Below are 113,625 nucleotides of genomic sequence, written 5' to 3'. Positions count from 1 at the left end.
GCGGACCCTCCGGGAGGGTCACCGGTGCTCGCCTGGTGAAAGACGCCTACGGGTGGCACATCGTCTTCCGTACCGAGCTGCTCGTATCCGCCCCCGTCCCGCACACCGGGCCGAAGGTCGGCATGGACCGGGGCATCACAGTCCCCCTGGCCCTGTCCAACGGTCAACACCTTCGGCACGGTCCGTGGCTCACCAGCGGGGAGAATGAGCGGCTGTTGCGTCTGGAGCGCAAAAGCGCCCGTCAGCGTGCCACCCGTAAGAAGGGCGACCCGGGATCCAACCGGGAACGCCGCACCTACGACCAGATCGCCCGGCTCCGCGCGACAGCCAAGCGCCGCGCCGTCGACTGGCAGCATCAGAGCACGACCGATCTCGCGCGGCGATTCAGCGCGATCGTGGTCGAAGACCTGAACATCACCGCCATGATGGCCTCGGCGTGCGGGACCGTGCAGGAGCCGGGCGTCAACGTCGCCCAAAAGCGGGGCCTGAACCGCTCGATCGCAAGTCAGGCGTGGGGCCGGACGGTGGAGTTCCTGACCTACAAGAGCGCTGACCGTGGCGGTCTGGTCGCCAAGGTCCGCCCGTACGGCACCAGCCAGGAGTGCCACCGCTGCCACACTACCACTGCAGGATCACGCGAAACGCAGTCCCGGTTCGCGTGCAAGAACCTGGCGTGCGGATGGACCGGCAACGCCGATACCAACGCCGCCCGAAACCAGCTTCATCGGTACAACTCTGCCGCCGGACGGGCGGTCACAGGACGTGGAGACTCCGGGATACCGGGGCCTGTGAAGCGTCAAGCATCCTGTCCCACAGTCTCGCCCGCGCCCGCGCTGCGAGCTGCTGCGTAAGCAGCACAGGAACCCTCCACATCCGTGTGGAGGAGCACGTCAATACCACGTCAAGCGGCTCGAGGCGGGCCTCGGGGGCATGATGTCGGAGCGCAAGGTGCGCGGGTCCTCGAGGGCATCTACCCAGGCCAGTGCGCTAGTACTGGCTGTCGCCCCGAGTTGGAGGGGTCGGAGGGGAAGACCCGGCTGATGCTGGTGCAGAGCGGGTTTGACACGGAACGGCCGCCGTACGCGGCGTGGGGCGGGATCCTGGCCGGGGTCGCGGAGCTGCGGCGGTACCACGAGGTGCCCGACTGGCTGCCGGTCCTCGCCGTGTAGCGGTACCGCACCAGCGTGCAAGACGTGACGCGGACGGGGGATGGAGACTGGTGGCATGCGTTTCGATACCAAGATCGGCATTGTGGTCCGCGCGGATCTGGCCGCATGGCAGAAGCTCAATGTCACCGCCTTCCTGTCCAGCGCCGTGGCGGGCGGGGTGCCCGGGGTCATGGGGGAGCCGTACGAGGACGGGGCGGGCAATTCGTACCTGCCGATGATCCGGCAGCCTGTGCTGGTGTATGTGGCCGATCTGGCGGAGCTGCGGGGCGTCCGGGAGAAGGCGGTGGGGCGCGGGATGGACGTCGCCGTGTACATCGAGGAGATGTTCAAGACGGGGCACGACGCGGACAACCGGGCGGCCGTGCGGGCGGCGGAGGCCGACGAGCTCGCGCTGGTGGGGGTGGCGATCCATGGGCCGAAGAACGGCGTGGACAAGGTCCTGAAGGGCCTTTCCCTGCACCCCTGACCTCCGGTGGCTGTGGAAGAAGCCGACTGGCCCATTGAGCTGACCGCCCCCGGCCATCTGGCGCTCCCCGGCTGCGTCACCTACCCGGCACCCCTTCCACCCGAGAACATCACCACGCACAAGGGCGTCCGCCTCACCTCCATGGAATGTACGGCCCTCGACTGCGCCCGGTGGCAGCCGCGCATGGAGGCGGTGGGCATCCTGGACCAGTTCGCGCGCAGGGGGGCATCGATCTGGAAGCCCTGTGGCACCGGCCCGGAACTCCCTCATCGCATCATCGTCGACTCCCGCTTGCTGTCCGGCACGCCACACTGCCGTGTGGCGGCGGCGAGGGCAGGTCAGCCGACTACGACGGGGAGTTCCTTGATGCCGTTGATGAAGTTCGAGCGCAACCGGCGGGCCGGGCCTGTTTGGCGGATGTCGGGGCGGCGGCGGGCCAGTTGTTCGAAGAGGATCCGTAGTTCGAGTTTGGCCAGGTGGTTCCCGAGGCAGAAGTGGGCGCCGCCGCCCCCGAAGCCGATGTGCGGGTTCGGGTCGCGGGTGATGTCGAAGACCTCAGGGTCGGAGAAGACCGAGGGATCGCGGTTGGCGGAGGCGTAGAAGACGACGACCTTGTCGTCGGCCTTGATCTCCTGCCCGCCCAGCACCTGGTCGGTGGTGGAGGTGCGGCGGAAGAGATTGACCGGGGAGACCCAGCGGACGATCTCGTCGGCGGCGGTCTTGGCGAGCGTGGGGTCGGCGACCAGGAGGTCCCACTGGTCCGGGTGCTCGAAGAGGGTGAGCATGCCGCCGGAGGCCGCGTTGCGGGTGGTCTCGTTGCCGGCTACGGCCAGGAGGAGGACGAAGAGCTGGAACTCGTCCTCGTCGAGCGTCTCGCCGTGCTCGTCGGGTTGGAGGAGCTTGGTGGCGATGTCGTTCTTCGGGGCGGCCTTGCGCCGCGCCGCGAGTTCGCTGGCGTAGGCGTAGACCTCCATGGCGGCGGCCGAGGCCTCCTCGGGAGTGCTCGAGTAGTCGGGGTCCTGGCTGCCGATCATGCGGTTGGACCAGGTGAAGAGCTTGTCGCGGTCGGACACGGGCGCGCCGAGCAGCTCGCAGATCACGTACAGAGGGAGCGGCGCGGCGACTTCGGTGACGAAGTCGATCTCGCCGGTGCACTTGTCGAGGAGGTCGTCGCAGATGTCACGGATGTGTTCTTCGAGGCTTCCGATGGTGCGCGGGGTGAAACCCCGGTTGACCAGGGAACGCCGTCTCGTGTGCTCGGGCGGGTCCTGGTTGAGCATCATGTGGCGCTGGAGGTCGATCTGCTCCTGGGTCAGTTCTTCGAACAGGGCGAGCTTCCGGTACGAGGAGAACAGGTCCGAGTGCCGCGATACGTGCACCACATCCTCATATCGGGTGACGGCCCAGAAGCCGGGCGCGCCGTCGTGCCAGTGGACGGGAGAGTTCGCGCGCAGCCAGGCGAGCTGCTCGAGTGGTGGTCCGGTTGTCGCGTAAATGTCCCTGTCGACGAGGTCGATGTGCACCCGATTCACCCTCTTGATCAAGCGCTTGGTTAAGTTCTATTGAAACGTGTTCTATTACGTCCCTGTACGGTCGTCAAGGAGGAATGTAGGTGCGCGATGGCCGCATGTCGCCGGGCGAATGGGGTCTCGGCGTCGACAGGGTCCTGTGCGGGTGTGGCGACGTGACATCGTCCGGCCGGTGTGGCGTTGCGCCTGTTCAGGTGCCTCCGGGGCTGAAGCGGAAGTGTGTCGTTTTGGTGGTGGGTAGGGGTATTGATCGCAGTTGTCGCCTGCGCGCGACCGCCTTGGTGAAGGGCTTTGAGGTGGGTTTTACCTCCGATGTTTTGGAGGGCTTACATTCGATGTATGTGAACGTAGCCATCGGAGCGGTTAAGTCGATTCACAGGCGTCGACTGGCTCTTGGGGGTGTCTTCCGAGGTCACGGATCGGAGGTATCCCTCTCGCCACCCTTGACACGCTCCCGCTGGTCGCACGAGCATCGTGAAACGAGACATCCGATGTATATGTGAAGGATGCGGTGTGAAGCTGCTGCGAGTAGGACCTGTCGGTCAGGAACGCCCGGTGGTCATGGATGACGCCGGTAACCTGCGCGACATCGGAGAGCCCGAGATCGATGGGGCTTTCCTCGCTTCCGGGGGAGTGGCGCGCGTCCGGGACGCGCTCGAGCGCGGTGCCCTGCCCATCGTCGACGCTGAGGGGCTGCGCATCGGCGCTCCGATCGCGCGTCCAGGCAAGGTCGTCTGTATCGGCCTGAACTACAGCGACCACGCCGCCGAGTCCGGCCTGGACGTGCCGGCCGAGCCGGTCGTGTTCATGAAGGCCGCCAACACCGTCATCGGCCCGTATGACGAGGTGCTCGTGCCGCGGGGCAGCGTGAAGACCGACTGGGAGGTGGAGCTGGCGATCGTCATCGGGCAGGAGGCCCGCTACCTCGGGAGCCGGGAGGAGGCGCTCGGCGTGATCGCCGGGTACGCGATCTCCAACGACGTCTCCGAGCGCGAGTTCCAGCTCGAACGCGGCGGCCAGTGGGACAAGGGCAAGTCGTGCGAGACGTTCAACCCGCTCGGCCCCTGGCTGGTGACGGCGGACGAGGTGGCCGACCCGCAGAGCCTGGCCCTGCGCCTCTGGGTGAACGGTGAGACGCGCCAGGACGGCGAGACGAAGAACATGATCTTCGATGTGGCCGAGATCGTGCGCTACCTGAGTCAGTTCATGGTCCTGGAGCCAGGCGATGTGATCAACACGGGTACGCCGGCCGGCGTGGCGATGGGCATGCCGGGGCAGCCGTACCTGCGTGCGGGTGACGTGATGGAGCTGGAGATCGAAGGGCTCGGCCGGCAGCGTCAGACGGTGGGGCAGGCATGACGACTCCAGGCCTCTATCGGATCATCGGGATGGAGACGCACGACGTGCGCTTCCCGACATCGCGCGAGCTCGACGGCTCCGATGCGATGAATCCCGATCCCGACTACTCCGCGGCCTATGTCGTGCTCAAGACCGATGACGGGTTCGAGGGGCACGGGTTCGCGTTCACGATCGGGCGCGGCAACGACATCCAGACCGCGGCCATCAGCGCGCTCGAGCCGTACGTGGTCGGCAAGGACGTCGAAGACCTCGGCGCGCTCTACAAGGACATGGTCAACGACTCGCAGCTGCGCTGGCTGGGCCCCGAGAAGGGGGTCATGCACATGGCGATCTCCGCCGTGGTCAACGCCCTGTGGGACCTCAAGGCCAAGCGGGCGGGCAAGCCGTTGTGGCGGCTGCTGTCCGAGATGTCCTCCGAGGAGATCGTCGACCTCATCGACTTCCGCTATCTGAGCGACGCCCTCACGCCCGACGAAGCCCTTCAGATCCTGAGGAACGCTGAGAAGGGGAAGGAGGAGCGGATCAGCCGGCTCATCGAGGACGGCTACCCCGCCTACACGACCTCCCCCGGGTGGCTGGGCTACGCCGACGAGAAGCTGCGCAGGCTCTGCAACGAGGCGCTCGACCAGGGCTTCAAGCAGATCAAGCTCAAGGTCGGCGCCGATCTCGACGACGACCGGCGCCGCTTCAGGGTGGCCCGCGAGGTCTGCGGCCCCGACTTCCCGATCGCGATCGACGCCAACCAGCGCTGGGACGTCGGCTCGGCCATCGAGTGGATCAACGGCCTGCGCGAGTTCAACCCCCACTGGGTGGAGGAGCCGACCAGCCCCGACGACGTGCTCGGCCACGCCGCCATCGCCAGGGGGATCGAGCCCATCCCGGTGGCCACCGGCGAGCACGTACAGAACCGCATCATGTTCAAGCAGCTCCTGCAGGCCAACGCCATCTCCTACCTGCAGATCGACTCGGCCAGGGTCGGCGGCGTCAACGAGAACCTGGCGATCCTGCTGCTGGCGGCCAAGTTCGGCGTGCCGGTGTGCCCGCACGCGGGCGGTGTCGGGCTGTGCGAGCTGGTGCAGCACCTGTCGATGTTCGACTACGTCACGGTCACGGGCTCCATGGACAACCGCGTGATCGAGTACGTCGACCACCTCCACGAGCACTTCGTGGACCCCGTCGTCATCCGCAACGGCAGGTACGTCGCGCCCTCCGCGCCCGGCTTCAGCGCGGAGATGCACGCAGAATCGATCGCCGCCCACACCTTCCCCGACGGCGAGATCTGGAGGGACGCGTGAGCCTGAAAGCGATCGTCACCGGCGGCGGCTCCGGCATCGGCCTGGCCGCCGCCACCCTGCTCGCCGAGCGCGGCATGAAGGTCGCCTGCCTCGACATCAACCCACCCGGCGAGCCGTTCATCGGGATCAAGGTGGACGTGACGGACGACGCCGGGGTACGTGCGGCGGTGGCGGAGGCCGCCGACCGCCTCGGCGGCATCGACGTGCTCGTCAACAACGCGGGCATCGGCGCGCTGGGCACCATCGAGGACAACCCGGACAGCGAGTGGCAGAAGGTGTTCGACGTCAACGTGCTCGGCATGGTCCGGGTCGCGCGGGCGGCGCTGCCGTACCTCAGGAGGTCCGAGCACGCCTCGATCGTCAACACCTGCTCGATCGCGGCCACCGCGGGGCTGCCGCAGCGGGCGCTCTACAGCGCGACCAAGGGCGCGGTGCTGTCGCTGACGCTCGCGATGGCCGCGGACCACATCCGTGAGGGCATCCGGGTCAACTGCGTCAACCCGGGCACCGCGGACACGCCGTGGGTCGGCAGGTTGCTCGACTCCGCCGACGACCCCCAAGCGGAGCGTGCCGCACTCAACGCCAGGCAGCCGATGGGCCGCCTGGTCAGCGCGGAGGAGGTCGCCGCGGCGATCGCCTACCTCGCCGGCCCGGAAGCCGGTGCGACCACCGGGACCTCGATCGCGGTCGACGGCGGGATGCAGGGACTCCGGCTCAGGGCAACCGACTAAGGAAGGTAACCCCCCCATGAAGTTCGGATCGGCGGTCGCGGCAGCGGCCCTCTTGGCGGTCGTCACCGCGTGTGGCTCAGGCGCAACGTCGGGAGGAGGGGGCGGCGGAAAGATAGGCATCGACCACCCGCGCGCCGACTCCGACTTCTGGAATTCCTACATCAAGTACGTCCCCCAGATGGCCGGCGAGCTCAAGGTGAACCTCATGCCCGCCACGAACTCGCAGAACGACGTGGCCAAGCTGGTCAACAACGTGCAGGCGCTGGTCGGCCAGGGTGCCAAGGCGATCGTCATGGCCCCGCAGGACACCGGCGCCGTCGCCAATCTCCTGCAGCAGCTGGAGAACAAGAAGATCCCCGTCGTGACCGTCGACACCCGTCCGGACAAGGGCAAGGTCTACATGGTCGTACGCGCCGACAACCGCGCGTACGGGACGAAGGCCTGCGAGTTCCTCGGCGGGAAGCTGGGGGGCAAGGGCAAGGTCGTGCAGCTCCAGGGCGCGCTCAGCTCGATCAACGGCCGTGACAGGTCGGAGGCGTTTCTGGAGTGCATGAAGACCAGGTTCCCCGGCATCACGGTGTTCAGCGAGCCGACGGAATGGGAGGGCAGCAAGGCCGCGTCCATGCTGCAGACCCGCCTCGAGCAGAACCCTGACATCAAGGGGATCTACATGCACGCCGGCGGCGTCCACCTGGCCCCGACCCTGCAGACGCTGAAGCAGAAGGGGCTGCTCGTCCCGCCGAGCGACCCCAAGCACATCTTCGTGGTGTCGAACGACGGCATCCCCCAGGAGTACGAGTCGATCCGCAAGGGCGACATCGACGCCACGGTGTCGCAGCCGGCCGACCTGTATGCCAAGTACGCGCTCTTCTACGCCAAGGCCGCATTGGAGGGCAAGACGTTCAAGCCCGGCCCCACCGACCACGACAGCACCATCATCCAGCTCCCGAACGGCCTGGAGGACCAGCTCCCGGCGCCGCTCGTGACGAAGGAGAACGTGGACGACAAGAGCCTTTGGGGTAATCAGGTCAAGTGATGAAAAATCACGTTGAAGCCCGAAACGTCGTCAAGCGCTTCGGCCCTACCGTAGCGCTCAACGGCGCGGGGATCGCGATCGCCGAGGGTGAGACCCACGCGCTCGTCGGCCGGAACGGCGCGGGTAAGTCCACCCTGGTGTCGATCCTCACCGGGCTCCAGCCGGCCGATGAGGGCGAGGTGCTGTTCTCGGGAGAGCCGGCACCCGCCCTCGCCGACCGTGACGCGTGGCGGCAGCGCGTCGCCTGCGTCTACCAGAAGTCCACGATCATCCCGGCGCTCACGGTCGCGGAGAACCTCTTCCTCAACCGCCAGGCGGCCAAGGGCGCCACGATCAACTGGCGGGCGCTGCGGGCCAGGGCGCGCGAACTGCTGGAGACGTACGAGGTGGACGTCGACGCGCAGGCGCTGGCCGGTGACCTGACCGTCGAGCAGCGCCAGCTCGTGGAGATCGCCCGCGCGCTGTCGTTCGGCGCCAGGTTCATCATCCTCGACGAGCCGACCGCCAGGCTCGACGGCCCGGCCATCGAGCGGCTGTTCGCCCGCATGCGCTCGCTGCGCGAGCAGGGCGTCACGATGATGTACATCTCCCATCACCTCGACGAGGTGTACGAGATCTGCCAGAGCGTCACCGTCTTCCGCGACGCGCGGCACATCGTGACCAGGCCGGTCGCCGGCTTCCCGCATGACGAGCTGGTCGCCGCGATGACGGGGGAGGCCACGGCGTCGTACGAGTCGCGCGCCCGCACGCCCGGCGACACGGTCGTGCTGTCGGGCGAGGGCCTCTCGCTCGGCGGCCGCTACTCAGATGTTGATATTTCCGTTAAGTCGGGTGAGGTCGTCGGCCTGGCCGGATCCGCGAGCAGCGGCAAGGTCGGCCTGGCCGAGACGCTGGTCGGGCTGCGCAAGGCCGACTCCGGCACGGTCACGGTCAACGGCAGCCGGGTCAGGCCGGGTGACGTGCCGGCCGCGATGGGGGCGGGCCTCGGGTTCGTGCCGGAGGACCGCCACCACGAGGGGTTCGTCCCGCTGCTCTCGGTGGGGGGAGAACGCCACGTTCCCGATCGCCCGCAAGCTGGGCCGGTACGGGTTCGTGTCGCCGGCGCGTCGCCGGGCCAAGGCCGGGCAGCTGATCCGGGATCTCGACATCAAGACGGAAGGGCCCGACCAGCCGGTCGGCGACCTGTCCGGGGGCAACGCGCAGAAAGTGGTGTTCGCGCGGGCACTCGTGGACGATCCGACCGTGCTGGTCGTGATCAACCCGACCGCCGGCGTCGACGTCAAGGCCAAACAGGCCCTGCTCGGCGCCGTCGAGAACGCGGTCGAGCGGGGGGCCGGGGCCGTGGTGGTCTCCGACGAGCTCGACGACCTGCGCATCTGCGACAGGGTGCTGGTGATGTTCCACGGAAGGGTCGTGAAGGACCTGCCGCGTGGCTGGACGGACCACGAGCTCGTGGCCGTGATGGAAGGCATAGAAGATTGACCACTTTGAGTGCGCCGCCCCCACGGATGCGCCTCGCCAGGTTCCGTGACCTGACGCTGGTGCCGGTGATCGTGATCCTGCTCGTCGTGGGCGCGTTCCTCGACCCGACCTTCCTGACGGCGGGCAACCTCACGAACGTGCTCCAGCAGCAGGCGGCGATCTCGCTCCTCGTGCTGGCCGAGGCGATGATCCTCATCGCCGGCAAGTTCGACCTCTCGCTGGAGTCGACGGTCGGCACCGCGCCGGCCATCGCGGTGATGCTGGTGATCCCGGCGTCGGCGGGTGGGTTCGGCATCGGGCTGCCGGGCGCCCTCGTGATCCCGCTGGCCCTGCTGATCGGCGCGGCCATCGGGGCGTTCAACGGCTTCCTGATCATCAGGTTCCAGCTGTCGGCGTTCATCGTCACGCTGGCGATGCTGATCATCATGCACGGCTTCCTGCAGGGGCCGACCGAGGGCAAGACGCTCTTCCAGCTCCCCGACTCGATCCTCTACCTGGGCAGCACCGTGTGGCTCGGCCTGCCCGCCGCCATCTGGATCGCCGGGGCGCTGTTCGCGGCGGGCATCTTCGGCCTGGCCTACCTGAGGCTCGGCCGCGCGCTCTACGCGATCGGCGGCAACGCCGACGCCGCCCGCGCCGCCGGCATCCGGGTGGATCGGGTGCTGTACGGGGTCTTCATCCTGGGCGGAACTCTGGCGGCGCTGGCCGGGATCCTGGAGACCGGCCGCCTCGGGGCGATCGGCAACAACCAGGGTGTCGGGTGGATCTTCATGGTGTTCGCGGCGGCGGTCATCGGCGGCGTGAGCATGGACGGCGGCAAGGGCACGATCCTGGGCGCGCTCACCGGTGTGCTGGTGATCGGCCTGGTCCAGAACATCCTGACCCTCATCGGCGTCTCTGGCTTCTGGCAGCCGGTGATCTACGGCGCCATCATTCTCGTCGCCCTGATGATCAGCCGGATCGCGGGCGGAAAGGCACAAGATTGAGCGAGATCGAGGAGCCCCGTACCGGCTCCGGAAGTGGGTCCTGGGCCGGCGGGCTCGAGCTACCGCGTCACGGCTTCGGCGGGGCTCCGATCGGCAACCTGTTCGAAGAGGTGCCGGAGGAGCAGGCGCGCGCCACGGTCGACGCGGCGTGGGACAGCGGGGTGCGGCTGTTCGACACCGCGCCCCACTACGGGCTCGGCCTCTCGGAGCGCCGCCTCGGCGCCGCGCTCAAAGGCCGCTCGGGTTACGTCCTGTCCACGAAGGTCGGCCGCCTGCTGGTACCGGCGTCCACGCCGGGCGGCCGCGACGACGAGGGCTTCGACGTGTCCGCCGAGCTCCGGCGGGTGTGGGACTTCTCCGGCGACGGCGTGCGCAGGTCCCTGGAGGAGTCCGTGGCCCGCCTCGGGCTCCCGTCCGTCGACATCGCTCTCATCCACGACCCCGACGACCACCTGGAGCAGGCGCTCGCGGAGGCGTACCCGGCGCTGGCCGAGCTACGGGCGCAGGGCGTGGTGAAGGCGATCGGCGTCGGGATGAACCAGTGGCAGGCGCCGCTGCGCTTCGTCCAGGAGACCTCCATCGACGTCGTCATGCTCGCGGGCCGCTACACCCTGCTCGACCAGTCCGGCCTGCCGCTCCTGGAGGAGTGCGCGCGGCGCGGGGTCCGGGTGCTGGCGGCGGGCGTCTTCAACAGCGGCATCCTGGCCACGCCGCGGCCGTCGGGCACGTACAACTACCAGCCCGCGTCGGCGCCGCTGCTGGAGCGGGCGACGAGGATCGCAAAGGCCTGCGAGCGCCACGGCGTCACGCTGCCCCAGGCGGCCATGGCCTTTCCCCTGCGCCACCCGGCCGTCGCCACCGTCGTCCTGGGCGCCCGTTCGCCCGAGGAGGTCACCGCCAATGCCGCCCTCTGGTCCCGGCCGGTGCCGGACGCGCTCTGGGAGGAGCTGACGTCGGAGGGCCTGCTGTCGGAAGGGGTCGCTTGAGGAGGGAGAGTCTGGTGCGCCCGATCAGCGCCTCTTGGGGAAGGCGGCGCGCAGTGCGGAGCCCCGGGTGATGAACGCGACCCGGATGACGGGCAGCATGCAGACGGCCTGCAGCACGGCGTACCACAGCGGGCAGATCCCCGGGATCAGGTCGACGCCGATGATCGCGATCGGCATGATGACGGCGAGGGCATTCACGCGTTCGAAGGCACGTCGGGATCCCCGGGAAGCGGAGATCGTCATCTGATAGATCAGCACGGCCACCCCAGGCAGGAGGGCTGCCCGGACCCACATGAACGTGTTCACCGTATGACCGTTGCTCGACACCACGATGACCGCCAGGAGGGCGATGGCGCTGAGTGCGGCGTACACCTTGATGCTGTTCTTCGCCGTGTCGAAGGCCCCTTGGGTGCGGGGGTTGCTGAGGAGTGCCGCTTCGGCCGTGGTGTGCGTGTTGGATTCCATGCTCAGCGACGCTACGAAGCGGTTGGCCGAGGCGGTATCGGTCCAGGCACACGGGTGGGTGGGGCCAGACCTACTCCTTGGCCGGCCAGGGCAGTGGCGCGCTCCGCGCGGTGCACAGTTGAAGCACCGAATGGAGAGGCGAAGGAAGAGGCATGCGGCAGTTGGGTATCTGGGCGGAGCGCGTCGGCGTGGGGTTCGTGCGGTCGTGCGTTGTGGCGGTCGTCACCATGCTGGCCCCGGCTGTGTGGGCCGTGGCCGTGGCGTGGGCGATCTGGTGGGGACCGGGAAACCCGTGGTCGTGGCTAGGGCCGTTCGTGCTGGTGTGCGTGGGCACACTCGCGCTGTCCCGGCCGGTCTGCCGGCTGGCCCGTTCGCTGGTGGCGAGGTGGACGGGCACCTTGATAGTCGCCGGGTACCGGGAGGCCGGGCCGGTGGTGCGGATGTCCACCGGGTACTGGTGGAATGGCTTCTCCTACGAGCGCAGCCGCCGCGACGCCGTCCTGGATCAGAAGTGGCGGGTCCGGTGGAAGGATCCCGCCGTCTGGCGTGACGTGCGGTTCACCGGGATCGTGCCGTTCGCCGCGGGCGTGGTGGCATCCGTTCCGCCGGCCGGGATAGTCGCGGCGGTTCTCGGGCTCGGCCGGCCGGGGCCCGACGCGCGCCTGGCCGGGGTGCTCGGCTTGGCCGTGGCCATCGCCACAGCCCCCTACGCCTGGCGGCTGCTCGTGCCAGTGGCCGTCCGCTTCCTGCGCCCGTCGCGCGCGATGGCGATGACCGAGCGGGTGGAGGAGCTGACCGCCCAGCGCGCGGACACGACGGTCGCGCAGGCCGCCGAGATCCGCCGGATCGAACGGGACCTGCACGACGGGGCGCAGGCCCGCCTGGTCATGCTTGGACTCGCGCTGGCGACCGCGGAGAAATTGATGGAGACCGACCCCGACCAGGCAAAGGCGCTGATGCGGGAGGCGCGGGGCGGTGCCGCCGCCTCGCTGGCCGAGCTTCGCGAATTGGTCAAGGGGATCAGCCCGCCGGTGCTGAACGAGCGGGGGCTCGTCGACGCCGTCCGCGCCCTGGCCCTGGACATCCCCCTCGACGTGGCCGTCAGCGCCGACGCCGGCTTGCGCCTGGACCCGCCGATCGAAGCCGCCGTCTACTTCGGCGTTGCCGAGCTGCTGACCAACGCGGTCAAACACGCCCAGGCGTCCCGAGCGGGTATCTCCCTTGCCCGGGACGACGCCGGCCTCATCGTAGAGGTCGAGGACGATGGGCGGGGCGGCGCCAATGTGCGCGCCGGCGGCGGACTCGCCGGCCTGCGCCGCCGCCTCGCGGTCTTCGACGGCACCCTGGAGATCACCAGCCCACCGGGCGGCCCGACCCGTGTGAGAATGGCACTGCCATGCGACTCGTTGTAGCCGAAGACCTCTACCTCCTGCGCGAGGGGATGGTCCGCCTGATCGAGGCGTACGGACACCAGGTGGTGGCCACGGCGGCCACTGGCCCCGAGACGCTGGAAGCGCTACGGAGATGGCGCCCGGACGTGTCCGTCATCGACGTCCGAATGCCGCCGAACCAGTCCGACGAGGGCCTGCGCGCGGCCCTCGCCGCCCGGGCCGAGATGCCCGGGCTGCCGGTCCTCATCCTCTCCCAGCACGTGGAGCAGCTGTACGCCCGGGAGCTCCTGTCCGACGGCTCCGGCGGCGTCGGCTACCTGCTGAAGGAGAGCGTGTTCGACGCCGACCAATTCATCGGCGCCCTCGAGCGCGTCGCGGACGGCGGGACCGCCATGGACCCGGCCGTCATCGCCAAGCTGCTGTCCAGCAGCTCCCCAAGCCGCGGACTCGAGCGGCTCACCGAACGCGAGCACGCCGTGCTGGCTCTCATGGCCGAAGGACTGTCCAACCAGGCCATCGGTCGCCGCCTTTTCCTCAGCGACAGTGCCATCAGCAAGTACACCACCTCCATGTTCGGCAAGCTCGGCATCGTCGACGACGAAGACACCAACCGCCGCGTCCGCGCCGTTCTGGCCTATCTCAACAAGCCCTAGCTTGATCGGGCGCCTGGCAGGCGGCGAACTCAGGGTGGTGGCGCGTCCATGGCGCCGCGCCCGTCGGCGCGCGTCGCGATGTCCAAAGCGCCGAGTGGCCGCCGCGCCCATCCGGGGTGGGTGCCGCGTGCCCGGTCCGCGGGCCGAAGGGTCAGGACGGGACGAACAGCCAGGACTTCGACGGGCCCGGCTCGTACGGGGAGTCGAGGCGCTTGGCGACGATGCCGGGCAGCCCCTGTTCGCGGGCCGCTTGACGCACGGGCCCCGCCTCGCCCGGCCACGACGGCGCGGTCTGCCAGTGGCCGCCCGCCAGCTCCAGCGCCTCCAGCGCCGCCCGCCGGACCGTGTAGGGCTGGTCGAGCAGCGAGTGGCCGTTGTCGTACAGCAGATCGTAGAAGACCAGGATCTCGGCGCCCCCCAGCGTGGCCAGCTCCCCGTCCAGCACCGCCGTGCGGCTGCCGAACGACCTCGCCAGCCCGCGCAGCCACGGGTGCTCCCGCGCGGCCGTGGTGCGCCCGCCCTCGATGGGCACGAGCAGGCGCCGGCCGCCCCACGCGAACTCGAAGGCGTAGGCCGGGACGTCCTTGGGCGGCTTGGCGCGTTCGGTGGGAAGCATGGGCTCGACCTGCGGGAACGGGTCGCGGGCCAGGGCGCCCATGCGGTGGATCATCCAGTTCTTCCCGCGCGTCTGGAACAGCACGAAACGCCCGGAGGCGCGCTTTCCCTGCAGGACGAACTTGACCTCGCGATCCGACCACTTCTCCGCCTCGTACGTGCCGGCGTCCCAGATGGTCATCGTGCCGCCGCCGTACTCGCCCTGGGGGATCTCGCCGTGGAACGTGAGGTACTCCATCGGGTGGTCCTCCGTCTGCACGGCCAGGTGGTTCGTGCCGGGGTCGGCAGGCAGGCCCTTGGGGACGGCCCAGGAGACGAGTACGCCGTCGCGCTCCAGGCGCAGGTCCCAGTGGAGTGAGCGGGCGTGGTGCTCCTGGATGACGAACGCGTGGCCGTCCCCGGAGGAGGGCGGCGACGAGGGGATGGGCTCGGGGGTGCGGTCGGCGTCGCGTTTGCTGCGATATCGCTCCAGTTTGTCGGACACGACACGGGTACTACCCGCCCGTGCTCTCCCGGATCATCAGCTCGTACGGCACCCGGATCTCGCGTGCCTCGCGAGAGACGCCGGCGATGCGCTCGGCCAGCAGGTCCACCGCCTGGTGGGCGATCGACTGCTTGTCGGGGGAGATCGTGGTCAGGGTGGGGGTGCCGTACCGGCCGTCCTCGATGTCGTCGAAGCCGGCCAGCGCCACGTCGTCCGGCACCTTGAGACCGCGTTCGAGCAGGGTCCGCAGCGCGCCCAGGGCCAGCAGGTCGCTGAAGCAGAAGACCGCGTCGGGCGCGGCGCCGGAGTCGAGCAGCTCGGCCATCGCGCGGGCACCGTCCGCCCGGTGGTACGCCTCCACCTGGATCACCAGCCGGTCGTCCAGCGGCAGCCCCGCCTCCCGCAGGGCCCGGCGGTAGCCCTCGAGACGCAGCCGGGACGTCTCCGCCGCCTCGTCGTCCTTGGCCCCGACGGCGGCGATGCGGCGGCGGCCGAGCGAGGCCAGGTGCAGGGTCGCCTCCTTGGCCGCGGCCACGTTGTCCACCACGATGTGGTCGGCCGGGCCCTCGTAGACCCGCTCGCCCAGGAGCACCATCGGCGTGTCGTCCATGCGGGCGGCCAGGTCCTCGGGCGTCAGCGCCAGCGGGCTGAAGATCAGGCCGTCGATCAGGCGGGCGCGGAAGCCCTCGGCGACGAGCTGCTCGCGCTCCCGCGAGGCGCCCGTGTGGTCGATCAGGACCGTCAGCCCCCGCTCCTCCGCCGCCGCCACCACGAAACGGGCCAGCTCCGCGAAGTACGGGGTGTCCAGCTCGGGCACGGCCAGGGCGATGATCCCGGTGCGGCCCTGCCGCAGGTTCCTGGCCGAGAGGTTGGGCCGGTAGTTGAGCTCCTGGATGGCCGCCTCGACCCGGCTCTTGGTGGCCGGTGTGACGTGCACGTAGCCGTTCACCACGTTGGAGACGGTCTTCACCGAGACGCCGGCCAGGCGGGCCACGTCCTTGAGGCCGACGCGAGCTTTGTCCATGGACAGACAGTGTATGCGCTTCTTTACAACGTTGAATACAACGATGTATAGATGGGGCGAAGCCTACGAAGGAGGACTGTCCATGGAATCCGCCAAGCTCACGCTGGACCCGGCGTTCGAGGTCGGGCCGGTGGAACGGCGGCTGTTCGGATCGTTCGTCGAGCACATGGGGCGGTGCGTGTACACGGGCGTGTTCGAGCCCGGGCACGAGAGCGCCGACGACGGCGGCCTGCGGCGTGACGTCATCGAGCTGGCGCGGGAGATGGGCGTGACGGCCGTCCGCTATCCGGGTGGCAACTTCGTGTCCAACTACGAATGGGAGGACGGCGTCGGGCCGGCGCCTGAGCGGCCCACGAGGCTGGACCTGGCGTGGCGGCAGATCGAGACGAACGCGTTCGGGCTCGGTGAGTTCATGACCTGGCTGGGGGAGCTGCGGGCCGAGCCGGTGATGGCGGTCAACCTTGGCACCAGAGGCGTGAGCGCGGCCCGGGACCTGCTCGAATATGCCAACTACCCGGGCGGCACCCGCTGGTCGGACCTGCGTGTCAAGCACGGCGTACGCGAGCCGTACGGCATCAAGGTGTGGTGCCTGGGCAACGAGATGGACGGCCCCTGGCAGATCGGCGGGAAGACCGCGGACGAGTACGGCAGGCTCGCGTTCGAGACGGCCAAGGCCATGCGCCGGGTGGACCCGAGCATCGAGCTGGTGGCCTGCGGCAGCTCCAACATGCGGATCCCCACGTTCGGCTCGTGGGAGGCGACGGTGCTGGAGCACTGCTACGACGAGGTGGACTACATCTCCGCGCACTCCTACTACGACCCGGTGGCCGGCGACCGGGCCACCTACCTGGCCTCGGCGGTGGAGATGGAGCAGCAGATCCAGGGCGTGACAGCCACGGCCGACCACGTGGCGGCCAAGCTCGGCAGCCGCAAGCGGCTCAAGGTCTCCTTCGACGAGTGGAACGTCTGGTCGCAGAGCCTGTTCGAGGGAGAGGGCAGCCTCGGCTGGGCGCACGCGCCGCGCATCATCGAGGAGGAGTACGACGTGGCCGCCGCCGCGGTCGTCGGCAGCCTGCTCATCACCCTGCTCAACCACGCCGACCGGGTCGGCATCGCCTGCCAGGCGCAGCTCGCCAACGTGATCGCCCCCATCCGCACCGAGCCGGGCGGCCCCGCGTGGCGGCAGACGATCTTCCACCCGTTCGCGCTCACCGCCGCCAACGCCCGGGGGCGGGTGCTGCAGGTGGAGGCCACGGCGCCGGTCATGCCTACCGAGCGCTACGGCGAGGTGCCCGTGCTGGCCGCCGCCGCCACGCTGGACGAGGGCGAGCTCTCGGTCTTCGCGGTGAACCGCGGCGAGACCCCGCTGCCGCTGGCGATCGACCTGCGCGGCCTGCCGTGCCCCACGGGGATCTCGCACGTCACGGTCGCCGACGACGACCCGGCCGCGCGCAACACCGAGCGCGACCCGCGCCGCGTCGAGCCTCGTGCGGTCCAGGGCGCGACGATCGACGGCGACCGGCTGAACGTGGTGCTCCCGCCGATCTCGTTCAACGTCGTCAAGGCCTCGTGACCTGAAGGTCCTGCGTCCCGATGACCTTGAGCAGCCGCAGCGCCTCGTACGACGGAGTCCCCGGCGCGGCTGTGTAGAGCACGACCCACTGGTCGCCCTCGGGCACGTGCAGCGTCTCGCAGTCGAGCTCCAGCCAGCCGACGGCCGGATGGTTGATGCGCTTGCGCGCCGACCTGCGTACGGTCACGTCGTGTCCGGCCCACAGCTCGGCGAACTCCGGACTGCTCGCCAGCAGCCGTTCGACGAGCCGGTGGATGCCGGGATCGTCCGGATAGCGGGCGGAGGCGGCCCGCAGGTCGGCCACCGACTCCCTGGCGAACCGCCACGCCCCCTCCGGGTCGTGGCGCGCCCTGGCCTGCGGGTCGGTGAAGTAGCGCCAGATGAGGTTCCGCTCGCCGGGCGACAGCGCGGAGAAGTCCGTGAGCAGCGCCGCGGCGAGCGGGTTCCAGGCCAGCACGTCGTACTTGGCGTCGGCAAGGAGTGCCGGGGTGTCGTCGAGCCGGTCGAGCAGGTGCAGGACACCGGGTCTGACCTCCGGCGACGGGCCGGGCGGAGGCCCCGGCGGCTCGCCGGTCAGGTAATACAGGTGGGAGCGCTCGTCGTCCGACAGCCGCAGCGCCCTGGCGATCGCGCCGAGCATCTGACGCGACGGCCGCGGCCCGCGCGCCTGCTCCAGGCGGGCGTAGTAGTCGACCGACATCCCGGCCAGCCGGGCGACCTCCTCGCGCCGCAGCCCGGGGGTGCGGCGGCGCTCGCCGCCCTCCAGGCCGACGTCGGACGGCAGCACCAGCTCGCGGCGGCTGCGCAGGAACGCCGCGAGCTCCGCCCTGTTGATCCGGTCCATGCCCTCAGCATGCCTGACCTGCGCCACCGTAACCAGGGACCGCCGATCCGGGGCTCCGCGGGTCTCTCCCGCCCGAGCACCGCTCCGCCCAGGCTTGAGGCCATGAACATCGCACTCATCACCGGCGCGAACAAGGGCATCGGGTACGCCACCGCCCGCGTACTGGGCAAGGACGGATATGTCGTCCTCATCGGCGCCCGCGACCACGAGCGAGGCACGAGGGCGGCCGCGGAGCTGGCGGCGGAGGGACTGGACGCCCGCTTCGTCCACCTGGACGTCACCGACCCGGACACCGTGGAGTCGGCCGCCGCCTACGTCGACCGCGAGCACGGCCGCCTGGATCTGCTGATCAACAACGCCGCCGTCTCCCGCGACCAGGAGCGCACGCCGAGTCGGCTCCCGGTCGCCGCCCTCCGCGAGGTCTACGAGACGAACGTGATCGGCGTCGTCGCCGTGACCAACGCCATGCTCCCGCTGCTGCGCAGGTCGGAGGCCGGCCGCGTGGTGAACGTCTCCAGCGGCCTGGGCACGTTCGCGTTCCTGGCCGACGAGAAGTCGGCGTGGCGCCCGTACGCGACCCTGCTCGGCTACAACTCCTCCAAGGCCGCCCTGAACGCCGTCACCCTGATTTACGCCGAGGAACTCCGCGACACGCCGATCAAGGTCTACGCGGTCTCGCCCGGCTTCTGCGCCACCGATCTCAACGGGCACCGCGGGGTGCTGAGCGCCGACGAGGGCGGCGAGCACGTGGCCCGCCAGGCCACCCTGCCCGATGCCCCGACCGGCGTCTTCCTCAGTGAGGAGGGCGGCACGTACCCGTGGTGACCCTCAGTCCAGCTCCAGCGCCTTGCGCAGCCACGACTCCACGCCCGCCACGTGAACGGTCGCCCAGGAGCGGGCGACGTCGGCCTGGCGGGCGGCGATGGCCTCGTAGATCGCGGTGTGCTGCTCCCGCGTCTTCTCCATCGCGCCCTCCTGCGTGAGCCCGCGCCAGATCCGGGCCCGAGTGGTCGGACCTGACAGGCTCTCGATGAACGAGCAGAGCACGCTGTTGCCCGATCCCCGCGCGATCTGGTGGTGGAACTGGAGGTCGTTGGCCACCAGCTCCTCGACCGTGGGCTGGGCGGGCAGGGACTCGAGGATGACGCGCAGCTCCGCGATCTCCTCGTCGGTCATGAGCTCGGTCGCCATCGCCGTGGCGGCCGGCTCCAGGATGCGCCTGACCTCGAAGAACTGGATCACCGTGTCGTCGCGGTGCAGGTCGAGCACGAACGACATGGTGTCGAGGAGCAGGCGCGGCTCCAGGCTGGTGACGTACGTGCCGTCGCCCTGACGTACGTCGAGCACGTTGATCAGGGACAGCGCGCGCACGGCCTCGCGCAGCGAGTTGCGCGAGAGGCCGAGGCGCTCGGCGAGGTCGGCCTCCTTGGGCAGCCGGTCGCCTGGGGCCAGCTCGCCAGAGACGATCATCTCTTTGATCTTGTCGATGGCCGCGTCGGTGACCGCCACGCTTCTCTCCCTAGACATCGGATGTCTAGGAGTCTAGAGCCTGGAACCGGACCGGATCGACATCGGGGACCCGGCTAATCTGACCTCTTGCCTCCAGAGCGCGCAGGTGCGCCGCCGCCTCTCCGGCCGCCATGCCTCTCAGCATGGGGGACAGGTCGTCCCACGGCCTGTTCCACGTCATCATCGCGGCGACCTCCCAGATGGTCTGCGGTTCCGGCTGCTGGGCCAGGAGGGCGCGCAGCCGGACGAGCTTCTCCTCGTGATGGTGGCGGATCTCGGCGGCCCGCGCGGCCACATCAGGAAATATCCACTCATGCGCGGGAAGCGCGTCGAGGGGGCCCAGCTCGCCGACCCGGTCCAAGGAGTCCAGGAAATCACCCAATGGATCGACATCATCCCTGTCATACGGATAAATCCCGACGTGGGGAGTGATGTCGGGAAGGATGTGGTCGCCGGTGAACAGCCGGTCGGCATCCTCCAGATGCAGGCAGATGTGCCCGGGGGTGTGGCCGGGCGTGTGCACGGCCCGCAGCTTGCGCCCCGGCAGGTCCACCAGGTCACCGTCACGCAGCTCGCGATCGGGCAGGGCGGGCGGCATCGGCCGGCTCACCGCCTGCCGTACCTCGCCGGGGTCGGCGCCCGCCCGCCTGAGCATGTCGGACTGGAAGCTCTCGTGCTCGTCGACCGGATACGCGTGCATGAGCCTGACCAGCGCCGCGTCGTTCTCGTGCATGGCGATCCACGCCCCGGACCGCTCCTTGACCTGGCCGGCGAGCCCCGCGTGGTCGGGATGGAAATGGGTGACGACCACCCCGCTCACCGTGCCCACGTCGAGCCCGAGCGCCGCGAGCCCGCCGCTGAGCGCCTCCCAGGCGTCCGGATGGTTCCACCCGGCGTCGACCAGCACCGGCCCCTTGGGTGACTCGACGGCGTAGACGAGCGTGTAGCCGAGCGGGTTGCCCGGGATCGGCACCGGCACGCTCCACACCCCGCCGCCGAGGTCCTGCGGCCGCTGCTCGGAGTACGGCCTGCGTCTGCTCTTCATGCGCCCCATCTCATTGTTCTAATCGACCCGCTCCAGGACGGTGGCCGTGGCCAGCGCACCGCCGGCGCACATCGTGACCAGGGCGGTGGTCGAGTCGGACCGCTCCAGCTCGTGCAGCGCCGTGGTGATCAGCCGGGCGCCCGTGGCGCCGACCGGATGCCCGAGCGCGATGGCGCCCCCGTTGACGTTGACGCGGTCGAAGTCGGGCTCGTGCACGCTCGCCCATGACAGTACGACCGACGCGAACGCCTCGTTCACCTCGAACCTGTCGATGTCGCCGATCGTCATCCCGGCCGCCGCCAGCACCTTGGCCGTCGCCGCTACCGGCCCGTCCAGGTGGTAGTGCGGCTCAGCGCCCACGAGCGCCTGCGCCAGGATCCGCGCCCTGGGCCGCAGCCCCTGCCTCGCGGCGGCCTCCTCGCTCATCACCAGCACGGCCGCGGCGCCGTCGGAGATCTGCGACGAGGTGCCCGCGGTGTGCAGCGCGCCCTCGGCGACGGGCTTCAGCTTGGCCAGCGTCTCGACCGTGGTCTCGCGTAATCCCTGGTCCCTGCGTACGTCCCCGACGGGCACGATCTCCCGCCCGAACCGCCCGTCGGCCCACGCCTTGGCCGCCAGCCGCTGTGAGCGCGCCCCGAACCAGTCGAGCCGCTCCCGCGTCAGCCCGCGCCGCCGCGCGATCCGCTCGGCGGCGGTGAACTGGTCGGGCAGGTCGATGCTCCAGTCGTCCGGCTTGGCCCTGGCGGGCGCCACGTTGCTGCCGAGCGGCGCCCGGCTCATCACCTCGACGCCGCACCCGATACCCGCCTCGATCACGCCCGAGCTCACCAGGGCCGCCGCGAGGTGCACCGCCTGCTGCGAGGACCCGCACTGCGCGTCCACGGTCGTCACCCCGGCCTCGTACGGCAGCCCGGCATAGAGCCACGAGTATCGCCCGACGTGGCCGCCCTGCTCGCCCGCCTGCGTCACGCACCCGGTGAAGACCTGGCCGACGGCCGCCGGCTCGACGCCCGAGCGCTGGACGAGCCCGTTCAGTGCGATGGCCAGGACCTGTTGCGGCTTGAGCCCGGCCAGCCAGCCCGCCCGCTTGCCGATGGGAGTGCGAACGGCCTCGACGATCACAGGTGTGCCCACAGTCGCCTCCAGAACGATGCTCTGGCGCTGACTGTAACGCGTTCTACTTTGCCGCGGAACCCTCCAGCACCTCCGGCAGCCCGAACGTCTCGAACAGCTTCTTCTCGAAGAACATGACGCCGTGGCTGATCCGCTCCCCGGAGAACGTCACCACCATGAGCGAGAACTGCCGGTAGACGCCGTCCTCGCGCAAGTACATGGCGAAGGCCGTCTGGCCGTTGGCGGCGGTCGGCACCAGCTTGAGATCGCCGGGACCCTTGGCGGGGCACTGCGTCTTCATGAGCTCCAGGATCGACTCCGGCCCCTGGTACCAGCCGACGAAAGGCGGCATCTCCCAGATCGCGTCCTTGGTGAACTGCTCCACCAGGCTCTCGAAGTCGTAGTTCTCGAACGCCGCCACGTAACGCTCGAGCTGGGCCCGCTGGTCGGATGACAGTGGCTCCACCGGGTCGTCGCGGTTCGGCTGCACCTGGTCGAGCTGGGCGCGGGCCCGCTGGAGGATGCTGTTGACGGCCGCGGTGGACGTCTCCAGCGCCTCGGCCACCTCGGCGGCCTTCCATCTGAGCACGTCGCGCAGGACCAGCACCGCGCGCTGCCGGGGCGGCAGGTGCTGCAGCGCGGCGATGAGGGCGAGCCTGATGCTCTCGCGCGAGGTCACGATCGAGGCGGGATCGTCGCCGGCCGCGCCCGCCAGCGCGTCGGGCACGGGCTCCAGCCACAGCACCTCGTTGTCCTGCACCAGGGGAGCGGTCGCCTCGGTGCTGGGAGCGCCGAGACCGGTGGGGAGCGGCCGCCTGCCGCGGCTGTCGAGCGCGGTCAGGCAGGCGTTCGTGGCGATGCGATAGAGCCACGTGCGCAGCGAGGAGTGCCCTTCGAAGCCGTCGTAGGCCCGCCACGCGCGCAAGTACGTCTCCTGGACGAGGTCTTCCGCGTCGTGCACCGAGCCCATCATCCGGTAGCAGTGCGCCAGGAGCTCGCGCCGCATCGGATCAGCCTGTCGGAGGAACTCCTCGTTCGTCGGCTTGTCGGTCATCGGGAACCTCCATGGATGCTCTGGTTTGGGGCCGGAGAGGGGACGGACCCCTGCGGAGCAGGGTAAGAACAGGCGTTTCGTCGCCAGGTGAGATGCCGTCGAAACCGTCAGGGTGGCGCATCGGCTTCTTCTTGCCGGTGGTAGGCGTAGCCGTCGCCGCGCTGCAACAGGCGGACGTGTCGGTGGGCAATGCCCTGGACGGTGCCGAGGCGGGTGGTGATGTTGAACTTGCCGGTGGCGCGGACCGCGACCCGGCCGGTGTGGACCCCGGCGTTCTTGCCGGTCGGGGCGGTAGCGCGGACCAGGTCACCAGTTGCGAAGCCGTAGACGCGTTTAATGCGGGGTAGCTGCAGCCTCGGAAAGCCGTACTTGTCGGTGCGGGTGCGGCAGTGGGTCCCGCGGCCGGTTGCCGCGGCAGCCAGAACCTGGCCTGGCCAGGTCGTCACCTGGTGCAGCTCGCCGACGTGCAGTGCGTCCAGGGTGTGCGACTTTGGGGCTCCGGTCCGCCGCCGGTTCCACTTGGTGCGGCCACCTGTGGCGCCGTGTATCGGGACGTCAAACCTAGACAGGGCGCGCCAGATCGCCCACCGTGTGGCGTTCATGGCCGCCGCGTCCCGTAGCGGCGCCTTCGACTGAGCCAGGATCCGGTCCAGCACCGTGGGCCGTCCGGCGAGGAACTCCTCCACCGGGGTGGCGTTCTTGGCCTGGTTGCACGGAACGCAGGCCATAGCCAGGTTGGAGATTCGGTCTGAGCCGCCGCGTGCCTTCGCGTGTATGTGGTCGATGTCCAGCGGCGTGCCCGTAGCACCACAGTAGGCGCAGGCCCGGTCCCACTTTTCCAGCAGGTACTGCCGGACCTCGTACCCGTGGAGGGTGCCCTGTTGGTACTCAACACCGTCCAGCGGGCGCCCGGCCGCCATGGCGTGCACATCGAACGCCGCCTGCTCCAGGTGGACGGCGCGGACCGGAGCCCATCGGGTCAGGCGAGCGATCCACGACATCGTGGTATCAACCCGGTGTTGCAGCGACGGCGCCAGCCATCCGATCGGCCGAGTTCGGTTGGCGAACCGGGGTGCCCGATAGCGCAGGTTCGCCGACCGGCGCCGCCGGCGATACCCGGCCCGTGCCGTCAAGCCGTCGCGGATGGCCGCGCCGCGGTGTCCGAGCTGCAGACCGTACAGTCCTGTACGATGCCCGCTGTCTTCGCGGAACACTGCGATCCCGGTGTGCCTGGAGCCTGGGTCGACGCCGAGCTCTACGCCCTGCACCGTTGAGGCGGCAGCGGTGCGGTCTTTCAGCCGGATCACGAACGGAGTGTGCCGGTGCACCACCGCCCGCCCGGCCTTCAACAGTCTCCTGGCCCGTGCCGGATGGCAGGGGTCCAGTGGAGTGCCGTCCTTCGCGAGGACGAACACCCGGGGTGCGGTCTCACGACCGCGGACTCCGCTTGCGCGGGTGACGCTCTCGCCGCCAGGTGAAGCGGCAGGAGTCTCTCCTCGACCATGTTTCACGCCGGATACGCCGCCAGCGGCGTGCCGGTGCCCCGTTTCGTCCCTGCTCCCAGGGGTGTCTGCTGACACCGGTTCGAGAGCCTGCCGCTGGAGAAGCACGGCAGGGTCGGTCTGCTGCCCTACGTGAAACGTAGCCACCAAGGTCACCTCCCTCTTGCGTGGTGGCTGGGTCTGGTCACTCAGGCCCGCCCCATCGGGGCAAGCCCCCACCTCAGGCCGGGGAGCGAGTGACACCCCCTGTATAGACGCTGCCACTGACAGACTGACTGGTTCTGATGCCATGCGGTCGATCGGAGATCTAGGGCACAGCCCTTTGCTTCGGTGGCAGGTGTTCTTTCGAAAATCTATACGATTGGCAGCGCAGGGTTGCATTCCTTTCACGGACTGTAATGCTGTGAGTCAACGGCGACATAGCGTTCTAGCGCACTTCCGTGGTGTGGTGCCCAAAGTGCTGCACTGCACGGCCGCTGCCGGGGGGTTGCGGCCCGGCGGTGGGGTCAGTGGGCGACGGTGAGGACGATCTTGCCGGTGGTGCGGTTCGTCTCGCCGAGCTCGTGGGCCTTGGCGGCCTCCGCCAGCGGAAGGACGGCGGCGATCTCCACCCGCAGCTTGCCGGCCTCGACCAGGGCCGCGAGGGCGCGCATCGCGGCCTGGTCCGGCTCCACCAGCACCGCCTCCGCGCGGATGCCCAGCTCGGCGGCCCGCTCGTGGAAACCGGGGTCGAGCTCCCTGAGCACCAGCGAGACGATCACGCCGTCCCGGCGCAAGGTGGGCAGCGAGCGCGGCCCGTAGTCGCCGCCGATGGTGTCGAGCACCACGTCCACGTCCCGCACGACCTCGGCGAAGTCCTCGTTACGGTAGTCGACCAGCTCGTCGGCGCCCAGGCCGCGCAGGAACTCGTGCTTGGCCGCGCTGGCCGTCCCGATCACATAAGCGCCGCGCGCCTTGGCGATCTGGACCGCGAGATGCCCCACGCCGCCCGCGGCGGCGTGAATCAGCACGCGCTGCCCGCCCTTCAACCCGGCGACGTCCACGAGCGCCTGGTACGCCGTCAGCCCCGCGAGTGGGATCCCGGCCGCCTGGACATGGTCGATGTTGGCGGGCTTACGCACGAAATGCCGAGACGGCGCGGTCACGTACTCGGCGAAGGCGCCGTGCGCGTCCGGGTACTTCAGCATGCCGAACACCTCGTCGCCCGGCTTGTAGAGCGCCTGCCCGAAACCAGAGGCCTCGACCACGCCCGAGACGTCGTAGCCGAGTACGAACGGAAGTCTGTCCGTCAGGAAGCCGCCCGACTGGCGGGTCTTCCAGTCGGTCGGGTTCAGCCCTGCCGCCTCCACCCGCACCAGCACCTCCGTCGGGCCCGGAACCGGCTTGTCGACCTCGACCGTCTTCAGCACCTCGGGGCCGCCCAGGGTGTCCTGGCTGATCGCTTTCATCTTCATGAGACCAGCCTCCTGGTTCCAGGGCGGAGCCCGCGAGTGGCCCAAAGGCCATTCTGTGTAAAGATCGGGCCATGCATCGAGTCGCCGTCCTCGCCGTTGACGGGATCATCCCGTTCGAGCTGAGCATTCCCTCCCGGATCTTCGGCACCGCGCAGGGGCCCGGCGGCGAGCCGCTCTACGAGGTGGTCACCTGCACGCCCGACGGCACGCCCGTCGCCACCGCCGCCGACTACCGGGTCGCGGTCGAGCATGACGCGAGCGTGCTGGAGCGCGCCGACACGGTGGTGGTGCCCGCCGCGGAGTGGTTCTCCGGGATCACGGGCAGGGACTCGCTGCCCGCCGGCCTGGACGGGGCGCTCGCCCGGATCCGTCCCGGCGCTCGGGTCGTGTCCATCTGCGTCGGCACGTTCGTGCTGGCGGCCGTGGGGCTGCTCGACGGCCGCCCGGCGACCACGCACTGGCGGCACGCCGAGCGGTTCGCCGCCGTGTTCCCGAAGGTGCGGGTGGACGCGGACGTGCTGTTCGTGGACGACGGCGACGTGCTCACCTCGGCGGGCGCGTCGGCCGGGGTCGACCTCTTCCTCCACCTCGTCCGCCGCGACCACGGCAGCCGGGTCGCCAACCAGGTGGCCAGGGGGTGCGTGGTGCCGCCGTGGCGGGACGGTGGCCAGGCGCAGTACATCGAGCATCCGGTGCCCGAGCCGTCCAGCGTCGGCACCGCTCCGACCAGGGCCTGGGCCATGGAGCGGCTGGGCGCCCCGCTCCGGCTGGACGACCTGGCGGGTCACGCCGGTATGAGCAGGCGTACGTTCACCCGGCATTTCCGGCAGGAGGTGGGGCTGAGCCCCGGTCAATGGCTGATCCAGCAGCGCGTCGCCCTGGCCAGACACCTCCTGGAGACCAGCGACCTCCCGGTGGACCGCATCGCGGACCGCGCCGGCTTCGGCACGCCGGCCTCGCTCAGGCAGCACCTGCAGGCGGCGGTGGGGGTCTCACCGCACGCCTACCGCCGCACGTTCCACCTGGCGAACTAGGCGATCGGCGCAGCCTTAGATATCGGTGAGCAGCCTGGCGGCGGCGGTCTCGATGCGACGCTGGATCTGGTCGTAGGTGCGGCGGCCGCGGAGCATCTCCAGGAGCTCCTGGACCCACACGCTGGCCAGGGAGCCCGCGAGGTCGAGCTGCTCCTCGGTCGCCTCCTCGAGGCTCAGGCCGTCGGCCGAGACGCGCAGCAGCAGCCCCGTCATGCGCTCGCCGAACGGGGTCTGGACCTCCGCCATGATGAGCGAGCGGATGAGCGCGTCGGCCAGCTCCGGCTCGCGCATCAGCCCGCGCGTGGCCCTCATCAGCACGTCCACCGCGCGGCTCGACGGCGTGGCGGCGCCGGGCGGCCTGCGCTCGATGCTGCTTTCCAGAAGGTCGATCTCCTCGCCCACCACCGCCACCACCAGGTCCATCTTGGACGGGAAGTAGCGGTAGAGGGTGCCGAGGGCGACGCCCGCGCGCTCGGCCACCGTACGCATCTGCATGGCCTCGACCCCGCCCCGGGAGGCGAGCGCGGCCGCCGCCTGGACGATGCGCTTGCGGCGTTGGTGCTGGCTACGCGTACGGACACTGTGCCCGCCCGTCGTGGGGTGGCTTTCCATGATCCCCTCGGTGTCGCTGGAGGGCGCGGCGATCGTCGCCGGCGTGGTACGCATAAGAACACGTTATCTGATTTCTCGATATCGCGGCTTGTTACTAGCGGGTCACAAAGTGGCCATATAGCCCCATGTCTTCGGCGTTACACGCATATGTCACGACTTATCGGCATGGACGGGCACTGGACAGATATTAGAATCTGTTCTAGTTTGCGATTCGGCTGACCGAGCGCTTGGTGGAGGCCCTGGATGATCGCGGACACGCTGGCGGCCCTGCTTCTCGCACGGGCGGAGGACGATCGACCTGGGCTGATGTTCGAGGACATGACGTGGTCGTGGCGCGAGCACGTGGCCGCCTGCCGTGCCTCCGGAGCATGGCTGTCCCGGCGCGGCACCCGGTCGCATGTCGGGGTGCTCAGCGAGAACGTTCCTGAGCTGGTGTTCCTCGTGGGCGCGGCGGCGCTGTCCGGGCACGTGGTCGTCGCGCTGAACCCGACGCGCTCGGTCGAGGAGCTGGTCCGCGACGCCCGCGCCACCGACGTGGACCTGCTCCTGGCCGACAGCCCCTACGCGGCGACGGCCGGGCAGGTGGCCGATGCGCTGGGGGTGGAGGCGCTGCCCCTGTCCGCCGTCGGCCTCGAGCCGCCGGCCACACCGCAGGACGCGCCGGGGGACCTGGTGATGCTGATCTTCACCTCCGGCACCTCGGGCCGGCCCCGCGCCGTGCGGATCACGCAGCGCAAGCTCGCCCTGCCCGGGATGAGCCTGGGGACGCGGCTCACGCCCTCCGACGTCGTGTACTGCTCGATGCCGCTGTTCCACTCCGGCGCGCTGATGGCCGCCTACGCCCCGGCGGTGGCGTCGGGGGCGGCGCTGGTGCTGCGGCGGCGGTTCTCGGCGTCGGGCCTGCTGCCGGACATCAGGCGGTACGGCTGCACGTACCTGCACTATGTCGGCAAAGCGCTCTCCTATGTCCTGGCCACCCCGGAACGCGCGGACGACGCCGACAACCCGCTGCGGATCGCGTTCGGGAACGAGGGCAGCGCGGTGGCGACCAGGAGGTTCGGGGAACGGTTCGGGTGCCACGTGATCGACGCCTTCGGTTCCACGGAGACGGCCATCTCGCTCACCCCCGACCCGTCCGGCCCGCCCGGATGCCTCGGGAGGCTGCCGGAGGGGGTTCGGATCCTCGACCCTGTGACGGGTCGCCCCTGCCCGCCGGGCCGCATCGAGAACGGCCGCCTGCTCAACGCGGAGGAGGCCGTCGGCGAGCTGGTCAACGTGGCCGGGCTGGGGCTGTTCGACGGCTACTACAACGATCCCGAGGCCGACGCCGAGCGCATCAGGGACGGCGCGTTCTGGTCGGGCGACCTGGCGTACGCGGACGGGGACGGCTACGTGTTCTTCGCTGGGCGCGGAACCGAGCGTCTGCGCGTGGACGGCGAGAACCTGGCTGTCGCGCCCGTCGAGGCGGCGCTGAGAGAGTTCGCCGGGGTGGTCGAGGCGGCCGTCTACCCGGTGCCCGATCCGGCGGCCGGCGACCAGGTCATGGCGGCGCTCGTGCTGGAGGGCGGGTTCGACCCGGACGCGTTCACGGCGTTCCTGGCTTCGCGCCGCGACCTGGGTGCCAAATCTTTACCCCGATTTATCCGCCTTTCTGGGGACCTGCCCCAGACGCCCTCGCACAAGGTCCTCAAACGGGTCCTCGCCCGCGAGGCCTGGCGCACCGCCGACCCGGTCTGGTGGCGCACGGGTTGCGGGCTCCGGCCGCTGACCGACGCGGACGTCAAGGGCATCGAGGAGGAGTTCGTACGGCACGGCAGGCAACACCTCTTGGAGGCTTGAATGGACTTCAACCTGGACGAAACCCAGCAGGACCTGCGGAAGCTGGCGGCCGAGGTGCTGGCCAAAGAGGACGGCGAGCGGTTGCGGCAGGCCGGGCTCATGAGCGTGTGCGTGCCGGAGGAGGCGGGCGGAGCCGGGCTCGGGCCGGTCGAGATGGCCGTGGTGCTGCGCGAGGTGGGTGCGCGCGCGGCGCCGGTGCCCGTGCTGCCCACACTGGTGAGCACGCTGACGCTGGCCCACTGCGGCACCCTTGACCAGCAGCGCCGCTTGAGCGACGGGGCCACTGTCGCGCTCCGTGAGCCCGGGAGGGCGCCGGCCGACCCGCCCCTGACGACCGCCCGGCCCGTCGACGGCGGCTGGGCGTTGACCGGTCGCAAGGTCTCGGTGCCCTACCCCGGGGGCTGGGTGCTGGTCAGCGCGGACGAGGGCCTGTTCCTGGTCGAGTCGCCACCCACCATCCCCGAGTACACCTCCACCGGCGAGCCCGCCGCCACCATCGCGCTGGACGGCACCCCGGCCGAGCGGGTCGCGGGCCCGGAGGCGGTCACCGGAGCCAGGCGGCTGTTCATGGCGGCCGTGGCCGCCCAGGCCAGTGGCGTGCTGGCCGGCGCCCTGGAGCTCACCACCGGTTACATCAGGACGAGGAAGCAGTTCGGCCGGGCGCTGGCCGAGTTCCAGGCCGTGACCATGCAGATCGCCGACGTCTACATCGCTGCGCGGGCCCTGGACGTGGCCATGTGGTCGGCGGCCTGGCGCCTGGGGGAGGGACTGCCGGCCGACCAGGACCTCGCGCTGGCCGCGTACCACGTCAGTGAGGCTTTCAAGGCGCTCTACACCTGCCAGCACCTGCACGGCGGGATGGGGCTGGACGTGACGTATCCGCTGCACCGCTACTTCGCCCAGGCCAAGCACCTGTCCCACCTGCTCGGCGGCGCCGACGCCCAGCTCGACCTGATCGGAGCGCTCGTCTGATGCTGATCGACCTGACCCCCGCCCAGCGGGCACTCCGGGACGAGCTTCGCGAGTACTTCCAGGCCTGTCTCACCGACGAGGACCGCAGGAAGATCGCGGAGGATCCGTTCGGCGGGGCGTACATGGAGCACTGCCGCCGCCTCGGCCGCGACGGCAAGCTGGGCATCGGCTGGCCCAAGGAGTACGGGGGAGGCGGCTACGGCCCCCTCGAACAGCAGATCTTCGCCAACGAGATCGCCCGGGCGGGCGTCCCGTACCCGATCATCACGGTGCAGACCGTGGGGCCGACGCTCATGCAGTACGGCACGCAGGAGCAGAAGGACCTCTTCCTTCCGCGGATCCTCGCGGGCGAGTGCCACTTCGCCATCGGCTACAGCGAGCCCGAGGCCGGCACCGACCTGGCCTCCCTGCGTACGACGGCGGTGCTCGACGGCGACCACTACGTCGTCAACGGCCAGAAGGTCTTCACCAGCGGCGCGCACTACGCCCAGTACATCTGGCTGGCCGCCCGCACAAATCCCGAGGCCAAGAAGCACAAGGGCATCACCATGATGATCGCCTCCACGGACGACCCCGGCTTCTCGTGGACGCCGATCGTCACCATGGACGGCCGCCACCACACGAACGCCACCTACTACAGCGACGTACGCGTGCCCGTGAACATGGTGGTCGGCGAGGTGGACCGCGGCTGGGACCTGATCGTCAACCAGCTCAACCACGAACGCGTCACCCTCGGCCCGGCCGGCAACCTCGGTCAGACGTACGACCGCTTCCTCGCCTGGGCCCGCCGCACGGGGCTGGCGGAGAACCCGGACGTACGGCGGGCGCTGGCCAGGGTGTGGGCGGCCTTCCGCACCAACGAACTGCTGAACTGGCAGGTAGCCGCGAACATGGACCTCGGCTGGCTGGGCGCCCCCGACGCCTCGGCCACCAAGATCTACGGCTCCGAGCGCATGCAGGAGATCGGCAGGCTCGTCGGCGACATCCTGTCCAGGTACGGGGACCCGTCCGACCCGGAGACGGCCGAGCTGCTCGAACGCGTGGACCACGGGGTGAAGGGGGCGGTGGTGCTGACGTTCGGCGGCGGGGTGAACGAGGTGCAGCGGGAGCTGATCGCCATGCTCGGCCTGAGCCTGCCGAGGCCGCCGCGATGACTCCTCCCATGAACGACCAGGAGCTGCACGAGCTGGCGGAGAAGCAGGCGGCGCTCGGGGAGGTACGCGGCACCCCGGCACGCGACCCCGTGAACGCCCCCATGATCAGGCACTGGCTGGACGCCATGGGCGACGAGAACCCCGCGTACCTGGAGAAAGGGGTCGCGCCGCCCGCGATGGCCCAGGTGTGGACGATGCCGGGCGTGCGGCGGTCGGCCAAGGACCGTTCGCCGGTGGACGACATGATCGCCGCGCTCGACGCGAGCGGCTACACGGGCGTGGTGGCGACGAACTGCGAGCAGACCTATCACCGGTACGCGCGGATCGGGGAGCGGCTGACCCCGGCCACGCGGTTCACGGACCTGGCCGGGCCCAAGCGGACGGCTCTTGGGGTGGGGTTCTTCGCCACCTGGACGGTCACCTGGTACGGCGAGGACGAGGAGCCGGTGGCCGAGATGCTCTTCCGGGTCCTGAAATTTCGCCCACGCACGCGGGAGAGCTCTTCGAGTACGACGGGGCAGGCGGCGGCCGGGGAGGGGCAGGCGGCGGCGTACCCGCTCCAACCCGCCATCAACCAGGACACGGCCTTCTTCTGGGAAGGCGTGAAACAGGGCGAGCTGCGCATCCAGACCTGCGCCGACTGCGGCGAGCTCCGCCACCCGCCCGGTCCGCTGTGCCCCCGCTGCCGCTCGGTCAACCGTGGCCACATGGTGGCGAGCGGGCAAGGAACCCTCTACAGCTATGTCGTCCATCACCATCCTCCGGTGCCGGGCAGGGAGACGCCGTTCGTGGTGGGCGTGGTGGAACTGCCGGAAGGCGTACGGATCGTGGGAAACGTGGTGGACTGCCCGATCGAGGAGGTGGCGGTCGGCATGCCGTTGCGCGTGACGTACCGGCGGATGGACGACCAGCTCGTCCTCCCGATGTGGACGCCGGGGGAGGCGTGATGGAGATCGGAGCGGCGCTGCCGGAGCTGTCCATCGACCTCACGCCTACCGTGGTCGTCTCCACGGCCCTGGCCACCATGGACTTCACGCCGGTCCACCACGACGTCGAGATGGCCCGCGGCCAGGGCTCGAAGGACATCTTCCTCAACATTTTGACCACGATGGGGCTGGTCGAGCGGTACGTCACCGACTGGGCGGGTCCGGAGGCCGTGATCGAGCGCATCGCGGTCAAGCTGGGCGTACCGGCGTACGCGGGGGACCGCCTGTGCTTCAACGGGACGGTCGTGGCACGCGAGGACGGCCGGCTCACGGTCGAGGTACGCGGCAAGGTCAGCCTGGGAGACCACGCCACGGGAACGGTCACCCTGATGGAGGAGGGCGAGCGTCGTTGAGCGGACGAACGTTGCCGAACGGGGATGCGCCGCTGAGCGGGCGGGCCGCGATAGCGGGCATCGGCGCCACCGAGTTCAGCAAGCAGTCGGGGCGTTCCGAGCTGCGGCTCGCCGCGGAGGCCGTGCTGTCGGCGCTGGACGACGCGGGCATCTCACCCGGCGACGTGGACGGCATGGTGACCTACACCCAGGACTCCAACCAGGAGATCGCCGTGGCGAGGGAGACGGGGATCGGGGACCTGACGTTCTTCTCGCGGGTCGAGTACGGCGGCGGCGCGGCGTGCGGGACCGTGGCACACGCGGCCATGGCCGTGGCGACGGGAATGGCGCGGACGGTCGTGTGCTACCGCGCCTTCAACGAACGTTCGGGCCGCCGCTTCGGCCAGCCCAACAGCCGCCTGACCGGCGAGCCCACCTCCCAGGGCTTGGAGATGAGCTGGCACGTGCCGTTCGGCCTGATGACGCCCGCGGCATGGGTGGCGATGTTCGCCCGCCGCTACATGCATGCATACCGAGCGACCTCGGAGGACTTCGGCCGGGTGGCGGTGGCCATGCGCAGGCACGCGGCCACCAACCCGGCCGCCTGGTTCTACCAGCGCCCCATCACGCTGGAGGAGCACCAGGCGTCCAGGTGGATCGTGGAGCCGCTGCACCTGCTCGACTGCTGCCAGGAGAGCGACGGCGCGGTGGCCCTGGTCGTCACGTCGGCCGAACGAGCCCGCGACCTCCGCAGATCCCCTGCCGTGATCGCGGCCGCGGCCCAGGGTTCGGGCACCGGCCAGATGATGATGACCAGCTATTACCGCGACGACCTGACCGGCCTCCCCGAAATGTCGCTGGTCGGCCGCCAACTCTGGACTATGTCCGGCCTATCGCCCAAAGACATCCAAACAGCCATCCTGTACGACCACTTCACCCCGTTCGTCCTGGCCCAACTCGAGGAGCTCGGCTTCTGCGCCCGAGGGGAGGCCCCGGCCTTCCTCAGGGAGGGAAGCATAGAACTGGACGGCCGCCTGCCGGTCAACCCGCACGGGGGCCAGTTGGGTGAGGCCTACATTCACGGCATGAACGGCATTGCGGAAGCGGTACGCCAGATCAGGGGAACGGCGGCCAACCAGCTCACGGACGTGAGGAACGTGCTGGTAACGGCGGGAACAGGCGTACCGACCAGCGGCCTGATCCTCTCATCCGAGTAGCCATGGGGTAGGTGGGCCTGCACACGCCCACCCGTTGCCCATCTGGGTGGTCGGCCTGCTGGAGCCCGCCCCGAGCAGAAGGTCTTCACGGGAAGCGCTTCGCGCTCGGGGCTCAGGCGTTCTTATTCAGGCGCCTGGCGGCGCAACCCCCGCGCATTACGGCGCCATCGCCCACCCGTTGCCTGGTTACCGGGTGAGCCGGCTGGAGCCCACCCAACTCCGCGCGTTCTCATTCGCCTACCGAAAAGCAATGGGCTGACTGACGCCTATCGGAACCAATACATGTGTGGAGTGATGAGAATCTAATGTCAACCGTGGCGGTCATTCCACTCCGCCTGTGTCGGCAGGCACTCGTGGTTCAGCTTGTGGATGATTTCTTTCTTGGTCTCTGCGCTCAGATTCTCGGCCAGCGAGTCGAAGGAAGCAGGAAGTACATCCAACAATGAGAAGACTTGCTCGCCTCCCCGAACGGCGAGAAGTAACATGCAACGCCAGTGCAGGGAGAGTTCTGGTCGGTGGTTCAGTCGGTGCGCCAGTATCGGATGCAGGTAATGAGTCGCCGTAGGTTCAGCGTATTCAGTGAGCCACTCGACACCGTGATGGCGGTTGAGCCCACATGCAACTGCTTCCGCGTCGAGTTGAAGAAGCTGGTCAGCGTCGACAGCTTTGACGGTTCGCGGAATATTGAAGGCCATGGTTTTTCCCACAGTACCTCCGGCGTGAATCTTGCTGTGGACGGACCCCGTGCTCGGCTCTCAGCCGCAGCACTAGGTTCGAAGTCGATCCTCCTGGGGGTCATAGCAATTCAGTCCCAGTTGGGCTGCGACCTGGACCGCGTATGCTGAGGCTTCCTCCGCCCGGCTGTACCCCATGGGAAAGTAGATGTACGGCCCTGCCGCCTCGCCGATCAGCGGAGATGTCGACCACGGACTGTCTTCATACTCGTCCAGATCCGGCCAGCGCTGCAAGAGCTGCTCGACGAACTTTGCGATCAAGGGAGTCGGCGGGATTGCAACGTCAGTGTCGATGTACTGCTCGTACAGGGCACTATGCGTTTCCCCAGCTTCTCGATCGCTTGACGGGCGCTCGCCCTCCCAGACCGCAAGGTCATAGCTCATGCATAGATGATGTCGTTTCTGGAAGACGTACAAGACCGTCGCACGCGAGCCGATAACGGGATGATCGTGTTCTTGGCCGGATGGCAGGTTGCGGATGTGGGGGCGCGTGAGGAAGTACGGGCAGGTGGCCGCTATCCAGATCGTCGATCGCCCCCGGCCACTACCCAGCTGTTCTGGCATGTAGACCATGCTGGCTTCAGCGCAGAGGGAGCGCGCGGACGCGGATGCCTCCAGTGGTGAATGCCGCGATTGCGCCTGTCTGCAGGTGCTGTTCGAGAACCTCCAGATTAGCCGAGATGATGTTGACCAGGTCGGGCGGGCGAAGCTCCAGCAGTTCTCGCACGAGGATTACTGAAGGTTCGGTTGCACGGGCGTGCGCCAGCAGCGCGCCGAAGTCGGTGTCGGCGGAGATGATGGTTCGACCGTCCGCGACGGCAAGTTCCATGATCGTGGTATCGGGTGCGCTCGTTGCCTGGAGATCGCGCACATGGACCGCATCGTGACCAGCTTTGGTCAGCAGCTCCGCGACACGAGGCGAGAGATTTTCATCGACCAGAAAGTTCACGCTGGCTCACGGAGGCGGTAGAAGTGGACATTCGTTGACGCCGCTGCGTACTCAAGCGCCTGCTTGATGTCCTCCCGCTCCAAGTCCGGGTAGTCCGAGAGGATCTCGTCGAAGGTCCATCCGCCGGCCACAAGCCGTACCACCGTCTCCACCGTGATGCGCAGGCCACGAATGGTGGGCTTGCCTTCCAGCTTGTCAGGCTCGACGGTGATGCGATCGAAGTTCATGGTGTATCCCTCCCCTGCTGATACTGCCAGGTTGGCGAGGACGGAGCGACCGAGATGCCGCAGGGGACGACGCGTATAACTCCTCGACGTCATCATGACGACGGCATCGCATGTGGAGCACGTGGCGGGAATCGCACCCGCGTCGTCAACCCGGGAACCAGCTGCCGATCTTACTGTGCTGGGCTGCCAAAACGGCGCGCAGGTCAGCTGCGGTGGTTGCCGCCTTGTACCGTTTCGGGCAGCTAAACGATCAACGAACGTTGGACGGTGCGTGATGGCGGAACTGACGGCGTACGAGGCCGGCTGGCGCAAGGTCTGCGGTGACCTGGACAACCATCCCCGCATCAAGATCCTTTACGCCTTCCAGGGTGAGCTCGACACGGATTTCACCGATGCCACCGCCTCATGGGCGGCTCTCGTGGGCGAGCAGGAGATCAAGGCGCCCGCCGCGCTGGAGCAGTGTGATCTGCGCTCTCGGGAGCTGGGGCGCCAGTGGAAGGGTGAAGGGCCGTACCTCAACGGTGAGTTCTACCTCACCCATATTGCGCGGGCGAGCAGCCCGGGGCAGGGGGAGTGGATCGAGTCGTGGGAGGGCAAGGAGCTTTTCCGGTCATCGGAGCTGCGCATCATCGATGAGCACCCCGTCACCGGTACGGGTCACTATGCCGCACTACGGCTGCGTCCGTGTGCGGGCGAGCCCGAAATCTGGTGGGTGGCCGAGCCTCGCTATGGTGCCTGGAAGATGGACGTTGGCTACCGTGAGTACCTCGAGATGCTTCAGCTGACCAAGGGCGCCTTCGACTGGCAGTTCTTGTTCACTCGGGCACCGCTGGGAAATGCGGAGTTCGAGCGCGTGTGCGATCGAATCGAGAACATGCTCGACGCATTGCCGGTCCTGTTCCCCGGGCTCGACTACGAGCAGCTCAAAGAACGCTTTTCCGCGCGCCTTCAAGACGGGTGTAGCTAGATCTCACTGACCTGATTAGTGGGCGTCGACCTCGCGTGCGCGGCTCTCGATCAGCGTGATGATCTCAGACTGTCGGCTCGCGGCCGTTGGCACCTGGCATAGCACGCCGGCCGTCCTCGCGGCGGCGACCCGAGCACGCGAGGTATTCAAGGTGCGCTCCGGGTCTCGTAAGCGGCCCTGCTGGCCTCGATGTCTGCGATGTGCTCGATGGCCCAGCCGGCAAGGGCCAGCGCCGGCGGAATGAGGCTCCGCCCGGTAGCGGTCAGCGCGTACTCGACCCTCGGTGGAACCTCCGCGTACGCCGTCCGGGAGACCAGGCCGTCGCGCTCCAGGTTCCGGAGCGTCAGCGTCAGCATCCGCTGGGAGATCCCGGGGATCTGCCGATGCAGATCGGTGAAGCGCAGCCGCTGCTGGTCAAGGGTGGCCACGACCAGCAGGGTCCATTTGTCGCAGATCCGGTCGAGGATCGTGCGGATCGTCCGGCCGCCGTCTCCGCGGATCATGCAGGTGTGCTCGTACTGCGACATGACAGCCCCTTGTGCCTAACGAACACGCATGTGCCTTTTGTAAGCCTCTCAATAGTGACGCATCATGAGGCAACTTACGAACGGTAACCATTAGCCGCGGAGCCCATCATGACCATCGCTTACTGGATCATCGCCGCCCTTCTGGCGGTGTTCTACCTCTACGCCGGAGGCAAGAAGGCCTTACAGAGTCAGGAACGGCTCCTGCCCATGATGGGCTGGGTCGACCGTGTTCCCATGCCGCTCGTCCGGATCATCGGCGTGCTGGAACTCCTCGGTGCCGCCGGCCTCATCCTCCCGCCGCTGACCGGAATTGCCCCATGGCTCGCCATCGCCTCGGCGATCGGCCTCGTCCTGATCCAGGTCGGCGGTATCGCGCTCCACCTCTCCCGCGGCGAGGCCCGGCTGATCGGGCTCAACATCGCGCTCCTGGCGGCCGCGGCCGGGACTGCCTGGCTGGGCACTACCTGGCTGTGAACTGGGCCGCTCGGATCACCGCCACCGCGGGGCGGGCGGCCATCGCCGCGATGCGCGGGGTCAGCTCAGGGCTTCCCGCGCACCGGATGCGACGCCATCCGGACGGAATGCCTGAGCCTGACACCGAGGCGGAGGGTCAGGCGCATCCCAGTCAGAGCCACAGAACCCGTGCTGTGCGCACCCTCGGCCACATTCATGTCTGATTCCCCGGCTTCGTGAACCATCGGGATGCCTCGCGGTAAGTACGGGTGTTCCCGCATCCGCACGGAAAGGCGCCCCATGAAGGGACCTACCGCTACCTCGGCCGGCGCTTCGAGGTGCTCGACATGAAGAAGCACGTCGTCGCGGGGCTCGACCTTGACGACGAGACCGCGGACAACCCGAGGCTGCGGCTGACCACCGTCAACTCCATCGCCCTGACCGCCGTGGACGTGGCCGACGGGCTCCCCCCATTGTCGGCGAACGCCTCCATCTCCAAGATCCCCTCCTGACCGAGAGGTCCGGCAGAGCCGCTTCCCAGGCCATCAGCGGCTCTGCCGTACCGGAGCGTGGGCGAGCACGGATCCGCGCGGAGCGAAGGCATCGGCAGGTGAGCCATCGGAGGCGATGCGCCCGGCCCGCGCGGCTGACATCGATGACGGGAGAGATATGAAATTAACCAACGCAACCCTCGCCATGATGGTGGCGGGATCTCTTGTCGCAGGCGGCACCGCGAGCGTCGCGAAGGCCGAGCTGGTGCATCCGGCGACCGGCGTGTCAGGCTCGGTGACATTGCTGACCGGCGACCGGGTCACCGTCACGGCGAACGGCTACCGGGTGGAGCCGGGGCCGGGCCGGGAGGTCCGGTTCGACGTCCGGCGCCGTCAAGGTCACCTCCACATCATTCCGGAGGACGCGAAACGGCTGCTGGCCGAGGGCCTGCTGGACGAGCGGTTGTTCGACGTCACGCAGTTGCTCTCGTGGAAGTACGGCGACGCTGACAAGGCGGAGATCCCGCTGATCGTGCAGTCCGCTGAGGGGAACGCGGCGAAGGCGGTCAGCGGGGTCCAGGCGGCCAAGGAACTGGCCGGGCTCGGGCTGGCCGGCATGAGCGTCCCCAAGGCCAAGGCCGGCCAGACCTGGCAGGGACTCGTCGGCAGCGCGCGGTCACTGGCCGCGGGCAAGTCGAAGATCTGGCTCGACGGTAAGCGCCCATTCACCCTCGACCAGAGTGTCAAACAGATCGGGGCCCCGCAGGCGTGGCAGCAGGGGCTGACCGGAGCCGGTGTCACGGTCGCCGTGCTGGACTCCGGTTACGACGCCACCCACTCTGATCTGAAGGACGTGGTCACGCAGTCGCGGAACTTCTCCGACGAACCTGACATCACCGATCACATCGGCCACGGTACCCATGTCTCCTCCATCGTGGCCGGCGCCGGGGAGAAATATCGGGGTGTGGCACCGGGCGCGAAGATCGCGCTTGGCAAGGTCGGCGGAGAGTACGCCAGCGAATCGGCACTCTTGGCGGGCATGGAATGGGCCGCTGCCGAGGTCAAAGCGAAGATCGTCAACATGAGCATCGGCGGCCTGGACACACCTGGCATCGACCCGCTGGAGCAGGCCGTCAACACGCTGTCAGCGCGTACGGGAGCACTGTTCGTCATCGCAGCGGGCAACGACGGAACTCCCGGCTCGATCAACAGTCCAGGCAGCGCCGACGCGGCGCTGACGGTCGGCGCGGTCGACAAGTCCGATCAGTTGGCCGAGTTCTCCAGCCGCGGCCCGAGAATGGGCGATCACGCGATCAAGCCCGACGTGACCGCTCCCGGCGTCAACATCATGGCGGCGGCCGCGCAAGGCACAGCGGACGGTCCCTACGTCGCCCACGACGGCACCTCCATGGCAGCGCCGCATGTCGCGGGCGCGGCGGCGATCCTCGCCCAGCGGCACCCGGACTGGAGCGGTGAACAGCTCAAGGCCGCGCTCATCAGCAGCGCCGCTCCGCAGGCCGGCGCCACGCACTTCCAGCAGGGCGCCGGACGCGTCGACGTGGCTCGGGCGGTCGGCCAGCAGGTCTACGCCAGTCCCGCGAACATCGGCGCGGAGTTCCGCTGGGACGAATCCGGTGAGCGGCAGGCGACTAGGCAACTTACCTACACCAACGCCGGCGACTCTCCGGTCACGCTGGACCTCACCGTGGACGGCGAGGTGCTGCGCACCTCGACACAGCGGGTCGAGGTGCCCGCCAAGGGCACGGCATCCGTCACCGTGACGATCGACGCGACCGGCAAGGCGCCCGGTGACTATCCGGGCACCATCACGGCCGGCTCAGGCGACCTCGTCGTCCGTACCGTCGCCACCGCCTACGTGGAGCCGGAATCCTACGACGTGACGGTCAGCGCCCTCGGGACCGACGGCCGGCCCACCAACGCTATCGGGGAGTTCTACAACAGCGAGGGCGAGAGTCACCAGGTGGCCCTTCTCGGCAGTTCGAGCACCTACCGGCTCCCCGTCGGTGAGTGGAGCCTCTATGTGGACATCTTCGAAGGCGAGGACTCAGCCTCGCGCACGACGACCACGCACATGCCGGTGAAGGTCGGTGAACGCGACATGGAGGTGGTGCTGGACACGCGCAAGGCCAAACCGATCAGGTTCACCCTGGACGATCCCACCGCTGTTCCCGGCGGGTGGCTCGAATTCACGGTGGTCCACGGCTCGTGGTACTTCGGCTGGGCCGCAGGAAGGTCAAATATCAGCGACCGGTTCTTCGTGCTCGCCTCCAAGCAACCCGGACTGAAGTACTTCACCAGGATGAATTTCCAGAAGAAGGACGCCTCTCCCACCCCGTTCCGCTACGACCTGGTGGATGAACGCCATGACGGCATCCCCGAAGACCCGACGTACACGGCCAGGACGAAAGACCTGGACAAGATGACCACGACCTTGCGTGGCGCGGGAACGGCCGCGAAAGGCACCTACTTTGTGTCGAACGCCGTCGACGGCATCCCGTACGGGTTGTTGACCCCCACGAACGACGTACCGCTGCCCGGCACGCTCACGCAATACCGGACACCGGGGTATAAGTGGTTCAGCGCTCTGCAGGTCGGTGAGTCCGCAGTGTCGGAGGCCGCCGCCAAGCCCATCCGTGACGGCCATGCCCGGGAGACGTGGGGTGTCGCGGTGAGCGGACCGTCTTTCGCCACTCTCGGAGCCTGGCGAGAGAGGAACGCGCTGACCTTTGACGGTGCCCGGCTGTTTTCCGAGGGCGTGTCCGGCCGGGTCGGCGCGGACGGCGACGCCACCGGCACCATCAGCCTCGCCAAGGGCGATCAGGTCCTCTCCAAGATCGATTACACCAGGTGCGGGCCGTGGGACCCGCAGTCGTGCTGGTTGGCCGCCGGCCTGCCGGCGGAGCCCGCCACGTACACGCTCACCGCAACGGCCGGCAGGCAGGTGCCGTACTCCACGCTGTCCACGAAGGTCGAGTCAACGTGGACCTTCCGCTCGGCGAGCACCACGACGCGGGAAGCGCTCCCACTGACGGCGGTCCGCTACGCTCCGGAGGGGCTGGACGCGTACAACCGCGCCAAGCCCGGATCCTCCACCCTCCTCCCGATCTGGATCGAGCGCAATCCCGGCGCTCCCGCAGCGGCCGTGAAGTCGATCCACCTGCAGATGTCCGTCGATGACGGAGCGACATGGCAGAGCATCCCGGTCAGGGCCAAGGGCTCAGGCTGGACAGCGTGGGTGACCAACCCGCGCACGGCAGGGTTCGTGTCCCTGCGCGCCACGTCGATCGACACCGCGGGCAACACCGTCAGCCAGACCATCCACCGCGCCTACGCGGTCGGATAATCCCCCAGGGCAGGCTCGCCCGCGGATGCGAGGAAAGCGTGACGGCTCGAGCTCTACCGCTTGGCCGGCCTGTCCTGTCTGCCCCCATCACAGGAACCGGTGGCGGGTCCCCCGTCACCGGGCTGACGAGGTCTTCTTCTCGATGCCCGAACATGGGCATCGAGAAGAAGACGATCATCGCTGTCGCCGCGCGGACCGGCCGGCCTCAGCTCATGACGCTGGGCAGCACCTCCTCCGTCAGGCGGCGGAGCTGTCCCCGCTGGTCCCAGGATGTCGGGCGAAGGATGAGGTGGGTGGCCAGGTGGTGTCCGTCAAGCGCCGGCACATGGGGGTAAGCAGGCGGCATCGACAACGGCATCGACCTCGTCCACCGCAACGGCGACATCGGATCCCCATGTAAGTACGGCTCGACCAAAACCGGTAGCGCCGGCCGCAATCCGGATCCCGCCATGCCCCAAACATGCGCGCCCTCTTGCCGCCGATGATCGCGAGCAGAGTCCCGGCACGCCGATATGAGTTAGGGGTTATATTGGCGAGGTGGCCTGGGACGTCATCCTCCTTGAACCGGTTGAGAGCTGGTTCCTCAAGCTGTGCGAGTCCGACGTTGACACCGCAGCCCTGATTGAACAAGCCGTCGACCGACTGGCCGAGGTCGGCCCCGCACTTGGACGGCCTCTCGTCGACACCGTCGAACATAGTCGACTCCACAATCTCAAAGAGCTTCGACCCGGCAGTCGCGGACGATCCGAGATCCGCATGCTGTTCGTCTTTGATCCAGAGCGCGCCGCGATCTTTCTTGTGGCGGGGGATAAAGCGGGACAATGGTCCCGCTGGTATGACGAGGCCATCCCGCTGGCCGAAGCCCGCTACGCCGACTATCGGGCAGAGAAGGACAAGGAGGCCGAACGATGACCACCGGACGCCGTTGGCAAGACATCAAGGCCGAGGCACACCGCCGCCACCCGGAACTTGCCGACCCCGAACGCCAGGCTCAGGCTCGCGCGGAACTGAATGCCTACGTCGCAGGCCATCACCTCAAGGAGCTTCGCACGGCCATCGGCATGACCCAAGCTGAGGTCGCCAAAATCCTGGGCGTCTCCCAATCCCGCGTTTCTCAGATCGAGAACGGTGACCTCGCGGCCATGGAGTTGGAGACCCTCCGCGCTTACGCCGCCGCACTAGGTGGACATGTAGACATCACCGTCAGCGTCGGACCTCATTCGATCAAGGTTGCGTAGCAGTGAGCGTATGACCCGCTGACGGCGATGGGGTGCACCGGCCGCACGCTGGCGCTGGCCACCTGGAGTACGACGGTCCCGCCAGCATCATCGCCATCGCCCCGCCTACACCGCGCCGACCGGCGAATGGCTTTCTGGCAGTGGCTCCGCGTAGGAACGCGTCATGCGCGACCTCAACCCTGCCGAACGCACCACGGTCAGTCATCACCGCCCTGCGCGCTTACGAGGCCGCCTTGGAGTCAGTGGGCGATCAGCGCTTTGGATGTACTGCTCTGGCGGTCCCTTACGGATGTCCGAACAGGGGCATCGAGAAGAAGACGATCATCGCTATCGCCACGCAGATGAGGAACCCGACGGCCTCCCAGGCCCAGTCGAAGTGCCGGTCCCTGCGGCGCCGTGCCTTCTCGGGCCGGGCATGGTACTCCGGCCGCTTCTTGGGCGTCGGGCGGGCGCGGACCGGGCGCGGGGCCAGGAGGGAGGACTCCGCGGCGGACGGAACGGCGGATGAAGCGGGGGACGAAGCAGGGGATGGCGCGGGGGCGCTCCGGGGAGCGGGGGCCTGCTGACCCGAGGCGCGGGTCTTCGAGGGCTTCTGACGGGAAGCGGCAGGAGCCGGAGCGGGCTTTTCACGCGGGAACGCGGGTTCCTCGTCGTGCGCGGGCAGCCGGTAGATCGGTTCGGCGGGCCTGGCCGGGGCGGCGGGGGCAGGCTGGGCGGCCGGCTCGGGGCGTCTGGAGGACTTCGTGTGGGGGCGGAACAGCGGGGCCGCGTCGCGGCTGGGCTGGTCGGCCTGCGGCGATTGGGGGAGCGGGCGGGCCGGGCCCTTGTGCACCAGGACGTCTCTGGGGGCGAGGATGTCGCCGTCACCCGCGAACGGCTTCGGGAGGCTGCCGGGTAAGAGCACGTCGCCGGTCGCGAAGGGCTCAGGGGCGTCCTTGGGTAAGATCACGTCGCCGGTGGCGAACGGCTCGAGGCCGCCCGCGGGCTCGGGCGGGGCCAGGAAGAACGGGCGCTCGTCGGGCGGCCCGGAGCTCCCGTCCCAAGAGCTTCCCGTACGTGACGGGGAGTTCCCGTCCCAAGAGCTCCCCGTCACGTACGGTCGCGCGCCGTCCACGGCTCCCAGAGGATCCCGGAGCGGCGGCAGAGAGCCCAACGGGTCCCTGAGGGGAAGGTGCTCGGTGGAGGTCAGCGGATCCCTGCGGGGCCGGGAAGAGTCCGCGGACTCGCGGAGCTTGGGCATGGGGGCCGTGGTGGCGTCGTGTGCGGGGCGCCGCGAGTCCGATGGCGGCGTCAGGAGCTCGGCGGGGAAGATGACCGTGCTGGTCGCCGGGTCCTCGTCGGCCAGGGGCTGGGGCCAGTTCGGCGGGCTGGGCCAGCGGGGCTTCACGAACAGCGGGCCGGGGGCGGCCGTACGGGAGCCGACGAAATGGAAGCGGAGCGCGCCCGGCGGCTGGGGCCAGGGGAGGCGGCCGAGGACGTCGCGGAGCGGGGCGACGCTCAGCGCGCCGTACACGTCGGCCACCGGCTTGGGGACGCGGGCGCCGGTCGAGGCGAGCGCCGCCCCCAGGGCCTGCCTGAAGTGGTGGTCGGCGCCCACCGCCAGCTCCTCGGCGGTGTCCGGCGCGACGTCGAGCACCCACGCCAGCTCCGCCATGCTCAGCCCGCACACCGCGCGCAGCACCAGCACCTCGCGCTGGTGCGGGCGCAGCTCGCGTACGACGCGCTCGACGAGCGCGGTGGCCGGGTCGATCAGCGGGTCGACGGCGGCCGGCGCGTAGACGATGTCCCGGCGGTGGACCTCGCGGCGGGCGAACGCGTAGAGAGAGGCGCGGGGTGGCTCCTCGAGGGACGGGAACCCGGCGACGCTGGAGAACATCGACACCAGGACGTCGGACGCAGAGCCGAGGTCGCCGAGCTGGTCGGCGCAGTACGCGAACAGCCCGGCGGCATGACGGTCGTAGAGCTCTGCGATCAACTCGGCGCGTTGACGCTGATCGGTGAGCGGCTGGGACACGGGGCCGGATCCTCTTGTTGCTTCGTGTGGACGCTGCGGGTGAGGGAGCTGATGGCTTTGTGCGGAGTCTGCGGGACTACGGAGGGTGAGGGAGCTGGGGGATGCGCGTCAGAAGTTCGTGGAGGTAATCATGCAACAGACCATGGTCCGGCGCACTACCAGATGAGGATTTAAGGTAAATATCCAGGTCAACTGAAGCGTTTCAGGAGGGACTGGGGAGGACAGGGCACTTCGCGCCGCCGTAGTCTGTGGTCCAAGAGATCATGCGGCGGTCGTGGCAGGGGGCTGCGACCCCTGCCCCAGAAGCCTGAAGCGAGAGTTCGCGCGTGATCACATTTGACGCTGTCACCAAACGCTATCCGGACGGAACGGTCGCAGTGGACCGCCTCGACCTCGAGGCTCCCACGGGCGAGATCACCGTGCTCGTCGGCCCGTCGGGCTGCGGGAAAACCACGTCACTCCGGATGATCAATCGCATGATCGACGCCTCGGAGGGGCAGATCCTCCTCGACGGCACGCCGGTGCAGGGCATCGACCCGCCGACGCTGCGGCGCGGCATCGGGTACGTCATCCAGCAGGCCGGGCTGTTCCCGCACCGCAAGATCGTCGACAACATCGCCACCGTCCCCTACCTGCTCGGCTGGGACAAGAAGAAGGCCCGCGACAGGGCGATGGAGCTGCTCGAACGCGTCGGCCTCGACCCCGGGCTCGCCGGGCGCTACCCGTTCCAGCTCTCGGGCGGTCAGCAGCAGCGCGTGGGCGTGGCCAGGGCGCTGGCCGCGGACCCGCCCGTGCTGCTCATGGACGAGCCGTTCAGCGCGGTGGACCCGGTGGTCCGCACGAGCCTGCAGGACGAGCTGCTCAGGCTCCAGTCCGAGCTGAACAAGACCATCGTGTTCGTCACCCACGACATCGACGAGGCCATCAAGCTGGGCGACCGCGTGGCGGTGCTGCGGGTGGGCGGCAGGCTGGCGCAGATCGCCGACCCCAAGACGCTGCTGTCCGAGCCGGCCGACGACTTCGTGCAGGAGTTCCTCGGGCATGACAGGGGGATCAGGCGGTTGCAGTTCGTCTCGACGGAGGGGCTGCGGTTGCGTACCGACCTGACCGGCGCCGAGGACGCGCCGTGGCGGCTCGTCGTGGACGCGGACGGCCGGCCGACCGGGTGGATCTCCCCGTCGCGGCCCGACGAGCTGGAGCCGTACGGGACGTTCGTGCACGGGCGGGACTCCCTGCGCACGGCGCTCGACGCGGCGTTGCTGTCGCCGTCCGGCTGTGCCGTGGCCGTGGACGAGCAGGGCAAGGTCGTGGGCGTGGCCACCAGGGAGGCGCTCGACCAGGCGCTCGCGGAGGCGGCAGATGGCTGACGGCCCCCCTTCCATCTGGGAGTGGATCGGGCGCAACTGGGACACCGGCCGGGTCGACAGCATCAAGAACCTGCTCCTCGACCATCTGACCATGTCCCTGGTGCCGATCCTCGTCGCGCTGGTCATCGCGCTGCCGCTCGGGCTCGCCTGCGTGCGCTGGCGCTGGCTCTACCAGCCCACCTCGGGCTTCATGAACGTCGTCTACGCGCTGCCGTCGCTCCCCGTCTTCATGCTGCTGATCTCGGTGACCGGGCTGTCGCAGGCCACCGTGATCATCCCGCTGACCTTCTACGGCATGGCCGTGCTGATCCCGGCCGTCGTGGACGGGCTGGGCTCGGTGCCCGACCACGTGCGGCAGTCGGCCGTCGCGATGGGGTTCACGCCGCTGCGCAGGCTGATCGCGGTGGAGCTCCCGATCGCCGTCCCCGTGGTGCTGGCGGGGCTGCGGGTGGTGGCCGTCTCCAGCATCAGCCTGGTCAGCGTGGGTGCACTGATCGGGCAGGGCGGGCTCGGCGGGCTGTTCACGCGGGCGTACCAGAACCCGTTCATGCCGCCGGTGATCGTCGGCATCGTGCTGATCGTGGCGCTGGCGCTGATCGCCGACGGGCTGCTGGTGCTGGCGCAGCGGCTGCTCACTCCATGGGTACGGGCGCGAAAGGGGACGGGTTCGTGAGCTGGCTGACCGCGTTCTTCGGCTGGCTGGCCGAGTTCTTCGGGAACGGCGACAACTGGTCGGGCTCCTCCGGCATCCCCATGCGCCTGCTGGAGCATTTCGAGTTCTCGGCCCTGGCGCTGGTGCTCGCCGTGCTGATCGCGGTGCCGCTGGGGCTGCTGATCGGCCACACCGGCCGGGGCGAGGTGATCGTCGTCGTCTCCGCGAACCTGGCCAGGGCGCTGCCCACGCTCGGACTGCTGGTGATGTTCGTCCTGCTGCTGGGCACGGCCTCGATCTGGCCGGTGATCATCCCGCTGGTGCTGCTGTCGATCCCGCCGATCCTGGTCAACACGTTCGAGGGCATCAAGGGGGTCGACCCCGAGCTGCGCGACGCCGCGTACGGGATGGGGCTGCGCGGCGGGCAGGTGCTCGGACGGGTGCTCGTGCCGGTCGCGCTGCCGCTGATCCTGCTGGGATGCCGCCTGTCGGCGATCCAGGTCGTGGCCACCACCACCGTGGCCGCGTACACCGGGCTCGGCGGTCTCGGACGGTATGTGATCGATGGTTTCGCGACGAAGGATTACGCGAGTGTTGTTGGGGGTTCAGTACTGATTGTGCTGTTCGCCCTCGTGGTGCAGGTACTGTTCACGCTCGCTCAGAGGGTGACGGTCTCCCCAGGGGTGAGCCGGAGGGTGAAGGTTCGGTAGTCTCCCCTATTACCCCCCGCTTAGAAGGGAAAATCGAAATGGGACGCAAGTACGGCATCGCCGCGGTGCTCATGTCGGCGATGCTCGGGATGGCCGCCTGCGGTGGTGGTGGTGGTAGCACTGGAGGCAACCCGCTCGACACCTCGAGCGCGGCCCCCAGTGGTTCGGCTTCGGGCGGGGGCGGGGGCAAGGCTGTCATCGGGTCCTTCGACTTCGACGAGAGCGTGCTGCTTGGCTCCATCTACGCGCAGGCGCTTGAGGCCAAGGGCGTGCAGGTCACGGAGAAACCGCGCATCGGCAGCCGTGAGGCCGTGTTCGACCAGGTCAAGAGTGGCGGCCTGACGATCGTGCCCGAGTACAACGGCAACCTGCTGGCCTTCGTCGACCTGAAGAACACGGCCGCGACCACCGACGAGGTCAACACCGCGCTGAAGGAGAAGCTGCCGGCCGAGCTGGAGGTCCTCGACTCCTCGCCGGCCGAGGACAAGGACAGCCTGTCGATCAGCAAGGACACCCAGACCAAGCAGTCGCTGAACACCATGGAGGACCTGGCCAAGGTCTCCAAGAGCTTCGTCGTGGGCGGGCCGCCCGAGTTCAAGAAGCGGTGGGAGGCGCGGTTCAAGGAGGTCTACGGGATCGAGTTCAAGGAGTGGAAGCCCACGGGCCCGACCACCTCTGACGCGATCAAGGACGGCACGATCCAGGTCGGCAACGTGTTCACCACCGACCCCAAGATGACGGCGAACAACCTCGTGCCGCTGCAGGACCCCAAGAACATCTTCCCCGCCCAGAACGTGACGCCGCTGCTCTACAAGGCGGGCGCGACCGACACGATCAAGACCACGCTGAACGCCGTCTCGGCGAAGCTGACCACGCAGTCCCTTATGGACATGATGCAGAAGATCTCCGTCAACAAGGACGAGCCCGCCACGGTGGCCAAGGAATGGCTGACCTCCAACGGCCTCGGCTGACCCCGGTGAGGGTCCCCGCTCGCCGGGGGCCCCACACTGTATGTCTGTGAGCGAGTTCACGGAGGCGATGGCGCAGCTCGCGGCCGGGGTGGCGGTGGTGACCGTACGCGACGGGCGCGACGACCTGGGCGTCACGGTGTCGGCACTGATGTCGGTCTCGTTGGAGCCCCCGCTCGTGCTGGTGAGCCTGGCGAGCAGCGGCTACCTCAGCGAGGTCCTGCTCCGCCAGGACCGCTGGGCGGCCTCCCTCCTGTCATCCGGCCAGGCGGCTGTCGCCAGCCGCTTCGCCACCGCGGGCCGCCCCAGCGCCAGGCTGCTGCTGGCCGGCACTCCGCACCACCGGGGCGCGCAGACGGACGCGCTGGTGGTGGAGGGCGGCGTGGCCGCCCTGGAGGCGGAGACCACCAAGGTGGTCCCGGCCGGGGACCACACGCTCTTCATCGCCGCCGTCCTCGCCGTCCCCTACGTCAGCCCCTCACTCCAACCCCTGGTACGGCTGCGCGGCCGCTACCGCGCCGCGGGAACCTGACGGCCTGCCACGCGCCCGGCCGCTACCGCGCCGCGGGGACCTGACGGCCCGCCATGTGCGTGGTCAGCGGATCGTGTACCAGGCGGGCAGCAGGAGCGGGCCGGTGGCCGGGAGGCCCAGCTCGGCGGAGAGGCGGGCGAGCGGGCCCCACGCGTCGAGGCGGATCCGCGCGAGGGCGGCGGACTTGTCCTCGCTGGACTCGGGCCCGCGCAGCCGCTCCAGCGGGTTGAGCCGGGGATAGGTGCGGACGGGGGCGTCGTCGGCGAGGCCGGTGCGCTTTCTGGCCAGGGCCAGCGCGTCCTCCAGGCCGCCCAGTTCGTCCACGAGCCCGCTGGCGTGCGCGTCGGCGCCGGTCCACACGCGGCCGCGGGCCAGCTCGTGCGCGCGCTCACGGGTGAGGTCGCGGCTCTGGGCCACCTTGCCCACGAAGTCATCGTAGATCCGGTCGAGCCAGGCGTTCACGCGTTCCCACTGCTCGGAGGAGAAGCCGCGGGAGGTGGAGAACATGCCGGCGTTGGTCCCCTCGGCGACAAGTTCTGAATTTATCCCGATTTTTTCCAGCATTTCGGCGAGGACCGGCTTGCCGCCGTACACGCCGATCGAGCCCGTCAGCGTGCCGGGCTGGGCCACGATCACGTCGGCGGCCATCGAGACGAAGTAGCCGCCGGACGCCGCCATGTCGCCCATGGAGACGATCACCGGCTTGACCTTGCGCGTCAGGATCACCTCGCGCCACACCGTGTCGGAGGCCACGTACGAGCCGCCGGGGCTGTCCACCCGGAACACGACGGCCTTGACGTGCTCGTCCCGCCGCGCCGCGCGGAACGCGGCGCTGACCGTGTCGGAGCCCATCGCCCCGCCGCCGCCGAGCGGGCTGCGGCCGCTGCGACCGGTCCTGATCATGCCGGTGCCGTGGATGAGCGCGACCCCGTCGGCCATCGGGTTCGGCAGCTTCTTCACGGCCGCGCCCCTGGCGTAGCGGGAGATGAACAGCAGGTGGGCTTCGTCGCCCGCCGCCTGCTTGACCTCGTCGTACACCTCGTCGCGGTAGGCCAGCCGGTCGACAAGACCGGCCTCCTCGGCCTCGCCGGCGGTGAACGGGCCGCGGTCGATCAGCTCGCGGACCTTGCCCGGGTCGAGCCGGCGCCCGTCGGCGATGCCCGTGATGAGGCTCTCGGTGACCGACTCGACGATGCGGCTCATGGACTCGCGGTGCGGGTCGGTCATGTGGTCCTGGGTGAAGGTGTTGACGGCGGTCTTGTACTCGTGCCGCTGCCCGGCCTCGTAGCCCACGCCCAGCTTGGTCAGCGCCCCCTTGACGAAGCGCTGCTCCAGCGCCACCCCGGTGAGCCCGACGTCGCCGCTCGGCTGCAGGTAGACGCGCTCGAACGCGGTGGCCAGGTAGTACTGCACCGTGCCGCCGCCGAACTCCCCGAACGTCTCGGCGAACGCGACGGTCAGCTTGCCCGCCGCCCTGAACTGGATCACGGCCTGGCGCAGCTCCTGCACCATGGCCAGGCCGAGCGGGTTGCTGCCGATCTTCACCACCAGCGCCTTGACCCTGGAGTCCTGTCTGGCCCGCTTGAGACCGGACAGGACGTCGGACAGGCGCGTCTTGCGCATGGACAGCACCGCGGCGAGCGGGTCCGCCGGCGGGCCCTCGGTGATGCCCTCTGTGAGATCGAGCTCGAGCACCAGCGGGGCCGTGCGCCGCTGGCGAAGCTTGTCGACGGTTTCGAAGATCGCCTTGCCTGCGTCCATAGAAGCCACCCTAAGCGACGCCATTCGAAATGGGCTTGGCTGTTTGCAGACCATGGCCATGGACTCCGGTTAGCGTAGGGCGAGGTCCCGGTAGTCCCGTAGCGTGATGTTCTCGGCGGTCCTGCGGGCGATCTTGGCGGCCATGTTCTTCCCCGGCAGGTACGGCATGAGCTTGTAGTAGCGGTTGAGCAGCCCGGCCACGAAGCGGCTGCCCGGGACCATGAGGCCGGCGACGCCGTCGCCCATCTTCTGGCAGCCGACGGCGTACTCACGCAGCTCCTCCTCGTAGCGGGCGAACGCGACGCGGTGGTCGCCCTGCGCGGCCGCCAGTTCTCCCGCCAGGACGTACGCACCCACCAGGGCGAGCCCCGAGCCCATGCCCGACAGGGAGGAGGGGCAGTAGGCGGCGTCGCCGACCAGGGCGACCCGGCCCCGCGTCCAGGTGTCCATGTGGACCTGGCCGACCGAGTCGAAGTAGAAGTCGGGCGCGTGCCGCATCTCGTTCAGCAGCCGGTCGCTCTGCCAGCCGTTGCCGGTGTACTGCTCGGCGAGGACGGCCTGCTGCCTGGCCACGTCGCGGCGGTTGAGGTCGAGCTCCGGGGAGGAGAAGTAGAAGACGGCCCTGGCCTCGGCGTTGTGGCGGGAGCTGTGCAGCATGACCACCTTGCCCCCGGTGCGGTAGGCGTGCCCGGTGTGGTCGAGCCCGAGGTAGTTGGAGGTGGTGAAGATCGCGCAGTAGAGGCCGAGGTGCTTGACGAACTGCTCCTCCGGCCCGAACGTCAGGCGGCGGGTGTTGGAGTGCAGCCCGTCGGCGCCGATCACCAGGTCGAACCTGCGGGGCGGGGTGCGCTCGAAGGTGACGGTCACGCCGTGGTCGTCCTCGGCGAGCGAGGTGATGGAGTCCCCGAAGATGTACTCGGTGTGGTCCTTGGTGGCGTCGTACAGGATGCGCACGAGGTCGCCCCGGAGGATCTCGATGTCCCCGGCGAAGAGGTCGGCGGGCATCTTGGCCTGCACCTTGCCGGCGCTGTTGACGTACGCCATGGAGCCCATGCCGGTGCGGGCACGCTCGAGGTCGGCCAGGATGCCCATGCGGCGCAGGATCGACAGGTGGACCTCGCCGCGGAAGTCGACGGCGTAGCCGCCGTCCCGGAGCGCGGGGGCGCGCTCCACGATCGTGGGGTTGAAGCCGTGGCGGCGGAGCCAGTAGGCGAGGGCGGGGCCGGCGACCGAGGCGCCGGAGATCAGGACGTTGCGGTTCTTCATGACGCAGAGCCTGCTCCGGAGGGCTCACCGCCCGCTCACCGGGCGCTCACCGCGGCTGTCACATTCTCGCTCGCTGCCCCGTCCTACCGCCGACAGCCGGAACCTGGACGCACTTGGAGCGAACCATGCAAGCACGGATGGCACACCCCGTGAAGCTGCTGCCGGACGGCTACCGGGCGCTGAACGCGTGGAACCGCCTGAACGCCGCCATCCGGCTGGTGGCGGGGGCACGGAACCGCTGACGGGCGATCACCCCATGCGGGTGAAGCTGGCGCGGTAGGCCGTGGGAGTGAGCCCGACCCGGCCTGCCAGGTGCTTGCGGAGGGAGTCCGGGCTGCCCAGGCCGCTCTTCTCGGCAACCTGGTCCATGGGCAGCTCGGTGGTCTCCAGCAGCTCCCTGGCCCGGTCGACGCGCCGGTGCAGCAGCCACTGGAGCGGGCTCAGGCCGGTCTCGGCGTGGAAGCGCCTGGTCAGCGTCCGCACGCTCACCCTGGCATGGCCGGCCAGGTCCGCCAGGGTGAGCGGTCGGTCGAGGCGCTCGAGCGCCCAGGCCCGGGTGGGGGCGAGTGAGGTGCCGCGCTCGGGAGGCAGCGGGGTCTCGATGAACTGGGCCTGGCCGCCCGGCCGTACGGGAGAGACGACCGCGAGCCGCGCCGCCGCGTTGGCCACCGCCGCTCCGTAGTCGAGCCTGATCAGATGCAGGCAGAGGTCGATGGCGGCGGCGGCGCCCGCCGAGGTGAAGATGCCGCCGTCCTCGACGAACAGGACGTCGGGGCGGACGTCGATCGCAGGGAAGCGGGCGGCGAGGTCGGCGGCCAGCCCCCAGTGGGTGGTGGCGCGGCGCCCGTCGAGCAGGCCGGCCTGGGCCAGCACGAACGCCCCCGTGCACAGCGAGGCGATCCGTGCCCCGCCGGCGGCGGCCTTCCTCAAGGCGTCGAGGACCTCCGGAGGAGCCTCCTCGCCGCCGCTCCCTACGGCGAGCACAGTCTCGACACCGTCCATCGCGTCCAGGCCGTCCGTCACCAGCACGTCGGGACCACCGACGGTCGGCACCGGGCCGGGCCGCGCCGTGCAGACGCGCACGTCGTAGCGGGAGTCGTCGCCGAACACCATGAGGGGGATCGAGACGTCGAAGCTCAGCACGGGAGGCACGATCACTGCGGCGACGCGGTGCATGGCCAGATCCTCCGGATAGTTGGCATTCCGGCCACTAGGCTACGGGATCACAGGTCGGCACCGTTGTCATCATGAAATCTCATGTGATCGTGGGACGCGGGGCCGCCGCGTCGAGGACCGCTCTGCTGCTGGCCGAGGACGGCGAGCGGGTACGAATGATCAGCCGCACCGGCGGCGGGCCCGACCATCCGCTCGTCGAGAAGGTCGCCGCGGACGCGACCGACGCCGACCGGCTCACCGAGCTGGCCGAGGGCGCGGACACGCTGTTCACCACCGCCGTGCCGCCGTACCACGTCTGGCCCGAGCAGCTGCCGATCCTGACGGCGTCGCTGCTCACCGCGGTGCGGCGGACCGGTGCCGCCTACGTGATGCTCGGCAACATGTACGGCTACGGGCCGGTGGACAGGCCGATCGCGCCCGACTTCCCGCTGGCCGCGACCGGGCCCAAGGGGCGGGCCAGGGCGCGGGCATGGGAGGAGGCCGCCTCCTCAGGAGTGAAGGTCACGGAGGTGCGGGCTGCCCAGTTCTACGGCGCGGGCGCCTTCTCCGTGTTCAGCCTCATGGTGCAGCGGCCCGCACTGGAAGGCCGGCTCGCCCTGGTGCCGCAGGAGCTCGACGTGCCCCACAGCTACTCGTCGATCGGCGACACCGCGCGCACCCTGGTCGCCGCGAGCCGCGATGAGCAGGCGTACGGCAGGGCCTGGCACGTGCCCACCGCGACCCTGTCGGTGCGGGAGCTGGCCGGGCGGCTCGCGCGGCTCGCGGGGGCGCCCGAGCCGCGGATGGAGGAGATGACCGAACGCGACCTGACCCTGCTCGGCTTCACCGACCCGCTCTGGGGGGAGATGCACGAAGCGCTCATCAAGCCCGGCCACCCCTTCGTCGTCGACTTCTCCGAGACCGAGAAGGTCCTCGGCGTGAGCGCCACTCCGGTCGACGACGTGCTCCGGGAACTGATCTAGCGCTGCCCGGGGCAACGGGCAGCCCCGTTGCCCCGGCCTGCGGATTCAGCGACTGTGCAGGGCCGCGTACACGTTGATGCGGGGCGTCGTGACCTCGGCCCCCGCGCTCGTGTACGTGATCGGCTTGCCCGAGCGCCGCAGCAGGTCGACCAGCTGGTCCACCCCCGCGCGGGGCCGCTTCTGGCGGAGCAGGGCCAGGGCGCCCGTCACGTGCGGAGCGGCCATCGAGGTTGCGGCTAACGCGATGGCGCCGGCCAGTAGAGACGACAGTCTCAACTGTTCCTCCGGGGGGATCGGGGGCGTTTGTTGCAGAAGTGTAGTTAATTGGACAACTGGTGTCATAGGGCTCAGGCGTGCGCGGCCGACGTGGCGTGCTGCGCGTCGATCCTGGCCGTGGTCACGAGGGTGCCCGCGGCGGAGTAGCGGATCGCCGCGCCCGTTCCCTGCAGGCGCTGCAGGCTCTGCGCGACCGTGAAGTCCGGGTACGCCTGCTTCATCAGCGCGAACATCCCCGCCACGTGCGGCGCGGCCATCGAGGTGCCGCTGCGCTCGACGTACGTGTCGTCGGGCACCGAGGACCTGATGCTCACGCCCGGCGCGAACAGGTCGAGCATCGGCCCCCGGTTGGTGAAGCGGGCCGGTTGGTCGAAGCCGTCGGTGGCGCCCACCGCGATGGCGCTGGACAGGCAGGCGGGGGCGACGATGCCGTTCGCGAAGCCGTTGTTGCCGGCCGCCACCACGGGCGCCACGCCCATGCTCACCAGCGTGTCGAACTCCGGCTTGACCGCGGAGGCGGCCGCGTCCGTGTCGCACGCCTCGGTGTACGGGCCGCCGCCGCCGAGGCTCATGTTCACCGCGGCGATGTTGTGGGCACTGACCACCCGCGCGACGTACTCGAGCGCCAGCTTCTCGTCGGAGAGGTAGCTGAGGAAGCACGGCGGGGGAGTGCGGCCGACCTCGCAGGTCATCGCGTTGTCCACGCGGCTGAAGACCTGGATCGGCAGGATGCCCGCGTCTGGGGCGACGCCGTTGGCGGGCGCGCCCGCGGTCATCCGGCCGGCGGCGATGCCCGCCACGTGCGTGCCGTGGGAGCAGGCGTTCGCGCCCCGGACGATGCACTGGGCCGTCTCGGCGTCGGCCGCGCCGGGGCCCGTCTGGGTGGGCTGGTTGTTCGGGCAGAGCGAGACGGTGCCGTCGCGGGGGTCCGAGGTGGAGAAGCACGCCTCGTCCACGATCCGGCCGGCGAGGTAGGGATGATCGCGGTCGATCCCCGTGTCCAGAATGGCGACCGTCGTGCCCTTGCCGGTCCAGCCTGCCTGGTTCGCCCGGTCCGAGCGGATGAGGGCGGTGCTGTTGTCGTCGAGAGTGGTCGTTCGCAGCTCGTCCTTGTAGACGGCCTGGATCCGGGCGTCCTTCTCCAGCCTCGCGAGGGTCATGCGGTCCACCTCGGCGACGAAGAAGTGCGGCGACGACGTGGCGTCCACGACCCGGCTGCTCGCGGAGGCCTGTTCGACGTCCTTCGCGACGGCTTCGACGCTCTCTCCCGGCTTGAGCTGGATGATGGAGCGGACCCTGGACCTCGTCCGGACCTCCGCCACGAGCGCGGGGCTGATGAGCGGCCCGTTGCCCGCGGCACGCGGCACCGGCGGCCCCACCGTCGGTCCCACCGGCGGCTCGGTCGCCGCGAGGAGCGCCGGAGCCGCACCGAGCACGGCGGACGTCGCGACCAGGGCCAGGGCGCCGCCCAGCAGAGATCGTGGCCTCACGTGTTCCTCCCGGCTTCCGGCTCACCCCACAGCCGCATACTTCCCCACCTGCGACAACAGTGATGTCGGTGGCGTATGTCGCCAGAGAAACGTTGGAGGCGTTTTTGCCTCAGTGCGGGCCCGGAGGCCCGCTACTTGACGTTTTTCGCCGCCTTCCTCAGCGCCGTGGCGGACGACTTGCCGCTCAGCCGCACCTTCTCGGCGGCGGTCAGCTTCGTGGTGCCGCTCGTGCCGTGGGCCCAGTTCAGCCAGGCCGTGAGCAGCGCGCTGTCCAGCTTGCCCTTGCTGGTCCTGGTGTTCTTCAGCGCCCGGTACGCCTTGCCCAGCGAGGACGCCTTGGTCACCTCGGGGAACACCTTGCTCGACTTGGCGATCAGCTTCAGGTAGCAGGTGAGCGTGGCGTCCGGGATCGTGCCGCTGCTGCGGTGGATCTCCACGGCCCACTTGGCGGCCGTCAGCTTCGCCGCGGCCGTGCCGCGCGTGCAGACCTGCGCGGTGGTCTTCGGGGTCGGCGTGACCGTCACGGTCACGGTGACCGTGGGCAGCGGGACCGGCGTGCTGGAGGTGGAGGGCTGCGTCTGGTCGCCCGGGTTCTCGGGCTCGGGGGTGGGGCCGCTGCTGTCCGACGGGCCCGGCTCGGGGTCGGGGTCGTCGGTCGGCATGGTCGGCGGCGACTGCGAGATGGACGGCTGCGGCGCCGCCCCGGTCAGGGCCGCCGCCAGGTCCAACCGCGGCGTCGTGACCTGGGTGCCGTTGACGTCGTACACGTACGGCCTGCCGGTCGACTTCAGCTTGTTGATCAGATCGGTCATCGACGTGCCCGGCGCGGCCGCCTTCATCAGCGCCAGCGCGCCGGCCACGTGCGGGCTCGCCATCGAGGTGCCGCTGTACACGGCCGTCCGGTTGTCCGGGACGGACGACTCGACGTTCACGCCCGGCGCGAACAGGTCCACGACGGCCCCGCGGTTGGAGAAGGGCGCGATGACGTCGTTGTTGTCGTTCGCCCCGACCGCCACCGCGGAGGAGATGCAGGCCGGGTACGAGGCCCCTTCGAAGTACTCGTTCCCCGCGGCCACCACGGTCGCGGTGCCCTTGGCCAGCAGGGCGTCGATCTTCGGCTTGAAGATCGCGCCTTCCTCACTGGCGTCGCAGTCGGTCTCGGAGAGCTCGCCGCCCAGGCTGAGGTTGACCGCGGCGATCGGCTGGTTCAGCGCCGTCACGTAGTCCATGGCCTGCCGCAGCGACGACTCGTAGGCCAGCAGACACGCGGACTCGCCGAAGCAGAGGTCCTGGTCGTCGACCCGGCTGAACACCTGCACCGCCACGATGTTCGCGCCTGGCGCCACACCTCCGGTGCCGGCCGCGATGCCCGCGACGTGGCTGCCGTGCTCGCACAGGTTCACGCCGTCCGCCAGGCACTTCGCCGTCGTGGCGTCCGCCGCGCCCGCGCCGGTCTGCGAGGTCTGGCCGTTCGGGCAGAGCGACTCGACCCCGGCCTCCACGGCGGAGAAGCAGGCCTCGGCCACGATCCGGTTCTGGAACCACGGGTGGTCCCGGTCGATGCCGGTGTCCAGCACGGCCACCGCCTGCCCGGCCCCGGTGTAGCCCTTGGCCTGCGCCTGGTCGGCGCCGATCAGCTTGAGGTTGGGGCCGACGTCCACCGGCGAGTACGTCCTGTCCCGGTGGATGGAGGTGACCCGCGGGTCCTCGGCCAGCCTGGCCAGCTCCTCCGCGGTGCCCTCCACGACCATGAACGACTGGCTCGGCGGCTGGAGCAGCACCTCCACGCTCTCGGTCGCCGCCTGGGTCGCCACGGGCGCGTTCTGCGCGGGATCGGTCAGCTCGACGACGGCTCGCACTGCTCCGCCGTCGACGCCTAACCCCTCCTCGACCTTGGTCTGGCTCGAGGAGTCGCCGGGGGTGGGCGTCGGGTCCTCGGCGTAGGCCGGACCAGACAGCGGCAGCAGGGCCAGCACGATCGTGCTCACGATCAGGGGGCGAAGTCGCACGCGTCCTCCGAGGGGGATGATCTCGGAGTTTAGGGTGATTTATCGGACAGGCACAGTCCCCCTGGCCGGTTTCTCACCGAACTTTCAGCGTGCGTCGGCTCTAATCGTTCCCTCAAACGTTCAGTGTGTCTCCTTCGTGGGTGAGCCACACCGCGCCGAGTGGCGGCACCCGGAGCGTGGCCGAGTGCGGCAGCCCGTGCCAGGGCTCGCCGTCGGCTTCGACGGTCCCGAGGTTGCCCACGCCGCTGCCCCAGTAGTCGTAGGCGTCGGTGTTGACGACCTCCGACCACTGGCCCGCGTACGGGAGGCCGAGCCGGTAGCTCTCGTGCGGCGCGCCGCTGAAGTTGATCACGCACGCCACCGCGGACCCGTCGTTCGCATACCGGAGGAATGAGAACGTGTTACCGGAGGCGTCGTCGGCGTCGATCCACCGGAACCCCTCGGGCCTGGCGTCCTGCTCCCACAGCGCCGGGGTCCCGCGGTAGATCCGGTTCAGGTCGCGTACCAGCCGCTGCACGCCCTGGTGCCCGTCGAACTCCAGGACCCACCAGTCCAGCCCGCGCTCCTCCGACCACTCCGACCCCTGGCCGAACTCGCCGCCCATGAACAGCAGCTGCTTGCCCGGATGCGCCCACATGAACGCCAGCAACGCCCGCAACTGCGCGAAACGCTGCCATTCGTCGCCCGGCATCTTGCCGAGCAGCGAGCCCTTGCCGTGCACGACCTCGTCGTGGGAGAGCGGCAGCACGTAGTTCTCGGAGTAGGCGTACAGCAGCGAGAACGTCAGCTGATGGTGGTGGTACTGGCGGAAGACCGGCTCGTGGCGCAGGTATTCGAGCGTGTCGTGCATCCAGCCCATGTTCCACTTGAAGCCGAACCCGAGCCCGCCCAGGTGGACCGGGCGCGAGACACCCGGCCAGGCCGTCGACTCCTCGGCGACGGTCGAGATGCCGGGCGCCTCCCGGTAGACGACGGCGTTCATCTCCTTGAGGAACTCGACCGCGTCGAGGTTCTCCCTGCCGCCGTAGATGTTCGGCGTCCACTCGCCCTCGCGCCGCGAGTAGTCGAGGTAGAGCATCGACGCCACCGCGTCCACGCGCAGCCCGTCGATGTGGAACTCCTTCAGCCAGAAGAGCGCGTTGGCCACCAGGAAGTTGCGCACCTCCCTGCGGCCGAAGTCGAACACGTACGTGCCCCAGTCAGGATGCTCGCCCCTGGCCGGGTCGGCGTGCTCGTAGAGCGGAGTGCCGTCGAAGCGCGCCAGCGCCCAGTCGTCCATCGGGAAGTGCGCGGGCACCCAGTCCAGCAGCACGCCGATGCCGCGCTGGTGCATCATGTCCACGAAGTGGCGGAACTCGTCGGGCGTGCCGAACCGGGCCGTCGGCGCGTAGTAGGACGTCACCTGGTAGCCCCACGACCCGCCGAACGGGTGCTCGGCCACCGGCAGCAGCTCCACGTGCGTGAACCCCATGTCGGACACGTACGAGGAGAGCTGGTCGGCCAGCTCCACGTACGACAGCCCGGGCCGCCACGACCCGAGGTGCACCTCGTAGACGCTCATCGGCTCGTCCAGCGGACGCTTCTCGAGCCGGTCGGCGAGCCAGGCGTCGTCGCCCCAGGCGTAGGCCGACTTGTCGACCACGGACGCCGTCAGCGGCGGCACCTCGGTGCGCCTGGCCATCGGGTCGGCCTTGTCACGCCACACGCCGTCGGCGCCCAGGATCTGGTACTTGTACCGCTCGCCCGCCCCGACCCCGGGGACGAACAGCTCCCACACCCCCGAGCGGCCCAGCGAGCGCATCGGGTAGGCGGTGCCGTCCCAGTGGTTGAAGTCGCCGACGACCCGGATGCCGCGCGCGTTGGGCGCCCAGACGGCGAACGCCGTGCCCTCCACGTCCTCGTGCTTCATCACGCGGGCGCCGAGCGCCTCCCACAGCCGCTCGTGCCGCCCTTCGCCGATGAGGTGCAGGTCCACCTCGCCGAGCGTGGGCCAGTGCCGGTACGGGTCGCGCACCTCGTACGGGTCGTGGTCGGCGTACTTGACGCTCAGCGTGTAGTCGGGCACCTTGTCCAGCCCCGGGACCGTGACCTCGAACACCCCGTGGGCCTGGTGTTTCATGTCATGGGTCGTACCGTCGTCCAGCACCACCCGCACCCGCTCGGCCAGCGGGCGCAAGGTGCGGAAAACCACCCCGCCGGTCCCGGGGTGCGCTCCGAGCACGGAGTGCGGATCGTGGTGCGCCCCTCCCGCGAGGCGGTCGAGCTCTGTCCTCATCGGCATGCTCCCAACACTGCCCTATGATGACCGTCCACTTCAGGCACTGCCCGCTTTCACCGAGACAATCACCGAAAGTGCGAAATCCTAGGTTTAACCAGGACGGAGAAAGGCCGCAGTCATGTATCCGCCACCCCCCGCTCACGGCTACCCGCCGCCACCGCCCCCGCCGTTACGCCCGGTCCGCGGACTCGCGGTCTTCGCGGCGGTGATGCTCGTCTGCGACTCGCTCGTCGGCGTCATCGCCGCGGTCATCGATCTCTGGTACGCGGACCTCATCGACCGCATCATGGCCGACGTCGACTCCGTGCCGGAGTCGGAGATCAACGCGGGCGACCTCGTCTACGGGCTCTCCGGCATCCTGGAGACCGGCGTGTACGTCGGCGCCATCGTGGCGTTCCTGATCTGGCTCTTCAGGGTCAGGGCGAACGCCGAGATCCTCGCGCCCCACGGGCACCGGCGCGCCACGCCCTGGCTGATCTTCGGCTGGGTGGTCCCGATCATCTGGTTCTGGGTCCCGAAGCAGATCGTGGACGACATCTGGGACGCCTCACGCCGTGCTCCGTCGCCCTCCAGGGGCCTCTTCAACGCCTGGTGGGCGGCCTGGGTGGTCGCCAACCTGGCCTCCAACGTAGGCGCGCGGCTGCTGTTCAGAGCCGATGAGCCGGAGCAGGTCGCCGCGGCGGCCCGGTTCGACGTGGTGTGCATCGGGCTGACGCTCGTGGCGGCCGTGCTCGCGATCCTCGTCGTCCAGCGCATCACCGGCGCCCAGGAAGAGCACCGCTCGGCTGCCGTCGTCGCACCTGGCTTTCCCGGGGCGTATCCGGTGTACTAGCCGTACTCGGCCAGGAGATCGTCCAGCGGCAGGGTCGCGCCCCGCGACATGGCCGCTCCGGCCGCCTCCTGGCCCAGGGAGGTCTCCACCGCGGCCGTGATCCGGTCGACGTCGGCCCGCTCGGCCTTCGGCAGCGGCGCACCCACCGACGCCCGGAGCGCCGCCGCCCGCCCCAGCAGCCGTCCTGCCTCCTCATGCCGCCCGGTCAGGGTCCGCGCGCCCGCCAGTCCCTCCAGCGCCAGCGCGATGGCCCGCGGGTCGCCGACGTTGCGGGCCATCGCCAACCCGCGCAGCTGCAGCTCCAGCGCGCCGGCCGCGTCGCCCCGCAGCTCGGCGGTGAACCCCAGTTCGGCCAGGATCAGCGCGGCGCCGGGCTCACCGGACACGTCCATGACCCAGTCCAGCCACTTGCGCAGCAGCGACTCGGCCTCGTCGAGACGGCCGCGCCGCCGCGCCACCAGCGCGAGACCCAGCTCGGCGAACTCCTCGGCGGGCCGGTTCGACTGCGCCACCGCCAGCCGCCTGGCCCGCTCGTGGTAGTCGTCGGCCGCCGCGTAGTCGCCCGTCAGCAGGGCGATCCGGCCCAGCCGCGACAGCGCGTCGGACACCGAGCTCCACAACCCGAGCTCCTCCGCCATGCGCAGGCCCTCCCTGCGCAGCTCGGCGGCCCGTCCGTAGTCTCCGGTGATCTCGGCGAGCGTGCCGAGGTTCTCCGCGGCCCGCATCTCGCCCCACCGGTCGCCGATCTCCTTGAACAGCGCCAGCCCCCGCTCCCCGTCACGCCGCAGCGCGTCCAGGTCGCCCCGCATGGCGGCGTACCTGGCCAGTACGCTCAGCGCCGCGGCGGTGCCCCAGGCGTCGCCCAGCTCGCGGAAGCCCTCCAGCGCGCTCCGCAGCAGGTCCACGCTCGCCGACAGGTCGTCGTACCCGAACAGCGCGAACCCGGCGAACCACCGCGCCCTGGCCCTGGCGAGCGGGTCCGCGATGGCCTCGAACACGGCGGCGTCCGGCACGCTGGGCCGCCCCGCCAGCATCCGCAGCCCGGCCAGCCACACCGCGGTCTCCGCTGAGCTCCCGGCGAGGGCCTGGGCGCTCTCCAGCGCCCGCCGGCCCTCGCCCAGCTTGCCGCGCAGCACCCAGTACCAGGCCATCGCGTTGACCAGCCGCACCGCCTCGCCGGCCGCGCCCAGCCGCACCGCCGTCTCCAGCGCCAGCCGCAGGTTGGCGCCCTCCGCGTCCAGCAGCGTGAGCGTGAGCCGCTGTTCATGGCCTCTCAGGCGCGGCTCCGCCCGCTCGGCCAGCGCGGTGTAGTAACGGACGTGCCGCAGCGCGATCAGGTCGTCCTCACCCGCCTCGCGCAGCCGTTCCTGGCAGTAGGCCGCCACCGACTCCAGCAGCCGGAAACGGGGCCCGGCCGCCCGCACCACCAGCGACCGGTCCACCAGCCTGGCCAGCGTGTCGAGCACGTCCACGCCCGGCTCCGCGCACACCTCCTCGGCCGCCTCCAGCGTGCAGCCGTCGGCGGGCGCGGCCAGGCGCCGCAGCACGACCCGCTCGGCGTCGGAGAGCAGCTCCCAGCTCCAGTCGATCATCGCCCGCAACGTCCGCTGCCTGGCCGGGGCGCCGCGCGCTCCTGAGGTGAGCACCTGGAACCGGTCGTCGAGGCGCTCGGCGAGCTGGCGCGGGGTCAGCACCCGCATCCTCGTGGCGGCCAGCTCGAGGGCCAGGGGGATGCCGTCCAGCCGCTCGCAGATCTCCGCCACGTCGGCGTCCGGTTCGATGCCCGCCCGCGCCGTGAACAGCTCCACCGCCGGCTCCCGCCCGAGCGGCGGCACCTGCACCAGAGTCTCGCCCTCGATCCGCAGAGCCTCCTGGCTGGTGGCGAGGACACGCAGCCCGGGAGCCGCCCGCAGCAGCCTGCTCCCCAGCGCCGCCACCTGCTCGACCACGTGCTCGCAGTTGTCCAGCACGAGCAGCGTCCGCTTGGCCGCCAGCGCGGCGGGCAGCCGCTCCAGCATGGACTCCGGCACGTCATCACGCAGGCCGAGCACGTCCGCGATCAGCTCGGCCACCCCGGCCACCGGTGCCCCGGCGCCGAGCGAGGCCAGCTCGACCAGCCACACCCCGCCGTCGAACCCCTCCGCCGACTCCAGGCCGGCCGCGGCCGCCAGCGCCAGCCGCGTCTTGCCGACCCCTCCCGGCCCGGTGAGCGTGACGAGCCGGCCGGCACGCAGCAGCGAGCGGACCTCGGCCACCGCCTCGTCCCGGCCCACCAGGCTCGTCATAGGCGCGGGCAGGTTGGTGCGGGGGAGCACGGGCGCCTCCAGGGCCGGGTCCTGCCGCAGGATCGCCTGGTGCAGGGTCACCAGCTCGGGTCCGGGGTCGAGGCCCAGCTCCTCGGAGAGCCGCCGCCGCAACTCCCCGTAGCGGGCCAGCGCCTCGCTCTGCCGCCCGGCCCGGTAGAGGGCCCGCAGGTGTACGGCATGGAGCCGTTCCCGCAGGGGATGCCGGGCCACCAGGTCGGACAGCTCGGCAGCGAGCAGGGCGTGCTCGCCCAGCCCCAGCCGCGCCTCGGCCAGTTCCTCGAGCGCCACCAGCCGCTGCTCCTCCAGCCGCGCCACAGCGGCCAGGGCGAACTGCTCGCCGGCGAACTCCGCGTACGCGTCCCCGCGCCACAGCCCGAGCGCCTCGCGCAGCAGCGCGGCCCGCGCCCCCGGCTCGGTGGCGCGCTGCGCGCGCCCGACCAGCGACTCGAACAGCCCGGCGTCCACCGACGACGGCTCCACCCGCAGCACGTACCCGGGCACCCGGTGGGCGACCAGCCCGCCCAGCGCCCTGCGCAGCTGCGACACCTTGACCCGCAGAGCGGCGGGCGCGTTCGCCGGGGGACGGTCGCCCCAGAGGTCCTCGATCAGCCGGTCCGCGGAGACGGGACGGCCGGCGTGGATCAGCAGGTCGGCGAGGAGCGCCCGGACCTTGGCCTCCGGCACCTTGACCGGCTCCCCGTTCGCGTTCCACACCGCGAGCGGGCCCAGCACCCCGAACCGCATCCCACCCCCCGTAACCGATCCCGAACCAGACCATAACCGTGCACCTGCAGGGTGAACGCATCACTCCTGACCAGAAGGAACACTGAAATGTCCGAGAATATCTCTGTGCTGGGCCTCGGTCTCATGGGCTCCGCGCTCGCGGCGAGCCTCATCGAGGCCGGCCACCGTGTCACCGTGTGGAACCGCTCGCCCGCCAAGGCCGACCCCCTGGTCGCCAGGGGCGCGACCCGCGCCGCCACCCCCGCGGAGGCCGTCGGGGCGAGCCCCCTGGTGATCGTCTGCCTGCTCGACTGCCCCTCCGTCCACGAGGTACTGAAGGAGGCTCCGCTGGAGGGCCGCGTCATCGCCAACCTCACCACCAGCCGCCCCGCCGAGGCCCGTGAGACGGCGGCCTGGGTGGCCGAGCGCGGCGGCGACTACCTGGACGGCGGCATCATGGCCGTCCCCCAGATGATCGCCACGCCCGGCGCGCTCATCCTCTACAGCGGCTCGCAGCCGGCTTTCGACCGTTACGAGCAGGCGTTCACGGCCATGGCCGCGGCCCGGTACGTCGGCACGGACCCGGGCATGGCCCCGCTGCTCGACCTGGCCATGCTGACCGGCATGTACGGCCAGATGGCCGGTTACCTGGAGGCCGCCGCGCTGGTCAGGTCGGCGAAGTACCCGTTGACGGACTTCACCACGGAGCTGCTGGTCCCGTGGCTCAACGCGATGGCGGCCCAACAGCCCCGCTGGGCCGAGGCCATCGAGGCGGGCGACCACAGGACCGAGGTGTCCAACCTGGAGGTCAACCGGGCGGGCATGGAGAACCTCGTCCGCGCCTTCCAGGAGCAGGGCGTCAAGCTGGACCTGCTGCTGCCCATGAAGACCGTCATCGACCGGCGCGTGGCCAGGGGGCTCGCTCACGAGGGGCTGTCGGGGCTGGTCGAAGAGCTCTAGCGAGGCCGGAAGGCGGCCAGGGGGATCGAGATCCAGGTGGGCCGGTTGCGGGCCTCGTACACGACCTCGTACACGGCCTTGGAGAGCTCGAAGGCCCGCAGGAGCGCCGCGTCCCCTCGCGTGATCACGCCGCCGCCCTCCAGGTATCCCTCGAGGAACGCGGCGCGGTTCCGGTCGGCCCACTCCGCGGCCCGGGGCTCCAGGCGCTCGGCCTCCGAGTGGCCGGCGAGCAGGTGCCTGGCCGCGTAGTCGAACGAGCGCAGCATCCCGGCCACGTCACGCAGCGGCGAGTACAGGGCCCTGCGCTCGGCCAGCGGCTGCCCCGGCTCGCCCTCGAAGTCCAGCACCACCCAGTCGGTCGGCGTGCGCATGACCTGGCCCAGGTGGTAGTCGCCGTGGATCCGCTGCACGGGGATCACGTGGGTGAGCAGGTCCACCTGGTGGTAGGCGTCCTCGATAGCGCTCACATGCGGGCGCAGCTCGGGCACCTCCGCCACCGCCCGGCCCAGCTTGCGCCGGAAGGTCTCGGCCATCCGCTTGACCTCGTGCGACTCGATGACGTCCGTGGGGAAGGCCTCGGCCAGCTCGTGGTGCACCCGGGCGGTGGCGACGCCGAGCCGCTGCGACTCGGCCGCGAAGTCCCCGCCCGCATCGGCCGCCGGCAGCTCGGGCAGCGACGCGTAGAGGTCGCGCACGCTGGTCAGGGCGAGGTCCCAGCCGTCGTTCGCGTTGCACAGGTACTCCTGCATGATCGCGAGCGTGGTGTCCGTACCGTCGAGGTCCGTCTCGATCCACCCGTACGGCTGCGCGATGTGCGGCGCGCCCCGTGCGGCCAGCGCGGTGATGATCTCCAGCTCCGGGTTGACGCCGGGGATGAGGCGGCGGAAGAGCTTGCAGATGTACAGGTCCCCGTACACGAGCGAGGTGTTGGACTGCTCGGCCCCCAGCACCAGGCTGCGCTGGTCGGTGTCGATCGTGATGTCGGGCACGTGGCGCATGCGCAGGCCGTTGTCGGTCTCGTCGCGGGCCATGCCGTCGAGGAGCCGGCTCGTGCGGTCGGGGTCGTGTACGGCGTCGTACACGTAGACGTCGCCCAGCAGGCCGATGAGCGCGTGACTCAGGCGGTCGGGGAGCTCGGTGCGCTCCCCGAGCAGGATCTGGTAGCGGTCGCGCGAGCCCTCCTGCCACACGGCCACGACCAGGTGTCGCAGCCCGGGCGCCAGCTCGACGTCCGATTCGATCGACAGGTCGTCGATCGGGCGCCCCTTGCCGCCGAACCAACGTTGGCGTCCGATCCATGCGGCAAGGAGCTCATCAAGCACGTCCTACTCCTCCTGGGTGATCGCCGGCGGGAGAGTGAACCAATAGAACCCATGCCCAGGAAGCGTCAAAAGATACGGAAGTTCGCCAATTGCCGGGAATGGGACCCCTCCCATGGTCTCCACAGGCGAAACCCCGACGAATCTCCGCAGGTCAAGCTCGACCGGCTGCGGGAAGCGTGACAGATTGTTCACGCAGAGCATCCGGTCGTCCCCGAGCTCCCTGACGAACGCGAGCACGCTCGGGTTGGAGGAGTTGAGCTCTGCGTAACCGCCCACGCCGAAGACGGGGTGGCGCTTGCGGATCTCGATCATGCGTTTGGTCCAGTGCAGCAGCGAGCCGGCGTTCCGCTGCTGGGCCTCGACGTTGAGGCCCTGGTAGCCGTAGATCGGGTCCATGATGACCGGCAGGTAGAGCCGGCCGGGGTCGCAGTCGGAGAAGCCCGCGTTGCGGTCGGGGTCCCACTGCATGGGCGTGCGCACGCCGTCGCGGTCGCCGAGCCAGATGTTGTCGCCCATGCCGATCTCGTCGCCGTAGTAGAGCACGGGGGAGCCGGGCAGCGACAGGAGCAGCGCGGTGAACAGCTCGATCTGGTTGCGGTCGTTCTCCAGCAGCGGGGCCAGGCGGCGGCGGATGCCGACGTTCGCCCGCATGCGGGGATCCTTGGCGTACTCGGTGTACATGTAGTCGCGTTCCTCGTCGGTGACCATCTCGAGCGTCAGCTCGTCGTGGTTGCGGAGGAAGATTCCCCACTGGCAGTGCTCCGGAATTTTCGGCGTTTGCGCCATGATTTCGGAGATGGGGTAGCGCGACTCCCGGCGTACGGCCATGAAGATGCGGGGCATCAGCGGGAAATGGAAGGCCATGTGGCATTCGTCCCCGCCGCCCACTGGATCGCCGAAGTACTCCACCACGTCCGTCGGCCACTGGTTGGCCTCGGCGAGCAGCACCCGGTCGGGGTAGATCCGGTCCACCTCGGCCCTGACCCGCTTGAGGTACTGGTGGGTCTTCGGCAGGTTCTCGCAGTTGGTGCCCTCCTCCTCGAAGAGGTACGGCACCGCGTCCAGCCGGAACCCGTCGATGCCCAGGTCCAGCCAGAAGCGCAGGACCTCCAGCATGGCCTCCTGCACGTCCGGGTTCTCGTAGTTGAGGTCCGGCTGGTGGTGGAAGAAGCGGTGCCAGTAGTACTGGCCGCGTACGGGGTCGTAGGTCCAGTTGGACGTCTCGGTGTCGATGAAGATGATCCGGGCGTCCTGGTATTTCTCATCGGTGTCGGACCACACGTAGAAGTCGCCGAACGGCCCCTCCGGGTCGTGCCGGGACGCCTGGAACCATGGGTGGGCGTCGCTGGTGTGGTTCATGACGAGGTCGGCTATGACGCGCATGCCGCGTTTGTGTGCCTCGTCGACGAGCTTCACGAAGTCTCCCAGATCCCCGAAATCGGGCAGGATCTTCGTGAAGTCCGCGATGTCATAACCGCCGTCACGCAGCGGCGACTCGTACAGCGGCAACAGCCAGAGGCAGTCGACACCCAGCCACTGCAGGTAGTCGAGCTTGCTGATGAGCCCTCTGATGTCGCCGGTGCCGTCGCCGTTGGAGTCGGCGAAGCCCCGGATCAGGACCTCGTAGAAAACCGCGCGTTTGTACCAGTAGGGGTCGCGCGGCTTTTCCTCGTCGAAGGTGTTGGGAATGGGTGTGGTGGAGCTCATGAGCCACCCCACGAGGGGCTCATGACGGAGGCGCTTTCACACACGTTGAAGACTCCCCGCTGAATTCAGTTCTACCGTGGCGCGGCTCGGACGGTGAGAATATGGGCAGGCTGGATGTGTGGGTCGAGGCGTACGTAGTTGCTCTGCCGCCAGCGATAGGACTCGCCGGAGAGTTCGTCGTCGACGACGAACTCCGCGTTCCAGTCGAGTCCGAGTGCCGGTAGGTCCAGGTCAACAGTCGCCTCATGGGTGTGGTGCGGATCCAGGTTGATGACCGCCAGAACCACGTCGCCCAGACCGTGCCTGCGTGTGGCCGGGTCATAGGCGCCGGGAAGTCGCTTCGAGAAGCAGACGATGTCCCCTTGGTCGACCCTGTGGAACCGTAGATTACGCAATTCCTGTAGTGCGGGATGAGCTCTTCGGAACAAATTCAGGTGGGTGATGAAGGGCGCCAGACTCCACCCTTCACGCTCGGCCGTAACCCAATCACGAGGTTTGTACTGATATTTCTCGCTATCTAGGTATTCCTCGCTTCCTGGCCGTACCGGAATGTTCTCGATGAGCTCGTACCCCGAGTAGACCCCCCACGTGGGGGAGGCCAGCGCGGCCAGCACCGCCCTGATCTTGAACCCGGGCACGCCGCCGTGCTGCAGGTACTCGTGCAGGATGTCGGGCGTGTTCACGAACAGGTTCGGCCGCAGGTAGGCGGAGGTCTCCTGGGCCAGCTCCGTGAGGTACGTCTCCACCTCGGACTTCGTGTTCCGCCAGGTGAAGTACGTGTACGACTGGTGGAAGCCCACCTTGGCCAGCGAACGGAGCATCGGCGGCCGGGTGAACGCCTCGGCCAGGAAGATCACGTCCGGGTCGGTCGTGTGGATGTCGGCCAGCAGCCGCTCCCAGAACCCGACCGGCTTCGTGTGCGGGTTGTCCACCCGGAAGATCCGCACGCCGTGGTCCATCCAGTGCCGCAGCACCCGCCTGACCTCGGCGTAGATGCCCTCGGGATCCTTGTCGAAGTTGATCGGGTAGATGTCCTGGTACTTCTTCGGCGGGTTCTCGGCGTACGCGATGGTGCCGTCCGCCCTGATCGTGAACCACTCGGGGTGCTCCTTGACCCACGGGTGGTCGGGCGAGCACTGGAGCGCGAAGTCGAGCGCGATCTCCATGCCCAGCTCCTTGGCGCGCCCCACGAACTCGTCGAAGTCCTCGAGGGTGCCCAGATCAGGATGCACGGCGTCGTGGCCGCCGTCCTCGGAGCCGATGGCCCAGGGCGAGCCGGGCTCGTCGGGCTCGGGGCTGAGCGTGTTGTTGCGGCCCTTGCGGAACTGCGTGCCGATCGGGTGGATGGGCGGGAGGTAGACGACGTCGAAGCCCATCTTGGCGATGGCCGGGAGCCGCTTGGCAGCAGTCTGGAAATTTCCGGACTTGGAGATGCCGAGCTCGCTGACGACCGAGCCTTCCGACCTGGGGAAGAACTCGTACCATGAGCCGTACAGCGCCCTGCGCCGGTCCACCCTGACCTTGTGGGATTTGGATCTGGTCACCAGCTCCCGGAACGGGTGCGACTCCAGCAGCGCGGCCGTCTCCGGCAGCTGCGCGATCGAGAGCCGGGCCCTGGGGTCCAGCTCCTCGTCACGCAGGGTGGCCGAGACTGCGAGCAGAGCCGCCCGGTGCCCGCAGGCGCTGTCGCCGTTGCCGTTCTGTGTCGTGGCGCCGCGGTTGTTCGCGCCGTTCTTGGGCTGGCCGTTCGGGCAGTCGGCCGCCCGTACGGCCTTGGCGGCCCGCTCGAACAGCCGGGCGCCTTCCTCGCACATGAGGTCGACGTCCATGCCACGCGGGATCTTGATCTCGGCGTCGTGCAGCCATGTGCTGATCGGGTCGCTCCACGCCTCCACGCGGAACAGCCAGTCACCCTCGGCGGGCAGGCACACGTCCACGCCCCAGCGGTCGGTGCCGGGGGCGAGCTCGCGCATTCGTCTCAGACGCCCGCGCTGGCCGTCGGGCGAGGTGAACACCACGCCCGCGGCCACGGCGTCATGGCCCTCTCTGAACACGGTCGCGGAGACCTGGAAGGTCTCGCCGGCGACCGCCTTGGCGGGCCACTGCCCGCAGTCGACGACGGGGGAGATGTCCGTGATGGGAATTCGTCCGATCATCGCATTCAAGGGTTTGCGGCGGCGCGCTCGGTGCCGCCGGAGGCTTTCCGTGTCGATGCAGCTCGGGTGGGGCGCTGGTCGCGTCCCGCCATAGGAACGATCCTTGCATGTAAATTGTGGACAGCAGTGGATAGACCTCCCGAGTGTGCCCGCGGGACAGCCAACAATGAGGAAAGTTGCCCCAAACGTCCATCTTCATGCCTTGTCCCGGAAGGGGTTTGAACGGTCTTGATGAGGGTGAAGGACTCAGAGGTCCCTCCTAGCCCGTAGGGTGCAGAAACGTGAGAGCTATCCGCCGGTTTACCGTCCGCACCGTCCTGCCCGCGGAGCTGGCCGCCCTCGGCGAGCTCGTGCACAACCTCCGCTGGTCCTGGCATCCGGAGACTACGGACCTCTTCTCGGAGGTAGATGCCGAGCTCTGGGAGCAGGTGGGCCACGATCCCGTGGCCCTGCTCGGCGCCGTCAGTCCCGCCAGGCTGAGCGAGCTCGCCTCCGACCGCCGCTTCCTGCGACGCCTCGCCGACGCAGCCGATGACCTGCGCGAATACATGACATCGCCGCGCTGGTACCAGACGCTGCCCGACGCGGCGCGCGCCATCGCGTACTTCTCGCCGGAGTACGGCATCGCCGCCGCGCTGCCGCAGTACTCGGGCGGCCTGGGCATCCTCGCGGGAGACCATCTCAAAGCGGCCAGCGACCTGGGCGTGCCGATCCTCGCGGTCGGCCTGCTCTACCGCCACGGCTACTTCACGCAGTCGCTGTCGCCCGAGGGCTGGCAGCTGGAGCACTATCCGTCGCTCGACGCGGGCGGCCTGCCGCTCAGCCTGCTGAAGGAGCCCGAGGGCGAGCCCGTCAAGGTCCGCATCGCCCTGCCCGACGAGCGCGAGCTGCACGCCCAGGTGTGGGTGGCCCAGGTGGGCCGGGTGCCGCTGCTGCTGCTCGACTCCGACGTGGCCGAGAACGACACCGCCGCCCGCGACGTCACCGACCGCCTCTACGGCGGCGGCACCGACCACCGGCTCATGCAGGAACTGCTGCTGGGCGTGGGCGGCGTACGCGCGATCAGGGCGTACTGCAGGATCACCGGGCACGCCGAGCCCGAGGTGTTCCACACGAACGAGGGGCACGCCGGATTCCTCGGCCTCGAGCGCATACGCGAGCTGACCGAGGCGCGGCTCTCCTTCGACGAGGCGCTGGAGGCCGTGCGCGCGGGCACGGTGTTCACCACGCACACGCCCGTCCCCGCGGGGATCGACAGGTTCCCCGTGGACATGATCGAGCGTCACTTCGGCGGCTCGAACGCCTGGCCGACCGTGCCCGTCGAGCGGATCCTGGCGCTCGGCGCCGAGGCCGACCCGGGCCGGTTCAACATGGCGGTCATGGGCATGCGGCTGGCGCAGCGCGTCAACGGCGTGTCCGAGCTGCACGGCAAGGTCAGCCGGGAGATGTTCAAGGATCTCTGGCCGGGCTTCGACCGCGACGAGGTGCCGATCGGCTCGATCACCAACGGCGTGCACGCGCCCACCTGGGTCGGCCGTGAGCTCATGGAGCTGGCCGTGCGGGAGGTGCCCTCGCTGCTGGAGCGGGCCCGCGGTTGGGAGGGCATCCAGAAGATCTCCGACGCCGACATCTGGCAGATCAGGAGCACGCTGCGCAAGCGGCTGGTCGAGGGCGCCCGGGTACGCCTGCGCAAGGCGTGGCGCGAGCGGGGCGCGTCCGACGCCGAGCTCGGCTGGATCGACGACGCGCTCGACCCCGACGTGCTGACCATCGGCTTCGCCCGGCGGGTGCCGTCGTACAAGCGGCTCACGCTGATGCTGCGCGATCCCAAGCGGCTGACCGAGCTGCTGCTCGACCCCGACAAGCCCGTGCAGATCGTGATCGCCGGCAAGGCGCACCCCGCGGACGAGGGCGGGAAGAAGCTGATCCAGCAGATCGTCAAGTTCGCCGATCATCCGACGGTGCGCCACCGCATCGTCTTCCTGCCCGACTACGACATGGCGCTCGGTCAGCTCATGACCCAGGGCTGCGACGTCTGGCTGAACAACCCGCTGCGCCCGCTTGAGGCCTCCGGCACGTCGGGGATGAAGTCCGCGCTGAACGGCGGGCTCAACCTGTCGATCCGCGACGGCTGGTGGGACGAGTGGTACGACGGCACCAACGGCTGGGCGATCCCGACCGCCGACGGCGTGACGGACCCGGACCGGCGGGACGAGCTGGAGGCCGCCGCCCTGTACGACCTGATCGAGCACGAGGTGTCCGACCGGTTCTACGACCGGGCCTTCGACGGGCAGCCGCGGCGCTGGATGGAGATGGTCAAGCACACCCTCACCTCGCTCGGGCCGAAGGTGCTGGCCGGCCGGATGCTGCGGGACTACGTGGTCGATCTCTACAGCCCGGCCGCCGCCTCCGCCCGCGCGCTGTCGGCCGAGTCGCACGCGCCCGCGAAGGCGTTCGCGGCCTGGAAGGTCCGGGTCGCCCAGGCCTGGCCGGGGGTGCGCGTCGAGCACGTCGAAGCCTCGGGCGTGGGGGACACGCCGGAGGTGGGCGCCTCCGTCGAGCTGCGCGCCACGGTCGCGCTCGGTGAGCTGGAGCCCGGCGACGTGCTGGTGGAGGCCGCCTACGGCAAGGTCGGGCCGCACGACGAGCTGGTGCGTCCCACGTACGCGAAGCTCGCCGTCGTGGCGACGGACGACGACGGGCGGGCTCACTACACGGGCGAGGTCCCGCTCGACCGTACGGGAGCGTTCGGATACACCGTGCGGGCCGTGCCGTACCACCCGCTCATGGATACTCCCGCAGAATTGGGACTTATCGCCGTGCCGGAGGAGCCCGCGGGCATGACGAACGGCACATTGCGTTAAACCCGGGGCAGGGGCGGCGGCAAATTGCGGTAAACGGACGGCATAATCAGGACGTGGACGACAGCGGCAACGGCCTGCGGGCCGACACTCTGGTGGCCACGGTCCGCGGTGTGCTGCCGTCCCTGACGCCGGCCGCGCAGACCGTCGCCCGGCTCATCCTGGAGGACCCCGCGACGGTGGCCAGGAGCACCATCACGGAGCTCTCCGCCGCCTCCGGCACGAGCGAGGCCACGATCGTGCGCACCGCCAGGCTGCTCGGGTTCGCGGGCTATCCGCAGCTCAGGCTGGCCTTGGCGGCGGCCGCCGCGCAGCCCGACCGGCTCGTGCCCGGGGACCTGGCACCCGACGATCCGCTGTCGGAGGTCATCCAGAAGGTGGCGCGGGCCGAGTCCGAGGCGATCAACGACACCGTCGCCCAGCTGACCTCCGAGCGGCTGGGGCTCGTCGTGGACGCCATCGTGGGGGCGCGGCGGATCGACGCGTACGGGGTGGGCGCCTCCGGGCTGGTGGCCGAGGACGTCGCCCAGAAGCTGCTGCGCATCGGGCTGTCCAGCCACGCCTTCCAGGACGCGCACCTGGCGCTGACCAGCGCGGTGCTGCTCAGGGAAGGCGACGTGGCGATCGGCATCAGCACGTCGGGGGAGACGCCCGACGTGATCGAGCCGCTGACCCGGGCCAAGGAGGCCGGGGCCACCACGGTCGCGATCACGAACAACCCGCGTTCGTCCATCGCGGAGCTGGCCGAACACGTGCTGATCTCCGCCGGGCGCGAGACGGAGTTCCGTCCCGGCGCCCTGGCCAGCAGGATCAGCCAGCTCCTCGTCGTCGACTGCGTGTTCGTCGGCGTCGCCCAGCGCACGTACGACTCCTCTCAGGAGGCGCTCGCGAGCACCAGGCGCGCCGTCAAGGAGTTCACCCGGAGAACGTCACCTGCACGTCGTCAGCCTTGACGAACATCACGCGGTGGCCGAACTGGATCTGCAGGTACTTCGTCTTGCCCCGGACCACCTTGTGGTCCTGGTCCATGGTGAACGTGACCGCCCGGTAGTACTCGGCGGGCGCCGATCCGGCCAGCGTGTACTTTTCGCCTGCCGAGAACGTGTACTGCAGCGGGGTCACCGCCTGGTACGGGATGTCGGCGGGGTACGCCTCCTGCTCGGGGTAGGCCCTGCCGTACACCGGGACCGTGGCCTTGCCCGGCTTCGGCGTGACCACGAGCCCCATGGACGGGACGGCGGTCGGCGCGCTCGCCGGGTTGTAGAACCAGGCCTTCTGGCCGAGGTACCAGATGGCCGTCCAGTCGCCCTGGCGCTCGGCCACGGCGAAGCGCTGGCCGGTGGTGGCGCGGGCGCTGTGGTCGTACACGCTGTAGAGGGAGCCGCCGGTCGGGTGCTTGCCGATGTCCTTGACCAGCGGCGCGTCCTGCCTCGGCTCGGTGCGGAGCCAGACGGTGCTCGCGGGGAGCGGCGGGCAGTCGGCGTTCGGGTTCTTGCGGTCGCACCCGTAGAAGTACGGCTTATTCGTCGCGAAGTCCGGCTTTATCATGATCGATCCGGACCTGGGGCCGCCGAACTGGTGCAGGGGGGCGCCGATCAGCTGGAAGTAGTGCGTCCAGTCCCAGAACGGGCCCGGGTCCTCGTGCATCTGCTTCACGGTCGTGGGCAGGGTGCCGGGGACGTTGTCGTGGCCCAGGATGTGGGCGCGGTCGAGCGGGATGCCGTACCTGAGCGCCAGGTAGCGGACCAGGCGGGCGCTCGACCGGTACATCGCCTCGGTGTACCAGGTGCTGCCCTCGGCCAGGAAGCCCTCGTGCTCGATGCCGATGGACTTGGCGTTGACGTACCAGTTGCCGGCCTGCCAGGCGACGTCCTTGCCCTTGATGTGCTGGGCGATGTGGCCGTCGGTGGAGCGCACCGAGTACTGCCAGCTGGCGCCGTAAGTGGGGTCCTGGTTCATGCGGATGGAGGGGGCGAAATATCCCTCCATGTCATGAATGACGATGTACTCGATCTTCTGGCCGAACGGCCTGTTCGCCAGGTCGTAGTGACCGTAGTCCTTGGGGGGCGGCAGCTGCTGGTACGCGGAGGGAATCCACTCGCAGGAGACGGAGGCCGGGCACTCGACGCCGTCGGTCCGCTCGTGGCGCAGGCCGAGCTTCTCGAGCCACTTCTCGATCTTCTCGAGACCCGGCACGGCGGGCAGCGTGACCTTCTCCCCGTCGTCGGTGGTCCGCGCGGCGCCTTCCTTGATCGTCGCGTACACCTCGTCGGCGAAGAACTTGGCCGCCCCGGACTCCTCGGCCCCGGAGTACTTGGCGACGGCGCCGTACCACTCGCCCGGGTCCTCGCTCAGCGGCGCGCCGAGCGCCTTCTGGTAGTCGGCGAGCAGCGCCGCGCCGCCCCGGATGTTGGCGGCATCGTCGGTACGCAGCCGCTCGTTGCTCTCCCCGGTCAGCTCCGCGGCCCGCTCCATGGTGCGGAGTGAGGCGGGAATGTCGGCCTGGGCGGAGGAGGGCTCGGGAGCGGGCAGAGGCCGGCTCTCGTCCCCTCGCGCGTCCTCGGCGCCGTCGCCATGGTGGTTGGACGTGGCGAAGGCGGCGGCGTCGGTCAGATGCATGGGGCCGAACCCGGCGCTGTTGGACGGCTGCCCGGCATGGGCGTCCCACCGCGACTCGAGGTACGACACACCGAGAAGGACGCTCTCAGGCACCTTGAACTCTTGGGCGGCGGCCGCGAAGGCCTCCTGACGGTCAGCCGGCTCTTCGGCGTTGGCCGCTGGGGCGGCGGTTAAGGGCAGGAGGGCGACCACGGAGATCGCCAATAGGCGGCGCATGAACCACTCCTTGGACTGGGGGGCCACGTAAGTGGGATCAGCGTCTCAACATTTTCCTTCTCGCGCGAGATCTTTGCGAAGGTATTCTTCACCCCTTAACACAGTGGCAGCCAGACCAGGACAAACACCACATCCCGTCGCCCGAAAGTCCCGCTCGCTCAGTGCGACGACCTGAACCGTTCGCCGGACTGCCGCACATGATCGGCGATGATCTTCGCGCACACCAGGGACTCGGTCTCCGTGGTATCCACCACCACGTCATAGACCACCCCTTCGTGGACCACCTCCGCCTGGAGCGCGGCCATTCCCGTGATCCGGTCCCCCCGAGCGCTCTCGCGCTCGGCGGCGACCGCGCTGTCACACTTGACGCCGACCCACAGGACGTCCAGTCCGCCGAAAACCCTCTGCCACCGCTGCTGGGACGCCCCTCCGCCGAGGAAGACATCGTCGATGACGACCCGAGCCCCGGCACGGACCATCGCGGCGATCCCCTCCATCCACGCGGCTTGCAGCGCTACGAACTCCGGCCCGACGGCGACTCCGCCATCGGAGGCGAACTCGATGCCCTCATCCGATGCCTGCATGGATGCCGGCATCGCCTCGATGAGCGAGTCGACCCCGAAGGCCAGCCATGGCTGCGGCAGGACGGCCTGCAGGTGCCGGACGATCGAGGACTTGCCCGCGCTGGATCCGCCATTGAGCACGATCACCTGAGTGGTCACGGCGTACACGGTAGAGGTTCAGCCTCCAAGACGGGAAAGCGTTATTGGCTGACGCTGCCCTGCTGCTGCGACCGCGCGAACGGCTCTATCGCTCAACTATCAGTACGTCACGTACTTGACGTACCTATCAAGGGTTGGCATCCTATAGATACGCTCCAATGGAGGTGCCGCCATGTCTGCCGTTCATTTCGACAGCTATACAGAGGCGCGCGCGCATCTGAAAGCGCTCTTGGACGCGGCTGAACGAGGCCGTGTGGCCACGGTGCGTCGTGATTCTGCCAGGACTGCCATCGTGGACGTCGAGAGACTGCGCCACTACCTCGCAGCCGTCACTCCGTCTGGTGCACAGACGGTTGCGGAGGACGGCGGTTGGTCCGTCTTCATCCCCGGGCTGCCGATCGCTGCGGACGGCCGGACCTTCAATGAGGCCGTCACGGAGATGGTAGGTGCGCTGCGTGAGTACGCCGAAGACTGGCAGGACCACTTGCTCGATGCGCCGAACCACCGTGAGAACTGGGGATTGGTGCAGTTGATCAGCCTCAGCGACGACGATCAGTTGCGTGAATGGCTGGTTGGGAAGCCCCGGTGACCTGGCCCCAACCCACACGTGAGGACCACGAACGGTTCTGCCAGATCGAAGGCTGGCGTTCTGTACGGAACGCCCGTGGAGGAACGGGAAACCACCATGTCACCTACGAACTGGATCTTCCCGATGGCCGGATCTTGAGGACTCGGATCTCCCATCCTCCCGATCGAAGCACCTATGGCCGGAGTATGTGGGGCCACATTCTTCGTGATCAGCTACAGGTGGACGAGACGACGTTCTGGGCCTGCGTCAAGGACGGCACCCTACCTGATCGCGGAACGCCCGAGCCGCCATCGCACGCCTTGCCCGCCGACCTGGTTCACCTGCTGATCTCCAGAGTAGGTCTGCCCGAGGCCGAGGTCGCGGCGATGAGCAAAGAGGACGCCGTTGCCAGGCTGCAGAGATATTGGACCGAAGGCGCCTGAGGCGTCGGCCGCTGCCGGTCTCCGGTTCGGGGTGGACCGTACGCGGTGCTCGTGCGACGCTCGCCCCGTGGCCGACCACTATCGCGACCTGTCCGCCGACTACCACTGGATCTTCCCCGACGAGATCGTGAACCATCCCGGCGTGATCGGTGGCACCTCCGCCGGCAGCCGGGCCCAGCGGTACGCGATCGCAGCGACCGCGGGTTAGGGGACGAGCACGACCTTGCCGGTCGTCGCCCTGGTTTCGAGCGCGGCGTGGGCGGCCGCCGCCCGCGCGAGCGGGAACGTCTGCACGGCGGGCGTCAGCGTGCCCTCGGCGGCCGCCGCCAGCGCGCGGACCTCGTACTGCGGCCGCGTGTTCGGCTCGCTGAGCAGCAGCATCAGGGCGTTGGTCACGGTGAGGTCCCGCTCCTTGACCGTCTGGGGGTCGGGCAGGAAGTCCTGCTGCGAGGCGTTGCCGATGGTCACGTACCGGCCGCCGTCGGCCAGCAGCTCGAACGCGGTCCGCGCCTTGTCGCCTCCGACCCCGTCGAGCAGGGCCGTGACCGTACGGCCACCCAGTTCCTCGGCGACGCTCTCCGCCCAGGAGGGCTGGTCGTAGTCGACCGCGATGTCCGCGCCGAGCTCCCGTACGGCCGCGACCTTGGCGGGACCGCCGGCCGCGCCGACCACCTTGGCGCCCAGACCGCGCGCGTACTGGATGAGCAGGCGCCCGATCCCGCCGGCCGCCGAGGTCACCAGCACGACGTCGGAGGGGATCAGGTCGGCCACGTCCAGGAACTGCAGCGCCGTCACCCCGGTGACGACCATGGCCACGGCCGTCTCGTAGCCGATGGTGATCGGGTGAACGGACGTCACGTCCGCCACCGCCAGTTCCGCGTAGCCGCCGGGCTTGCCGTACGCGGTCACCACGTCCCGTCCGATCCACGACGGATCGACCCCCGGACCCACCTCGTCCACGCGTCCCGCCACCTCGCCGCCGAAGATCGTCGGAAGCTCGGGCTGCGGTGGCAGCGACTCACCGGCCCGACCCGACCGCAGTATCGTCTCGACCAGGTGCACCCCGGCCGCTTTCACGGCGATGCGCACCTGGCCGGGGCCGGGCACGGGATCGGGGACGGTCTCGTAGCGGAGGTTCTCGGCGGGGCCGAAGGCGTGCAGGACGACGGCGTGCATGGTGCTCTCCCGAAGACAGAGGTCAGCTCGTGCTCCGAGCCTGCAACCTCAACCTTGCTTGATGTCAAACCGCGCAAAAGGCGTGTGCCCTAATCGCCGGCGGTGAGGCTGCCCAGCAGTCCCAGCAGCTCAGCGCTCCGGCTGCCGGGCTCGGCGTGGAAGACGACCAGGAGGAGACCGTCGGTGCCGCTGACGGCGAGCTTGTTCGACTGAAGCTCGAGGTCGCCCACCAGGGGATGCCGCAGCCGGCTGACGCGGGACGTCTGGAGGTGCACGTCATGGCGGGCCCACAGCAGCCGGAACCGATCGCTCCGGAGCGACAGCTCTCCGACGAGCTCCACCAGCCGCGGATCGTCGACGTCCGCCCCGACGCGGGCGCGCAGGCCGGCCACTCCGTCCTCCGTCAGCTCCTCCCAGTCCCGCCTCAGCTCCCGCTCCGAGGGGTCGAGGAACACGGCCCTGAGGATGTTCACCCCTGGGACGCAGTTCGGCGACAACGCCGTCGCCAGCGGGTTCGCCGCAAGGACGGTGGCGAGCTTGTTCTGCACGTACGCCGGGTTCGTCGTCCAGCCGTCGATGAGCTGCTGGATGCTCGGCGGCACCTGCTCCGGCTTGGGAGGCTTCCGTTTCCGCGTCACCCGCGCCGGGGAGGGCCGCTCCCGCGCCAGAGCGATCAAATGGGCGGTCGCGTCGGCGTCCAGGCGCAGGACGGCGGCGAGGGCTTCGAGGACCTGGACCGAAGGGTTGCGGTCACGGCCCTGCTCCAGGCGGAGGTAGTAGTCCGAGCTGATGCCGGCGAGCGTCGCGACCTCCTCCCGGCGCAGGCCGGGCACCCGCCGCAGGCCCACGCCCCTGATCCCGACGTCCTCGGGCCGCACCAGCTCCCGCCGGGCGCGCAGGAACTCACCGAGCGGGTTCGTGCCATCCACCCCATCCACGGTAGCCGCCATCCTCCCGCAGGTGACTGGCCCTGACACCCCCAGGAACAGCGGGGCACTGCCACTTGGGGCGGGTACGCCGGACACTGTCCGCATGACATCGAACACCGTCCCCGGCGGAGCTCTCCCGCTCGCCGAAGGGCTCACCCTCAACCGCATGGGGTACGGCGCCATGCAACTGGCCGGCCCCGGCGTCTTCGGACCGCCCGAAGACCGCGACCAGGCCGTGGCCGTGCTCCGCGAAGCCGTCGAGCTGGGTGTCAACCACATCGACACCGCCGACTTCTACGGGCCCACCGTGGTCAACGAAATCATCAGGGAGGCCCTTCACCCGTACCCGGAGGGCCTGCACATCGTCACCAAGGTCGGCGCGCGCCGCGGGCCTGACGGGAGCTGGATCCACTCGCTGGACCCCGACGACCTCAGGGCCCAGGTACGCGAGAACCTCCAGCACCTCGACACGGACGTCCTCGACGTCGTGAACCTGCGCCTGGAGACCACCGATGGCTCCATCGCCGAGCAGTTCGGCACGCTGGCCGAGCTGCGCAAGGAAGGCCTGATCCGCCACCTCGGCCTCAGCAACGCCTCCGCGGCCCAGCTCACCGAGGCGCAGGCCATCGCCCCTGTCGTCACCGTGCAGAACCTCTACAACCTGGCCAACCGGCAGGACGACGCCCTCGTCGACCGGTGCGCGGCCGAGAACATCGCCTTCGCCCCGTTCTTCCCGCTCGGCGGGTTCACCCCGCTCCAGTCGGAGACGCTCTCCGCCGTGGCCGCCCGCCTGGGCGCCTCGCCGCAGCAGGTCGCCCTGGCCTGGTTGCTGCGGCGCTCGGCCACCATCGTCCTCATCCCGGGGACCTCCTCCGTGGCCCACCTGCGCGAGAACGTCGCCGTGGCCGGCCTCGTCCTGCCCGCGGACGCGGTCGCGGAGCTCGACACCATCGGCGCGTAGCCCTGCCGTAGGCGACAAGTGGCGAGCGCTTCGTCAACCCCGTGGGCGTGATCCAGGGCGGGTTCCTGGCCGCAGCCAGGTGTGCTTCATGTCCGGCGAGCTGCTCGGGCCCGACGGCGAGCCGGTGGCCGTGGCGATCGCGACCGCGCAGATCCGGGCGATCAGGCAGGCCTGATCCGGGCGACAAGGAGGTCCTCAAGGGCCACTTGAGGCAGGTCCAGGGGAGCCGCTTGCGGTGGACGGCTTTGAGACGGGTCTAGGGGAGCCGCTTGCGGTAGACGGCCCGGGCACGCTCATAGAGGTCCAGGTGGTCGTCGAGCTGCGCGGCGCTCCCGAACGTGCCGTGCTCCCGCAGCAGCACCTCCAGCCGGTCCAGCCAGGCCAGGCACCAGCGCACGTCCGCCTCCCTGGCCACGTGGCCGCCCGCGACGTCAACGTACACCGGGCTGGTGTGCGCGTACGCGCCTGACCGGTGCGTGGCACGGGGATGCGGGCCGCCCGAGGCCACCGCGACCACGTACGTCGGCTCGTTCACCGTCGTCATGGCGACCAGCCGCCCGGGCGGGCCCTGCGCGAGCACGCCCTCGGCGGTGCGGATCTCCAGCGACTCGACCTCCGGCCCGATGGAGGAGACCACGATCTCCACGTGCTGCCCCGGGGCCAGCTCCAGCGTGTCGCCGGGGCAGTGGCCGTTCACGGTGAGCTCCAGCCACGGCCCGGTGGTGGCGAAGGTGCGGCCGAGCAGGATCGCCTCGGTGTAGGACTCGGCGGTGAGCGGGCCCGCGACGTTCGCGTACACCCGTCCCCATCCCGGCGGGCTGGAGGCGGTGCCGCGGCGGCAGAAGGAGAGCACGGCGTCGGTGTCCGCGGTGACCGCGAGCCGGTTGCCCGCCCCGATCAGGCGGCGGTAGACGCCGGCGGTGCCGGCGAGCGAGGAGTGGTTGAGCACGTCGAGGGTGTCGATCAGGCCGAGCGCGGCGTCGGCCACGATCTCCCTGGCCGAGCAGTCGCGCCCGCTGTCGAGCACCACGTCGGGCGGGTCGTCGTCGGCGAACACCGTGTGGAACGGATGCCCGTACCCCGTCACCGCGCCGAGCGCCCGGAGCTCCTCCAGCGCCACCGCGTTGGGCGGCCAGTCGACCGTGCCCTCGAACCCCGTGTGGTAGCGCCGCGGCGGCTTCCGCACCCCGAACGCCGTCACGTGCCCGACCAGGTCGTTGCGGTACTCCACGCCCATCCTGGCCACGTGCCGGTCGTCGGACCACGGCAGGTCCTCGCCCGCCCAGTGCGCCAGGGCCTCGACGTCGTAGACGCGCTCGCTCGAGACGTTGCCCGCCACCAGGTTGAGCACGTGCAGGTCCTCGCCGTGCTGCGCCGCCGCGGCCAGCGCGGGCGCGGCGGGCTCCTCGCCCATCCAGTTGATGTGCACGTGCAGGTCGCCGCCGTACCAGCCGCGGGCCGCCGCGTCGTACAGCCGCTCGGGCGCCAGCTCCACCAGCGTCTCCGCGCCCGACTCGGGCGTGACTACCAGCTCGGACGTGGTGTACTCCATACCCCTGGCCACCGTCACCGTGATCGGCTCGGCGGGCACCGCGACCACGAGGTCGTCGCCGTGGAAGTACGGCCTGCGCTGGGAGTCCACCTTGGGCGGGGCGCCGTCCGGATACCAGCCCTGCCCGTTCGCGCCCGTCACGCTCCACCGGCACGGGAACCCCGCCCGCACCCTGATCGCGGCCGCCTCCGCCCGCCGGCGCAGCGGCGCCAGATCGACGGGCTGCCCGCCGACGCTGACGTCCCGCTCCAGCGGCACCACCTTGGCCCCATGGGCCGCCACCTCGTACGGCGTGCCGTCCACGACCACCGTGACGGGCTCGTCCATGCTGGAGTCGAGCAGCAGCGACGTACGGAAGGGCCGGTCGTCCAGCACCACCTGCGTGTCGGCCTCCAGCGCGAACCCCTCGGGCGTCAGGCGCAGCGCCGCCAGGTTGTCGAGCACGTCGCCCGCGAGCGCGTCGCGCACCGCCCGCTCCACGTCCACCTCGTCGAGGTACTGCTCGACCTGCTCCGGGGGATGGCGCTCGCCGAGCTGCCGCAGCGCCGCCTTCCAGTAGTCGTAGCGGCGGTCGAGGAAGACGGTGGCCCAGGCCTGGACGACGTACGGGATGGGCGGCTCGCCCCAGCAGGGGCCATGCGCGTCACGCAGCTCGCGGTATTCGGCCAGCGCACGGGCCACAGGTGCGGGAAGCAGCGGATCGTCACACATCTGACACCCCTGGAGCATCGTGACACGAATCGCCCTCTGGGGGTACGGGGACGCCATGGTGAACATCATCGATCGCGACGCCGTACGGCAGCTGGTCGCCGACGGACGGGCCCAGCTCGTCGAGGTGCTGCCGGAGGCCGAGTACGCGTGGGCGCACCTGCCCGGGGCCGTGAACCTGCCGTTGGCCGCGCTGGACACGGCGGCCGGCGGGCTGGACCCCGAGCAAGCCGTCATCGTCTACTGCCACGACTGGCTCTGCGACCTGAGCCCGCGCGCCGCCCACCGCCTCGACCGCCTCGGCTTCCGCGAGGTGCACGACTACCGGCCGGGCAAGATGGACTGGCTCGCGGCGGACCTGCCGTACGAGGGCAGCGCCGAGCTGGTGTCGCGGAACGTGCGCCGCGACCCCGTGACGGCCGGCCTCGATGATGCGCTCGACGAGCTCACCGAGCGCATCATCGCCGACCCGGCCGGGCTCGCCGTCGTGGTGGACGAGGATGACGTGGTCCAGGGTGTCGTCGGGTCGGGCGAACTCAAGGGCGCCGACCTGAACGCCACCGCCGAGCGCGTCATGCGCGTCGGTGTGACCACGGTGCGGCCGAGCGAGCAGCTCGGACCGCTGATCCAGCGCATGGACCGGGCCAGGCTGGACCACGTCGTCGTCACCCAGACGGACGGAAGGCTGGTGGGCCTGTTCGGGCTGGGCGACGTGCGCTCACCCGAAAGCGAGTCCGACCTGGGCTGACTACCGCCGGTTGAGGCGGAAGTTGGGCTGCCCCGGCACGCCCGGCTGAGCATCGAGCGACTTGTCGTCGAGGACCTGCACCACGTCCTCCGCGACGAAGACGCGTACGTCCTCCTTCTCGACCACCTGGTCGCCCGCGTGCGGCGTGCTCGCCAGGGACAGCTCGAGCGTCCCCGCCTCATCGGGCTTCGGGGAGATGCGCAGGCCCGCGTCGGCGGGCACGTCCTCTCCGACCATCAGATCACGGATCGCCACGACGGCGTTCTCAGTCAATGTCAGCACAGCGAACTCCTTCGCCATCGACGAACCCTTCGCCTCCCCCACGACCCTCGTCCCAAACCCGGCATGTCACCGCAGGTCACGGGTAGCGGGGCAGACATGGGTAAGACCGACAAGGCCGTCCTCGACGTCCTGCTCGACCGCTACGGCCGGACGTTCGCCAAAGAGGCCGGTATCAAGCTCGCCGACCAGCCCAAGCCGCTGTACCAGCTGCTCGTCCTGGCCCTCCTGCTCAGCGCCCGCATCTCGGCCGAGGTCGCGGTCGCGGCCGCCAAAGAGCTGTTCAAGGCGGGGTACAGCACGCCCAGGGCCATGCGGGAGGCGAGCTGGCAGGACCGCGTGGACGCGCTGGGCCGCGGCCACTACCGCCGCTACGACGAGCGCACGTCGACCATGCTGAGCAAGGCCGCCGAGCTGCTCCTGGACCGCTGGAAGGGCGACCTGCGCCGCCTGCGCGACGAGGCCGGCGGCGATGCGCGCAGGATCACGGAGCTGCTGATGGAGTTCCCCGGCATCGGTCCGACGGGGGCCGACATCTTCCTGCGCGAGGTCCAGGCCGTGTGGCCCCAGGTGGCGCCGCACCTGGACAAGCGGGTGCTGGACGGGGCGGAGAAGCTCGGGCTGCCGCGCCAGGAGCGCCCGCTGGCCCGGCTCGCCCACTCGAACGACGAGCTGGCACGGCTGTCGGCGGCCCTCGTACGGGTGTCCCGCAGCAAGAAGACGGTGGACGAGGTGATGGCCGCCGCCCACTGACGTCCGGCCCGAGGTAAAGGGATCCCGGCGGGGGCTCTGTTAGGTTCGGGTCATGGGTGAGTTTGTGAGCGTCGAGGTGGCCGACCAGATCGCCACGATCCGTCTTGACCGTCCGAAGATGAACGCCCTCAACAGCCAGGTTCAGCGGGAGATCGCCGAGGCGGCCCGCGAGGTGGACGCCGACCCGCAGGTGCAGGCGGTCATCGTGTACGGCGGCGAGCGGGTCTTCGCCGCGGGCGCCGACATCAAAGAGATGGCCGACATGTCCTACGCCGACATGGCCACCCACTCCCGCACGCTCCAGGCCTGCTTCACGGCGGTCGCCCAGATCGGCAAGCCGGTCATCGCCGCCATCACCGGATACGCCCTGGGCGGCGGCTGCGAGCTCGCCCTCTGCGCCGACTTCCGGGTCGCGGGGGAGTCGGCCAAGCTGGGCCAGCCGGAGATCCTGCTCGGCATCATCCCCGGCGCCGGGGGCACCCAGCGCCTGCCGCGCCTGATCGGCCCGGCGCGGGCCAAGGACCTGATCTTCACGGGCCGCCACGTGGCCGCCCCGGAGGCGCTCGCGATGGGCCTGGTGGACCGGGTGGTGCCCGACGAGCAGGTCTACACGGCCGCCCTGGAGTGGGCCGCCACGTTCGTCGGCGGCCCCACGGTCGCGCTCCGCGCCGCCAAGCAGGCCATCGACCGGGGCCTGGAAGTCGATCTCGACACCGGCCTCGAGGTCGAGCGCCTGCAGTTCTCGGGTCTCTTCGCCACGGACGACGCCAAGATCGGCATGCGGGCGTTCGCGGAGAAGGCGAAGCCCAAATTCACAGGTCGTTAGCGCGAAATTCGACCCATTCAGTTAGCTCGTCCTTTCGGGCGCGGGTTTGCCAGTATGGTGACGTTTCATGATGCGCGTCCTGGTCCCCGTGCGGCTCCGGAAGGCCGTGCGTACGTGGTTCGACTCACGCTACATCTCCATTTCCGATCACCGTCAGGACATCAGGGACGCGCTCTGGGAGGTCCAGACGCTCCGGCGGGAGATGGCCACGCTTCAGAGCGAGGTCGAGCGCCTCAGGAACGCCCGCCCGCAGGTGATCGACCCCGTGATCAGCAAGGGCGACAAGGCGAAGATCGACGACGCTCACCGGCTCGCCCAGGAGACGGCGAAGGCGCTGGACGGCGTGCTCCAGAACGAGGTCCTCGTCTGGCAGGCCATCGACGACCTCCGCGCCGGTCGTACCGCTGAGAAACCAGGGGAGCGGCCGTGCGCGTGACCTGGGCCGGCACGGGTCTCACCTTCCGCCTCGACGCGGAGGACGAGATCACGGGCAAGGCCTCCGACGAGCATCCCATCAAGCTCGCCACCAACTCCTGCTCCGTCGGCGGCGTTCCCGACGACGCCCACCCCGACCTCTTCGCCGTCGCCGCCTGGACGGTCGTGGCGCCGTGGACCAGGAAGCGGATCTCCTTCGACCGCGCCGTCTCGCCCCAGGTGGCGGAGGCGCTGCACGCCGGTTGGGGCATCGAGGCCGGCCCGGTGGGGGCGGAGCCGCGGCAGGCCGGCGGCAGGCTCGCGATCTCGTACAGCGGCGGCGCGGACTCCGTGGCGGCGGCCACGATCTACCCCGAGGCGCCCTTCGTCCATTTCCGGCGGGTGCCCCATCCGCGCGTCCCCAACCGCTGGTCCCACTACCGGTCGGACGTCCTGGCCAAGCTCGCCGCGAAGACGGGTCGCGAGCTGAGCACGGTCACCTCCGACCTCGAGTTCACCCTCGCCGAACCCCGCCCCGGCTACCCGGAGCACCACGCGGTCGCGGCGGGCGCGCTGCTGCTGGCCGACCAGCTGGACCTCGGCGGCCTGGGCTTCGGCTACGAGCTCGGCTCGCGCTGGCTCGGCGGCGGCCGCTACCTGTGGCGCTACACGCCCGACAACCCCATGTGGTCGCCGCACGGCAGGTGGGGCAGGCTGTTCGCCGCCGCCGGCGTGCACATCGTGCTGCCCGTGGGCGGGGTGAGCGAGGCGACCACGATGCGCCTGGCCCTGGACTCCGGCCTCAAGGACTACGTGCGCTGGTGCCTGCGCGGCACCGACGGCCCCTGTCGTACCTGCGGGAAGTGCCTCTACAAGGAGCTGATCCAGGCCGCCGTCGAGCGCCGCCCGCTCGTCACGCCCATCACCGCCGACCGCCCGGTCGCCCGGAAGTGGCTCAGGAAGCCGCCGTACGGGGGGATGGAGATGATCCAGTACGGGCTGGCGCGCGTGCCCGGCATCGAGAACACGCTCTTCGCGGGGACGCTCGACCACTTCGACGTCACGGAGGAGTCCACGAGCTGGCTGGACCGCTGTTACCCGCGGGCCCTCGAGGAGATCCCCGCGCAGTGGCGCGACGAGGCGACGGCGTTCGTCGACGAGCACGTGGGGCTGATGACGCAGGACCAGGTCCGCCAGGTGGAGACATGGGGCTCCTGACCCATCCCCAGCCCCGGAAAGAGGAGTAAGGACGCGTGAAGGTTTATCTGTCGGTGGACATGGAGGGCGTGACGGGGTTGACCGACCCCGAGGAGATGCACGCCGGCAAGCGCGGTTACGAGCGCGGTTGCGAGCTGATGACCGCCGACGCCAACGCCGCCGTCGAGGGGACGTTCGACGCCGGGGCGGCCAGTGTGCTGGTCAACGACGCCCACGGGTCCACGAAGAACCTCAGGATCGACCTGCTCGACCCCAGGGCGAGCCTCATCCGCGGCCCGGGGAAGGCGCAGCGGATGGCTCAGGGGCTCGACGGGTCGTTTGATGCCGCGTGCTTCGTGGGCTACCACGCCCGCGCGGGCGTCCCGGACGGCGTCCTGAACCACACCTGGATGGGCAAGGAGATCCAGAACGTCTACCTCAACGGCGACCTGTGTGGCGAGACGCGGCTCGTCGCCGCGTGCGCCGGGTTCCACGGGGTGCCGGTCGTGCTGGTGACCGGGGACCAGGCCGTCGGCGAGGAGGCGCGCGAGCTGCTGGGCGACGTCGAGACGGTGGCGGTCAAGAAGGGGATCGACAAGTTCTCGGCCGAGTTGCTGCCGCCCAGTGTCGCCCAGGCCAGAATCCGTGAGGCCACGGCGCGGGCACTCGGCCGGTTGACCGACTTCACGCCGTACGTGGTGCCGGCGCCGTACACATTGGGGGTGGAGTGGAACTCCACCGCCATCGCCGCCGCCGTGGCGCTCGTCCCGGGCGTGAAGACCGTGGGGTCGCGTCACACGGAGTTCACGACGGACGACTTCACCCAGATCATGGCGCTGTTCGGCATCTTCGCCACCATCGGCGGCCAAATCGCCTGCGGCAGCGGCCCGTACGGGTAGGGAGCGGGTGACGTGGAAGGGGCGGCGCTGACCCGGCGGGGGTTGCTCGTCGGGATCGGGGCGGTGGGTGGCGCGGGAGCCATGTACGCCGCCATGGGCGCGCTCGGCCTGGCGCCGTCCGAGCAGGACAAGCAGTTCGTCGCTCCCAGGCCGGGAGATTTCCGCCTGCGCGGCCAAGGGGCGGCCAAGGTGGTGATCGTCGGCGCCGGGGTGGCGGGGCTGACGGCCGCGTACGAGCTGGGCAAGGCCGGCTACGACTGCACGCTGCTCGAGGCCGGGGAGCGGGCGGGCGGGCGGAACCTCACCTTACGCGGCGGCGACCGGCTGGCCGAGCTCAACGGCCCCGCCCAGGACGTGAGGTTCGGTGAGGGCGTCTACTTCAACGCCGGCCCCGGCCGGATCGCCCCCTGGATGGTGACCCTGGACTACTGCCGCGAGCTGGGCATCCCCATCGAGACCTTCATCAACAACAACGCCGCCGCGTACGTGCACACCAACGGGCAGACGATGCGGGCACGCACCGCCCGAGCCGATATGTATGGCTATATCGCGGAATTACTCGCAAAAGCGACAAATGTTGGCAAGCTCAATAAGGCCCTCACCAAAGACGACCAGGAAAGACTGCTCGAGTTCCTGAGAAGGTTCGGCGACCTGGGCCCCAAACTCGAGTATGAAGGCTCCACGCGACGCGGTTTCACGAAATTTCCGGCAATAGAGGTCGGCGCTCCGCTGGACGCCCCCGGCTCCCTCCACCAGGTCCTCGCGGCGGGCACCGGCCGGGCCATCACCAACGACTTCGGCTACGAGCAGGCCACCCCGATGTTCCAGCCCGTAGGCGGCATGGACGCCATCGTCACCAAGCTGACGGAGGCCGTGGGCCGGGACAGGATCAGGACCGGGGCCAGAGTCACCAGGATCACCGACCTTCAGGACGGCGTGGAGGTCCGCTACGAGGGCGGCAGCGTCAAGGCCGACTACTGCATCGCCGCGCTCCCGCCCCACCTCCTCGCCAGGATCCCGCACAACCTCGGCGCGCAGGTCACCACCGCGCTCAGGACCCCGATCCCGGTGGCCGCCGGCAAGATCGGCCTGGAGTACGGCAGGCGCTGGTGGGAGCTGGAGGACCGCATCTACGGCGGCGTGACCGAGACCGACCTGGACATCACCCACATCTGGTACCCGTCCTACGGCTACCACTCCGAACGCGGCCTCCTCGTCGGTTACTACAACACCGAGCAGGACGCCGAGCTGTACGGAGCCCTCACCCCGGAGGACAGAAGGCGCAGAGCGCTCACCCAGGGCAAGAAGATCCACGGCGACAAATACCGCCAGAACCTCCTCGCGAGCGTCTCCGTCGCCTGGCACCGCCAGCAGCACATCGAGGGCGGCTGGGTGCGCTGGCCGGACTTTGATTCGTCCTTCACTTTTCTGCAACGCCCCGCCGGAAGGGTTTACTTCGCGGGCGACTGGCTCACCCATCTGATCGCATGGCAGGCGGGGGCCATGGAGTCGGCCCGCGGCGTCGTCACCCAGCTGCACCAGCGAGTGCTGCAGTCCGTGTGAGGCCGCACGCTGCTCCCGAGACCCGAGTTAGGGTCCTGGGAGAAAGCGATCGAGGAGATGAGATGGAGCTGCACTGGGTGCCCGCGACCGAACGGACCGACCTGCTGGCCGATCCGGTGGCGCAGGCCGTGCCGGACATAGAGGGTGCCGAGGTGGCCGAGATCGACCCCGAACTGGCCGACACGGCGGCGTTCTGCGAGCGGTACGGCGTGACACTCGACGAGTCGGCCAACTGCGTGGTCGTGGCCGCCAAACGGGGCGGCGAGACGCGCTACGTGGCCTGCATGGTGCTCGCGACGATGCGGGTGGACGTCAACGGCGTGGTGCGCAGACACCTCGAGGCCCGCAAGGCGAGCTTCGCGCCGATGGCCGACGCGGTCGAGCTGACCGGGATGGAGTACGGCGGCATCACCCCGCTCGGACTGCCGGCCGACTGGCCGATCCTCGTCGACACCCATGTCGCCGAGCACGCGAGGGTGGTGATCGGGAGCGGCCTGCGCAGGTCGAAGCTGGCCGTCTCCGGTGCCGCGCTGGCCGGGCTGAAGACCGCCGAGGTCCTGTCGCTGGCCGGCTGAGAGCAAACTGAAGCCGATTCGAGACCGTTGGATGGGAAACCGATGGGGCCTTTCTGGACGTTGTACGAGTGGGAATGTGGCCTCATGGTTCATCTCGTGGGCGGGGATTAAGCCGGTATGGTGCTTCATGCCATGAACGATGACCGACTAGGCCCTTACCGGCTGCTCAGGCGGCTAGGTGAAGGCGGGATGGGCGTTGTCCACCTCGCTGTCGACCCCCAGGGGCGGCAGGTGGCGGTCAAGGTCCTGCGTGGAGAGGTCGCCGGCGACGAGGTCGCCAGGCGGCGGCTTTCGCGCGAGGTCGAGACGATGCGGCGGGTGCGGAGCGAATACATCGCCGAGGTGCTCGACGCCGACGTCACCGGTCATCGCCCGTACATCGTCACGCGCTACGTGCCCGGCCGTCCCCTCGACGAGATCGTCAAGGACGACGGGCCCCTCGACCTGCCCGCGCTGGTCAAGGTCGCGCACGGGGTGGCGTCCGCGCTGGCCTCCGTGCACTCGGTGGGCGTGATCCACCGCGACCTCAAGCCGGGTAACGTGCTGATCCTCGACGGCCAGCCCGTCCTGATCGACTTCGGCATCGCCCAGGCGGTGGACGCGACGCGGCTGACGCAGACCGGCATGTTCATCGGCACGCCCGGCTACCTCGCCCCCGAGATCATCGAGGGTCAGGAGGCGGGGCCCGAGGTCGACATCCACGCGTGGGCGGGCACGCTGCTGTTCGCGGCCACCGGTTCGCCGCCCTTCGGCAAGGGCACGCTGGAGATGATCTTCTACAACATCACCGCGGGCAAGGCCGACATCAGCGCCGTCCCCGCGCCGTTGCAGCCGCTGCTCAAGGCGGCGTTCCAGCGCAATCCGAACAAGCGCCCCAGCGCCGCCGAGCTGACCGAGAAGACCGCCAGGATCCGGCCCGAGCCCAAGGCGTTCTCGCCCGACGACATCCTGACCGTCCCGCGCCCCAAGGAGGTCGTGCCCGACCTCGCGCCGGTGCAGGAGAAGCCGTCGTACGACATCTCCACGCCGCCGGTGACGCCGAAGAGCCTGCTCGAGTCGCAGGAGCGGCCCGCCGCGTCGCCGCAGGAGCAGGAGTTCGTCTCGCTCCTGCCCAACCAGCCCGACCCGTGGCCGACCCGCAGGGTGACGCCCGAGGAGCTGCGGCGGATCCAGCGCGAGAACGGGATGACCCCGCCCTGGCAGCAGCCGGTCAGCAACCACGGCGTCGCGGCCCCGCCCGGCGAGGGCGACGTGCCCACCAGGCGGGTGCGCCCCGACTCGCCCGACTACGGCCGGATCCACACGCCGGTGCCGAACGGGCCGGTGCCGAACGTCCAGGGCCCCGAGCTGAGGCCCTCGCCGAGTCCGCTCCAGCCGCCGCCGTACATCCCGCCGCAGTACCCGCAGCACGAGCCGTACGTCCCCGCGGTCCACCCGGGCAACGGGGTGCAGCGTTCCAGGTCGTACGGCGTGGCGAGCGCGATGCTGCTCGTCCTGATGATCGTGGCCGCGGTGTTCGCGCCCGTGCTCGTCGCGGTCCTGGCGATCCCGGTCGCGATCCTGCTGCGCGCGGCCGATCTGGCCCAGCCCCAGCTCGCCGCCCGCAGGGGCACGGGGTCGGCGGCCGCCGACCTGATCAAGGTGTTCGCCTACCCGCAGGCGCTGGCCAAGTCGGTGGGCATCACGCTGGCGCTGGTGCTCTACGCGCTCATCCTCGGCCTGCCGGTGACCCTGCTGCTCACCGTGGTGGCCAGAATGGACCCGTCCAATGCCCTGGCCTGGGGCGCCGCGGTCGCGCTGTGGACCGTGTGCGCGGGTCCGGGAGTGGAGGGTCCTGGCAAACAGATGCGCAGGACGCTCTCATCGCTCGTACCCTCGAGAACAGCGGCGATGGTGACAGCAGGAGTCCTCGCGGCGGGTGCCGCGCTCTCGCTGATCCTCGCTGCCGGCACGTTCGGGGAAGAGCCATCAAAGGGGGCCGAATGGACTCCGGTGAACGTCAAAACAGTGGTGAAGCAGCTAGAAGGCCTGAGGGGGAACTCCGGGGGATGACGCGGGGAAGGTGGCGATGAACACCCAGGCATCAGAACGCCTCGGCCCGTACCGGCTGGTCAGGAAGATCGGCGAGGGTGGCATGGGGGTCGTCCACCTCGGCCTCGACGGCGAGGGCCGCGAGGTCGCCATCAAGGTCCTCCACCCGCACGTGGCCGCCGACCTCAAGGCGCGCGACCGGCTGACCCGCGAGGTCGAGACCATGCGCCGGGTACGCAGCCCGCACGTCGCCGAGGTCATCGACGCCGAGCTCGTGGGCGGCCAGCCGTACGTCGTGACCCGCTTCGCGCCGGGACGCACGCTGGAGGACACCGTCCTGTCGGAGGGTCCCCTGGAGGCACGCGAGCTCATCAGGCTCGCCCAGGGGCTCTGCCAGGCGTTGGTGGCCATCCACGCGGCCGACGTGATCCACCGCGACTTCAAGCCGTCCAACGTCATGCTGGTCAACGGCGAGCCGCTGGTCATCGACTTCGGCATCGCCCATCTGGTGAACGCCACCAGGCTGACGCAGACCGGCATGTTCGTGGGCACACCCGGCTATCTGGCGCCCGAGATCATCCGTGACTCCGACATCACCCAGGCGGCCGACGTGCACGCGCTGGCCTCGACGGTGTTCTTCGCCGCGACGGGGGCGCCGCCGTTCGGCACGGGGACGTTCGAGGCGGTCTGCTTCAACATCATGGAAGGGCGGGCCCAGCTCGACAAGTCGCCCGCGTGGCTGCGCGGCTGGCTGAGCAGGGCGCTGCAGGTGGACCCGGCGGGCCGGCCCAGCGCGCAGGAGCTGCTGCGGATGGCCAGGGCGCTCGATCCGTCGGTGACCACGTTCCACGAGGCCTCCTTCGACGGGCCGACGGGTACCAAGCGCATGGCCGACCGCACGCGGACCATGGACACCTTCTCCGACCTGCTGCCGCCGGTCGAGTACGGCAGGGCCGCGCCGCCCCCGCACAAGGAGGACAGGCCCTACAAGGAGGACAGGCCGCCGCCCTACCGGGAGGAGAGGCCGCCGCCCTACGTGCCCGCGCCGGTCGCGGCCAGGCCGCCGGTGCCGCGCACCGACCAGCGGGTCGCCGGCTACCCGGCGCCCCAGCCCACGTCGCCGTCGCAGGCCAGGCCCTACGGTGGGCCGCGTTCCAGCGGACCACCGCAGGGGTCGGCGAAGCCTGACCCCTATACGCCGCCGCCTCAGTACCAGCCGCCGGCCGAGCGGAAGAAGTACCTGTTCGGCAGCCAGGTCGTCGGCCTGCTCCTGATGGTCACGCTGGTGGCGCTGACCGTCATGATGCCGGTCATGGTCGGCGTGGTCGCCGTCGCGCTCGCCCTGGTGCTGCGCCTGGGCGAGTACCTCTTCGGCGACCTGGTCAAGCGGCGCCAGATGCGCGGGAGCAGCTCGGCCGATCCGCTGCTGGCGGTGGTCGGCACTCCCTGGGCGCTGGTGAAGTCCGCGCTCGTGACGGCCGTGCACGTGCCGCTGGCACTGCTGTTCGGGATGTGCGTCTGGGGCGCGCTCCACTGGGCGGGCAAGATGAGCGTCAACGAGGCGGCCTCGTTCGCGGCGGGCGCCTTCGCGGCGGGCCTGTTCGTGCTGCCGGGCGGCGGCGCGCCGCGCAAGGCCGTCACCCGCACGCTCACCGGCGTGCTGCGCAGCCCCGGCGCCGCGCTGGTCGCGGTCGTGCTGGTGGGCACAGCGGCGCTGTTCGCGGTGATGTTCGCGCTGGGGCAGGACGCGGTGTGGTACCCGTGGCGGGCGCCGGAGTCGGTGATCGACGACCTGGCGAGCAACGCCAAGCAGAGCACCATCGGGCTGATCACCGGGATGATCGACAGCCTGCTCAGCGACCTCGGGCTGGGGTTCCTGACTCCCTGGTCCTGAGTGTCCCCACGCGCTCTCGGGGGGAGAGATGAGGGTATGAGTGAGCGCCTCGGCCCATATGAGCTCCTTTCCCGGCTCGGGGCGGGCGGGTTCGGCGAGGTGCACCTCGCGCTCGACCCCGATGGCCGTACGGTCGCGGTCAAGGTGCTCCACCCCCACGTCGCCGCCGACGGCGGGGCGCTGGCCCGGCTGGCACGCGAGGTGGAGACCATGCGCAGGGTCGGCGGGCCGCACGTGGCGGAGGTGCTCGACGCCTCGCTGGAGGGCACCCGTCCGTACCTTGTGACCCGCTACGTCCAGGGCCGCCCGCTCAGCGCCGTGCCCGTGCCCGTCGCGGACCTGCGCACGCTCGCCTCCGGCCTGGCCGACGCGCTGCTCGCCATGCACGAGGCCGGGGTGGTGCACCGCGATCTCAAACCGGCCAACGTGATGATCGCGGAGGGCGAGCCCGTCGTCATCGACTTCGGCATCGCCAGCGCGTTCGACTCCCTGTCGGTCACGGCCTCAGGCGCGGTGGTGGGCACGCCCGGCTACCTGGCTCCCGAGGTGCTGGAGGGCAAGAGCGCGGGGCCCGAGGCCGACGTGTTCTCCTTCGGGGCGACGCTGGCCTACGCGGCGACGGGGCGGCAGCCGTACGGGCAGGGGCCCGCCTCCGCGGTCGCGTACCGGGTGGTGCATCACCAGCCCGATCTGGAGGACGTTCCCGAGTGGCTGGCGGCGCTGTTACGTGAGTGCCTGGCCGCCGACCCGTCCGCGCGGCCGACGGCCGCGCAGCTCTGTGCCAGGCTCGGTGCCGCCTCCGTCCCGCATGTCCGGGCGCGCGCCGCCGACCACCTGGCCACCAGGGAGTGGCGGCCGGGCAAGGAGCGGCCTCGCAGGTCGGTCGAGGAGTCGAGGGCCAGGCACCGGGAGAAGGTGCGCAGGCGCTGGCTGATCGGCTCGGGGCTGTTCGTGTCGCTGCTGGCCGCCGCCGCGCGGGAGCCGCTGCCCGAGGTGGCGCTGTTCCTGCTGGCGGCGTACGCGCTGGCCGTGGTGGCCGACGCCGGGGTGGCGCTGTTCTCGCGCGGCCCGTACCGGCGCAGCCGGATGATCGCGGACCTGGTCGGCGTGGCGGGGGCCGTGGGGCTCTGTTTCGGGCTGGCGGCGCTGTTCAGCACGTTCACGCTGGCCCTGTTCGCGGGTACGGCGCTGGTGGTGGGGATCGTCTTCCTGCTGTCCGCCTAGACCGAACAAAGTTCTGTATAGTGGGTAGCTGTAGGTTTGCGGTTAAGCTACCCACGGGTAACATGACTCGCGGAAAACTGAACACACCCTCTGTCGGGGGCCCATAGGGCACCTGGCAGTCTGGACAGCATTGCATTCGGCGTCCATCGCAGCGAGGCGGTGGCGCACGCGAACACGGGAGGTCGGCCGCCGGCCATGAACATCGTCGTCTGCGTGAAGCAGGTCCCCGACACTGCGACCGAGCGCAAGCTGCGGTCCGATGACAAGACGCTCGACCGAGACGCCGCCGACGGCGTGGTGAACGAGCTTGACGAGTACGCGGTCGAAGAAGCGCTGCGGCTCAAGGAGGCCCACGAGGGTGAGGTGACCGTGCTCACCATGGGTCCCGGCAAGGCCACCGAGACCATCCGCAAGGCGCTGGCCATGGGGGCCGACAAGGCCGTCCACCTCAGCGACGACGCGCTGCACGGGTCCGACGCGCTGTCCACCTCGTACGCGATGGCGCAGGTGCTCAAGAAGATCGGGTTCGACCTGGTCATCCTGGGCTCCGAGTCCACCGACGCGCGCACCGGCGTGCTGGCCGCGATGCTGGCCGAGCGCCTCGGCACGCCGCAGCTCACGCTGGCCAACAAGGTCGACGTCGACGGCACCTCGATCACCGTCCAGCGCATCACCGACTACGGCTTCGACAAGGTCGAGGCCACGCTCCCGGCCGTCGTCTCCGTGGTCGAGAAGATCAACGAGCCGCGTTACCCGTCGTTCAAGGGCATCATGGCGGCCAAGAAGAAGCCGGTCGAGACGCTGGCCATCGGCGACGCGTCCATCGACGCCGCCCAGGTGGGCCTGACCGCCGCCTGGTCCTCCGTGGTCGACTTCGCCGCGGCCCCGCCGCGCGCGGCCGGCACGATCGTCAAGGACGAGGGCGACGGTGGCGCGAAGGCCGCCGAATTCCTCGCGTCGAAGAAGTTCATCTGAGAGCGGGAGAGTTACTGAAATGTCGGAGATTCTCGTTCTCGTCGAGCAGGTCGAAGGCGAGGTCAAGAAGGTCACGCTCGAGCTGCTGACCCTCGCCCGCTCGCTCGGCACCCCCGCCGCCGTCTGGGCCGGCCCCGGCATCACGTCGGAGGCCAAGGCCAGGCTGGCCGAGTACGGCGCTGACAAGATCTACGTCGCTCCGTCGAGCGACATCGTGGAGTACGTGGTCGCGCCCAAGGCCGAGCTGCTCGCCCAGCTCGTGGCCGACAAGTCGCCGGCCGCCGTGCTCGTGGCCGCCACGCCCGAGGGCAAGGAGATCGCCGGGCGCCTGGCCATCAAGACCGACTCCGGGGTCATCACCGACGCCGTGGGCCTGGGCGAGGGCTTCGTGGCCGACCAGTCCATCTTCGGCGGCGGCATCAACGTGCAGTCCAAGGTGAGCAAGGGCACGCCGATCGTGGCCGTACGCCCCAACTCGACCGCCCCCGAGCCCTCGGCCGGCGCCGGGGCCGAGGAGGAGGTGTCGGTCACGCTGTCCGACGCCGCCAAGGCGGCCCGCATCGTGGAGCGCGTCAAGCAGGAGAAGGGCGCCCGCCCCGAGCTGACGGAGGCCGCGATCGTGGTCTCCGGCGGCCGCGGCGTGGGCTCGGCCGAGAACTTCTCGATCATCGAGCAGCTGGCCGACTCGCTCGGCGCCGCCGTCGGCGCCTCACGCGCCGCCACGGACGCCGGCTGGTATCCGCACCAGTTCCAGGTGGGCCAGACGGGCAAGACCGTGTCGCCGCAGCTGTACATCGCGGCCGGCATCTCGGGGGCCATCCAGCACCGGGCCGGGATGCAGACCGCCAAGACGATCGTGGCGATCAACAAGGACCCGGAGGCGCCGATCTTCGAGCTGGCCGACTATGGCGTGGTGGGTGACCTGAACCAGGTGGTGCCGCAGCTCACCGAAGAGGTCAACAAGCGCAAGTAAGCGCGGGATCTCGGGGGAAAGCATGGTCTTCGCTCAACAGCGCTTCGCGCAAAGGGAGCTCAGGCTGTGACATGGGGGGCACGGCCCCCCAAACCCCCGCCTAAAAGCCGCTTCGCCGATTCGTCGGCCGGTTACGGCGTCGTATGGCTACGCTTGTAGCCCGCGACCTACAGTTGTGACATGACCGCCATTCCTGCCCGAGAGCTACGCAACAACACCGCCGAGGTGCTGCGGCGCGTTGAATCCGGCGAGGAGATCGAAGTTCTCAGGGACAATCGACCGGTCGCAAAGATCATCCCGCTTTCTCGTCGTCGCCGATGGATTTCCGCAGTCGAAATCGGCATCGAGCTGACTCGTCTCGGCGCCGATACCACTGGCCTGGCCGACGAACTGCGGGAGACGCTCGCCGATACGACGGGGCCTACCCGCATGTTCCTGTAGTGGTGCGGCAGCCCAGGCGGCCGGCGTCGTCCTCGCCCGTCTCTTCCGATTCCATGAGCGGTTCGCCTTGGTCGACGAATCCGCCCTGGCCGAGGAGCGGCACCTTCACGCCCGCAGAACGGTGACCTGCCGCCCCGCCGGGGTCTGATCCTGGTCGAAGTGGATGCGCTCCTCCATCGGAGACGCCTCAGGACGGCGATCGAAGATCACCAGGTAGCCGGCGTCGAGATCCAGCCGGTCCAGATAGCAGTCGAGCTGCGCAAGTCCCTCGTCCACCGGATCCCGCTGACCAGGCCGCCACACCTTGAGCTCCATGGCCTCCCGCTGCACCTGCCCCTCGCCGTACGGCCAGCGCAGGTAGACATCCAGCCGCCCGGTGCCCGCCGCGTACTCCCTGTCGAGGAAGCCGCCGCCGTTGACGATCCGGTGCAGGTAGGCCATGAGGATGATCTGGCATGCTGCCTCATGGTAGGCGGTGCCACGGACCATCGTCTCGCCGTGCTGCTTCCAGAAGGCGGTGAACTCACGTAGCAGCTTGAGCAGGTCCAGGCGGCCGTCGGGGAGGACGAAAGACCGCGAATTGCCCTGGACGTTGGCTTCCACACCGGCGCCCAGCACGCGGAGGATGACCTCGCGGTAGATGGGGTTGGCGATTTCGACGGAGGAGCCCATGGCAGCAAGGCCGAGATCACGCACGTAGGAGAAGTCGTCCGTGAAGGTCTCGTCGACGTTGACTGTCGTGCCTGCGAGCACCGGTTCGAGCACTCGCTTGACCCGGGGTTCGTGCAGCTTGGCGACAAGAGAATCCAGGTGGGTGGCGCGGTCGCGGATGAGCCGCTCCTTGGCCTGCTCCATGTGCCCGGCGGTGATCGGTTCCTCTGGCGGGACCTTCATCCAAAAGGTGATCTCCCAAGCCAGAGCGTTGACCAGCCAGGGTTGTCCGCGGGTGAAGTCAAAGGCCGCGGCGAGGGCTTCCTTGGTGAATTCCTGCCCAGTTTCGGCGGTGTGCTGGCCGTACAGCTCCCTGACGTCTTCCGGGGTGAAGTTGCCCAGGCAAAGCGACCTGACCGATATGTTGAAGGGGCTGATCGCCCCGAGTCGGTTGGGGTCGCCGCCTGAAGCGATCTTGTACTCCCGCACGTCCCTCAGCCCGCACAACACCACGGAGTTGGGAAACGGAGCGCCTCTGGGGCGATTGTTGTGGCCGGTGCGTAGTTGCCGCAGGACCGCTTTCAGGCTCTCCCCGCTCAGCGCGTCGATCTCGTCGATGAGCAACACGAGTGGGAGCTCGCACTGGGCTGCCCACGCCTGGAGAGCGGCGCCCAGCCGTTTGCCCGGAGCGGCCTCAGGCCAGGGGCCGGGCGGCGAGTTGTTGCTCCACCGGAGCTCGTCCAGCAGGATCAGCTCCGCGGCCTCGTAGTCGTCGCCCGTCACGGAGGCCTCCTCGCAGGAGATCATCACCGTCACGGCGGCGCCGTCCTTGGTGAGCTCATGCTCCAGGGAATGCAGCATGGTCGTCTTGCCCGACTGGCGCGGAGCGTGGACCACGAAGAAGCGATCCATGTCGATCAACTGGCGCGCCTCCGGCAGCCGGGGCTGCGATGGCAACACGTAGTGAAGCCGGGGGTCGCACGGTCCGGTGGTGTTGAAGTACCTGACTTTGGTCACCGTCACAGTGTGACACCATTCGGTCACAGATTCGATCGACTTGGCTCATGAGCCTGGAGGCGACCTTGACGGCTCCGGTTGATCGGCCGTGCATCCATGCTTCGATCTCCGCCGAGATGTCTGGAGCCTTGATTCCGTCCCGGAGCCGTTGCCGGCCTCCGCCGGGTTGGGGTGGATGAGTGTGCCCTGCCGGGGTCGTGTGGCGCACTGGGCTGGAGGCCGAGAATGTCCGACGAGATCCCGACCACTGATACTCGAGACCCGGCGCTGGTCGTGACGTCGATGATCGACCACGTTCTCGATCTGGCGGCGACCTGGACGACGCGGTGGGGGATCTCTCGGGGGCCGGATCCGATCAATGACCTCAGGTTGGAGCCGTGTGGGCTTCCACGGCGGGCGATGCGCGGTTTGACACCGGTGCGCCGGACCGGCAGCAAACCGCCTCACTTTTCAGGGGTAGGCGTCCGTCGCCCGGCATGAGTCAACCGGACGTATCCGTACGGGTTGAAGAACAGATCGTCCTCGTCGTAGCGGTCGCATGCGCCGGTGCGCAGCACCCAGCGGGGCGCGTCCTCGGTCATCCGGAACCCTGCACCGTCCTCGATCTCCTCCGCGCGTGGATCGGTCAGGAGGTAGATCGCCAGTGTGTCCAGGTGCTCGACCAGCTCAAGCAGTCGGTCCTGAGCCGGAGGCTCCTCACCGACCTCGATCTCCACCTCGGGCGCGCCGAGCAGATGCATGCCGCAGCTGTAGAGCACCTGACCGTCGTAGATCGGCCGCTTCACCCAGGCGGCGACGAGCGCGGCTGCCAGGGCCTCGTCCGTGGCGTCGGCTGCCTGGTCGGCAAGCGCGAGCCAGCGGTCCCGGCCGTGCGCGATCCCGCTGCTCTCGTTCTTCACCGCCACAGCGCCGGACCGCAACAGGGCGGCTGCCGCCGCCAGCAGTCGCCGGGAGGTGTCGAACGCGAAGTCTCGCATCATCGGGGCGGACAGCAGGTAGCCGACGGTGTCGTGGGACTCCACCGCGGCCCGGTCCGCCTCGTCGAACGAGGCCGCCATGCTGTTCCTGAACGCCTCCGGCATCCGAGGGTCGGGTTCGGCCTCGGAGTACTCGCGGTCGAGTACGAATCCACCGAAGCCGGTGGCGATCCGTTCCATCTCCGAAAGGCCCAGCCCGGAGCCGAGCACGCACAGCACATGCCGGGGAAACGCTTCACTCATCCCGGCACATTATCGATCATGATCGATATCTCGCCTGGATTCCCGGGATATGGCCTCAGTCCAGGGACTGGCCGGCCGTGACCTGCGCCATGAAGCGTCTCAGCGCGCGCGGATTCCGGATCACGTGCAGCGTCGCATCCCCGGCGTGCGTCGCGATCGCCGAGAGGAGCAGCGGCCGGCTCCGGCGCCGGTAGGTCCAGACCCAGATCCAGAAGTCGGCGCGTTCCCGAGAGCGTCGGATCGTTCGCCACGCGCAGCGCCAGAACGAGAAGTCCAGCAGGATGACGGTGTCCGCCGCTTGGAGCCGGACCTCGAGGACGTCATAGGGACCGAGGTCGCCATCCATGATCCACCCCTCGCCCCGGGCGAGTTCGCCTTGGACGGCGGCCCACTGATCGGGAGGCGTCGCTTCAAGACCCGGTCGCCAGAAGTGCTTGTCCAGCTCGATGACGGGGAGTCCGGTGAGCGCCCCCAGACGGGCTGCGAGGGTCGACTTTCCTGAACCGCCCCGCCCGAGGAGCACGACTCGTTTCATGGCCGTCATGGTTCCAGGCTGGTTCCGGAACGCCCACTCGTTAATCAGGGCGACAGGACGGCGGCCCGGTACTGGCTCGGGGTGGTGCCAAGCCGGCGCTTGAACGCGACGCTGAGCGCGAAGGTGCCGGAGTAGCCGACCTTGTGTGCGATGGAGCCGACGGTTGCGTCGGTGCTGCGGAGGAGGTCGGCCGCCAGGGCGATGCGCCAATGGGACAGATAGGTGATGGGTGGCTCGCCCACCTCGGCGGTGAACCGGCGGGCCAGGGCGGCCCGGGAGACGCCGACCTGGGCGGCGAGGCTCTCCACTGTCCATGGGTGAGCCGGGTCGCCGTGCATGAGGCGGAGGGCCGTGCCCACGACGGAGTCGTCCTTGACGCGGTACCAGACCGGGGCGTGCCGCTGCGTGCGGTCGAACCAGGCGCGCAACGTGGCGACGAGCATCAGGTCCAGCAGCCGGTTCAGCACCGCCTGCTGCCCCGGCCTGTCCTGTACCACTTCTGCCGCCATCAACGTGAGCAGCGGAGAACAACCGTCGTCGTCGGTGATGACGAGGATGTCCGGCAAGGCGTCGAGCAGGCGGTCACTGATCCCGGCCCGGCCCTGGTAGGCGCCGCTGAGCAGGACGGCGGAGCCGCCTGCTGCCACGCCGCAGGTACGTGGATCCGGTACCGCTCCGCCCTTCTCGACCGTCCGCGCGGTGGCTGCGCAGTACTGGTCGCGGGTGATCACGTGCTGGGGCGGAGTGGCGGGGTCTTCGGCAACGGTGTACGAGGCAGGGCCGCGGACGACCGCGATGTCACCGGGGCCGATCGCCAACGCCTCACCGTCGGCCGGGATGATCCAGCCCTGTCCGTCCAGCATGGTCAGGAGGGTCAGCGGGCCGCCGCCGGCGAAACGCAGGGACCACGGCGAGGTCATGATCGACCGATGGATGAGGGCCGCTTGTGCGTGCACCCCGTCCAGCAGGTCCGTCAGCGTGTCCACGAGCCCAAGGTTAGACGCTCGAACATCGAAGTGAGCGTTGTGGCCATCGCCCCGCTCACCGCATCACGGTTGAGTGGACTCATGACGCAACAACCGATTCTGATCACCGGCGGTACCGGCAAGGTCGGCACGCGGATCGTGTCCCTACTTCGGCGCAGGAACGTGGCCGTCCGCGTGGGTTCTCGCTCCGGCGTCCCTCGCTTCGACTGGACCGACCAGGACACCTGGAAGCGCGCTCTGGCCGGATCGAAGACCGTCTTCATCGTGCCGCACGACGGCGAACTGCTGACACGACCGTTCGTCCAGCAGGCGAGAGACCTCGGCGTCGAGCGCGTCGTGCTGCTTTCGGGGCGCGGGGTGGACGTGCCCGGCTATGCGGGCGACGACAACGCGGCAGGCAGGACCCATATCGATGGCGAGGACGCGGTGCGCTCCTGCGGCCTGGCATGGACGATTCTGCGGCCTGGTTGGTTCGCGCAGAATTTCAGCGAAGGCTTCTTCCGTGACGCGGTGCTCGCCGGTGAGGTGCGCCTGCCGGCCGGTGACGGTGCGGTGAGTTTCGTCGACGCCGAGGACATCGCGGCGGTGGCGGTCGCGGCGCTGACCGAGGACGGGCATGAGGGACAGACGTACGAGCTGTCCGGCCCCCGTGCACTGACCATCGCCGAGGCCGTCGAGTTGATCTCGGAGGCCGTCGGCCGCACGGTGCGCTACGTGCGGTTGACCGTCGAGGAGTTCATCGCCCATCTGGAAGGCGAGGGCTGGCCGAAGGCCGATGCCGTGGCCTATGCCGACGCGATCGCCCCGATCCGGCATGGCATGGACGAGCACCTGTCCGACGGAGTGCAGCGCGCGCTCGGCCGCCCACCTCGCGACTTTGCCCGATTTGTGAAGGACGCGGCCACTGCCGGAGCCTGGCGCGGCTGATGGGTGTGCTCGCCGGGCTCGGGCCCTGGCAGAGACAAGGTTTCAGCGCGGGTCGGTGGCCGGGAGGCGGACCTGGAACGCCGCTCCCTCGCCGGGCGCCGAGCCGACCTTCACCCGGCCGCCGTGGGCGGCCACGATGGAGCGGACGATGGCCAGCCCGAGCCCCGCGCCTCCGGTCGTGCGGGTGCGAGAGCCGTCCGCCCGGTAGAACCGGTCGAACACCCTGGCCGCCTCCTCGGCGCTGAGCCCCGGCCCCTCGTCCGCGATCGTCAGCACCGCCTCCCCGCCCTCCGTGCCGACGCCGATCCGCACCGGCGTGCCCGCGGGCGTGTGGGCGACGGCGTTGCCGATGAGGTGGCCGCGGCGCTGAACAGCCACCCCAGTAGCCCCGCGACCGCCACGGTCGCCAGAGACAGCACCATGGTGGCCCTGATGCTGCTGAACTTGGTCCACTCCGCCCTCAGCACCCCCGTGTCGATCATCGCGCCGCCCCGTACTCGACGCTGTCACGGGTGAGCTCCATGAACGCCTCCTCCAGGGTCGGGCGCCGCGGGGTCAGCTCGGACAACGGCACGCTCTCGGCTGCCGCGAGCCGCCCGACGTCGGGCGCGGTCATGCCGGTGACCAGCAGTTCGTCGACGCCGCCGCGCTGCACGTGGGCGCCGGACAGCTCCAGGCGGCGCGCGAAGGAGGCTGCGTCGGGGGTGCGTACGAACACCGCCGCCGCGCCTTCGGTGAAGTGCCCGATGTCACCCTCGGCGATGAGCCGGCCCTTGCCGATCACGACCAGGCGGTCGGCGGTGAGCGCCATCTCGCTCATCAGATGGCTGGAGACCAGCACCGTGCGCCCCTCGGCGGCCAGGCCGCGGATGAGCGTGCGGATCCACAGGACGCCCTCGGGATCCAGGCCGTTGACCGGCTCGTCGAGCAGCACCACCGGCGGATCGCCCAGCAGCGCCGCGGCGAGGCCCAGTCGCTGGCTCATGCCCAGCGAGAACCCGCCCGCCTTCCTGCCCGCCACCGCCGTGAGGCCGACCAGGTCGAGCACGTCGGCGACCCGGGTGTCGGGAATGGCGTTGGTCTGGGCGAGATAGCGCAGGTGCTTGTACGCGCTCCGCCCGGGGTGCACGGCCTGCGCCTCGAGCATCGAGCCGACCTCGCGCAGCGGATGCCTGAGCTCGCGGTGGGCCCGGCCGTTGACGGTGGCGGTGCCGGAGGTGGGCAGGTCGAGCCCGAGGATCATGCGCATCGTCGTGGTCTTGCCGGCGCCGTTCGGGCCCAGGAAGCCGGTGACGAGACCTGGCCGCACCGTGAAGGTGAGATCGTCCACGGCGAGCACGTCGCCGTGGCGTTTGGTCAGTCCGTTGAGCTGGATCATGTGGTCCAGCGTGGGGCGGCGGGTTGGAGGAGTTCTGGGGGAGTCTGTGAGGTCTCTGTGAGCGGCGGGGCCGCCACGTGGGGCCGCGCTGCGCCGTTCCGCCCGGATCCACAGAGAACTCTCAGACGAGCGGCTCCGTACGCCTGGAGGCCGACGAGTACGTTCCTTGCAAGATCCATCCCACGAGGATGCCGCCCAGCAGCGCGAACCCGTGGAGGTCCAGCCGGGCGATCAGGACGGCGGCCGCGGCGACGGGGACGGCGACGAGGAGCCAGAGTGGGACGCGCTCGCGCTGCCCGACGAGCTGCGCGCCGGCCGCCATCAGGGCGATCATCGCGATGATGCCCCACGTGCCCAGGTCGGACAGGAGCGAGGCGGCCAGCACGACCGCGTAGAACGCGCCCAGCGAGCGGTCCAGCCGCTCCGCGGCGGCCAGCGCGAGGCCGGCGGCCAGGCCGCAGACGGCGATCGAGTTGCCCGCGCCGGGGTCGTTCGTGAGATATCCGGAGATCTCCCCGGCCAGCGCGCCGGCCGCGTAGAGGGCGAGCCAGCGGATGGGACCGAGCGAGCGCTCCGCGCAGTAGCCGAGCACGGCGAGTGACGCCAGGTTGAACAGGGTGCCCCCGAGGCCGCCGTCCTGCACGACCAGGGCCGTCACCAGCCGCCACCACTCGCCGCCGCGGATCGCGGCCGGATCCCGCATCAGGGCCGGCTCCAAGCCGGGGATCACGAACTGGAGGAGGCTGGGGATCGCCGTGATCGCGAAGGTCGCCACGGTGACATAGGGCTTGAACACGGGTTCAGCCTCGCACAGCCCGCTCTGCTGGGGCAGTGCCGGACGTACGAGGCTGAACGGTGACAAATGTCAGACCGCGAGCTCCGCGTGCTCGCGCTCGACGGCCGGGGCCGGGGCCGGGGTCAGGACGACCGCGGTGGCCTCCCTGCGCGGGAGGAGCCGGGAGGCGAAAGCGATCAGCGCGCCGAGGACGACCCCGATGCCGAGCGCGGTACGCAGCGAGGTGACGTCCGACAGGAAGCCGATCACCACGGGGCCGAGCAGCAGGCCGGCGTACCCCATGGCGCCCGCCTGGGCGATCGCCGGACCCGGTGTGTCGGTCGCGGTCCCGGCCAGCGACAGCGTCAGCGGCGAGATCGTCGCCACGCCGAGCCCGACGAAGAACATCGCGAACACCGCCACCACCGCCGCCGGCGCGAGCAGCACCACCGCGAAGAACCCCGCCGTCGCCACCCCCGACACGGTCAGCATGCCCCGGACGCCGAACCTCGTACGCAACCGGTCACCGGTGAGCCTGGCGACCAGCATGCCGACCTCGAAGACGGGGTAGCCGAGGGCCGCCAGCGCCTCGGGGGCGCCCAGCTCGTTCCGCATGTAGAGGCCGTTCCAGTCGGCGACGGTGCCCTCCACCATGAACGCGAAGAACATGATCGCACCGAGCAGGTAGACGATCGGGGGCAGACGCCGGCGGGCCGCCGTCACGGCCCCGGTCGCCGGGGGCTCGGGCAGGTACGTGCGGCCGAGCACGACCATGACGGGCAGCGAGACCAGCCCGATCAGCGCCACGTTGGCGGTGAACGGCAGGCCCACGGCGATCGCCAGGCTGCCCAGCGCGCCCGCGGCGATGGCGCCGACGCACCAGCCGGCGTGCATGCCGTTCATCAGCGGCCGCCCGTACGCCTGCTCGACCGTCGAGCCCTGGGCGTTCATGGCCACGTCCACGGTGCCGAACGCCATGCCGAAGAGCGCGACGGCCACCAGGAGCAGCGGGAGGTTCGGCGCGAACGCCACGGCCACGAGGCCCAGCGCGGTGAGCGGCCCACCGATCCGCAGCACGGCCCTGCTGCCCGCGCGGGCCATCACCTTGCGCATGGACTGCATGGTCACCAGCGCGCCCAGGCCCCAGACGAGCAGGATCGTGCCGACTGCCGACTCGGAAAGGCCTAGTTTGTCGGTCATCGCGGGGATGCGCACCGTCATGGTGCCCACCATCAGGCCGCCGAGCACGAAGGTCAGGATCGCCCCGTAACGAGCACTCCTCAGGGCGGGGGACATCATCACACCTCACACAAAGTCATAATTTTTAGCCGCACCTCACGGTCGGGGGAATCCGCAGGCACGGTGGGCGAGAAGCTGGGCCTGACCGCGACAGGCCGCGCCATGGCGCGGCCGGGACGTGTCGGATCAGGGGAAACCGGGTCAGGGGGACCGGGTCAGGGCGGCCCGAAGCCCGGCCGGACAGGTCGGGGGCGGGCCGGTGGGGGGCAGGTCGCCGGACGCAGGAGCCGGCGGCGGGCCGGTCAGGAGGGGGGTTTGAGCAGCGTTTTCAGCCGGGCCTCGAGAGCCTGGAGGTCCTCTTCCGAGTTCAGCTCCGGGTCGTGGCTGGCCACGTCCCAGAGCCCCTCACACGCCAGCCGGACGATCTGCGACGCCCGCGGATCCGGCTCCTCGGCCAGCCCCTCGCGATGCCAGCGGGCCATCGCGTCACGCAGCGGCGCGAGCAGGAAGAGGTTGCCGGAGGCCCCGGTGACCACGGCCCATCGTCGCAGCCGCCCGGAGCGGACGGCGGCCAGGGTGGCGCCCACGTAGCGCTCGGTGTAGGTCTCGCCGGGCTGTGTGGCCACGAGCTGGTCGAAGTCCTCGATCAGGCGCTCCACCATGCCCTTGATCAGGGCCTCTTTGGAGCCGTAGTGATAGAGGAGACCGCCCTTGCTGACGCCCGCCCGGTCCGCCACGGCGGCCAGGGTGAGCGCGGCGGAGCCCTGGTCGCAGAGGAGGTCCTCCGCCGCGTCCAAAAGCTCGTCCCTTCGCATACCCATGACTGTACCGTCCGGACGGTACAGTTGCAAACGAGATACGCTGATCGGGTGACCAGACCGTCGGCCTATCTTGATCATGCGGCGACGACGCCCATGCTGCCCGAGGCGATCGAGGCCATGACGGAGCAGCTCCAACGCGTCGGCAACGCCTCGTCGCTGCACGCCGCAGGCCGCCGTACGCGCAGAGTGGTCGAGGAGTCACGCGAGACGATCGCCGAAGCGCTCGGCGCGCGCCCCAGCGAGGTCGTGTTCACCTCGGGCGGCACCGAGGCCGACAACCTCGCGATCAAGGGCCTCTACTGGTCGCGCCGTCCGCGGCGGCGCATCCTGATCAGCTCCGTGGAGCACCACGCCGCGCTCGACCCCGCCCGGTGGCTGGCCGACAGCCAGGGCGCGGAGGTGGAGCTGCTCGACGTGGACGCGTACGGCCGGGTCCAGCCCGACAGTCTACGCGAGGCCATCGAGCGCGATCCCGGCAGCGTGGCTCTGGTCAGCGTCATGTGGGCCAACAACGAGGTCGGCACGGTCCAGCCCGTTCGCGTGCTGGCCGCGATCGCCCACGACCACGGCATCCCGTTCCACACCGACGCGGTCCAGGCGGTGGGGCAGCTGCCGGTGTCGTTCTCCGCCTCGGGGGTCGACGTGCTCACGATGACCGGGCACAAGATCGGTGGGCCGATGGGGGTCGGCGCGCTGCTGCTCGCCAGAGGGCTGACGCCGGTCTCCGTCCAGCACGGCGGAGGGCAGGAGCGCGACGTGCGCTCGGGCACGCTCGACGCGCCGTCCATCGCCGGGCTGGCCGCTGCCGTCGCCACGGCCGTCAAGGAGCAGGAGGCCGTGAGCCGCCGCCTGGCGTCGCTGCGTGACGAGCTCATCCAGCGCGTCCGCGAGGCCGTCCCCGACGTGGTGCTCAACGGCGACCCCGACGACCGGCTGCCCGGCAACGCCCACTTCTCGTTCCCCGGCTGCGAGGGCGACGCGCTGCTCATGCTGCTCGACGCCAAGGGCGTGGAGTGCTCGACGGGCTCGGCCTGCTCGGCGGGCGTGGCCCAGCCGTCCCACGTGCTGCTGGCCATGGGGGCCGACGCGGCGGCGGCGCGGGGCTCGCTCAGGTTCACGCTGGGGCACACCTCGACCCGCGACGACGTCGACCGCCTGATCGAGGTGCTGCCCGCCGCCGTCGAGCGTGCCAGGCGAGCCGGCCTCAGCTGAGGCCGGCCCAAGGCTCAGGTGAGGAAGGCCACCACGGCGGTCCAGGCGGGGTCGGAGGCCACGTCCACCCGGGGCTCGCCCTCCTCCCAGCTCACGATCAGCTCCTTGGCGTGGATCGCGGCGTCGCCGGTCGGGTCGGCGTACACGTGGATGATCCGGTGTCCCTCGGCGCTCATGTGCGCTGCGAGCACCGCGTCGTCGCGGAGCTTGAGCAGCCGCGCGGCCAGGCGCTCCTCGAAGTCGCGCAGCGCCGCCAGTGAGTCGCCGACCGGCAGGCCGTTCTCGTCGCGGTGCGCGTACGGCAGCGTGATCGCGATGTGCTGGTCGAACAGGGGATAGTCCACCGGCCGCAGCGGATGGCGGGCCGTGGCGACCAGCGGCGCGCCGCTCGCCGTCTGCCCCTCCAGCAGCACCCACTCCTCCTCGGTGTAGCCCGAGGCCAGGTCGGCGACCACGGCGGGCAGGTGGGCGGCGGCCACCGAGTCGATCGGCTGGAACGTGGCGGGCGTGATCTCCCCGACCCACCTGGCCACGTCGTCCTCGCCGAGCAGCCAGTCGAGGGCCAGCAGCGTGGCCTCCATCCTGGTGTCGTCGTCGAGCTCGCCGAAGATCGGGTGGTACGCGGTCACGTCGACGCGCGGCTGGTCCCTCGGCACCCGCAGGCCCAGCACCAGCTTGTCGAGCGCGAACTCGTAGCCGCCCACGTCGAGGGTCAGCTCCATCGCCTGCGGATTGGCCTGCCGCGACGGATGGAACTCCCACAGCAGGTCCGACGGCGGCGCCGCCTTGGCCCAGCGGTGCGCGAGCGAGCGCAGCTCGGGATCGCCCGCGGCGGTGACCACCAGGGCGTGCGCGGCGCCCTTGCCCGGGGCCACCTCCCAGACCAGGCCCGGATGGATCGCGGCGACCGCCGGGGCGAGCCGCTCCTCCAGCCCGTCGGCATCGGTCTCCGCGACCAGGGAGTCGAGCCCCGGCCTGGCCTCCTGCCACCAATCCCAGAACTCGGCGATCCCGTCGCCGGTCTCTTCGTCGTCCGCGTCCTTGCGCCCGAACAGTCGCATGGGCTGAATCCTCGCAGATGCACACCATGGTCGCGCACTCCCGGCAGGACAGTACGCTGGAATGGTCATGGGACTGCGTGTGCTTGCCGCCATGTCGGGCGGCGTCGACTCCGCCGTGGCCGCCGCTCGGATCGCCGAGGCCGGTCACGACGTCACTGGTGTCCATCTTGCGCTGTCGGCCAACCCCCAATCCCATCGCACGGGGGCGCGAGGCTGCTGCACGATCGAGGATTCACGCGACGCGCGCCGCGCCGCCGACGTGATCGGCATCCCGTTCTACATCTGGGACATGGCCGAGCGCTTCCAGCGTGACGTCGTCGAGGACTTCGTGGCCGAATACGCCGCGGGCCGCACGCCCAACCCGTGCCTGCGGTGCAACGAGAAGATCAAGTTCTCGGCGGTGCTCGACCGGGCGCTGGCCCTGGGCTTCGACGCGGTCGCCACCGGCCACCACGCCAACCTGGTCGACGGGGTGCTGTCCAGGAGCGTCGACCAGGGCAAGGACCAGTCGTACGTGCTGGGCGTGCTCACCCGCGAGCAGCTCAGCCACGCGATCTTCCCGCTGGGCGGCTCGACCAAGGCCGAGGTGCGCGAGGAGGCCGCCAGGCGCGGCCTGACCGTCGCCGACAAGCCCGACAGCCACGACATCTGCTTCATCGCCGACGGCGACACCCGCGGCTTCCTGGCCAAGCGGCTCGGCTCGGCCGAGGGGCCCATCGTCGACCAGGGCGGCGAGGTCGTCGGCAGCCACCAGGGCGCCCACGGCTTCACGATCGGGCAGCGCAAGGGCCTGCACATCGACCGCCCCGCGCCCGACGGCAGGCCCCGCTACGTGCTGTCGATCGAGCCGGTCTCCAACACGGTCACGGTCGGCCCGCGCTCCGCGCTCGAGGTCACCTCGATCACGTGCGGCAGCCCGGTCTGGAACGGGCCGTCCACGTTCGACGACCTGACCGTGCAGCTGCGGGCACACGGAGAGGTGTACGGGTGCCGCTTCGAGGAGATCGGTGGGGGCCTCCGCGTCGAGCTCGACCGCCCGGCCACCGGGGTGGCGGCGGGCCAGGCGGCGGTGCTCTACTCCGGCGACACCGTGATCGGGTCGGCCACGATCGTCTCCGCTAGCTGATCGTCACCGACTCGCCGACCGCCAGGCGGCGGACGTCGGCCTTCAGCTCTTCGGCCTCCCCACTCAGCCAGTTGTCCACCAGGCCGAGGCCGATCTCGTTGTAGAGGCCGTCATGGGTGGAGAACGCCCTGGCGGGGCGGATCGTGCGGAGATACGTCACCATGTCGCCGAGCTTCAGCCACGGCCCGCCGGTCGGGACCAGCAGGGTCGCCACCTCCGCCTCCGGGACGGTCAACGCGTCGCCCGGGTAGAAGATCTCGTCGTCGACGAGGAAACCGATGTTCTGGACGACGGGCACGTCGGGATGGTTCTTGGCGTGCCACTCGCCGAAGGCCCGCACGCGGAAACCGGCCGCCTCCCAGCTGTCGCCGTGCCGTACCACCTGGACCTTCGCCAGAACGTCCGTCAGATCGGCGGCGACACCCTCACAGGTGTAGATCTCCAGGTCGGGCGACGCGGCCTTCAGCTTGTCGACGTCCACGTGGTCGAAGTGCTCGTGGGTGATCAACACCGCGTCGGCGCCGTCGAGCACCGGACCCTTCGTGAACGTCCCCGGGTCGATGACCAGGACCTTGCCGTTCTTCTCCACGCGTACGCAGGCGTGGTCGTACTTCGTCAGCTCCATTGGACAGAGCCTACGCTTGTGCCCATGTCTACGTGGGAAGCAACCGGGGTCGGGTCGCATCCGGGCGAGGATCATCTCGAGGCGATCAAAGTGGTGTTCGGTGAGGTGCCCGGGCTGCCGTACCTGCCGGAGCTGCCGGCCAGAGGCGTCGGCGCCGACATGATCGGCAGGACGGCCGGGATGCTCGTCGAGCTGCCCGTCGAGGTGCAGCCCTCCGGGTGGCGGCTGACCGACCGGCCGGGGCGCGATCACCAGCGGGCCGTCGATCATCTGCGACGGGATCTCGACGGGCTCGAGGAGATCGGGCACGACTACGCGGGGCCGCTCAAGCTGCAGGTCTGCGGGCCGTGGACGCTGGCCGGGGCGATCGAGCTGAAGCACGGGGACAAGATGCTCGCCGACGCGGGGGCCGTACGCGATCTGACCGCCTCGCTGGCGCAGGGGGTCGCCGACCACTGCGCCGAGGTGCGGCGGCGGCTGCCCGGGGTGACGGAGATCGTGCTGCAGCTCGACGAGCCCGGCCTGCCCGGGGTGCTGGCGGGGACGGTGCCGACCGCGTCGGGGTTCGGGCGGCTCGCCGCCGTCGAGGAGTGGCGGGTGGAGGAGTCGCTGCGGTCCTTCGACAGCCCGATCGTGCACTGCTGCGCGCCGTCCGTGCCGTTCGCCCTGCTGCGCAGGGCCGGGGTGCGCGGGGTGTCGGTGGACGTCTCGCTGCTGCGGCGCAGGGACGAGGACTCCTTGGGGGAGTGTGTCGAGGCGGGCCTGACCTTCCTGCTGGGGGTCGTGCCCGGCAGGGACACCCGGCTCCCGGACGTCGGGGTGGTCGCCAAGCCGGCGCTGGAGCTGTGGCGGCGGCTCGGGTTCGCGCCCGATCGGCTGGCCGAGCAGGTCGTGCTGACTCCCTCGTGCGGGCTGGCCGGGGCGTCGCCGCGGTACGCCCGTGCGGCGCTGGCGGCCTGCCGGAAGGCGGCCCAGGTGCTCAAGGACGATCCTGAAAGCGGGCTGCAAGGCGGCTGAGTATCGTCCGGTTCATGATTCTTCGCTCTGTGGCGGTGGCTGCCGCCGTACTGATGGCTTCCGCGTCGCCTGCCCTGGCGAACCCGGAGGTGTGGAACTGGGGGTCCATCTACTCGGCCGACCGGGCGGGCAAGGCCAAGGGGAAGGTGGTGCACGACCGGCCGGGGTTCGTGGTGAACGGGAAGCTGTACGACTTCCCGGGCAGTAAGGGGTGCTCCTGGCTGACGTTCCGGTGGGTCAAGGAGGAGGGCGGCAAGGGGTACAAGACGTACCACAACTGCTCGGGAACGAAGCCGCTGGCGTTCTCCTTCCCGACCGGCAACATGCTCTCCATCGAGGGCAAGGTGTGCCGTGGCACGTCCACGAAGGCCACCGGCAAGTGCTCGACCTGGGAAGGAGTCTGGGCTCAGGGAGGCTGAGCTTGTCAGTGCCCGGCGGTAGCGTTTGCTCAGGGGCGTCGGATGAGAGGAGACCCCGGTGAGTGAGCCTGGCGCCGAGGTGGCGGGAGTGCCGGTGGCCGCGCTCAAGCGGCATGCCGAGCTGAGCGAGCTGGTCGAGGACGCTCGCTGGCGCTACTACGTGCTCGACCAGCCCACGGTCAGCGACGCCCAGTTCGACGGGTGGTTCAAGGAGCTGCTGGCGCTGGAGGAGGCGCATCCCACGCTCCAGACGCCCGACTCGCCCACACAGAAGGTGGGCGCGCCGGTCTCGGGCGATTTCGCCAAGGTGCAGCACCTCAACCGGATGGAGAGCCTCGACAACGCCTTCAACGAGGCCGACATGGCCGCCTGGATGCAGCGGGCCGAGCGGCTGGCCGAGGGCGACCCGGGGCCGTACCTCTGCGAGCTGAAGATCGACGGGCTGGCGATCGCGCTGGTCTACCGCGACGGCAAGCTGGAGCGGGGCGCGACCCGTGGCGACGGGCGCACGGGCGACGACGTGACGGCCAACGTCCGCACGATCAAGGGCGTCCCCCACCGGCTCAAGGGTGACGACATTCCCAGCCTGGTCGAGGTGCGCGGTGAGGTCTACATCCCGGTCGAGGACTTCAAGAAGCTCAACGAGCAGCTCGTCGAGCAGGGCAAGCCGCCGTTCGCCAACCCGCGCAACTCCGCGGCGGGCACGCTGCGGCAGAAGGACCCGCGCATCACGGCCCAGCG

The 113,625-nt window shown here is 69.8% G+C and carries 106 protein-coding genes (2 of these 106 only partly in view); 60 read left to right on the top strand and 46 right to left on the bottom strand.

Going from position 1 to position 113,625, the window contains the following annotated elements; genetic code table 11:
- The 3 genes from ABD830_RS25425 to ABD830_RS25415 form a co-directional block, all read left to right on the top strand.
- Positions 1-851: the 3' portion of an RNA-guided endonuclease InsQ/TnpB family protein gene (locus ABD830_RS25425; RefSeq protein ID WP_344992031.1), read on the top strand. 463 nt of this gene lie to the left of the window's left edge; the window shows 851 of its 1,314 coding nt (coding positions 464-1,314); its start codon lies off the left edge, out of view; its stop codon occupies positions 849-851.
- A gap of 189 nt (positions 852-1,040) precedes the next feature.
- Complete coding sequence (locus ABD830_RS25420; protein WP_344992028.1) at positions 1,041-1,169, top strand: hypothetical protein; 129 nt, start codon at positions 1,041-1,043, stop codon at positions 1,167-1,169.
- Positions 1,170-1,224: 55 nt separating this feature from the next.
- Positions 1,225-1,635, top strand: a complete 411-nt coding sequence (locus ABD830_RS25415) for a DUF2000 family protein (protein WP_344992025.1) — start codon at positions 1,225-1,227, stop codon at positions 1,633-1,635.
- Between the two features lie 338 nt (positions 1,636-1,973).
- On the opposite strand, the gene ABD830_RS25410 is transcribed toward ABD830_RS25415, so the two are convergent.
- Positions 1,974-3,158 carry a cytochrome P450 gene (locus tag ABD830_RS25410; protein ID WP_344992022.1) on the bottom strand — a complete coding sequence of 395 codons (1,185 nt, stop codon included), beginning with the start codon at positions 3,156-3,158 and terminating at the stop codon, positions 1,974-1,976.
- Positions 3,159-3,677: 519 nt separating this feature from the next.
- Here ABD830_RS25410 and ABD830_RS25405 point away from each other — a divergent pair.
- From ABD830_RS25405 to ABD830_RS25370, 6 genes are read left to right on the top strand one after another with little or no spacing between them, the layout of a single operon-like run.
- Positions 3,678-4,523 (top strand): fumarylacetoacetate hydrolase family protein, encoded by an 846-nt coding sequence (locus ABD830_RS25405; protein ID WP_344992019.1) that lies wholly within the window; start codon positions 3,678-3,680, stop codon positions 4,521-4,523.
- On the top strand, positions 4,520-5,818 hold the full coding sequence (locus tag ABD830_RS25400; protein ID WP_344992016.1) for an L-fuconate dehydratase: 1,299 nt from the start codon (positions 4,520-4,522) through the stop codon (positions 5,816-5,818). The genes ABD830_RS25405 and ABD830_RS25400 overlap by 4 nt, the downstream gene beginning before the upstream one ends.
- Complete coding sequence (locus ABD830_RS25395; RefSeq protein WP_344992013.1) at positions 5,815-6,549, top strand: SDR family NAD(P)-dependent oxidoreductase; 735 nt, start codon at positions 5,815-5,817, stop codon at positions 6,547-6,549. Before ABD830_RS25400 ends, ABD830_RS25395 begins: the two co-directional genes overlap by 4 nt.
- 16 nt (positions 6,550-6,565) lie before the next feature.
- Positions 6,566-7,585 (top strand): sugar ABC transporter substrate-binding protein, encoded by a 1,020-nt coding sequence (locus ABD830_RS25390; RefSeq protein WP_344992010.1) that lies wholly within the window; start codon positions 6,566-6,568, stop codon positions 7,583-7,585.
- Positions 7,585-10,053 (top strand): ATP-binding cassette domain-containing protein, encoded by a 2,469-nt coding sequence (locus ABD830_RS54310; protein ID WP_425567149.1) that lies wholly within the window; start codon positions 7,585-7,587, stop codon positions 10,051-10,053. Before ABD830_RS25390 ends, ABD830_RS54310 begins: the two co-directional genes overlap by 1 nt.
- A complete protein-coding gene (locus tag ABD830_RS25370; RefSeq protein ID WP_344992007.1) occupies positions 10,050-11,039 on the top strand; it encodes an aldo/keto reductase in 990 nt (329 codons plus the stop codon). Before ABD830_RS54310 ends, ABD830_RS25370 begins: the two co-directional genes overlap by 4 nt.
- Before the next feature lie 24 nt (positions 11,040-11,063).
- Here the strand turns inward: ABD830_RS25370 and ABD830_RS25365 are convergent, their stop codons facing one another.
- A complete protein-coding gene (locus ABD830_RS25365) occupies positions 11,064-11,504 on the bottom strand; it encodes a hypothetical protein (protein ID WP_344992004.1) in 441 nt (146 codons plus the stop codon).
- A gap of 152 nt (positions 11,505-11,656) precedes the next feature.
- Between ABD830_RS25365 and ABD830_RS25360 the strand changes: the two genes are divergently transcribed.
- Positions 11,657-12,916, top strand: a complete 1,260-nt coding sequence (locus ABD830_RS25360; RefSeq protein WP_344992001.1) for a sensor histidine kinase — start codon at positions 11,657-11,659, stop codon at positions 12,914-12,916.
- Positions 12,901-13,548 carry a response regulator transcription factor gene (locus ABD830_RS25355; RefSeq protein WP_344991998.1) on the top strand — a complete coding sequence of 216 codons (648 nt, stop codon included), beginning with the start codon at positions 12,901-12,903 and terminating at the stop codon, positions 13,546-13,548. The genes ABD830_RS25360 and ABD830_RS25355 overlap by 16 nt, the downstream gene beginning before the upstream one ends.
- Before the next feature lie 151 nt (positions 13,549-13,699).
- Here the strand turns inward: ABD830_RS25355 and ABD830_RS25350 are convergent, their stop codons facing one another.
- Entirely contained in the window at positions 13,700-14,647 is a 948-nt protein-coding gene (locus tag ABD830_RS25350; protein ID WP_344991995.1) for a DNA polymerase ligase N-terminal domain-containing protein, read from the bottom strand.
- A gap of 10 nt (positions 14,648-14,657) precedes the next feature.
- Positions 14,658-15,671, bottom strand: coding sequence for a LacI family DNA-binding transcriptional regulator (locus ABD830_RS25345; RefSeq protein WP_344991992.1), 1,014 nt, complete (start codon positions 15,669-15,671; stop codon positions 14,658-14,660).
- 82 nt (positions 15,672-15,753) lie between these two features.
- Between ABD830_RS25345 and arfA the strand changes: the two genes are divergently transcribed.
- Positions 15,754-17,244, top strand: a complete 1,491-nt coding sequence (gene arfA, locus ABD830_RS25340) for an arabinosylfuranosidase ArfA (protein WP_344991989.1) — start codon at positions 15,754-15,756, stop codon at positions 17,242-17,244.
- Here the strand turns inward: arfA and ABD830_RS25335 are convergent.
- Positions 17,231-18,088: a helix-turn-helix transcriptional regulator gene (locus ABD830_RS25335; protein WP_344991986.1), complete on the bottom strand. Its 858-nt coding sequence runs from the start codon at positions 18,086-18,088 to the stop codon at positions 17,231-17,233. The two genes, arfA and ABD830_RS25335, sit on opposite strands and share 14 nt — an antisense overlap.
- Before the next feature lie 102 nt (positions 18,089-18,190).
- Between ABD830_RS25335 and ABD830_RS25330 the strand changes: the two genes are divergently transcribed.
- Positions 18,191-18,913: an SDR family oxidoreductase gene (locus ABD830_RS25330; RefSeq protein ID WP_344991984.1), complete on the top strand. Its 723-nt coding sequence runs from the start codon at positions 18,191-18,193 to the stop codon at positions 18,911-18,913.
- Positions 18,914-18,916: 3 nt separating this feature from the next.
- Here the strand turns inward: ABD830_RS25330 and ABD830_RS25325 are convergent, their stop codons facing one another.
- The 6 genes from ABD830_RS25325 to ABD830_RS25300 form a co-directional block, all read right to left on the bottom strand.
- Entirely contained in the window at positions 18,917-19,597 is a 681-nt protein-coding gene (locus ABD830_RS25325; protein WP_344991982.1) for a FadR/GntR family transcriptional regulator, read from the bottom strand.
- Between the two features lie 25 nt (positions 19,598-19,622).
- A complete protein-coding gene (locus ABD830_RS25320; protein ID WP_344991980.1) occupies positions 19,623-20,642 on the bottom strand; it encodes an MBL fold metallo-hydrolase in 1,020 nt (339 codons plus the stop codon).
- Between the two features lie 18 nt (positions 20,643-20,660).
- Positions 20,661-21,776: a steroid 3-ketoacyl-CoA thiolase gene (locus ABD830_RS25315; RefSeq protein ID WP_344991977.1), complete on the bottom strand. Its 1,116-nt coding sequence runs from the start codon at positions 21,774-21,776 to the stop codon at positions 20,661-20,663.
- A 43-nt stretch (positions 21,777-21,819) separates the two neighbouring features.
- Complete coding sequence (locus tag ABD830_RS25310; protein ID WP_344991974.1) at positions 21,820-22,809, bottom strand: sigma-70 family RNA polymerase sigma factor; 990 nt, start codon at positions 22,807-22,809, stop codon at positions 21,820-21,822.
- A gap of 107 nt (positions 22,810-22,916) precedes the next feature.
- Entirely contained in the window at positions 22,917-24,224 is a 1,308-nt protein-coding gene (gene iscB / locus ABD830_RS25305) for an RNA-guided endonuclease IscB (RefSeq protein ID WP_344991971.1), read from the bottom strand.
- 593 nt (positions 24,225-24,817) lie between these two features.
- Positions 24,818-25,759, bottom strand: coding sequence for an NADP-dependent oxidoreductase (locus ABD830_RS25300; protein WP_344993018.1), 942 nt, complete (start codon positions 25,757-25,759; stop codon positions 24,818-24,820).
- A gap of 77 nt (positions 25,760-25,836) precedes the next feature.
- Here ABD830_RS25300 and ABD830_RS25295 point away from each other — a divergent pair, with 77 nt between their 5' ends.
- Positions 25,837-26,799 (top strand): GlxA family transcriptional regulator, encoded by a 963-nt coding sequence (locus tag ABD830_RS25295; RefSeq protein WP_344991968.1) that lies wholly within the window; start codon positions 25,837-25,839, stop codon positions 26,797-26,799.
- 15 nt (positions 26,800-26,814) lie between these two features.
- Here the strand turns inward: ABD830_RS25295 and ABD830_RS25290 are convergent, their stop codons facing one another.
- The gene (locus tag ABD830_RS25290; protein WP_344993015.1) at positions 26,815-27,411 is read right to left on the bottom strand and encodes a TetR family transcriptional regulator; all 597 of its coding nucleotides are present in this window, start codon (positions 27,409-27,411) and stop codon (positions 26,815-26,817) included.
- A gap of 243 nt (positions 27,412-27,654) precedes the next feature.
- On the opposite strand from ABD830_RS25290, the gene ABD830_RS25285 reads away from it, so the two are divergent.
- Genes ABD830_RS25285 through ABD830_RS25260 form a run of 6 tightly spaced genes read left to right on the top strand, consistent with a single transcriptional unit; the run spans position 27,655 to position 33,911 of the window.
- Positions 27,655-29,250, top strand: a complete 1,596-nt coding sequence (locus tag ABD830_RS25285) for an AMP-binding protein (protein ID WP_344991965.1) — start codon at positions 27,655-27,657, stop codon at positions 29,248-29,250.
- Positions 29,251-30,222 (top strand): acyl-CoA dehydrogenase family protein, encoded by a 972-nt coding sequence (locus ABD830_RS25280; RefSeq protein WP_344991962.1) that lies wholly within the window; start codon positions 29,251-29,253, stop codon positions 30,220-30,222. It abuts the gene before it with no gap.
- The gene (locus ABD830_RS25275; protein ID WP_344991959.1) at positions 30,222-31,376 is read left to right on the top strand and encodes an acyl-CoA dehydrogenase family protein; all 1,155 of its coding nucleotides are present in this window, start codon (positions 30,222-30,224) and stop codon (positions 31,374-31,376) included. The genes ABD830_RS25280 and ABD830_RS25275 overlap by 1 nt, the downstream gene beginning before the upstream one ends.
- A gap of 8 nt (positions 31,377-31,384) precedes the next feature.
- Positions 31,385-32,323 (top strand): bifunctional MaoC family dehydratase N-terminal/OB-fold nucleic acid binding domain-containing protein, encoded by a 939-nt coding sequence (locus ABD830_RS25270; protein WP_344991956.1) that lies wholly within the window; start codon positions 31,385-31,387, stop codon positions 32,321-32,323.
- Positions 32,323-32,715 carry a MaoC family dehydratase gene (locus tag ABD830_RS25265; protein WP_344991953.1) on the top strand — a complete coding sequence of 131 codons (393 nt, stop codon included), beginning with the start codon at positions 32,323-32,325 and terminating at the stop codon, positions 32,713-32,715. The genes ABD830_RS25270 and ABD830_RS25265 overlap by 1 nt, the downstream gene beginning before the upstream one ends.
- Complete coding sequence (locus ABD830_RS25260; RefSeq protein WP_344991951.1) at positions 32,712-33,911, top strand: lipid-transfer protein; 1,200 nt, start codon at positions 32,712-32,714, stop codon at positions 33,909-33,911. The genes ABD830_RS25265 and ABD830_RS25260 overlap by 4 nt, the downstream gene beginning before the upstream one ends.
- Before the next feature lie 308 nt (positions 33,912-34,219).
- On the opposite strand, the gene ABD830_RS25255 is transcribed toward ABD830_RS25260, so the two are convergent.
- Genes ABD830_RS25255 through ABD830_RS25240 form a run of 4 tightly spaced genes read right to left on the bottom strand, consistent with a single transcriptional unit; the run spans position 34,220 to position 35,821 of the window.
- Positions 34,220-34,618, bottom strand: coding sequence for a hypothetical protein (locus ABD830_RS25255; protein ID WP_344991948.1), 399 nt, complete (start codon positions 34,616-34,618; stop codon positions 34,220-34,222).
- Positions 34,619-34,678: 60 nt separating this feature from the next.
- A complete protein-coding gene (locus tag ABD830_RS25250; RefSeq protein WP_344991945.1) occupies positions 34,679-35,209 on the bottom strand; it encodes a hypothetical protein in 531 nt (176 codons plus the stop codon).
- A 16-nt stretch (positions 35,210-35,225) separates the two neighbouring features.
- Positions 35,226-35,594 (bottom strand): DUF5615 family PIN-like protein, encoded by a 369-nt coding sequence (locus tag ABD830_RS25245; protein WP_344991943.1) that lies wholly within the window; start codon positions 35,592-35,594, stop codon positions 35,226-35,228.
- Positions 35,591-35,821 carry a DUF433 domain-containing protein gene (locus ABD830_RS25240; protein WP_344991940.1) on the bottom strand — a complete coding sequence of 77 codons (231 nt, stop codon included), beginning with the start codon at positions 35,819-35,821 and terminating at the stop codon, positions 35,591-35,593. Before ABD830_RS25240 ends, ABD830_RS25245 begins: the two co-directional genes overlap by 4 nt.
- A gap of 274 nt (positions 35,822-36,095) precedes the next feature.
- On the opposite strand from ABD830_RS25240, the gene ABD830_RS25235 reads away from it, so the two are divergent.
- A complete protein-coding gene (locus tag ABD830_RS25235) occupies positions 36,096-36,788 on the top strand; it encodes a hypothetical protein (protein ID WP_344991937.1) in 693 nt (230 codons plus the stop codon).
- A gap of 146 nt (positions 36,789-36,934) precedes the next feature.
- On the opposite strand, the gene ABD830_RS25230 is transcribed toward ABD830_RS25235, so the two are convergent.
- Positions 36,935-37,315, bottom strand: a complete 381-nt coding sequence (locus ABD830_RS25230) for a winged helix-turn-helix transcriptional regulator (protein ID WP_344991933.1) — start codon at positions 37,313-37,315, stop codon at positions 36,935-36,937.
- Between the two features lie 108 nt (positions 37,316-37,423).
- Here ABD830_RS25230 and ABD830_RS25225 point away from each other — a divergent pair, with 108 nt between their 5' ends.
- The 5 genes from ABD830_RS25225 (at position 37,424) to ABD830_RS25205 (ending at position 42,861) form a co-directional block, all read left to right on the top strand.
- Positions 37,424-37,789, top strand: a complete 366-nt coding sequence (locus tag ABD830_RS25225; protein ID WP_344991930.1) for a DoxX family protein — start codon at positions 37,424-37,426, stop codon at positions 37,787-37,789.
- A gap of 326 nt (positions 37,790-38,115) precedes the next feature.
- Positions 38,116-38,280: a hypothetical protein gene (locus tag ABD830_RS25220; protein ID WP_344991927.1), complete on the top strand. Its 165-nt coding sequence runs from the start codon at positions 38,116-38,118 to the stop codon at positions 38,278-38,280.
- 157 nt (positions 38,281-38,437) lie between these two features.
- Positions 38,438-41,623 carry a S8 family serine peptidase gene (locus ABD830_RS25215; protein WP_344991924.1) on the top strand — a complete coding sequence of 1,062 codons (3,186 nt, stop codon included), beginning with the start codon at positions 38,438-38,440 and terminating at the stop codon, positions 41,621-41,623.
- A gap of 537 nt (positions 41,624-42,160) precedes the next feature.
- A complete protein-coding gene (locus ABD830_RS25210; protein WP_344991921.1) occupies positions 42,161-42,535 on the top strand; it encodes a type II toxin-antitoxin system RelE/ParE family toxin in 375 nt (124 codons plus the stop codon).
- A complete protein-coding gene (locus tag ABD830_RS25205; RefSeq protein ID WP_344991918.1) occupies positions 42,532-42,861 on the top strand; it encodes a helix-turn-helix domain-containing protein in 330 nt (109 codons plus the stop codon). The genes ABD830_RS25210 and ABD830_RS25205 overlap by 4 nt, the downstream gene beginning before the upstream one ends.
- Before the next feature lie 283 nt (positions 42,862-43,144).
- On the opposite strand, the gene ABD830_RS25200 is transcribed toward ABD830_RS25205, so the two are convergent.
- Positions 43,145-44,875, bottom strand: coding sequence for a sigma-70 family RNA polymerase sigma factor (locus tag ABD830_RS25200; protein ID WP_344991915.1), 1,731 nt, complete (start codon positions 44,873-44,875; stop codon positions 43,145-43,147).
- Positions 44,876-45,201: 326 nt separating this feature from the next.
- Here ABD830_RS25200 and ABD830_RS25195 point away from each other — a divergent pair, with 326 nt between their 5' ends.
- The 5 genes from ABD830_RS25195 to ABD830_RS25175 are packed head-to-tail and all read left to right on the top strand — an operon-like array spanning position 45,202 to position 49,104.
- Positions 45,202-46,242 (top strand): ABC transporter ATP-binding protein, encoded by a 1,041-nt coding sequence (locus ABD830_RS25195; protein WP_344991912.1) that lies wholly within the window; start codon positions 45,202-45,204, stop codon positions 46,240-46,242.
- Positions 46,235-46,915 (top strand): ABC transporter permease, encoded by a 681-nt coding sequence (locus ABD830_RS25190; RefSeq protein WP_344991909.1) that lies wholly within the window; start codon positions 46,235-46,237, stop codon positions 46,913-46,915. Before ABD830_RS25195 ends, ABD830_RS25190 begins: the two co-directional genes overlap by 8 nt.
- Entirely contained in the window at positions 46,912-47,604 is a 693-nt protein-coding gene (locus tag ABD830_RS25185; protein ID WP_344991906.1) for an ABC transporter permease, read from the top strand. Before ABD830_RS25190 ends, ABD830_RS25185 begins: the two co-directional genes overlap by 4 nt.
- A 38-nt stretch (positions 47,605-47,642) precedes the next feature.
- Complete coding sequence (locus ABD830_RS25180) at positions 47,643-48,575, top strand: ABC transporter substrate-binding protein (RefSeq protein ID WP_344991903.1); 933 nt, start codon at positions 47,643-47,645, stop codon at positions 48,573-48,575.
- A gap of 40 nt (positions 48,576-48,615) precedes the next feature.
- A complete protein-coding gene (locus ABD830_RS25175; RefSeq protein ID WP_344991900.1) occupies positions 48,616-49,104 on the top strand; it encodes a flavin reductase family protein in 489 nt (162 codons plus the stop codon).
- Between the two features lie 63 nt (positions 49,105-49,167).
- Here ABD830_RS25175 and sppA read toward each other — a convergent pair whose 3' ends face one another.
- The 3 genes from sppA to ABD830_RS25160 all read right to left on the bottom strand — a co-directional run bounded on the left by sppA (position 49,168) and on the right by ABD830_RS25160 (position 53,307).
- Positions 49,168-50,865, bottom strand: coding sequence for a signal peptide peptidase SppA (sppA, locus tag ABD830_RS25170; protein WP_344991898.1), 1,698 nt, complete (start codon positions 50,863-50,865; stop codon positions 49,168-49,170).
- A gap of 69 nt (positions 50,866-50,934) precedes the next feature.
- Complete coding sequence (locus tag ABD830_RS25165) at positions 50,935-52,131, bottom strand: FAD-dependent monooxygenase (protein WP_344991896.1); 1,197 nt, start codon at positions 52,129-52,131, stop codon at positions 50,935-50,937.
- Positions 52,132-52,380: 249 nt separating this feature from the next.
- Positions 52,381-53,307 (bottom strand): GlxA family transcriptional regulator, encoded by a 927-nt coding sequence (locus ABD830_RS25160; protein ID WP_344991893.1) that lies wholly within the window; start codon positions 53,305-53,307, stop codon positions 52,381-52,383.
- A gap of 71 nt (positions 53,308-53,378) precedes the next feature.
- Here ABD830_RS25160 and ABD830_RS25155 point away from each other — a divergent pair, with 71 nt between their 5' ends.
- The gene (locus ABD830_RS25155; protein WP_344991891.1) at positions 53,379-54,269 is read left to right on the top strand and encodes a Rossmann-fold NAD(P)-binding domain-containing protein; all 891 of its coding nucleotides are present in this window, start codon (positions 53,379-53,381) and stop codon (positions 54,267-54,269) included.
- 45 nt (positions 54,270-54,314) lie between these two features.
- Here the strand turns inward: ABD830_RS25155 and ABD830_RS25150 are convergent, their stop codons facing one another.
- The 4 genes from ABD830_RS25150 to glgB form a co-directional block, all read right to left on the bottom strand.
- Positions 54,315-54,611, bottom strand: a complete 297-nt coding sequence (locus ABD830_RS25150; protein ID WP_344991888.1) for a S8 family serine peptidase — start codon at positions 54,609-54,611, stop codon at positions 54,315-54,317.
- A 5-nt stretch (positions 54,612-54,616) separates the two neighbouring features.
- Positions 54,617-56,035: a S8 family peptidase gene (locus tag ABD830_RS25145; RefSeq protein ID WP_344991886.1), complete on the bottom strand. Its 1,419-nt coding sequence runs from the start codon at positions 56,033-56,035 to the stop codon at positions 54,617-54,619.
- 131 nt (positions 56,036-56,166) lie between these two features.
- Positions 56,167-58,044 (bottom strand): S8 family peptidase, encoded by a 1,878-nt coding sequence (locus ABD830_RS25140; RefSeq protein ID WP_344991883.1) that lies wholly within the window; start codon positions 58,042-58,044, stop codon positions 56,167-56,169.
- 112 nt (positions 58,045-58,156) lie between these two features.
- Positions 58,157-60,319: a 1,4-alpha-glucan branching protein GlgB gene (glgB, locus tag ABD830_RS25135; RefSeq protein ID WP_344991881.1), complete on the bottom strand. Its 2,163-nt coding sequence runs from the start codon at positions 60,317-60,319 to the stop codon at positions 58,157-58,159.
- Between the two features lie 121 nt (positions 60,320-60,440).
- Here glgB and ABD830_RS25130 point away from each other — a divergent pair, with 121 nt between their 5' ends.
- Positions 60,441-61,154 (top strand): DUF4328 domain-containing protein, encoded by a 714-nt coding sequence (locus ABD830_RS25130; RefSeq protein ID WP_344991878.1) that lies wholly within the window; start codon positions 60,441-60,443, stop codon positions 61,152-61,154.
- Here the strand turns inward: ABD830_RS25130 and ABD830_RS25125 are convergent.
- Positions 61,151-64,204 (bottom strand): ATP-binding protein, encoded by a 3,054-nt coding sequence (locus ABD830_RS25125; protein ID WP_344991875.1) that lies wholly within the window; start codon positions 64,202-64,204, stop codon positions 61,151-61,153. The genes ABD830_RS25130 and ABD830_RS25125 overlap by 4 nt on opposite strands.
- A gap of 87 nt (positions 64,205-64,291) precedes the next feature.
- Between ABD830_RS25125 and ABD830_RS25120 the strand changes: the two genes are divergently transcribed.
- Entirely contained in the window at positions 64,292-65,143 is an 852-nt protein-coding gene (locus ABD830_RS25120) for an NAD(P)-dependent oxidoreductase (RefSeq protein WP_344991873.1), read from the top strand.
- On the opposite strand, the gene ABD830_RS25115 is transcribed toward ABD830_RS25120, so the two are convergent.
- The 3 genes from ABD830_RS25115 to ABD830_RS25105 all read right to left on the bottom strand — a co-directional run bounded on the left by ABD830_RS25115 (position 65,140) and on the right by ABD830_RS25105 (position 70,328).
- Entirely contained in the window at positions 65,140-66,465 is a 1,326-nt protein-coding gene (locus ABD830_RS25115) for a maltokinase N-terminal cap-like domain-containing protein (RefSeq protein WP_344991869.1), read from the bottom strand. The genes ABD830_RS25120 and ABD830_RS25115 overlap by 4 nt on opposite strands.
- A 3-nt stretch (positions 66,466-66,468) precedes the next feature.
- A complete protein-coding gene (gene treS / locus ABD830_RS25110) occupies positions 66,469-68,172 on the bottom strand; it encodes a maltose alpha-D-glucosyltransferase (RefSeq protein ID WP_344991866.1) in 1,704 nt (567 codons plus the stop codon).
- 71 nt (positions 68,173-68,243) lie between these two features.
- Positions 68,244-70,328, bottom strand: coding sequence for an alpha-1,4-glucan--maltose-1-phosphate maltosyltransferase (locus tag ABD830_RS25105; RefSeq protein ID WP_344991863.1), 2,085 nt, complete (start codon positions 70,326-70,328; stop codon positions 68,244-68,246).
- Positions 70,329-70,609: 281 nt separating this feature from the next.
- Between ABD830_RS25105 and glgP the strand changes: the two genes are divergently transcribed.
- Complete coding sequence (gene glgP, locus ABD830_RS25100) at positions 70,610-73,192, top strand: alpha-glucan family phosphorylase (protein ID WP_344991860.1); 2,583 nt, start codon at positions 70,610-70,612, stop codon at positions 73,190-73,192.
- Positions 73,193-73,245: 53 nt separating this feature from the next.
- Positions 73,246-74,142, top strand: coding sequence for a MurR/RpiR family transcriptional regulator (locus ABD830_RS25095; protein ID WP_344991857.1), 897 nt, complete (start codon positions 73,246-73,248; stop codon positions 74,140-74,142).
- Here the strand turns inward: ABD830_RS25095 and ABD830_RS25090 are convergent.
- Together ABD830_RS25090 and cpt are read right to left on the bottom strand one after the other, a co-directional pair.
- Positions 74,105-76,024 (bottom strand): N-acetylmuramoyl-L-alanine amidase, encoded by a 1,920-nt coding sequence (locus tag ABD830_RS25090; protein WP_344991855.1) that lies wholly within the window; start codon positions 76,022-76,024, stop codon positions 74,105-74,107. The two genes, ABD830_RS25095 and ABD830_RS25090, sit on opposite strands and share 38 nt — an antisense overlap.
- Positions 76,025-76,182: 158 nt before the next feature.
- Positions 76,183-76,746 (bottom strand): chloramphenicol phosphotransferase CPT, encoded by a 564-nt coding sequence (cpt, locus tag ABD830_RS25085; RefSeq protein WP_344991853.1) that lies wholly within the window; start codon positions 76,744-76,746, stop codon positions 76,183-76,185.
- A 172-nt stretch (positions 76,747-76,918) separates the two neighbouring features.
- On the opposite strand from cpt, the gene ABD830_RS25080 reads away from it, so the two are divergent.
- The 3 genes from ABD830_RS25080 to ABD830_RS25070 all read left to right on the top strand — a co-directional run bounded on the left by ABD830_RS25080 (position 76,919) and on the right by ABD830_RS25070 (position 77,965).
- Entirely contained in the window at positions 76,919-77,335 is a 417-nt protein-coding gene (locus tag ABD830_RS25080; protein WP_344991850.1) for a prevent-host-death protein, read from the top strand.
- Positions 77,336-77,553: 218 nt separating this feature from the next.
- Positions 77,554-77,757, top strand: coding sequence for a hypothetical protein (locus ABD830_RS25075; protein ID WP_344991847.1), 204 nt, complete (start codon positions 77,554-77,556; stop codon positions 77,755-77,757).
- A gap of 67 nt (positions 77,758-77,824) precedes the next feature.
- Positions 77,825-77,965: a hypothetical protein gene (locus tag ABD830_RS25070; RefSeq protein ID WP_344991844.1), complete on the top strand. Its 141-nt coding sequence runs from the start codon at positions 77,825-77,827 to the stop codon at positions 77,963-77,965.
- Here ABD830_RS25070 and ABD830_RS25065 read toward each other — a convergent pair.
- On the bottom strand, positions 77,962-78,933 hold the full coding sequence (locus tag ABD830_RS25065; RefSeq protein ID WP_344991841.1) for a zinc-binding dehydrogenase: 972 nt from the start codon (positions 78,931-78,933) through the stop codon (positions 77,962-77,964). The genes ABD830_RS25070 and ABD830_RS25065 overlap by 4 nt on opposite strands.
- 89 nt (positions 78,934-79,022) lie before the next feature.
- On the bottom strand, positions 79,023-79,862 hold the full coding sequence (locus ABD830_RS25060) for a helix-turn-helix domain-containing protein (protein WP_344991838.1): 840 nt from the start codon (positions 79,860-79,862) through the stop codon (positions 79,023-79,025).
- 103 nt (positions 79,863-79,965) lie between these two features.
- On the opposite strand from ABD830_RS25060, the gene ABD830_RS25055 reads away from it, so the two are divergent.
- Positions 79,966-80,823, top strand: a complete 858-nt coding sequence (locus ABD830_RS25055) for an oxidoreductase (protein ID WP_344991836.1) — start codon at positions 79,966-79,968, stop codon at positions 80,821-80,823.
- A gap of 256 nt (positions 80,824-81,079) precedes the next feature.
- Here the strand turns inward: ABD830_RS25055 and ABD830_RS25050 are convergent, their stop codons facing one another.
- Positions 81,080-83,086, bottom strand: a complete 2,007-nt coding sequence (locus ABD830_RS25050) for a CehA/McbA family metallohydrolase (protein ID WP_344991833.1) — start codon at positions 83,084-83,086, stop codon at positions 81,080-81,082.
- 19 nt (positions 83,087-83,105) lie between these two features.
- Here ABD830_RS25050 and ABD830_RS25045 point away from each other — a divergent pair, with 19 nt between their 5' ends.
- Complete coding sequence (locus tag ABD830_RS25045) at positions 83,106-83,831, top strand: rhodanese-like domain-containing protein (protein ID WP_344991830.1); 726 nt, start codon at positions 83,106-83,108, stop codon at positions 83,829-83,831.
- Here ABD830_RS25045 and ABD830_RS25040 read toward each other — a convergent pair whose 3' ends face one another.
- Complete coding sequence (locus ABD830_RS25040; RefSeq protein ID WP_344991827.1) at positions 83,832-84,113, bottom strand: Fe-S cluster assembly protein HesB; 282 nt, start codon at positions 84,111-84,113, stop codon at positions 83,832-83,834.
- A gap of 96 nt (positions 84,114-84,209) precedes the next feature.
- Here ABD830_RS25040 and ABD830_RS25035 point away from each other — a divergent pair, with 96 nt between their 5' ends.
- From ABD830_RS25035 to ABD830_RS24975, 13 genes are all read left to right on the top strand, one after another.
- Positions 84,210-84,863 (top strand): endonuclease, encoded by a 654-nt coding sequence (locus ABD830_RS25035; RefSeq protein WP_344991825.1) that lies wholly within the window; start codon positions 84,210-84,212, stop codon positions 84,861-84,863.
- 52 nt (positions 84,864-84,915) lie between these two features.
- Positions 84,916-85,689 carry an enoyl-CoA hydratase/isomerase family protein gene (locus ABD830_RS25030; protein WP_344991822.1) on the top strand — a complete coding sequence of 258 codons (774 nt, stop codon included), beginning with the start codon at positions 84,916-84,918 and terminating at the stop codon, positions 85,687-85,689.
- 67 nt (positions 85,690-85,756) lie between these two features.
- A complete protein-coding gene (locus tag ABD830_RS25025; RefSeq protein ID WP_344991820.1) occupies positions 85,757-86,125 on the top strand; it encodes a hypothetical protein in 369 nt (122 codons plus the stop codon).
- Positions 86,116-87,321: a DUF6395 domain-containing protein gene (locus ABD830_RS25020; protein WP_344991817.1), complete on the top strand. Its 1,206-nt coding sequence runs from the start codon at positions 86,116-86,118 to the stop codon at positions 87,319-87,321. Before ABD830_RS25025 ends, ABD830_RS25020 begins: the two co-directional genes overlap by 10 nt.
- 35 nt (positions 87,322-87,356) lie before the next feature.
- Positions 87,357-88,199, top strand: a complete 843-nt coding sequence (locus tag ABD830_RS25015) for a M55 family metallopeptidase (RefSeq protein WP_344991814.1) — start codon at positions 87,357-87,359, stop codon at positions 88,197-88,199.
- Between the two features lie 12 nt (positions 88,200-88,211).
- Positions 88,212-89,762, top strand: coding sequence for a flavin monoamine oxidase family protein (locus ABD830_RS25010; RefSeq protein ID WP_344991811.1), 1,551 nt, complete (start codon positions 88,212-88,214; stop codon positions 89,760-89,762).
- 62 nt (positions 89,763-89,824) lie between these two features.
- Positions 89,825-90,337 (top strand): YbaK/EbsC family protein, encoded by a 513-nt coding sequence (locus ABD830_RS25005; RefSeq protein WP_344991808.1) that lies wholly within the window; start codon positions 89,825-89,827, stop codon positions 90,335-90,337.
- Positions 90,338-90,454: 117 nt separating this feature from the next.
- A complete protein-coding gene (locus ABD830_RS25000) occupies positions 90,455-92,389 on the top strand; it encodes a serine/threonine protein kinase (protein ID WP_344991805.1) in 1,935 nt (644 codons plus the stop codon).
- A 16-nt stretch (positions 92,390-92,405) separates the two neighbouring features.
- Complete coding sequence (locus tag ABD830_RS24995) at positions 92,406-94,262, top strand: serine/threonine-protein kinase (RefSeq protein WP_344991802.1); 1,857 nt, start codon at positions 92,406-92,408, stop codon at positions 94,260-94,262.
- Between the two features lie 36 nt (positions 94,263-94,298).
- Entirely contained in the window at positions 94,299-95,486 is a 1,188-nt protein-coding gene (locus ABD830_RS24990) for a serine/threonine-protein kinase (protein ID WP_344991799.1), read from the top strand.
- Between the two features lie 195 nt (positions 95,487-95,681).
- Complete coding sequence (locus ABD830_RS24985; RefSeq protein WP_344991796.1) at positions 95,682-96,461, top strand: electron transfer flavoprotein subunit beta/FixA family protein; 780 nt, start codon at positions 95,682-95,684, stop codon at positions 96,459-96,461.
- A 19-nt stretch (positions 96,462-96,480) separates the two neighbouring features.
- On the top strand, positions 96,481-97,434 hold the full coding sequence (locus ABD830_RS24980; RefSeq protein WP_344991793.1) for an electron transfer flavoprotein subunit alpha/FixB family protein: 954 nt from the start codon (positions 96,481-96,483) through the stop codon (positions 97,432-97,434).
- A 180-nt stretch (positions 97,435-97,614) separates the two neighbouring features.
- Positions 97,615-97,875, top strand: a complete 261-nt coding sequence (locus tag ABD830_RS24975) for a type II toxin-antitoxin system Phd/YefM family antitoxin (RefSeq protein ID WP_344991790.1) — start codon at positions 97,615-97,617, stop codon at positions 97,873-97,875.
- 105 nt (positions 97,876-97,980) lie between these two features.
- Here ABD830_RS24975 and ABD830_RS24970 read toward each other — a convergent pair whose 3' ends face one another.
- The 4 genes from ABD830_RS24970 to ABD830_RS24955 all read right to left on the bottom strand — a co-directional run bounded on the left by ABD830_RS24970 (position 97,981) and on the right by ABD830_RS24955 (position 102,284).
- The gene (locus ABD830_RS24970; protein ID WP_344991788.1) at positions 97,981-99,543 is read right to left on the bottom strand and encodes an ATP-binding protein; all 1,563 of its coding nucleotides are present in this window, start codon (positions 99,541-99,543) and stop codon (positions 97,981-97,983) included.
- A 443-nt stretch (positions 99,544-99,986) separates the two neighbouring features.
- Entirely contained in the window at positions 99,987-100,763 is a 777-nt protein-coding gene (locus ABD830_RS24965) for a hypothetical protein (protein WP_344991786.1), read from the bottom strand.
- A gap of 55 nt (positions 100,764-100,818) precedes the next feature.
- A complete protein-coding gene (locus ABD830_RS24960; RefSeq protein WP_344991783.1) occupies positions 100,819-101,298 on the bottom strand; it encodes a P-loop NTPase family protein in 480 nt (159 codons plus the stop codon).
- 44 nt (positions 101,299-101,342) lie between these two features.
- Entirely contained in the window at positions 101,343-102,284 is a 942-nt protein-coding gene (locus ABD830_RS24955) for an AraC family transcriptional regulator (RefSeq protein ID WP_344991780.1), read from the bottom strand.
- Between the two features lie 81 nt (positions 102,285-102,365).
- Here ABD830_RS24955 and ABD830_RS24950 point away from each other — a divergent pair, with 81 nt between their 5' ends.
- Positions 102,366-103,211, top strand: a complete 846-nt coding sequence (locus ABD830_RS24950) for an SDR family oxidoreductase (RefSeq protein WP_344991777.1) — start codon at positions 102,366-102,368, stop codon at positions 103,209-103,211.
- Between the two features lie 42 nt (positions 103,212-103,253).
- Here ABD830_RS24950 and ABD830_RS24945 read toward each other — a convergent pair whose 3' ends face one another.
- From ABD830_RS24945 to ABD830_RS24925, 5 genes are all read right to left on the bottom strand, one after another.
- A complete protein-coding gene (locus ABD830_RS24945; RefSeq protein ID WP_344991774.1) occupies positions 103,254-103,589 on the bottom strand; it encodes a sensor histidine kinase in 336 nt (111 codons plus the stop codon).
- Positions 103,590-103,689: 100 nt separating this feature from the next.
- On the bottom strand, positions 103,690-104,589 hold the full coding sequence (locus tag ABD830_RS24940) for an ATP-binding cassette domain-containing protein (RefSeq protein WP_344991771.1): 900 nt from the start codon (positions 104,587-104,589) through the stop codon (positions 103,690-103,692).
- Positions 104,590-104,710: 121 nt separating this feature from the next.
- Entirely contained in the window at positions 104,711-105,385 is a 675-nt protein-coding gene (locus tag ABD830_RS24935) for a rhomboid family intramembrane serine protease (protein ID WP_344991769.1), read from the bottom strand.
- Between the two features lie 69 nt (positions 105,386-105,454).
- Positions 105,455-106,660: an MFS transporter gene (locus ABD830_RS24930; protein ID WP_344991766.1), complete on the bottom strand. Its 1,206-nt coding sequence runs from the start codon at positions 106,658-106,660 to the stop codon at positions 105,455-105,457.
- Positions 106,661-106,905: 245 nt separating this feature from the next.
- Positions 106,906-107,418 (bottom strand): TetR/AcrR family transcriptional regulator, encoded by a 513-nt coding sequence (locus tag ABD830_RS24925; protein WP_344991763.1) that lies wholly within the window; start codon positions 107,416-107,418, stop codon positions 106,906-106,908.
- A 54-nt stretch (positions 107,419-107,472) separates the two neighbouring features.
- On the opposite strand from ABD830_RS24925, the gene ABD830_RS24920 reads away from it, so the two are divergent.
- A complete protein-coding gene (locus ABD830_RS24920; protein ID WP_344991760.1) occupies positions 107,473-108,636 on the top strand; it encodes a cysteine desulfurase family protein in 1,164 nt (387 codons plus the stop codon).
- Positions 108,637-108,650: 14 nt separating this feature from the next.
- Here ABD830_RS24920 and ABD830_RS24915 read toward each other — a convergent pair whose 3' ends face one another.
- Entirely contained in the window at positions 108,651-109,697 is a 1,047-nt protein-coding gene (locus tag ABD830_RS24915) for a DUF695 domain-containing protein (protein WP_344991757.1), read from the bottom strand.
- Between the two features lie 67 nt (positions 109,698-109,764).
- Here ABD830_RS24915 and mnmA point away from each other — a divergent pair, with 67 nt between their 5' ends.
- Positions 109,765-110,823, top strand: coding sequence for a tRNA 2-thiouridine(34) synthase MnmA (gene mnmA / locus ABD830_RS24910; protein WP_344991754.1), 1,059 nt, complete (start codon positions 109,765-109,767; stop codon positions 110,821-110,823).
- On the opposite strand, the gene ABD830_RS24905 is transcribed toward mnmA, so the two are convergent.
- Positions 110,816-111,448: an MBL fold metallo-hydrolase gene (locus ABD830_RS24905; protein WP_344991751.1), complete on the bottom strand. Its 633-nt coding sequence runs from the start codon at positions 111,446-111,448 to the stop codon at positions 110,816-110,818. The two genes, mnmA and ABD830_RS24905, sit on opposite strands and share 8 nt — an antisense overlap.
- A 24-nt stretch (positions 111,449-111,472) precedes the next feature.
- Between ABD830_RS24905 and ABD830_RS24900 the strand changes: the two genes are divergently transcribed.
- The 3 genes in view from ABD830_RS24900 to ligA are tightly spaced (at most 58 nt apart) and all read left to right on the top strand, a layout consistent with a single transcriptional unit that may run on beyond the window.
- Positions 111,473-112,465, top strand: a complete 993-nt coding sequence (locus ABD830_RS24900; protein WP_344991748.1) for a methionine synthase — start codon at positions 111,473-111,475, stop codon at positions 112,463-112,465.
- A 14-nt stretch (positions 112,466-112,479) separates the two neighbouring features.
- The gene (locus ABD830_RS24895) at positions 112,480-112,884 is read left to right on the top strand and encodes a hypothetical protein (protein ID WP_344991745.1); all 405 of its coding nucleotides are present in this window, start codon (positions 112,480-112,482) and stop codon (positions 112,882-112,884) included.
- A gap of 58 nt (positions 112,885-112,942) precedes the next feature.
- Positions 112,943-113,625: the beginning of an NAD-dependent DNA ligase LigA gene (gene ligA, locus ABD830_RS24890; RefSeq protein ID WP_344991742.1), read on the top strand. 1,507 nt of this gene lie beyond the right edge of the window; only the first 683 of its 2,190 coding nucleotides appear in the window; the start codon lies at positions 112,943-112,945; its stop codon lies off the right edge, out of view.

This window comes from Nonomuraea helvata, assembly GCF_039535785.1.
Lineage (GTDB): Bacteria > Actinomycetota > Actinomycetes > Streptosporangiales > Streptosporangiaceae > Nonomuraea > Nonomuraea helvata.
Note: the sequence above shows the minus strand (reverse complement) of the source record. Positions and strands in the feature narration are given on the sequence as shown.

What these genes read in the sequence shown, in the direction of transcription:
- ABD830_RS25420 (WP_344992028.1), top strand. Translation starts at nt 1,041, where the DNA reads ATGCTGGTGCAGAGCGGGTTTGACACGGAACGGCCGCCGTACGCGGCG.
- ABD830_RS25415 (WP_344992025.1), top strand. Translation starts at nt 1,225, where the DNA reads ATGCGTTTCGATACCAAGATCGGCATTGTGGTCCGCGCGGATCTGGCC.
- ABD830_RS25400 (WP_344992016.1), top strand. Translation starts at nt 4,520, where the DNA reads ATGACGACTCCAGGCCTCTATCGGATCATCGGGATGGAGACGCACGAC.
- ABD830_RS25390 (WP_344992010.1), top strand. Translation starts at nt 6,566, where the DNA reads ATGAAGTTCGGATCGGCGGTCGCGGCAGCGGCCCTCTTGGCGGTCGTC.
- ABD830_RS54310 (WP_425567149.1), top strand. Translation starts at nt 7,585, where the DNA reads ATGAAAAATCACGTTGAAGCCCGAAACGTCGTCAAGCGCTTCGGCCCT.
- ABD830_RS25365 (WP_344992004.1), bottom strand. Translation starts at nt 11,504, where the DNA reads ATGGAATCCAACACGCACACCACGGCCGAAGCGGCACTCCTCAGCAAC.
- ABD830_RS25360 (WP_344992001.1), top strand. Translation starts at nt 11,657, where the DNA reads ATGCGGCAGTTGGGTATCTGGGCGGAGCGCGTCGGCGTGGGGTTCGTG.
- ABD830_RS25355 (WP_344991998.1), top strand. Translation starts at nt 12,901, where the DNA reads ATGCGACTCGTTGTAGCCGAAGACCTCTACCTCCTGCGCGAGGGGATG.
- ABD830_RS25345 (WP_344991992.1), bottom strand. Translation starts at nt 15,671, where the DNA reads ATGGACAAAGCTCGCGTCGGCCTCAAGGACGTGGCCCGCCTGGCCGGC.
- arfA (WP_344991989.1), top strand. Translation starts at nt 15,754, where the DNA reads ATGGAATCCGCCAAGCTCACGCTGGACCCGGCGTTCGAGGTCGGGCCG.
- ABD830_RS25335 (WP_344991986.1), bottom strand. Translation starts at nt 18,088, where the DNA reads ATGGACCGGATCAACAGGGCGGAGCTCGCGGCGTTCCTGCGCAGCCGC.
- ABD830_RS25330 (WP_344991984.1), top strand. Translation starts at nt 18,191, where the DNA reads ATGAACATCGCACTCATCACCGGCGCGAACAAGGGCATCGGGTACGCC.
- ABD830_RS25320 (WP_344991980.1), bottom strand. Translation starts at nt 20,642, where the DNA reads ATGAAGAGCAGACGCAGGCCGTACTCCGAGCAGCGGCCGCAGGACCTC.
- ABD830_RS25310 (WP_344991974.1), bottom strand. Translation starts at nt 22,809, where the DNA reads ATGACCGACAAGCCGACGAACGAGGAGTTCCTCCGACAGGCTGATCCG.
- ABD830_RS25300 (WP_344993018.1), bottom strand. Translation starts at nt 25,759, where the DNA reads ATGAAAGCGATCAGCCAGGACACCCTGGGCGGCCCCGAGGTGCTGAAG.
- ABD830_RS25295 (WP_344991968.1), top strand. Translation starts at nt 25,837, where the DNA reads ATGCATCGAGTCGCCGTCCTCGCCGTTGACGGGATCATCCCGTTCGAG.
- ABD830_RS25290 (WP_344993015.1), bottom strand. Translation starts at nt 27,411, where the DNA reads ATGGAAAGCCACCCCACGACGGGCGGGCACAGTGTCCGTACGCGTAGC.
- ABD830_RS25285 (WP_344991965.1), top strand. Translation starts at nt 27,655, where the DNA reads ATGATCGCGGACACGCTGGCGGCCCTGCTTCTCGCACGGGCGGAGGAC.
- ABD830_RS25280 (WP_344991962.1), top strand. Translation starts at nt 29,251, where the DNA reads ATGGACTTCAACCTGGACGAAACCCAGCAGGACCTGCGGAAGCTGGCG.
- ABD830_RS25275 (WP_344991959.1), top strand. Translation starts at nt 30,222, where the DNA reads ATGCTGATCGACCTGACCCCCGCCCAGCGGGCACTCCGGGACGAGCTT.
- ABD830_RS25270 (WP_344991956.1), top strand. Translation starts at nt 31,385, where the DNA reads ATGAACGACCAGGAGCTGCACGAGCTGGCGGAGAAGCAGGCGGCGCTC.
- ABD830_RS25265 (WP_344991953.1), top strand. Translation starts at nt 32,323, where the DNA reads ATGGAGATCGGAGCGGCGCTGCCGGAGCTGTCCATCGACCTCACGCCT.
- ABD830_RS25250 (WP_344991945.1), bottom strand. Translation starts at nt 35,209, where the DNA reads ATGCCAGAACAGCTGGGTAGTGGCCGGGGGCGATCGACGATCTGGATA.
- ABD830_RS25240 (WP_344991940.1), bottom strand. Translation starts at nt 35,821, where the DNA reads ATGAACTTCGATCGCATCACCGTCGAGCCTGACAAGCTGGAAGGCAAG.
- ABD830_RS25235 (WP_344991937.1), top strand. Translation starts at nt 36,096, where the DNA reads ATGGCGGAACTGACGGCGTACGAGGCCGGCTGGCGCAAGGTCTGCGGT.
- ABD830_RS25230 (WP_344991933.1), bottom strand. Translation starts at nt 37,315, where the DNA reads ATGTCGCAGTACGAGCACACCTGCATGATCCGCGGAGACGGCGGCCGG.
- ABD830_RS25225 (WP_344991930.1), top strand. Translation starts at nt 37,424, where the DNA reads ATGACCATCGCTTACTGGATCATCGCCGCCCTTCTGGCGGTGTTCTAC.
- ABD830_RS25220 (WP_344991927.1), top strand. Translation starts at nt 38,116, where the DNA reads ATGAAGAAGCACGTCGTCGCGGGGCTCGACCTTGACGACGAGACCGCG.
- ABD830_RS25215 (WP_344991924.1), top strand. Translation starts at nt 38,438, where the DNA reads ATGAAATTAACCAACGCAACCCTCGCCATGATGGTGGCGGGATCTCTT.
- ABD830_RS25205 (WP_344991918.1), top strand. Translation starts at nt 42,532, where the DNA reads ATGACCACCGGACGCCGTTGGCAAGACATCAAGGCCGAGGCACACCGC.
- ABD830_RS25190 (WP_344991909.1), top strand. Translation starts at nt 46,235, where the DNA reads ATGGCTGACGGCCCCCCTTCCATCTGGGAGTGGATCGGGCGCAACTGG.
- ABD830_RS25180 (WP_344991903.1), top strand. Translation starts at nt 47,643, where the DNA reads ATGGGACGCAAGTACGGCATCGCCGCGGTGCTCATGTCGGCGATGCTC.
- ABD830_RS25175 (WP_344991900.1), top strand. Translation starts at nt 48,616, where the DNA reads ATGTCTGTGAGCGAGTTCACGGAGGCGATGGCGCAGCTCGCGGCCGGG.
- sppA (WP_344991898.1), bottom strand. Translation starts at nt 50,865, where the DNA reads ATGGACGCAGGCAAGGCGATCTTCGAAACCGTCGACAAGCTTCGCCAG.
- ABD830_RS25165 (WP_344991896.1), bottom strand. Translation starts at nt 52,131, where the DNA reads ATGAAGAACCGCAACGTCCTGATCTCCGGCGCCTCGGTCGCCGGCCCC.
- ABD830_RS25160 (WP_344991893.1), bottom strand. Translation starts at nt 53,307, where the DNA reads ATGCACCGCGTCGCCGCAGTGATCGTGCCTCCCGTGCTGAGCTTCGAC.
- ABD830_RS25155 (WP_344991891.1), top strand. Translation starts at nt 53,379, where the DNA reads ATGAAATCTCATGTGATCGTGGGACGCGGGGCCGCCGCGTCGAGGACC.
- ABD830_RS25150 (WP_344991888.1), bottom strand. Translation starts at nt 54,611, where the DNA reads ATGACACCAGTTGTCCAATTAACTACACTTCTGCAACAAACGCCCCCG.
- glgB (WP_344991881.1), bottom strand. Translation starts at nt 60,319, where the DNA reads ATGAGGACAGAGCTCGACCGCCTCGCGGGAGGGGCGCACCACGATCCG.
- ABD830_RS25130 (WP_344991878.1), top strand. Translation starts at nt 60,441, where the DNA reads ATGTATCCGCCACCCCCCGCTCACGGCTACCCGCCGCCACCGCCCCCG.
- ABD830_RS25125 (WP_344991875.1), bottom strand. Translation starts at nt 64,204, where the DNA reads ATGCGGTTCGGGGTGCTGGGCCCGCTCGCGGTGTGGAACGCGAACGGG.
- ABD830_RS25120 (WP_344991873.1), top strand. Translation starts at nt 64,292, where the DNA reads ATGTCCGAGAATATCTCTGTGCTGGGCCTCGGTCTCATGGGCTCCGCG.
- treS (WP_344991866.1), bottom strand. Translation starts at nt 68,172, where the DNA reads ATGAGCTCCACCACACCCATTCCCAACACCTTCGACGAGGAAAAGCCG.
- ABD830_RS25105 (WP_344991863.1), bottom strand. Translation starts at nt 70,328, where the DNA reads ATGATCGGACGAATTCCCATCACGGACATCTCCCCCGTCGTCGACTGC.
- ABD830_RS25090 (WP_344991855.1), bottom strand. Translation starts at nt 76,024, where the DNA reads ATGCGCCGCCTATTGGCGATCTCCGTGGTCGCCCTCCTGCCCTTAACC.
- ABD830_RS25080 (WP_344991850.1), top strand. Translation starts at nt 76,919, where the DNA reads ATGTCTGCCGTTCATTTCGACAGCTATACAGAGGCGCGCGCGCATCTG.
- ABD830_RS25065 (WP_344991841.1), bottom strand. Translation starts at nt 78,933, where the DNA reads ATGCACGCCGTCGTCCTGCACGCCTTCGGCCCCGCCGAGAACCTCCGC.
- ABD830_RS25055 (WP_344991836.1), top strand. Translation starts at nt 79,966, where the DNA reads ATGACATCGAACACCGTCCCCGGCGGAGCTCTCCCGCTCGCCGAAGGG.
- ABD830_RS25050 (WP_344991833.1), bottom strand. Translation starts at nt 83,086, where the DNA reads ATGTGTGACGATCCGCTGCTTCCCGCACCTGTGGCCCGTGCGCTGGCC.
- ABD830_RS25035 (WP_344991825.1), top strand. Translation starts at nt 84,210, where the DNA reads ATGGGTAAGACCGACAAGGCCGTCCTCGACGTCCTGCTCGACCGCTAC.
- ABD830_RS25030 (WP_344991822.1), top strand. Translation starts at nt 84,916, where the DNA reads ATGGGTGAGTTTGTGAGCGTCGAGGTGGCCGACCAGATCGCCACGATC.
- ABD830_RS25025 (WP_344991820.1), top strand. Translation starts at nt 85,757, where the DNA reads ATGATGCGCGTCCTGGTCCCCGTGCGGCTCCGGAAGGCCGTGCGTACG.
- ABD830_RS25005 (WP_344991808.1), top strand. Translation starts at nt 89,825, where the DNA reads ATGGAGCTGCACTGGGTGCCCGCGACCGAACGGACCGACCTGCTGGCC.
- ABD830_RS25000 (WP_344991805.1), top strand. Translation starts at nt 90,455, where the DNA reads ATGGTGCTTCATGCCATGAACGATGACCGACTAGGCCCTTACCGGCTG.
- ABD830_RS24995 (WP_344991802.1), top strand. Translation starts at nt 92,406, where the DNA reads ATGAACACCCAGGCATCAGAACGCCTCGGCCCGTACCGGCTGGTCAGG.
- ABD830_RS24990 (WP_344991799.1), top strand. Translation starts at nt 94,299, where the DNA reads ATGAGTGAGCGCCTCGGCCCATATGAGCTCCTTTCCCGGCTCGGGGCG.
- ABD830_RS24985 (WP_344991796.1), top strand. Translation starts at nt 95,682, where the DNA reads ATGAACATCGTCGTCTGCGTGAAGCAGGTCCCCGACACTGCGACCGAG.
- ABD830_RS24980 (WP_344991793.1), top strand. Translation starts at nt 96,481, where the DNA reads ATGTCGGAGATTCTCGTTCTCGTCGAGCAGGTCGAAGGCGAGGTCAAG.
- ABD830_RS24975 (WP_344991790.1), top strand. Translation starts at nt 97,615, where the DNA reads ATGACCGCCATTCCTGCCCGAGAGCTACGCAACAACACCGCCGAGGTG.
- ABD830_RS24965 (WP_344991786.1), bottom strand. Translation starts at nt 100,763, where the DNA reads ATGAGTGAAGCGTTTCCCCGGCATGTGCTGTGCGTGCTCGGCTCCGGG.
- ABD830_RS24960 (WP_344991783.1), bottom strand. Translation starts at nt 101,298, where the DNA reads ATGAAACGAGTCGTGCTCCTCGGGCGGGGCGGTTCAGGAAAGTCGACC.
- ABD830_RS24950 (WP_344991777.1), top strand. Translation starts at nt 102,366, where the DNA reads ATGACGCAACAACCGATTCTGATCACCGGCGGTACCGGCAAGGTCGGC.
- ABD830_RS24940 (WP_344991771.1), bottom strand. Translation starts at nt 104,589, where the DNA reads ATGATCCAGCTCAACGGACTGACCAAACGCCACGGCGACGTGCTCGCC.
- ABD830_RS24930 (WP_344991766.1), bottom strand. Translation starts at nt 106,660, where the DNA reads ATGTCCCCCGCCCTGAGGAGTGCTCGTTACGGGGCGATCCTGACCTTC.
- ABD830_RS24925 (WP_344991763.1), bottom strand. Translation starts at nt 107,418, where the DNA reads ATGCGAAGGGACGAGCTTTTGGACGCGGCGGAGGACCTCCTCTGCGAC.
- ABD830_RS24915 (WP_344991757.1), bottom strand. Translation starts at nt 109,697, where the DNA reads ATGCGACTGTTCGGGCGCAAGGACGCGGACGACGAAGAGACCGGCGAC.
- mnmA (WP_344991754.1), top strand. Translation starts at nt 109,765, where the DNA reads ATGGGACTGCGTGTGCTTGCCGCCATGTCGGGCGGCGTCGACTCCGCC.
- ABD830_RS24905 (WP_344991751.1), bottom strand. Translation starts at nt 111,448, where the DNA reads ATGGAGCTGACGAAGTACGACCACGCCTGCGTACGCGTGGAGAAGAAC.
- ABD830_RS24900 (WP_344991748.1), top strand. Translation starts at nt 111,473, where the DNA reads ATGTCTACGTGGGAAGCAACCGGGGTCGGGTCGCATCCGGGCGAGGAT.
- ABD830_RS24895 (WP_344991745.1), top strand. Translation starts at nt 112,480, where the DNA reads ATGATTCTTCGCTCTGTGGCGGTGGCTGCCGCCGTACTGATGGCTTCC.